This is a genomic window from Pseudomonas sp. S9, from assembly GCF_000222125.1.
Classification (GTDB): domain Bacteria; phylum Pseudomonadota; class Gammaproteobacteria; order Pseudomonadales; family Pseudomonadaceae; genus Aquipseudomonas; species Aquipseudomonas segetis.
The window spans coordinates 403,701-519,043 of sequence record NZ_AFFX01000001.1 but is presented as its reverse complement, the minus strand read 5'-3'; the positions used below and the strand labels follow the sequence as shown (position 1 = coordinate 519,043).

Genomic DNA, 115,343 nt, shown 5'->3' with positions numbered 1-115,343 from the left:
ACGTTAGCAAAAACTCGCGGGAAGGCGTCATCACCATAAATGGCCTGATAACCGAGGTAGAAAGTCTGCCCGCCATACTTGGCCGAGAACATCGAGAAGAATGCCTGATTGTCGATATCACCGAGTAATTTATCGCCATCTTCCTGCGAGCTGAAAACACCGAGATTGGCACCCAGCACCCAATCACCTACCGACTGGCTGTGTTTCAGGCCGACAAAGCTCTGCTGGTAAATGTCTTCAAGCTGACCGTACCAAAGGCTCAGGCGGGTTTGATTGGCATTGAATGCGTAGTCACCACCCAGATAATTGAAGGCATCGCTCTCAGCCTGCCGCTGTGGTACATGGCCAAGCATGGCGATCATCTTTTCGTCGCCTGCCTCATTACGCAGACTGGTAGACGACAAATGCCCCGCTTGCAGGTTAAGTCCGTCTATCTCTGCCGAGTTGATAGCTACCCCCTGATAACTCGGCGGCAGCAGGCGAATATCACTGAATGTTAGCACTGGCAAGTTAGGCTGCAACTCACCTACACGCAATTCACTTGCCGAGTAGCGCGCTTTGGCGGTAAGCCCCAGGCGGCTGTATTCATCGGCTGCCCGGCCGCCATCGGTGACAGGCAACAGGCCGGTGTTTACCCGATCAGGGCTGCTGTCCAACTTGATCCCGAGCAAACCGATCGCATCGACCCCGAACCCTACAGTGCCTTCGGTGTAGCCCGATTTTGCATTGAGGATAAAACCCTGCGCCCACTCTTCAGCCTTCGATTGCTGATTGGCGCCGACGATGTCGGAATAGTCGCGGCTGAAGTAGTAATTACGTGCTTGTAATGTGGCGCTCGCATCTTCCAGAAACCCTTGCGCGGCCACAGATTGGCATACGCATGCGGCAATACCGGCGGGCATGATGAGATGGCTGAGGCAAGACGTGTTTTTCATGGTAAATCCTTCAGTTTTATTTTTATTGAGGTGAAGCGATCCCGGCAGCAGATATCTCTGCCGACTTGTAGCGTGAAGATGGATTGAACGATGTGACTGATTAAGGCGGGGTCGTGACTGCACGCTCCGCCTTGCGCAGGCTTAGACTCAGTAGCATGTGCGTCAGCAGCCCGAACAACAGGCCCCAGAACGCAGCAGACAGGCCGATAAAAGTCACCCCGGATGCTGTCACCATGAAGGTAATCAACCCGGAATCACGCTCCTTCGGATCACTGATACTGCGTGTCAGCGCCTCACTTATTGCACCGTAAAGCGCCAGGCCGGCCAATGCCGCAATAAGCGCTTGTGGAAACGCAGCGAACAGCGAAACCAGCGTGGCCCCGGCAACCCCGCAGAGCAGGTAAACCACACTGCCGCTAACTGCGGCGACATAACGTTTGTTGGCGTCTTCGTGGGCCTCCTTACCCGTACACAGGCTGGCCGTAACCGCAGCCAGGTTGAGCCCGTGACAAGCAAACGGCGCCAGTAACATCCCGCCCAACGCGCTAGCCGAAATGATCGGGCTGGCCGGTGTGCTGTAACCGGCGCTGCGCAGCACTGCCATGCCAGGCATGAACTGGCCGGTTAACGCGACCAACACCAATGGCAGCGCCAGACTCAAACTGGCAGCAAGGCTGAACTCGGGCATTACCCATTGCGGCGTCGCCAGCTCAAACACCAGCGCTGCACTGCGAAACTGCCCGCTGAGCACAGTAATTGTGGCGCCAACCAGCAGCACCGCAGCTACGGCGTAACGCGGCTGGTGACGGCGCATCAGTATGTAGGTGCTGAACATGGCTAGCACCAACAGCGGCTGCACCGGCAAGGCACGGAAAGCCTCTGCAGCGAAGCTGAACAGAATCCCCGCTTGCATGCCGGCTGCGATAGACCCCGGCAAGCGCGCAATGATTCGGTCGAACGCTCCGCTGAGCCCAATCACCAGTAACAACAGGTTGGCCACCAGATAAGCACCTATCGCCTGCTGTAGCCCCAACTCGGGCAGTGCGTTAACTAACAATGCGCTGCCCGGAATCGACCAGGCAATAACCACCGGAACTTTGAACCGCAGACTCAGCAGCAAACCCAGCAACCCGCTGCCAATGGCGACCGCCCACACCCAGGACGAGAGCATTTGCTGCGACAACTGGGCTTTTTCAGCCGCGTGAAAAATGATCACCAGCGGACCCGCGAACGAAATAACCGTGGCAATCAATCCGGCGATCAGCGCCGAAAGCGAGCAATCCTTGAGCAAGTCTTTCATGGCCCCTCACAAGACACACCAAGTCCCCCGGACCTGTGGCCGGGTAACCTCTGTATTGGCTAAGTACGCTGCGCAGCGGCTGGAGCGTCACGCCCAGCCGTTTAGCTTCATGCGCCTTGCAGAGCGCGTGGGCGCTGGCTGCGTTGCTCAGCTGCAGGCACAGTAGCGGCCTGCAGTTGGAAGTCGAATTCGACTTCGGCAAAGCGACCTTGCACACCGAGTGCTTGCGCCGCTGCGGTATCGTCGCTGAACTTGACTTCACCTATAAGACCATCACGGGTGGCGTAAGCAAAATCGTCCCAGAGGTACTTGTCGCCCGAAAGATTGATCTGCGTCGTCAAATGGCGATAGCCGGGGGCTGAGATAAAGAAGTGAATATGCGCCGGACGTTGACCATGGCGACCCAGCAGATCCAGCGCTTCTTGCGTGGTACCGCTCGGCGGGCAACCGTAGCCACTCGGCAGAATGCTGCGTGCGCGGTAGCAACCCTGGCTGTCGGTGACAATACGCCGACGCAGGTTGAACTCGGACTGACTCTGGTCAAAGTACGAGTAGGTGCCATTGGTGTTAGCGTGCCATACATCGACAACAGCACCGGCAACCGGCTGGCCATTCGGGTCCAACACCTGGCCGTGGAGGAACATCACGGTACCTGGATCCTGGCCATCATCCATGCGCGCCTCGCCTTCGCTCAGCGGCGCACCTGCTACATACAGCGGGCCTTCAATGGTGCGCGGCGTGCCGCCCTGCAAACCGGCTTGCTGATCCTTGGCATCTTGCAGCAGGTCGAGGAAATGTTCGACGCCCAGCCCAGCAACCAGCAAGCCGGCCTCTTGGCCGCTGCCCATGCGATTGAGGTAGTCAACCGCCTTCCAGAATTCATCATCGGTGATTTCCAAGTCTTCAATCAACTTTGCGGTGTCTTGCAGAATACGCAGAACAATTTGCTTGAAGCGCGGGCTGCCATCGTCGTTACCGAAGCCTGATACTTCTTTGAAGAAACTCTGGATGTCAGCAGTTTGGGAAATTTTCACGGTCATGGTATTCACCTCGAATTATTGTTGTCGGGCTTGGGCATTAACGGTCGTCGGCATGGATCGACGAGGGGTGGCGGCACAATCCAGTCACTTCGATATCCATGTAAGGGAACAGCGGCAGTTGCATCAGAGTTTCGTGCAGGGCTTCGACGCTCGGCAGGTCGAACACGCTGTAATTGGCGTAGTGTCCGGCGATGCGCCAGAGATGACGCCACTTGCCTTCTTGTTGCAGGCGCTGGGCCAACTCTTTCTCGTCAGCCTTGAGTTTGGTGGCGCGGGCCGGGTCCATATCGACGGGCAATTTCACCGTCATCTTGACGTGGAATAACATACTTACTTCTCCTCGGTTAACGGCGGCTGAAGTGCGCCAAACGGTCTTCGTCGAGTGTCAAACCCAAGCCTGGGATGCGCGGGACCTGCAACTCGAAGTCACGATAAACAGGCGGTTCGGTAACGATTTCCTCGGTCAGAAGCAAAGGCCCGAACAGCTCAGTCGCCCAGGTCAGTTGCTTAAGCGTTATGAATGCATGGGCCGAAGCCAGGGTGCCGATTGCGCCTTCGAGCATGGTTCCGCCGTATAGGGCGATACCGGCTGCTTCGGCAATCTTGGGTGTGCGCAGAGCGGCACGAGGGCCGCCGTTCTTGGCGATTTTCAAGGCGAACACCGAAGCCGCACCATCCGCAGCCAGGCTGAAGGCATCTTCGACGCACTCAATGGACTCGTCCGCCATGATCGGCGCGAGGCTCATCTGATTCAGGCGCACCTGACCGCTGCGGTTAATCCGAGAAATCGGCTGCTCGATCAGGTCGATGCCGTTGTCGCCGAGCACCTTGCAACCGCGAATGGCCTGCGACTCGTCCCAATACTGGTTGACGTCAACCCGCACGCTGGCCGCATCGCCCAGCGCACGTTTGATCGCGACCACATGTTTGAGATCTTGCTCCAACGGGTTGGCACCGATTTTCAGCTTGAAGATGCGATGACGGCGCAGCTCAAGCATCTGTTCGGCTTCAGCGATATCGCGTGCGGTATCGCCACTGGCCAGTGTCCAGGCCACCTCAAGGCTGTCACGAACACGTCCGCCCAGCAGTTCGCTGACCGGCAACCCCATGCGCTTACCCAGCGCATCAAGCAAGGCGCTCTCGATCCCGGACTTGGCAAAGGTGTTACCCTTGGCGGCTTTATCAAGACGCTGCATCGCCGCATTGATATTGCTCGCATCCTCGCCCATCAGCAACGGCCCGAGGTGGCTGTCAATGTTCTGCTTGATGCTCTCCGGGCTTTCGTTGCCGTAAGCCAGCCCCCCGATGGTTGTCGACTCGCCTATACCTTCAATGCCGTCACTGCAACGCACGCGAACAACCACCAGCGTTTGGTGTTGCATGGTATGCATGGCCAGCTTGTGCGGGCGAATGGTCGGCAGATCGACAATGGTTGCTGTCAGGCTTTCTATACGAACGTGATTCATAACCTATTCCCAGTTGTGCAAGCAGATACTCAGGCCCGCGCTTGTTGCAGCGGGGCTGTGGGTTGACGTTCACCGCTCACCAGATAAACCGCCATGGCCAGCGCGGCGATGGCGCCTGGAATAGCGAACGCCATGAAATTGAGATGCAGTGGCAAGCTAATTCCCATAAGCGCACCGCCCAACAGCGGGCCAACGATGGCGCCGTTACGGCCAATACCGGAAGCCCAACCCAAGCCGGTGGAGCGAATAGAAAGGCCATAAAGCTGCGCGGCACCCGCATAGAGCAGAATTTGCGTACCGATAGTGGTGGCGCCCGCGATGAAGATCAGTAGGTAGAGCACAGGTGTCGGGCTCTTGACCCCAAGCAAGCTAATGGAGACAGCTGCCAGCACGAAGAAGCCGATCATTACCTTGACCAGGTTGTAGCGATCACCCAGCCAGCCGCCAAGAATCGCGCCGAACATGCCGCCGAAGTTGAGTGCCAGCAGGAACGATAAACTTGAGCCCAGGCTGTAACCGGCATTGGCCATCAGTTTTGGCAGCCACGAACTGAGTGCGTAAACCATCAGCAGACAGCAAAAGAACGCGACCCAGATTGCCAGCGTACGCACGGCACGACCTTCGCGGAACAACTCGATAACCGATACGCTCTTGCCCTTGCCATCCACTACTTCAAGCCTGTCATCGGCTTGCAGGTCGGCAGTCGGGTCCAGTCGATTGAGCAGCAGACGCGCCTGCGCGGAACGGCCCTGACGGACCAGGAAGCCGATCGACTCAGGCAGGTAATAGAAAATTGCTGGCAGCAGCACCAGTGGCACCGCAGCGGCAAAGAACATGGACTCCCAGCCGAAGCGTGGCAGCATGAAAATACCTACACCGGCCGAAACCATACCGCCCACTGAATAACCGCTAAACATCACCGCAACCAAGGTGCTGCGCAGGCGTTTCGGCGCATACTCATTCATCAATGCAACGGCATTGGGCATCAAGCCGCCACAGCCAAGGCCAGCCATGAAACGGTAAATACCGAACTCACTCGGGCTGGTGGCAAAACCGTTGAGAATGGTTGATACAGAAAACAGCGCAAAGCAGATGGCAATGCCTTTCTTGCGCCCGATCTTATCGGCCAGGCTGCCAAACAGCAGGGCGCCGAACATCATGCCAAACAGCGCGTAACTGCCCAAGGCACCCGCTTCGAGCGGAGTCAGACCCCACTCTTTCATGATCACCGGCAGGACTACGCCGTATATGAACAGGTCGTAGCCATCGAAAATCAGTAGCAAGGCGCACAGCGCCATCACCATCCAGTGGAAGCGACTGAAGCGCGCGTTATCGATTATCTCGTGTACATTGACGGTTCGCATGGCATCTCTCTCTATTGTTTTTGTTGTGTGGCGTTACAAAATTGTCGCTCTAACCCAGATCCCCACCACCTACGGGCAGCGTGACTCCAGTGATATAGCTGGCCTCGTCGGAGGCGAGAAACAGAATGGCGCCGACCTGCTCATCGATAGTCCCGTAGCGTTTCATCAGGCTACTATCGACGGTCTGATCAACAATCTGCTGGTACCAGACCTGCTCTTCGGCACTCTGCTCTGCGCTGTTGCGCGGCACACGACGTGGCGGGGCTTCGGTGCCGCCTGGTGCGGTTGCATTGATCCGGATTCCACGTTGGGCGTTTTCGAATGCCAGGCACGCCGTCAGGGCATTGACCCCACCCTTGGCAGCACCATACGGCGCACGATTGAGACAGCGCGTGGCAATCGAGGAGATGTTGACGATGGCGCCACTGCCCTGCTCCAACATGTACGGCAACGCGGCATGGCAGCACCACAAAGTCGGAAATAGCGAGCGGCGCACCTCGGCCTCGATTTCAGACTCAGCGTAGTGTTCGAAAGGCTTTGCCCAAATGGTGCCGCCGACGTTATTGATCAGGATGTCCAGGCGGCTGAAGTGCTCAACTGCCGCGGCCATTACCCGCTGGCAATCGGTGTACTGCTCAAGGTCGGCTGTAAGCGCCAACAGCGCTCCGTTCCTGCCCAGTTCCTCACTCAACTCGAACACCAAATCAGAGCGGTCAACCGCAACAACGCGGGCACCTTCTTCGACCAGCCGTTCGGCCACCCGGCGGCCAATGCCCTGGGCGGCACCGGTAACCAGCGCGACTTTATTGGTAAATCTCATGCTTATCACAACCTCATGTGGCAGGATTCATGCGGCCCGCCCGGGACCGCGCAGGGCATTGGTTCAGGCGGCGCTGGCGGCAAATTTCTCGTAGTAGAAATTCGCCGGAGCAATGCCTTTCTCCCTGATGTACTGGCTCACGGCCTCGACCATCGGCGGTGGGCCGCAGAGGTACACATCAACATCGCCATCATTGAGGTGCTTGGGCGCAATGTGCTGGGTCACGTAACCTTTCTGTGGATAGCCGCTTTGCGGGTTGGCAACGCACGCGCTGAACGTGAAGTTCGGGATGCGCGCGGCAAAGTCCTGCAGACGCTGCATCTCCACCAGATCGCTGTCGTTGGTCACCCCGTAGATCAGGTGCAGCGGGTGTTCACTGCCCTGCTCGGCGATTTTTTCGAGCATCGCGGTAAATGGTGCAAGGCCGGTACCACCTGCCAGAAGCAGCAATGGACGCTTGATCTCGCGCAGGTAAAAACTGCCCAGTGGGCCCATGAGGTTCATGCTGTCGCCAGCTTTGGCCAGGCCTGTTAGGAAGCTGCTCATCAGACCGCCCGGTACATTGCGGATCAGAAAGCTGACTTCGCCATTTTTCTGCAACGAGCTGAACGAATAGGCCCGGGTCTGATCGCTACCGGGAACCTGGAGATTGACGTACTGGCCCGGCAAAAATGACAGTTTGGCCAGAGCCTCTCCCTTTATGGACAGGGCAATAGTACTTTCCGAGAGCGCGCGCACGTCGCTGATGGCGGCCTTGAAACTGGCCTGCTCGGTCTTGCACACATCGGATGAGGCCGGCACGCGCACAACGCAGTCGCTTTCTGCGCGCATCTGACAGGTCAGCACGTAACCCTGAGCCATTTCATCATCACTCAGGGCATCTTCGATAAACTCTTCGCCCAGATCGTAACGGCCGGACTCGGCGAAACACTTGCAGGTGCCGCAGGCGCCGTCGCGGCAGTCGAGTGGGATATTGATACCTTGGCGATAAGCCGCATCAGCCACGGTTTCATCAGCGCTGGCGTCGATAAAGCGCGTAACGCCGTCTTCAAAGTTCAGAGCAATCTGGTAAGTCATGGTGCACCTCGCACGCAGCAGGAGCCCCGGGCCCGTGAAGACGGGCCACCGCGGCGTCCGGCCACGGCTTTTAAATGTGGTAAATATCGATGAGCTGGCGGACGTAATCGTTTTTCAGCACGACTTTCTTGGCCGTGATCAGCGGCTGCTCGCCACGTGTATCAAGGGTGTAGAAACTGCTGCCGAAATAGCTGTCCACGGTCTTGTAGCGAAAGCTCAAGGTGTGCCAGTTAAAGCGCACCTTACAGCTGTCTTCACCGACCTCAATCAATTCGATATTGCTGATATTGTGCGAAGTCCGGGTATCGGGCATGGTCGCGCTGGAACGTTCGGTTCTAATACGGAACACGCGGTCTTCGAGGCCACCACGATTGCCATACCAGATCAGCGAAATTTCGCTTTGCGGGTCTTGGGTCAGCGTGTCGCTGTCATCCCATGAAGGCATCCAGAACGTAGCGTTGGCGGCATACAGTTCCAGCCAGTTTTCCCACTCGCAATCATCCAGGTAGCGTGCTTCGCGATAGAGAAAGTCACGCACGGTATCGAAGGTAGCGTTCATCACACAGCCTCCACTGGAATCAGCTGATCGTCGCTGGCAACAGCTTTGAGCATGGTTTCCTGCCAATACTTGTGCTGCAGCACGAACAGGCCCTCATCTTCGGTACGCACACCGGACAACAGCGGGTGCAGGTCGATTTCTGCGGCAGCGTCATCGGCCCCTTCGACCCAGTGCTCAGCGCCACGTGACATGTCGTTCCAGCCACGACCAGCGCCATAACCGGTCTGGCAAGAACGGAACTCTTCGAGGTCGTCCGGTGTGGCCATGCCGCTGACGTTGAAGAAGTCTTCGTACTGGCGAATACGTTTGCTGCGTGCCTGCGCACTCTCGCCTTTAGGAGCTATGCAGTAGATAGTGATTTCGGTCTTGTTCACCGAAATTGGCCGGGCAATGCGAATCTGCGAGCTGAACTGATCCATCAGATAGACGTTCGGGTACAGGCACAGGTTGCGCGAATTTTCGATCATCCAGTCGGCACGGGCCTGACCAAACTCTGCGGCGAGTTCATCACGGCGATCGTAGGCCGGGCGATCTTCTGGGTTGGCCCAACGCGTCCATAGCAACAGATGGCCGTGGTCGAAAGAGTAGAAACCGCCGCCATTTTTAGCCCAGCTCCCGGCGCTCATGGTTTTGATTTCTTCACCGGCTTCACGCTGCTTGCGCTGGTTTTGTGTGGCGGCGTAATTCCAATGAACCGCACTGACGTGATAACCGTCGGCCCCGTTTTCAGCGGTGAGTTTCCAGTTGCCTTCGTAGATATACGAGGATGAGCCACGCAGCACTTCGAGGCCGTCCGGCGACTGATCGACAATCATGTCGATAATCTTGGCTGACTCACCCAAGTGCTCTGAAAGAGGTTTTACATCGGCATTGAGGCTGCCGAACAGGAAACCACGGTAGGACTCGAAACGGGCAACCTTGGTCAGGTCATGCGAGCCTTCACAATTGAAACTGCTCGGGTAACCGGCTTCTTTAGGGTCTTTGACCTTGAGCAACTTACCGCTGTTGTTGAAGGTCCAGCCGTGAAACGGGCAGGTATACGAAGCGCGATTACCGGTCTTGTGGCGACAAAGCATGGCGCCACGGTGGCTACAGGCATTCAGAAAGGCGTTGAGTTCACCTTCTTTGTTGCGCGCAATGAAGATTGGCTGACGCCCCATGACCGTGGTAAGGAAGTCATTAGGATTGGGAATCTGACTCTCGTGAGCTAGGTAGATCCAGTTTCCCTCGAAGATGTGCTCCATCTCCAGCTCAAATAAACGCGGATCCGTGAACATCTCCCGCTTGCAGCGATAGACACCCTTCTCGCGATCATCTTCAAGCATGGCATTCAAGTAGTCGATTCCCAGGGACATGGCCAGGGCCTCCATTGTTATTGTTCAGGCAGGCTCAGGTTAGGCGCATGTTTGAAGGGGTAATATCCGTTTAATGCAGACCACTATCCACTTTCTGCAAAGCACGAATACGCCCGCACACTGACAATCGCGTTAGCGGGTAAAACGTTCGAGTTTGGGATATGCAACAGCAGGCCGTGCACCGGTCAATGTCCGGCACACTGTTTTTTCGCAGCAGTTCAGGTGCGATGTTTGAGGGTTTCGGAAGGCAGTTCGCCGAACTGACGGCGGTAGTTTTCGGAGAAGCGGCCGAGGTGCAAAAAGCCGTAATCAAGCGCCAACTCGGTCAGGCTGCGCACCGGACAACTGGCATCACTGAGACAGGCATTTATGCGTTCGAGCTTGCGCTGGCGGATGTACTGCTGTGGCGTGACATCCAGGTGACGCTCAAACAAGCCATAGAGCGAGCGCACGCTCATGCGAGCTTGCTCGGCCAGCACTTCACTGCTGAGATCGAGTTTGAGGTTACGTTCGATGTACTCGACAACCCGCTCGAAGCTGGCGCTCTGGCCGCCCAGACTTTCACGGCATACGTTGGTCTGCATCTGTGAAAGCAGCTTGGTTCCAACAATTTGCGCGTAATGCTCCTGCACGCGCACCAGCGGCTGATCGGCTTCTGCCTCCATGCATACCATCGCCATGAGGTTTATGAAGCCACTCAACTGGTCGAGCCGGTAGTGATTCTGCAAGAAGCGCACGCCAATGTCCGGGCGCTGCCAACGTTGCTCGGTGCAAATCGACTCAAGCAAGCTGGTCGGAATTTTCAGGATAAATTTTTCGCAGTCATCCGAATATGTCAGGTCTACCGGATCGTCCGGGTTGATCAGCAACAGTTCTCCCGGGCCCAGATAATGCTCAGTATTGTTCCCCGAACGGGACAAGCAATGGCCACGCAAGAGGATCTGCAGGTGATAAATGGATTCCAGTGCTGGCGAAGTCACACGCACGGTGCCGCCGTAGCTGATACGACACAGGTCGAGGTTGGCAAAGTTGCGATGGTTAAGGCTGGCAAGCGGGTGACCCGTTTTCGGCATACGAATGCAATGACCGCCCACGTGCTGATTGACGTAGTCGGAAACGGCATGGGGATCAGCGCGCTCAAAGACGCTACTAGAAGCACTCAGCAAGCCAGCAATCATGACATCACACTCTTATATTTTTTGTATGACTGGCGCCATGCAACGGCTGACGCGAGTTCTTTTTTAGATATTAAGCGCTTTTACTCACGAAAAAACGAACCGGGCATAATTGGTTACAAGCACACTTCAAGTGCTGATAATGACCCGCAAATAGGCGAGATAGAGCCGCCAACAAACAAGCCAGCAGCACTAGCAATGTTCGATAATCGAACACTATCTCGATGAACGGGCAGCGATCTTTCATCAATATCTGCTCGGACCTGACAATTAGTTGTGGCATTTCTGCCCACCTGCACCGGCAACCGCAATTACTAGAGGTCAACAATTGTGCTCACCCGAACGCCACTTATGCCTAATCACCAGGCCTGAAAAGTTAATGGCGAGCACGGATGATATTTTTATGATGCGTAATAATCTCAGTGGCGAGCATATGCACCATTCAGGTGAGGGTTGATGAATGCGCTCCAGCCAATGCCAGTGTTTGTTCAGGTGGTCTATTGCGGCACATTCAAGGCGACCACCAACTCGATGAATCTATCGAATTAGCAAGTCTCTTTCTTGATAAGCGAGCTTGCATCCAACCTGCAAGCCAGACTCCTCCAGCGCAGCCCGGACGCCAAGGTAGGTGAACGTTATCTGGAGCGCGCCGCCTGGTATTGGCTCAAGTCTCATACCATTCTGGATAATCCTGCGGAGCAACAACAATGCATAGTCCCTTGATTATTACGTATCAGGCAAAAGATCTTCTCACTTTCACCTCTGGTTAGCCTTGTCAGCGGGTTTTAAGCTGGATCTGTCGTTAACCAACAGAGGTGAAAAATGAAAAGTTTAGCGTTGGCAGCTTGCCTGGGGCTTGTCACCCCGTGGGCTGCTGCGGCCACCACCCCCGCCAATTCAGATACGTCAGTGAAAACCGAGACCTACCATTACGGTGACACGCTCGATGTGGCTCGCATTATCTCGCAGACAGCGACCGGTGAAGGCTGCGGTGTAGTTATCGCAACCATGGTCTATGAAGACTCAAAAGGTCAGAAGCACCGACTACAGTACCAACGTCTGGGCAACAACTGCGCCTACTGAACCACGACACTGGAAGAGCGTTTGGCGCCGCCGGCTGGTTGAAAAAATGGAGGCTGCAACACGCGGTATTCGGGAATGCTCGACCAGCCGAGCCCCCACGGATATGTATAATACGGGCCCAATCTTAGGCTCTCATGACCTGGTCATGACTGTAGGGGAAACCGACAGCACATGCCCCCGCAATTGCCCGCCGCACTAAAACCAACGCGCACATCGCCAGTTGCGAACCTTTCCAGTAGCACCAGCGCTCAGTGAAACAAACGGGTGCTCAATTCCTTGCTGGCCTCGAGCAGCACCGGTAGAAAACGGCTTTCGAGTTCCTGGCGACTGGTACGACTGACGTGCGTGCCTACGTTCAGTGCAGCCAGTACCTGGCCAGCTGAATCCTTGAGTGGCACGGCGATCGAGCGCAAGCCAATCTCCAGCTCCTGGTCGATGATCACCCAGCCTTGCTGGCGGATCTGCTCGATATTCTCGCGCAATGCCTCGGGGGTATGCAGGGTGCGACTGGTCTTGATCTGCAGGTCGGCGTGCTCAAGGTATTCATCAAGGGTCAGGTTATCCAACCCCGCCAGCAGGATCCGGCCCATTGACGTGCAGTACGCGGGCAAGCGGCTGCCGACGCTGAGATCGACTGATATCAAACGCTGCGGCGTAGCCGAGCGGGCGATGTAGAGGATTTCATCCCCTTCCAGGCTGGCCATTGAACAGGCTTCATGCAGCTGCTCGCTGATCCGGTCGAGGATTGGCTGGGCCGTTACCGCCAGCGGCGTCGAGGATAGATAGGCATGACCAAGCGTCAATACCTTCGGCAGCAACGAATAGGTGCGCCCATCGGTCGTGGCATAGCCAAGCTTGATCAGGGTATGCAGGCAACGCCGTACAGCCGCGCGGGGAATCTCGGTACGGTGGCTGATCTGGGCAATGGTCAGGTGCCGCTTGCGCTCCTGGAATGCATGAATCACGGCCAGTCCACGGGCCAGCGAGGTCATGAAATTAGGGTCGCCGGTCAGGGCTTCAATCCGTTTTGCTGGCGAGACCACAATAGGCGGCGCCAGGGTTGAAATCGGTTGGCGTTGCTCATCGCTCATTGCAGTTTTCCTTTATTGACATTCGAGCCCTTGCGCGATTATCGAACCAGTGCTCGATAATCGCAATCTCTGCTTGCAGACAGCTAGCATAGGCAGCATTCACAGGTGCGGCCCGGCGAGCCAGCCGATAAACAGGCTGTAGGTCACGAACGACAGCAGCGTGGCGCCGACCAAGGCCGCCGCGCAGCGTCCTTGCAAGCCGAAACGCTGGCCGACTATGGGGTAAATACTCATCATCGGCGCACAGGCGAACAACACGCCAGCCACGCGCAAACTCGGATCTGACACAGGCAGAAAGCTGAAGCACAGCAACACTGCCAGAGGATGCAAGACCAACTTGCCCAGGCTGATCTGCAGCAGGTCGGTGACCATGCCGCCAACGCGCATTCCCACCAGGCTGCCACCAATCACAAACAAGGCCACAGGTGCGGAAGACTGAGCCAGCATGTCTACCGCACGCATTGGTATGGCAGGCACATGCAAGCCCAGCAGCGCAACCAGCAACCCCAGGCAAATAGCAATAATGATGGGGTTGCTCAGCAGCCGCTTGCCGGTTGCAACTGCAGTTGCACGCAGGCCAAGACCCTGGCTCTCGCCCACCTCGGCCAAAGCAAAAGCCAGCGGCAGCATCAGCAGATTTTCGATCAACACGCCCATGGCCAACCCGACCGCAGCGGCCTCACCGACCACCAGGGCGGCAATCGGATAACCGATAAAGCCACTGTTGGACATGGACATGCCCACGGCACTGATGGCGCTGGCGCTGAGACCGTCACCACGCCAGCGCCGTGAAACGGCAAAGCCCAGCGCGAACACCAGCAGCGAAGCCAAGCCATAGGCCAGCAGGTAATTGCGCTCGAACACCTCATCCAGCGGTCGTTCGACCAGCGCCTTGAACACCAGCGCTGGCAGCGCAAAGCTGATAACAAAACGCCCCATCCCGGCCACTTGCTCGCGGCTGATCCATTGCAAGCGAGTGGCGATAAAGCCAATGCCGATAATCAGGAAAATCGGCGCTGTGATGCCCAGTATCTGCAACATAATGATGAACTCAATACTTCAGTTGGCAGAGTTGCTGCAAACGGCTGCGAGTGCGTGAGAAGTCGACATGACTGCCCGCCAGGCACAGCTCATCCAGGCTCGCCTCACAGCCTAGAAGGAGCTGCACGCCGCTGTCGTAAGCGATATCGATAAAATTGAGAAAACGCTGCTGTACATCAATCCCCTCGGCATCCAGGCAAGGCACGCCAGTCACCGCCAATTGTCGATACTGGTCGCAGAGCCAGAGAAAGTCCGCACTGGAGCGAGGTTTTCGACACAGCTCGCTGAAATCCAGCCAGAGCATCCCAGCCTCCCGCGCGCGTAGCCTCAGCGGGTGATGATTAAGGCTTGTTTCGCAGTCATATTCAGCGCTATCGCCAAGCCCCAGGCGCTTGCCAAGCACATCACTGGACGCCTCGACCGGCCAGATGTATTCACCCCAGCAATAAGCTGCGCGCTGGCGATAGTCGGCTCCGCCGTCAAGTTGCACAACCGCAAAGCGCTGCTCAAGCAAGCTGATGGCCGGTTTGAAACGTTCGCGATACAGCGGATTGGGGCACAAGCCTTGAGGCGCATAGTTGGACGTACAGACCACACCGACGCCCTTTTCGACCAGGACCTTTAGCAAGCGCCCAAGCAATATCGCATCGCCAATATCGTGTACATGAAACTCGTCAAAACAGAGCAAGCGCACGCGCTTGGCGATGTCACCTGCAACCCGGGCCAATGGATCGGGCTGGCCGTTATACGCCAGCATCCGCTGTTGCAACTCCTGCAGAAATGCATGGAAATGCACCCGACGCTTGTCTTGCAAAGGTGCGGCAGCAAAGAACGCATCCATTATAAAGCTTTTGCCGCGCCCCACCCCGCCCCACAGATAGACCCCGGCGACAGGTTTAGCTGACCAACGCGTACGCGGTGCCAGAAACGCCGAAAGCCACTGACCGAGACGGTCAATGGCTAGCTGTTGTGCAGGGTCGGCGCTAAAGCCTTTGTCACTGAGCAACGTCGTAAAGTGCGCACGCACGAGTTGCTCAGGAAGGCGCTCGCTAGAAGTCAAAGAACACCGTCTCTCCCTCGCCCTGAATGATGATATCAAACCGATAAGCCAGTTTGCCGTCCACTTCACAGCGCTGGGCGACTAAGGTCTCACGTCGCTGCGGCTGCTCGATCAGGTTAAGCACCGGGTCTGCTGCGTTAGCTTCTGCCTCATCGGAGAAATACAAGCGGGTTTGCAGGTGAATATTGATCCCCCGGGCGAACAGGGAAACATTGATATGCGGCGCCATGGGCACACCTGCGGCGTTGTTCACCACACCCGGCTTGATGGTGTGTAGTGTCCAGCCACCGGTTTCGAAGGTGGTAGCGGTACGACCAAAGCAATTGAAGGGTTTTTCCAGGTCGTAGTCGCTGTCGTAGCGGCCTTGATGATCAGCCTGCCAAAACTCCAGGAACGAATCCTTGACCAGATGACCGTTGCCGTCATGGACATTGCCGATCAACAGGATGTGCTCGCCCGGCGCCTCGGGTTTAGCCATCTGGTTCCAGATTTCCTGGGGGCGTGCAGGATTGCCCGCAGCGGCAAAGGCCAAGCCGATATGCACATAGGGGCCAGCGGTTTGCGAAGGGGTTTCGGTGAGTAATTCAATAGGCATGACAGTTCCCCTCAACGATTTTCGAAATGAGTCTGACGCTGCCCGCGCAGCACGATATCGAAGCGATACGCCAGGCAATCCATTGGATTGGCCGCACTCATATCAAGCTTGGCGATAAGGCTCTGCACCGCATCGGGATTGGCGATCGACCTGACAATCGGACACATCGGAATCAGCGGGTCGCCCTCAAAATACAGCTGGGTAATCAAGCGCGTGGAAATGGCCGGGCCACTGATGGAAAAGTGAATATGCGCTGGACGCCAGTCATTCGGGCCGTTGCGCCATGGATAAGGGCCAGGTTTGACCGTGCGGAAGCTGTAGTAGCCATCACGATCCGTCAGGGCACGGCCTACGCCACCAAAATTAGGATCAAGCGGCGCCAGGTAACGGTCATTCTTGTGGCGATAGCGACCGCCGGCGTTGGCCTGCCACATCTCAACCAGCGTGTGCGGGACTGGCTTGCCGTACTTATCGATCACCCGCCCAGCCACGATAATGCGCTCGCCCACAGGCAAACCGCCGTTGTTGAAATTGAGCAACAGGTCGTTGTCATGTTCGCCCATCTTCAGGTGCGAAAAATCCGGGCCAGTGGTCTCCGAAACTGATTGAGGAATACTCACCAGCGCCTGACGTGGTGAACGTGCAATCGAAGTTTTATAGTCAGGCGTCAGCGCCTTTGGGTGCCAATTACGGTCACGAATGACAAAGCGGCTCTGCGCATCAGACATATCGATATCCTCTTATTAGAATGCATGAGACTTGCTGCTGGCCGGTATGGACCAGCGGCAAGTCTCCTGCACAAAACCCCGGGTGGATATTGAAAAGATCAGCGTCATTCATAACCAATTGGTTATGGATATCTCCATAACCAATTCAATTTTCTCCGGCACGCCACTCGCTGCCTGCTTACGAATGCAGCAAAACTTTGACCGAGCGGCGCCGCGACGCCCAAAACTGATGCCTGGAGTGATCAGACTTCGTACTGTTCAAGGTATTCGACGGCGCTCGCACGCAGGGCCTCACGGCACCATTGCGCCGCCAAGGTAGCGGCCGTCGATGGGTTGCTGCAGATCCCCACTGAGCCACCCGGCTCTTTCAGCCCCAGGTCGAGCAGCACCAGCTCGCCGCGGGCCAGATCCTGGCGAACCGCATCATGGGGCGCCACCCAGACAGCCGCGCTGGATTGCACGTAGCGCCGACTCAGGGCGATGGACAAGGTTTCCAGGCGCTGTTGTGGCAGATGAATACCGCACTGCACATAAAGGCTGTCGGCAAAACGGCGAATAGTGGTGCCTGCCAGCGGCAACACCACGGGGTAATCGCCCAGGCGGCTGCGATCGTTCAAGTTGACCTGCAGCAAGGGATGGCCAGGGCTGACCACCAACACCATCGACTCGCTGTACAGGTGCTCGAATGTCAGCCCGGCAATCTGCGGGCTGTCGGTCATGCGGCCGACCACCAAGTCCAATGCACCAACACGCAGTTGGTCCAGCAGATAGGCACTGGGCCCGGTTTCGACACTGACAACCAAGGCCGAGTGGGCTTGGTGCAGGCGCCTGACCACATCCGGTAGCAACGAGCTCTCGACCGTCGACAACACGCCCAGGCGCACCACGCCAGCTTCATGCTCCCCTGAACGCAGACTGCGCACACCTTCTTGCAAGGCTTGCACGCTTGGCCCGGCGTAACGCAAGAAAGCCAAGCCAGCGGCAGTTGGTGTCACGCCTTGCTTGCTGCGCTCGAACAAGCGGCTGGCGAGGATTTCCTCAAGTTCCTTGAGGGTCTTGGAAACCGCGGGTTGGCTGATTGCAAGCTCATTGGCGGCGCGCGCCAGGCTGCCTTGGCGTGCCACTTCGAGAAAACATAGCAAATGACGAAACTTGATGCGGTTATCAATATTCATAGGGTTCGGGTTCAACGCTGTAAACGAAAGGCCTTGGGAGTGATCCCACAACCGCGCTTGAAAAAACGGGAAAAATACGCCGGTTCGGAAAACCCCAGGCTATCGGAAACCTGATTAACCGTCATGGCGGTATAAACCAATGAACGCTTGGCCTCCAGCAACAACCGCTGATTAATCAGCTGCAAGGCGGATTGACCTGCCAGGCGCCGACACAAGGCATTGAGGTGAGCGGCGCTGATACCCAGTTCGCTGGCGTAAAACTCGATGGGCCTGTGCGCGCGGTAATGGATCTCCAGCAGATGGGTGAAGCGCTGCAAATGCTCACGACCCCGGTCAGGTATTTGCGCTTCATTGCCATCAACTGCCTGTGAGCGCCGGGCAACCCACACCAGCAAAGCACTGATCAGTGATTGCAACATCACTTCACGCCCCAGCGCTGGCTCGCTGTACTCCTGGGCGATGGATTCGAACAACGCATTGACATAACCCCGTTGCGAACCCAGCTCATAACAAGCGGCCGTGGCCAGTGGCGTGCTTTCCAGGGCGGTGCTGAGCATGTCCACCAGCGGTTGGGCAAGACTCAGGATGTAACCTTGTACATCCTCGGAAAAGCCAAATCCGTGAACACTCAATGCAGGCACCACTTGCAGTGATGCCTGGCTCACCCGATTGACCTGGCCCTCGACCTCGAGCTCGGCCAGCCCTGCCCCGACATACAACACCTGCACCAGGTCACCATGGCGATGCGGCTTTATTTGCCAGTCATGCAGGCGGCTGCGTTCGGCAATCGACTCACAATGAATCAGGTCAGGCGTCGGCCAAGCAGCTGTTTCGCCATACAGCTTGAACACCGGGACGCTATTGATTACGGCCTTGGTCACGGGCTGGCGATCCTCGAAAAGTCCATGAAAGTAATCGGATAGTGCCTTCAATTGCCCCGGCGATCCACCAAAAATACAGGCGACTTCACCACATCAAGCTCAATCGCCAGCTTGCACAGGACAATAACAATGAAGACTCAAGTCGCTATTATTGGCGCCGGCCCATCCGGACTTCTACTCGGCCAACTGCTGCACAAGGCCGGTATCGACAACATCATTATTGAACGCCAGGCCCCGGACTACGTGCTCGGTCGTATTCGCGCCGGGGTGCTCGAACAAGGCATGGTCGACCTGCTGCGCGAAGCTGGCGTGAGCCAACGCATGGACAGCGAAGGCTTGCCCCATGATGGTTTTGAGCTGGCTTTTGCCGGTCGCCGCGAGCGCATCGACCTCAAGCAACTCACAGGCGGTAAGACAGTGATGATCTACGGCCAGACCGAGGTCACCCGCGATTTGATGCACGCACGCCAAGCCAGTGGCGCCAGGACCTTCTATAACGTCAAGGATGCGCAACTGCATGATCTCAAGGGTCAAAAACCCTCTGTAACCTTCAGCCACGACGGTGAAACAGTGCGTCTCGAGTGCGACCATATCGCCGGTTGTGATGGATTCCATGGCATATCCAGGCAATCGATCCCCGATGGCGTGCTGCAAGAATTCGAACGTGTTTATCCCTTCGGCTGGCTCGGGGTCCTAGCCGATACGCCACCAGTAAACGAAGAACTGATCTACGCCAACCACGAGCGTGGCTTTGCCCTGTGCAGCATGCGCTCCGCCACTCGCACCCGCTATTACGTTCAGGTCGCGGCAGAAGAAAAAGTCGAAGACTGGCCTGATCAACGTTTCTGGGATGAGCTCAAAAGCCGCCTTCCCGCAGACACAGCAGCACGCCTGATTACCGGCCCCTCGATAGAAAAATCAATCGCACCGCTGCGCAGCTTTGTGGTCGAGCCGATGCAGTACGGCCATCTGTTTCTGGTCGGCGATGCCGCACATATAGTTCCGCCCACTGGGGCCAAAGGCCTGAACCTGGCCGCCAGTGACGTCAACACGCTGTACCGAATCCTGCACAAGGTCTACCACGAAGGCCGCAGCGACCTGCTCGAACGCTATTCAGAACTGTGCCTGAAACGCATCTGGAAAGCTGAGCGTTTCTCATGGTGGATGACCTCAATGTTGCACAAATTCCCAGGCACCGACGCCTTCAGCCAACGCATGCAACAAACCGAGCTGGACTACTTTGTAGGCTCTGAAGCCGGGCGCAAAACCATCGCGGAAAACTATGTTGGCCTGCCTTACGAGGTCGTCGAGTGAAGCGCCCAAGGCACGAACCGCTACTGACAAATGCAGGTTACTCGCTCTCTACAGGTTGCTTAAGCCGTGGACAATTGGGGCACAGGGATACCTCTGGCAAGAGATAACGGATGCAACACATGCGCCGTTGACGCCATTGCCGGGCCAGACCATCTGCCTGCTTTACCTCCAGGTATCGAACCGGTGCATACAGTGGGTTTCGCGAACCATCCGGACGCAGCGAGCAGCTCAACAAGCGCTCGCCATCGGACAATAAGTGCGCCTCCTGCGTCCGTTCCCTTAGCTGCCCGAGCCAGGCTTCAAAATAGTTACCGGCGTTACTCCAAAGTACCTTTGCCGGCACCCCCGTTGCCTCGCGCAACGCTTCGATAAAGGGCTGGAGATGGTCCTCGAGCAAATGCGCGAAGCGTGCAAACGGATTGTCTGAAGGCGCTAAAGGCTCACACCCGGCGGGTAGTTTGAAGGCCTCGACCAGGCCCTGGCTGTTAACGATCATCGACATTTTCTCGATGCGCAAAGGTACGCGCCGATCCAGCAACAGCACAGCGCTGATGACCGCTGGAAATAAACGATTGAAGTATTGGTTGGCCCAGATCGAGGCCAGGCCCCGTTGATCCGCTGCGGCAAACTGCGGGCGAAACTTCACCATCAGTTCGGTCAGGGTTTGTGCCGAAAGAAAATCAGACCCCGCTATGGCCTCGCGCGGGTCATCTTTGAGCACAAACACATTGCGAAATTTTGCCAGCTGGCCAACAAACAATGGCTCTAGGCCAGCCAGCAGGGGTTCTGCCCTGCAGCTTTGAGCCGGCACGAATGACTCAGGCGCTGCCAAGATGTTCTCGCCAATATCCGACTTACCACTCTGGGGTGACGCTTTGGAGAACCGGGTCATCTTCAACTCAAATTAATGAATCTTAATATTAATGATTAGCATTTGCACATAATACATCTATTCCTTAAGATGCGGCCCAGGTTTAATGCGGAGCGCAATCAATATGGGTGAATTATGGCGAAAAAATGCTGCCATCCATTTGGCCATGCTCATTAACCTGCTCTCCATTGGCAGCCTGATGATGGTCATGCCGCTGGCGCCTGACCTCGTCCGTCACCTGGGCATGCAGGCCACTCACGTTGGCTATATCAGCGGAGCAGCCACTCTCGCCTCAGCCTTGAGCATGGCTTTTGCGGCACCCTGGCTAGATAGCCTGAAACGCAAACCCGCGCTGGTCGTCCTGCTGGCTCTGCGCTTTGCCTTGCTGCTGTGCTGTGCAATGGCGACCAACGAACACCAATTGATTCTGCTCTTTGTACTCTCAGGCTTGATCGCTGGCCCCATGTCTGCGCTCTTGATGGCGAGCATGCTGGACATTATTGCCCCGGCAGAACGCGGTCGAAAACTGGCCTATATCGGCATGGGCTTTTCCATTGCGGCAATCGTGGTCGTGCCTTTGGCGCTGGAACTGGCCTTGCGCTGGGGTTGGCAGGCACCCTTTATCTTTTTCGGTGGTTTTGGTCTGTTGCTGGCCCTGCTGTGCCAACTGTTGCTGCAGGTTCCTCAGCATGCGCCACGCCCTAAAGGCTCGGTACTGCCCTTGCTCAAGTCGCCGTTGTGCCTGGGTGCATTGGCGATCACGACGCTACAGATTTCCGGCCATTTCTTGCTTGTGCCGCACTTTTCAAACTACTTCCAATTCAATTTGGACTTCCCCCGCGAACAAATCGGCTTGCTGTTTCTCTGCGGCGGTCTTGCCAGCCTGGTAGCTATGCGTCTGGCCGGTGTCAGTCTCGATCGCGGCCAGGTCGTGCCGGTCATATTACTCAGCAGCGGCGGTTTAGCCCTGACTACCTGGCTGGGTTTTGCCAGTCCAGCCGGCCTGCCCATTTACTTGGTATTTGTACTGTTTATGGCGACGAGCGCAGTGCGCACTAACAGCAGCATGACCATAGCGGCAGGCATTCCGGCACCTCATCAACGCGCTGCTTTCATGGCATTCCAGGGCACGGTCAGCAATGTCGCAGCGGGGCTTGGCAGCCTGTTTTCGGCCCTGTACCTGACTGCCGACGCGAATAACCACCTACAAGGATTCAACCAGCTGAGCGGTTTCTATGTCGTCGTTGGACTACTCACTGGTGTGGGTATGTGGCTACTCCAGCGCGGCATCCAGCGCCGTGATGCCGCCAGCCAAAACGCAGGAATAACAATAAACGCAGGGTAACCCCTGCGCTCCCCCAAGAGCAGCCATTGAGAGCCAGCACATCTACTAATAACGGAAATCGCCATGTCATTTGCAAGAAGCATCAACCGCAATCTTTCTCTGGGATTACTCAGCAGCCTGCTACCTATTGCTGCCATTGCCGACAGTGCCGTCAAACTCGAAGACAGCATTGTGACCGCATCGCAAACAGCTCATAACGAACTTAGCGTGCCAGCCAGCGCCTCGGTTATCACCCGCGCGGATCTGGATAAAATGCCGGTCTATGACCTTGCTGATGCGGTAAAGCGCATCCCCGGCGTGCATATCAACACCTCTTCGGCCTATGGCCGCAAAGAGATCAAGATTCGTGGAATGGATTCGGACTACACCCTGTTGCTGGTCAACGGGCGTCGGATCAACTCGCGCGATGCATTGACCTCGAACTATGCCAATGACTTTGACTTGTCTTCGATCCCAATGGCGGCGGTTGAACGCATTGAAGTCATCCGCGGCCCTATGTCATCACTGTACGGTGCAGATGCGCTGGGTGGCGTTATCAATATCATCTTGCGTCAGCCAACCAACAAAACCGAAGCGGGCTTTGGCTACAGCTACGAGCACCCAACCGAAGGTGACAATGGCGACACACACCTTGCCAGCGGCTACCTGAGCGGCGCGCTGCTTGAGAATAAACTGCTGGGTAATCTGGTTGTTCAAGGCACGGACCAAGCAGCCTGGCAGAGTGACCAGCTCAGCCTTGAAGGCACTGACGCCACAGAACAACGCCAAGGCAACAGCGTACTGGGTTCGATGAGCTGGTTGCTCGACGAACAGCAAAGCATCGATATTGATGCAAGCCACCGCGAAGACGATCGCAAAGCGCGCTGGAACAATTTTGGTGCCTTGGTCACCAACAAGCAGGATATGGAACGCAACACATTCGGCATCGCACACAACGGCCGCTGGGATAGCTTCGATTCGCGTGCCCGTTACTACTTTGAAGATGTCGACCTGTCCGATGACTCCGGAATCATCACCCGCCTGCATGGCAAAAAAGGCAAGGTCAAACAGAAGAACCACACCCTTGATGGCCAGATTAGCGGAAGTCTGGGAAGCCACTTGATCACCACAGGTGCCGAGTTCCGTCGCACCAGCCTTGAGCACAACCAGAACCTCGGCAAAGAAACCGAAGTTGATCAAAAAGCCCTGTACATACAAGACGAGTTTTCGTTCGGCGCACTCGACATCACCTTGGGCGGGCGCTGGGACGATCACGAAGTTTATGGCGGCGAGTTCAGTCCGCGCATTTACGGTATCTACAACCTGAGCGACAGCTGGGTGCTCAAGGGCGGCGCCGGCAAGGCATTTAAGGCGCCGGACATCACTCAGTCCGACGAGTCATACAGCGTGCTGGCCTGTCGTGGCATGTGTGAGATTGTCGGCAATCCGGATCTGGACCCGGAAACCTCGGTCAGCTTCGAGTTCGGCACTTTGTACCAAGATGACCGTCTGCAGGCAGGCATCATGTTCTTCCACAATGACATCAAAGACATGATCGTCAGCGACAGCTGGCGTGCAGGCTATCGCCCTGCAGTGATGACCTACACCAACGTCAGCAAGGCACGCGTCCAGGGTTACGAACTGCAAGGCAGCTATGTATTCACCGATGCCCTGACCGGCCGGGCTAACTACACCTACTCTGACGGCGAAGACCGCGATACCGACGAGCAACTCAATTACTCGCCGAAACATATCGCCAATATCGGTATTGACTGGCAAATCATGCCCAAAGTCGACATGAACCTCGACTATCAGTACATCGGCAGTCAAATGGTCGTAGTGCCTGCCCGCTCGGCCAGCTTCGAGTCGGACGAGTATCAAACACTGAGCGCCGGCACCCGGTTCCATGCAACCAAGGAGCTCACGCTAAAAGCCGGGATGAATAACATCACCAACACCAAGCGCGATGACGTTGCCCAATCCATCGACCATATCTTGATGGGCCGCACCTTCTACGTCGGTTTCAATTACGACCTGTAACCCTGCGCCCCGGCGACCTTTATCGTCGGGGCCGCCCACTCATCTAATCAATAGCCGCAATGCCAAGGAGTGGCAGCAATGGGCAAAACAGCAAAATCATCGGACAAATCGCGCTCGGCTCAGTGGCTGCAGCTTCAAGCAAGCCGCCGCTGGCGGAAGCGTATTTTTTCAGAGGTTACAGAGTAAATTCATGAAGCAAACCCTCCGCGACCATCAACGCCTGGCATTTGTGGCAGGTTGCACACTGCTAGGCATATTGCTGGTGCTGTCGATGGCCACAGGCGCTGGCCAATATGGCGCAACGGATGTGCTGGGTTATTTACTGGGCGACCCAGGTCTTGTGGCTGACGAAAAGCTGGCCATGGTTGTCGACCAACTGCGCCTGCCGCGCACGCTCGCTGCGTTACTGGTTGGTGGCAGCTTGGCGCTGGCCGCGACCCTGTTGCAGAGTGCAACCCGTAACCCATTGGCTGAACCGGGCTTGCTGGGGGTCAACGCAGGCGCGGTGCTGGGCCTGGTGATCGGCTTGATTTATTTCGGCGTCGAGTCGACTCGGGGTTATTTGCTCTGGGCTGGCGCCGGCGCCTTGTTGGGAAACCTCATCGTCCTCGGCATTGGCGTTTTGATGGGACAAGCCAGCCCGCTAAAACTCATTCTCGCCGGCATGGCCCTGGCTGCAGTATTTGGTGGCACGGCCAACTTTCTGTTGCTCTCAACCCGCGCCGCACTGGAGCAGTTTCGCTACTGGAACCTGGGCTCACTGTCGGCATCAGAGCTGTCGGCTGTGACCACGGTCAGCCCCCTGGTTTTTCTCGGTTTGATGCTAGCGGCATTGCTCTGCCGCCAACTGACCCTGATGCAGATGGGCGACAGCCAAGCCCGCGCCTTGGGCATTGCAACCAGCTGGGTGCGGATTGGCGTACTCATCGCATCCACCTTGCTAACCGCCTGCGCAATCGCATTGGCTGGCCCTATTGGTTTTGTCGGTTTTCTCGCTGCTTATTCTGCACGCCTGTTCGAACCAGTGGCCTTGCTCCGTCAACTACTGTTTTCGGGCTTATTCGGCATGCTTTTCCTATTGACTGCAGATGTTCTGGCCCGGCGTTTGGTGCAGCCATTTGAGCTGCCGGTGGGCACCCTGCTCGCTGCGGTAGGCGCTCCCGCACTAATTGCGATTGTATTGCGCGGCGGCTTCCGCTCACTGTTGGCGAGCAAATGACAATGCCAAAACACACGCCATCTGGCCTTTGGCATATTCGCCTGGGCAACCTGACCTTACTGTTGCATCGACGCACATGGCTCGCCAGCCTGCTGGTGCTGTGTCTGCTGCTTGCATTGGTGATCGTCGCAATCAGTTTTGGTACTGCGCGCATGGGCGTGGCTGAGGTGCTGGCCACGCTCAGCGGCCAAGGCAGCAAACTCAATGACATCATGCTATTCAAGATTCGCATGCCACGCCTCGCCGCTGTGATAGTCGCAGGGCTTGCCATGGGCATGTCGGGATGCTTGATTCAGACCCTGGTGCGCAACCGCCTCGCCACCCCGGACATGGTTGGGGTAAACGAAGGCGCCTCGCTGGCGGTAATTGGTTTTGCCCTGTACCTGACAATTGGAAGCTGGCCGTGGTGGGCCTCGCCACTGGGCGCCGTGCTGGCAGCCGTTGCGTTATTTGTATTGTGCCGCCGCCCTGGCGAGCAAGGTTATCTGTTTATTGTGATCGGCATCGCCCTTTCCGAATTGCTCGGGGCGATTGGCGACTTTCTGATGGCCAGCCAGCCACTGGTGCATCTGGGCAGCATCTACCTCTGGACCATGGGCCACTTTGCCGGTGCCAGTTACCAGACGGTAGGCCCTATTGCCTTGATCCTGCTCGCGCTTTGCCCGCTGCTGGCGTGGCTCAACCGGCCTCTGGCGTTGCTGCGTTTCGGTGAAGCCACCGCACAAAACCTTGGTGTCAAAGTTGCGGCGCTGCAATTGGCCGTGCTTGGCGTGGCTATCTTAGTGGCGGCATTGGGTACAGCCATTGGTGGTCCCGTGGTGTTTATTGCCATGGCCGCTCCCATCATCGCATCGTGGTTGGCGCGTGATCATTTGGCACCGATCTGGCTCGCCGCATTATGCGGCGCGGTATTGCTCGTCGGCAGCGACACATTGGCCCGCCTGCTGGCGCAACCCGAAGAGATTCCCACGGGAATCATGACCCGTTTGCTCGGCGGAGTCCTGCTGCTGATTCTGCTGCTAAAAGACCGTAAAGGCTCTGATTGATGACTGTTTTACGTGCACACAACTTATGTTTTTCCTACCACGCCAAGACGGTGCTGCAGGATGTCTCCTTCGAACTGCCCAAGGGCAAGCTGATCGGCATTGTCGGGCCTAACGGCAGCGGTAAATCGACCTTGCTTAAACTGCTCGCCCGGCAACTGCCGCTACAAACCGGCGACATTGAACTCAACGGCACGCCGATACAGCGTTATGCCATGAAGGCACTTGCCCGTGAGCTGGCATTCCTGCCACAGCGACCGGTCATGGCGGACGGCATCCGGGTTGAACAACTGGTGCAATATGGCCGTCACCCCCACCAGGGCTGGTTCAATCAATGGAGCGAAGACGATGCCAGGCAAGTCGCTCGCGCATGCGCGGCCATGCAGTTACAGGATATATGGCAGCAACCCGCATCCTCGCTATCCGGAGGGCAAGCCCAGCGCGCCTGGCTGGGCATGATTCTCGCGCAAAACACCAATTTGGTGCTGCTCGACGAACCCACAAGCGCACTTGATATTGGCCATCAGGCCGAGGTGATGGAGGCTGTCGTCAACGTTGTTGCAGAAGGTCGCACCGTCTTGATCGTGATTCACGACCTCGGGGTTGCCGCACGATACTGCGATGAAATCGTCGCCCTTGACCAGGGACGCGTGGCCGCCATCGGCCCGGCCCGCGAAGTGATCAACAAAGCGCTGGTCGACCAGCTTTATCACACCGATGTGGACATTCTGTCGGCGCCTGATGACGGCGCTCCCGTGGTGGTACCACGCCGTCAAAAGCGAAATTCAAATCACCCCATTTCTCACTCTTGAACAGGAGCCTTGCGATGCTTAAATTCCTCAGTTGGAGCTTGCCCTTGCTGCTCGCCAGCCAGTTATTCACCACGACAGCAACCGCAGACACTCGCCAGGTCGAAGATGCTTTTGGCAACCAGGTCTCTGTGCCCGCCTCGCCCAAACGCGTGATCACCCTGAGTGAGTTGGATCTTGATGCAGCGCTGGCGTTGGGCATCACCCCGGTTGGCACCATCAATGGTCGCGGCCAGGCTGCGCCACCGCGCTACCTGGACAGCAAGGCGCTGGCTGACATCAAGGTGGTCGGTGACATAGACAACCCAAACCTGGAAACGCTCCTGGAGCTGCAACCGGACTTGATTCTGACCGGACCGGTTAAGCCCGAGCAATTGGCGATTCTCAATGAGATTGCACCCACGGTGGTCACCTTCGGCTGGGCACGGCCTTGGCAGGAAAGCCTGCAACGTACCGCTAACGCCCTCAACCGCAGCGCTGCGGCCAACGACTTGCTCAAGGGTTATCAAGCCCGCGTCGCCCAGGCAAGAGAGAGGCTGAAACAGCACCAAGGCGAGACCATCAGTATTGTGCGCTGGAACCCCAAAGGCCCCTCTTATATGTTCAAGGACTCCTTCGCCAGCAGCATCGTCAGCGACCTTGGCTTGAAGCGCCCGGAGTATCAGCAGGACCCGGGGCACACCCACTCAATGGCATTGAGCCTGGAGTCGCTGCAACTGCTCGATGCAGACTGGTTGGTTATTGGTACCTTGAGCACCAGCGGCGAGGCTGTAGACGCACTGCATCAGGCTGAACAAACGCCCGCCTTCAAGCAACTCAGCGCCATCCAGGCCAAGCGTTTCAGCGCCGTTGACGGCTCGCTGTGGACCTCGCTCGGAGGCCCACAGGCTGCGTTGCAGGTTATTGCTGATGTTGAGCAACTGCTCGATAAAACCGACGCCAAACCCCTTCATCCCTGAAGACTGTGTACAGGGTCAATCCCCCTTGGCCGCATCAAGGGTCAAGGGCTGATCAATCCTGTACCACCAGGCTTTTACGATCAAGCTTGCCGCTGGCGGTTTTCGGCATACTGTCCAACAGCAGGATCCGAGATGGAATCATGTAGTGCGGCAACCTTTGTTGCAGTACGCGGCGGATGGTCATACGGCCAATACAAACCCCTTTGCCTAACTCGATATAGGCGACCAGGTATGCTTCGTCCGCAATGCCTTGCAGTTTGACGGCAGCATCCTGAACGCCATCGATCGCGCGCAAGCAGGCTTCGATTTCACCTAGTTCAATGCGAAACCCACGCAGCTTGACTTGCTCGTCGAGTCGGCCCAAATAGCGATATGCATCCTCGCCAATGCGCTGTACGCGGTCACCCGTACGATACAGCTGGCGTCCTTGCCAGCCTATGAAACTCTGCGCGCTGAGGTCGTCCCGCGCCCAGTAGCCGTTCGCCAATGACGGACCTTCGATGCATACCTCGCCTTCATCTGCCGCCACCAACTCTACACCGCTATCCGCCAGCACCCAGTGCCGGTAACCCTCAAGTGAATGGCTCAGCAAAATACCTTCGGCACCAATCGGTAGATGCACGGGTGCCATCATCGACCAGACTGTCGCCTCGGTCGGCCCGTAGCAATTCCATAACTGAGAAACCCGCGGTGCCAGATTTTCGGCCAGGGTCGCATCCAGCGCCTCGCCGCCGCACAAGGCAATCAGCCCCGCACGCCCTTGCCAGCCGGTCTTGAGCAGCATCCGCCAAAACGCTGGCGTGGCTTGCAAAGTGTTTATCTCATGGTGTTCAGCCAGGATTGCAAGCAAGGCGTCAGGGTCTTTGTGCGCCGGGCTGCCAACCACCTCGAGCGCACCGCCAGCCCATAAGGGACCGAGCATTTCGAGCAAGGAGATATCAAAGGCCGGTGTGGTAATGAACAGCCAGCGAGTCGCCGCGCTCAATCCCAGACGGCTGCTGGCCGCGAACAAAAAATTAGCCAGTGCATGACGGCTGATCACCACCCCTTTCGGACGCCCGGTGGAGCCCGAGGTAAACATCATGTACGCCGGTGATCGTCCCGCAAAGGCTGGCCAGCTTAGCCTCGCGGCTTCATCAGCTTCAGCAGTTTGCAGATAGAGGCTGGGCATGGCGAAACGACCTTCGCCGTGGGTATCTTGCAGCACCAGGGTCAAGTCGGCGTCCTGGGCAATATCTTGCAGGCGCTGTGGTGGAAATTCAGGGTCCAGCGGCAAAAAGCACAAACCGTTATGCAGGCAGGCTAAAATCGCTGCTATCAAATCGGGGCCGCGTTGCAAATGAAGTCCAATCCTTGAGCCTGGTGTTACCCCGCCCCGAGTCAACTGCGCGGCAATTGTCGCCGTACGCGAGGCCAGGTCTTGATAGCTCAGCACCTCAGCGCCACAGCCCAGCGCAGTGAACCCTGCATGCTGGCTGAATACCTGGGCAAAATGGTGGGCCAGATCGTCTGCTAAGACCTGCAACTCTCCCCCGCTCATGGATTCACCTCGGCAGCCAAGTCAGCAATTTCAAGCAGGTTCTGCCGCAGGTGGGCGAGCAGTTTTTCACTGAGATCATCGCGCAGGCAACCAATTTGTCGTAGCGTCAGGCGACCATCGAATATACCGCCGTGCAGGCTGATCAACTCTGTCGAGCGGTTGTTCGCGGCGCTCGCCCGTCCTGGTGCAATTGGCAATGGTTGCCAGTCGGCTTGCCCCGTGCGCGCAGTTCCCAGGTAATTGAGCGCGATGGGCGGCAGAGGCAATGTTCGGGCATCCACTTGACTGGCGCGTAGCGGCATATAGCCAACACCTTTGTCCGGCACCTGGTCAAGCTGCGTGGTGCACTGCGCTATCAGTTGCGGCCAATCTGGCTGATTGTCCAGCACCAGCGGATACATGCTGGTAAACCAGCCCAGGGTTCGACTGACGTCCAGGCTTGGGTCGATTGCTTCACGGCCATGGCCCTCAAGCAAAATCCATTGGCGCTGGCCCAACTCCATTGCAACCAGGGCACGCGTCAGCGCAGCTAGAAGCAGACAGCGCACTTCACAGGCAAATACACGGGTTGCATCGCGGCTCAATTGCTCCGTGATTGCAGGGTCCAGTTCCAGCAGATGAACGGCGCTTGGTTGTTCACTCACCCAGTCATCGGCGATTCGATAATCCATTGCGGCCATGCGTTCACGCCAATAACTCAGCTGTTCTCCCGCCTGCAAGGTATAAGCAAGCAGGCCCTCGCCCCATTGCCGGTAACTGCTGGTCTTGGCTGGCAAATCCTGACCACGGTGCAGGCGCGCCAAGTCGTCGGCCAGAATGCGCCAGGACACGGCATCCACCACAAGGTGATGGCAGGCAATAAAGACAGCACGGCCTTGCGGCAGGTTATCAATGACGGCCCAGCACAGTGTCCGCGCCAAACACGGGTCGAAATGGCTTTGCAATTCAGTCAGGGCATCTTGCAGCCCGCGGTCACCCAGCTGGGCGTAATCAAGTTGCGCCGGCAAACTCAGCGGCAGGTTTTGCAGATAGCGTTGTGTGTGAGCAGTCACCGCCAGACGCAATGCGTCATGATGCTGGAGCAGTTGTTGCAAATAGCTGCGTAACTGCGTCAGCTCGACACCTGCAGGCAGGCGCAATAGCACGCCCTGATTCCAATGCTGCGGCGTTGCCATTGACTGCTCAAAAAACCAGCGCTGAATCGGCTGCAAGGCAAACTCACCAGTCAATACACCCTGTTCCGCTCGCACCGCGATTTGTTCGCGCTTGCCGCTAAGCACCCGACATAAGCGGCGCACGGTTTTGGCTTCAAATACCTCCTTGACCGAGCAAATATGGCCAGCATCGCGCAAGCGAGTGGTCATCTGGATACTCAAGATCGAATCGCCGCCCAACTGGAAAAAATCGCTGAGCACCCCTAATGGCTGGTTCAGAACGTCTTGCCAAATACCCAACACTTCAGCTTCTAGCGGGGTTGCTGCTGGAGCGTGTTGCTCGTCTGCAGCTAAATTGACAGGGGGCAGTTTGCGCAGATCGAGCTTGCCGTTCGGGGTTAACGGCATCTGGTCGAGCAAGATCAATTGCCTTGGCACCATGTACTCAGGCAGGCGCTGCGCAACATCATGCAGCACAGCCTCTATCTGCGGTTGCGCAGCCTCGGCTTTGAGCGCAGCGTAAGCCACCAATGCCTGGCGTTGCCCGTCTCGCTGAACCATAACCTTGACCTGCTGCAATTCCGGACAACACAGGCTCAGCTGGGCTTCAATTTCACCCGGTTCGATACGGTAGCCGCGCAGCTTGATTTGTTCATCAAGGCGGCCCAGATACTCGTACTCACCATTGTTTAATAGCCGTGCCTTATCGCCACTGTGATACAGGCGCACGCTGACACCTGCCACGCGATGGACACGAAAGGCTTCGGCGCTGCGCTGCGGCTGATTCAAATAGCCACGGGCAAGCCCCAGACCGGCAAGGCAGAGTTCGCCCGGCACTCCGACCGGACACGGCGCGCCGCGCTCATCGAGAATCAGCGCCTGCATACCCTCAATTGGCGTACCGATCGTCACCTGCCCCTCTGGCGATAAATGCTTGCACAACGCAGTTACCGTAGCCTCGGTGGGACCGTACATATTGATCAACCGGACCCGCCCCGCCCAGCGCTCAATCAAGCCTGCCGGGCACGCTTCACCGCCGAAACCGACCGCCTGCAATGTACTCAACTCACGCACCGGCAGGTTCGCCAGCAAGGCAGTCGCACAAATCATATGCGTGCAGGCGCTGCGCTCGATGACGTCCAGCATGTGCTCGTCAGGGTCACCCCAAACCAGCCGGGCGCCGTGGGTCAGAGGTAATAACGCGCACATGTTGCCTGCATCAAACGACAACGACATTGCATTGAGCATGCGTGAGTCTTCAGTTATCTGCATGCGCTTGGCGTGATCACGCAGTAAATTGACCAAGGCGCCCTGCTCGATCATCACACCTTTGGGCAGGCCGCTGGAACCTGAGGTGTAGATCACCTGGGCCAGCTGTTGAGGATCATGTCCCAACGCAGGCCCCGTTGGGGACATGGCATCGAGCTGGGCCTGCAGCTTTACATCCTGCAGGTCCAGCCAACGCACAGCGCTCTGTGTACCTGTTCCGCCTACCAGTTTGGCCAGCTCAGCCGATGGCGGGCCTTGGGCAATGACCTGTTCAATTGCCGCGTCGCCAATAATGTGCTGCAAGCGCTCAGGCGGATACGCCGGGTCCAAGGGCACATAGGCCGCATTGATTTTCCACGTTGCCATCACCGCCACGGCAAAACTGTTGTCTCGCCGCGCCAGTACACCGATCAAAGAGCCTGGGCCATAACCTTGGCTCAACAACCAGTGAGCCAAGCGGTTGGCACGGGCATCAAGCTCGGCATAGGTCATCAGCGACTGGCCAGATGCCAAAGCAACCTGTTGCGGATGCAAGCGCACTTGCTCTTCAAACAAACTCAGCGCGGTCAAGCGATCAGGGTAAACCTCTGGCAAGGCCGACAAACGCGCAGCGGTAGCACGCTCGAATGGCTGATCGAGCATTGGCAATGCCCAAATATCGGTCTGCGGAGCCTGCACCACGGCCTTGAGCAATAACAACAAACGCTCGGCAAAACCTTCCACGCTTGCATGCTCGAACAACGCCGTAGCGTAGAGCCAATCCACGCGTACCGAGTCCATCAACTCGGTCACCTTTACCGAGATGTCGGTCTTGGCCGGCAACACCGGTGAAGTTTCTTCGACAGCCTTACAGCCCGGTATCAAGTCATTGAAATCGACCCGTGCCTGATACACCAGCATGATCTGGAATATCGGATTGATAGCCGTATGCCGATCCATACCCAAGGCTTCGCTGAGGGCCTCGAAACGGTAGAGTTGATGGTCAAACGCTTGCAGGTCTTCCTTACGGCACGCTTGCAGGTAATCAGTAAAGCTTTGCTGCTCGGGTAGCTGCGTACGCAGCACCAGGGTGTTAACAAAGAACCCCACCAAGGCTTCAATCTCGGGCCGCTCGCGGTAGGCCAGCGGGGTGCCTATGACGATGTCACGCTCGCCGCTGTGGCGCGCCAGGAGCAATGCGAAGAGCGCATGCAGGCCGATGAAAGGCGAGGTGTTGTGCTGTTGACAGAGCTGCTTGAAAGCCGTCCAAAGCGAGTTGTCTATGGTCGAAAATACCAGTTCACCGCCACTGGCCTGATGTGCAGGACGCGGCTTATCCAACACCAGGCTGTGCACGTCCGCGATCCCGCGCAGGCGCTCTACCCAAAAAGGCTTGAACTGCCGGTGATAATCACCAAACAGGTCAGAGTTAAACCAACTGGCGTAGTCAATATAGTTCAGCGCAGGCGCCTCCCACTCCAGCTCCTTGCGGTTCTGGAATGCAAGAAATGCAGTCTTGATATCGGCGAACATGTTTTTCACCGACCAGCCATCTGAAATGATGTGGTGCTGGGTGAGCAACAGCACGTGCTCACGCGCCCCAAGACGCAACAGGTTCACTCGCGTGAGTTGGCCGCAGGTCAAGTCAAAAGGCCGGTTGATCTCCTCGCGCACTCGCCGGGCCACATAGGCCTCACGCGCTTGCGGCTCCAGCTCGGAAATATCTTCAGGATGCAGAGTCAGTGGCTGATGCGCCATCACTTGTTGCTCACCACGACCTTGGGCATTGCGCACAAAGCGCGTACGTAAACTGGCATGACGCTGGATTAGTGCATCAAAGGCAAAGGCCAAGGCAGACACATCCAATTCACCGCTCAGGCGGAAGTACACCGGCATGTTGTACAGGTGCGAGCTTTCTTCGTACTGCTCGATAAACCATAAACCGCTTTGCGAAGATGACAGCGGCCCGCTCTCGGTATTGAGGGCTTTGATCGGTTCGGCAAAAGCCTTTTCGGCGGCCAGGCAACTGACTATTGCATCGCGGTTATCGCGAATCAGCTGGCCCAGCGCGGGCGTAATTGCATCCTTGCCCGACTGGGAAACCAGCTGACCCTGAGCGTTGAGACTCAACTGCACGCCTTGACGTGACAGCTGGTTGAGCAAGCCAATGATGTTCGTACTCATGAGTTCCCTCTTAATCGCTCAGGCTCGCGCCGCCATCGACCACAATGTCTTGCAAGGTAATATGGCTGGGCAGGCACAATGTCTTGCAAGGTAATATGGCTGGCCAGGTTTGAAGCCAGAAACAACACCACATTGGCGATCTCATCTGGGGTGGCGATTTTCTGCAGCGGAATGCCCAATTTGAACTGTTCGGGAAAACCCGCGATGGTCTGTGCCGGTGCGTCGTTGCTGCGCCACATACCACGTTGCATGGGTGTATCCGTCGATCCGGGCGAGACCAGATTGCAACGCACGCCGTAGGTGGCAAGCTCAAGGCCCGCGGTACGAATCAAACTGCCCAAGGCGGCCTTTGATGCGCTGTAGGCAGCCATGTCCATGCGCGGCACATGGGCAGCGTTACTGCTCACAGCCACCACAGTTCCGCGACGCCAGACCTTAAAGCGGGGCATCAGCTCACGCAGCAAGTAGAAAGGCCCGCTGACATTGACCCGCATGCAGGCATCCCAATCCTCCAGTGTCAGTTGCTCAATCGGCGCCAGACGCAACACACCTGCCACGCTGGCCAGCACGTCAATGACACCATGTGCGCCAAGCAGCTCTGTGCAGGCCTGCCGCACAGCTGCCGCATCCCCGACATCCAGTACATAAGGCGTGAAACCGTAGTTGTCTTCGTTGAAACCCAGGTCAAAACCGATCACCTGCGCACCCAAGCGTGCAAAGTTCTCGGCCACGCTGCGCCCAATCCCCTGCCCGGCGCCCGTGACCCAGACGGTTTGACCAGTAAAATCCATTAACCCGCTCATTCCTCTACTCCTTACCAGACCTGCTCAACCTGCGCCTCGCTCTGCAGCATGCGGCTGTCGAGGAAGTGGCAGAAATCCGCTAAACGCGGGTGATCGAAAACATCAGAAACCTTGACCGCCGTAGCGAATTCGCTGGCCAGTCGGTTGACGATCTGAATGGTCTGTAGCGATTGCCCGCCAAGTTCGAAAAAGTTGTCGTCGGTCTGTATGGCGCTGACGCCGAGGATTTGCTGCCAGATATCGCGGACCCGTTGCTGAGTCTTGTCGTCAAGCACCTGTTGCTGTGAACCCAATAAGTACTGGCTGCGCAGATACTTGCGGTCGAGCTTGTTGGTCGCCGTGCGCGGCAAAGCTGAATAATGGCGGTAATCGGTCGGCACCATGGCCGCAGGCAACAACGCACCCAGCGCCTGCCGGATACTGCGGACGTCCTCGCACGGGCCGCTGATAAAGGCCACCAAACGGCGCAGGCCCGCGCCAAGTTCAAGCCCCTGCACACAGGCTTCGTCAATACCTTCGAGACTCAACAAGCGTGACTCAACTTCGCCAGGTTGAATCCGGTAGCCACTGATCTTGAACTCGTTATCCAGCCGCCCGAGATAGACCAGGCGCCCATCAACCACACGCACCCGGTCACCTGTGTGGTATACCGGGGTCGATTCAGAGCCAATCATCAACCTGGCAAACGCCTGCGAATCACTGCCCAGATAGCCATTGGCCAACTGCGCGCCACAGAGCACCAACTCACCCTCCTGCGCCGGGCGTTGACCACGAGACAACACCAATGCGCTAACCGCAGACAGCGGCAAGCCTATGGGCAGGTTCTGCTCAGCTGACGCCAGGTCTTGCAGATCACAGCTGGTAGCGACCACCGTGGCTTCGGTCGGGCCGTAGGTATTGATCAAGCGGATATGCCCTGGCGCAATCGCTTGCCAAACAGCCAGTTGTTCCGGATACACGGCTTCCCCGCCGATGATGACGCACTTGAGGCTGCCCGGCACTTGCACCAGGCCCGCACGCAGTGCAACCACCCACTCATTCCAAAAAGCGGTGGGCAGATCCAGCACGCTGACCGCCTGTTGCTCAAGGCCTTCGACAAATGTGCTGATCGACTGCAACAACGCATCGGTGCGCAAGACCAGGGTTGCGCCTGCACTCAAGCTGACAAAGACTTCCTCGATGCTGGCGTCGAAATTGAACGGCGCAAACTGCAGCATGCGGTCCGATGCATCCACGCCGTAGCGCAAACGCGCAGCCTGAACAAAATGATCGAGCGCACGGTGACTGACCTCAACCCCCTTGGGAATACCGGTCGAGCCCGAAGTGAACATCAAATACGCTGCTGTATCGCCTTGTGTCGGAGCGAACAGGCGCTCGTTGCTGCGCAATTGGCCGGCCAGTTCAATCGGACCTGGATACAGGTCAGCCAAGCGATAGCGAAATGCAGCTTCCGTGACTACCAGCGCCAGCTGTGCGGTTTGGCAAATCAGAGCCTGGCGCTCGCCAGGTTGTTCCGGGTCCAGCGGCACATACACAGCACCTGCTGCCAGCACACCGAGCTGCACTGCAATTGCTTCCGGGCTGCGGCTGAGCATCACCCCGACTCGGTTGCCCGGCTGTACGCCACGCTCACTTAACGCGGCGGCGACTTCCTCGACCCGCGCTTGTAACTGCGCATAAGTGTATGTGACCTGCTCCTGAAGCAGCGCCAGTTGCTGTGGTGTACTTTGCGCATGCCGGCGAATGCTTTGCAGCACGCAAACAACTGCACTCGCTGCATTCAGCTCGGCGGCCGGAGCCGTATATAAATGCTGCGCGCGGTATTCGGCGCTCCAGCTCTGGAGTAACTCGCTACGCGACTGTTGCGGATTATCCAGCCAGCGTTCCAGCAAGCCGAATAACTCGACCTGCAGCGCCTGCACCTGCGCACGGCTGTAGCAATCAGGATTGGCGTCGTAATCAAGCAGCGGTACACCATCTGCGCCCACATGCACCTCAAGGGTTAGATCCTCAACCGGTCCTGCGCTAAGGCTCAAGGTGCGTGCAGGACAACCGCCAAAGCTTTGCGGGCGATCAAAAGGCATGATATTGATCAGCGGGCCAAACAAGCGTTGTTCCCCGCCCACTCGCCCCAGATCACGGCGCAACGACTCATATCGATAATGCTGATGCTTGCGGCTGCTGCGGCGTAATTTGCCAATGCTGTGCGCCGCCTCAACCAGGCTCATCTCATCGCTCAGGTTCAAGCACAGCGGGGCAATATTCATCTGCATGCAAGGCACGTTGAAAGATGCAGACCCCATGCGGTTCATGACCATCAAGCCCAATACCTGCTCGGCACTACCGCTGACTTGACGCAAATGCGCCGAGAGCGCAGCCAGGAACAAGTCTGGCCAGCCCATCTTGTGCGCCTCGGCCAGTTGCCCCATTCCCTGCCAGACCTTGGCCGGAAATACCGCAGAGTGGCGGATGAAAGTGGCCGAAATAGGCGCAACTCGCTCACTGAAACTCACCGCTTCAGGCAACGCCCCAAGTTGTTCACGCCAGTATTCACGAGCAACCTGGGTGCGGCCCTGGGCATCACGCTCAGCATCCTCGACAAGCACCGAACTGTAGTCACCAAACCCACAGGCAGGCGCTGCCTGCCCGGATACAGCAGCGGCGTAGAGCTCGGCAATGCGCTGATAAAGCAAGTTACTGCCGTAGCCATCCAAGGCAATATGATGAATACAGCCGTAGAGGAAATCCTCATTCTCGCCCTGTAACAAGGTGAAGCGACACGCCAACTCTCGCTCCAAATCAAATGGCTGGCGAATCTCTTCCATGGCCCATTGCTGAACCCATTGCTGCGCATCTACCGAACCCGGGATTTGTACCTGAACAAGATTCAGATTCAACTCGGCATGTCGGAAAAATACCTGCTGCGCATCATCGACCCAATAATGCCCGGCCAATACCTCGCTCTCGCTTACGGCCTGACGCACTGCCGCGATCAACAGTTCCGCCTGGATCTTGCCCGCGAAGGCAATGCATTCAGCGGTGTTGAACATCGCCCGATCTTCGTTAAGCACATAGCCGTGCCAGAGCCCTTGCTGGGCAGCTCCCAGGCGCCTCATGCTGCAACTCCATGGGGCTCGATAAGACTCCACCAGCCATTGAGCGTCGGTTTTTTGGCCAGATCGGTGAAGCTCAGCTCCAAGCCTTCGGCACGCCACTCGCTGAGCAAAGCCATGACCTGGATGGAGTCAAGGCCGTAATCGAGCAGGTTTTCATCGGCATCGAATGGTTCATCCAGCTCATCAAGCATACTCAGCAAGCGCGCTTGCAACGCCGCGCGCGTGAGGGGCGCGGTGCGGCTACGCTGCAAGCTGGTCACCTCAGTGCAACTGATGACTTTGCCGCAACGAGTAGCCACATAGTTCAACGCCATTTGATGATCAGCCTGGTTGAAATCAGCCACGCCGTCAGCCAGCAAGAATGGCTGGATATCACGCATAAATGCGTCGCAGGCGCTCATCAGGCAACCAATATGTGCGTAGATACCGCCGATGATCAGTTGGTCGCGACCCTGCTCCTTGAGCATCTGCTCAAGCGGTGATCGCTGGAAAGCACTGTAGCGCCATTTCACCAGCACAGTGTCGTCCGGGTCCGGAGCAAGTCCGGCAATAACCGCTTGACGCTCTGGATGCTGGGTAATGCCCGGCCCCCACATATCTGTCAGCAGGGCACGGTCGGCAGCACTTTGCACCCCGGGCTGGGCGGTATAGACCACAGGAATACCCAGGGCCTTACACTGCGCCCGCACCGCTGCGAGCCGTTCAACTAACACCTGAATAAAGGCGCTATCAGCCTCCCAGAAGTCAGCAAAATAGGCTTGCATATCATGTATCAGCAGCGCTGCACGCGAAGGGTCAAGCACCCAGTCAACTTTGTTTGCAGCCCATTCAGTTGGGACTGTGTAGGGTTTCAGAGCTGGAATTGTCATATCGTTAATATCCTATTCAGTCGCACTCAGGTGCGCCGCGATGCGCTGGCGCAGGCGAGTCTTGTCGACCTTGCCGACGGCGGTTACAGGAAGCATGTCGAGTAGTTCAAATCGGTCGGGTAACTTGAAATCAGCCACCCCCTGGCTACGCAGAAACTTGCGCAACGCTACGCTTTTCAGTGTCGGGTCAGTGCTCACAACAAAGGCGCAGCTCTTCTCACCCAGATGCGTATCTGGCATTGCCACCAAGGCTGCGTGGGTAATCGAAGCATGCGCCATCAACAGATTTTCAATTTCTTCGGCGGCGATTTTTTCACCGCCGCGATTAATCTGATCCTTGATCCGTCCGACCACTTCCAAATAGCCATCTGCCCGCAAGCGCACCAGGTCGCCAGAGCGATAAAACCCCTCTGCGTCAAAAGCCTGCTGGTTGTGCTCGGCACTATTGAAGTAACCTCGAATGGTGTAAGGCCCGCGGGTCAGCAGCGCCCCAACCTCTCCGACCGCAACTGGATTGCCAGCTCGATCAAGCACCCGTACTTCATCATCCGGGCTCATCGGGCAACCTTGGGTGTTGTAGACAAGCTCCGCTCCATCATCCAGCCGGGTGTAATTGACCAGGCCCTCGGCCATGCCAAACACCTGCTGCAGGCGACATCCCAGTTCGCCGGGAATGCGCCGGGCCTGGGCCTCAGGCAAACGCGCTCCACCGACTTGCAACAACTGCAGGCTGGCCAGCTCGTGGGCATTGCCTGCAGCGGCCTGAAGCCACAATGAAAGTGCAGGCGGCACCAATGCCGCGACATTAACCTGGTGGCGCGCAATCAACGGGAAACAACTGACTGGCCCAGGATCGGGCGCCAGCACCACACAGCCACCCGCATGGAAAACGCCCAATGCACCGGGAGAACTCAGTGGAAAGTTGTGGGCCGCAGGTAGCGCGCAGAGGTAGCGTGTCGCGCGGGTGAACCCACAGATTTCAACACTGCGGCGCACGCTGTAGGCGTAATCGTCATGGGTGCGTGGAATCAACTTTGGCCTGCCCGTGCTGCCGCCGGAAAGCTGGAAGAAAGCCACCTGGTCAGCTGTTGTCGGCGCGTAGCTGCGCATCTCCAAGGCGGGCTCAAGCCAGGCGCTCAAGGCCCGTTTCGGATCTTGGTCGCCATCAAGTATCACGGTGCTCAGGGTCTTTGCCTGCTGCTGCAGTTGGGCAAGAAAAACCTCATCCGCAAACAGGTCGTGTTCACGACTGCCAACAAACAACTCAGGCTGGACTTGTTCGGCGTAAGCCAACAATTCCAAACGACTATGGCTGAACAGGGCGTTGACCGGGACAATCCCGACCTTGAGCAAGGCAAAGAAAACGATATAGAACTCAGGCTGATTGGCGAGCTGCACCAGCGCCCGGTTGCCCGTCACAAGCCCCCGATTGGCCAAGCGCCTGGCGAGATGAGTCGCTTGCTCGTCCAATTGGGCGTAAGTCAGGGTGCCCCCCTGATAAATCACTGCTGGGGCATCAGGTTGCAACCTGACTTGCTCATCCAAAAAACAGGTCAACGACTCACCACGCCAATAACCCGCGCGACGATAACGCTCAGCAAACTCAGCAGGCCAAGGTGTAAAGGGTACCCCGCTCATATCGCCTCCCGCTCGAGGCCAAAAGCCGACAGCATGGTGCTGAGCTTGTTACCGGTTTCCTGCCACTCCGATTCTGGGCATGACGCAGTAACCAGGCCTGCGCCGGCAAATAACTTGACCCGCGTCTGCTCAACAATGCCGCAGCGAATCACCACTGCCCATTCGCCGTTGCCTTGGCAGTCGCTCCAACCGACAATGCCGCCAAATACGCCTCGGTCAAAAGGTTCGAGCTCCGCAATCAATTGCTTCGCCGCAGCAGTCGGGAAACCACAGAGCGCCGGGGTTGGATGCAGGCGGCAGGCCAGACTCAAGGCAGATAACGGCCTGACAAGTTGACCTGATATCTGTGTAGACAAGTGCCAAAGTCGCGCGGTTTTCAACAATGAAGGTTCGCCGGCAATATTCAAATGCGTGCACAAGGGGCGCAACTGACGATCCAGTTCATCAATCACAAAGCGGTGCTCGTGCAGGTCTTTGCATGAACGCAACAGGGTTTGCGCCGCGTGTGCATCAAGCGCAGGGTCGGCCATGCGCTTGATCGTGCCGGCCAACGGGTTGGTTGAAAAACTACTGTTGTTCTGACGCAACAACAGTTCAGGACTCGCCCCGATCAGCACTCCGCCGGCGGGCAAATCCATGAAGAAATGAAATGCCTCTGGATTTTGCTGGCGTAGTCCTTGGAAAACCGTTGCTGCACAAGGCGCGCGATCAAAGTCCAATTGCAGCAACCGAGATAACACCACCTTGCTCAACTGACCGCCGCGCAACACATCTACCGCCCGACACACGGCCTGTTTGAAGCCATCACGATCTGGCTGTTCAGTGCAATGCAGGGCCTTCCCACATGGCATGCCGCACACTGAAGTCGGCGGTGCCAGTGGCGCCAAACGCGCTACATGGCGCGGAACAAATAAACTGGAAGGTTGTTGCTTGTCGAAAGGAATGACGCCGACCACCATCGGCCGCTGTAAACCCGCTGCTTTTGCTTCGGCAAATGCGGCCTCAACTGAGCGCTCGACTCCACTTCCATCCTCTCCAGCCGGTGTTTCAATAGCCTTGAAACAACCAGAAGCCTCCACCCCACCCATCGGCGAATAGAACCGGTAGGTGGGCGTATAAACCTCGCTCCATGGGGCACCTCCATGAGCAACCTGCGTCAATGCATTCACCCTAATCTCCACGATAATGCTAATACGAACAATTAGCGTTTGCGATAGAGCGGCAAAACTACCCAGTCAAACAAGTTGCGTCAAATCATTTCGAAGGATTCAAAACAGGGATTTTGCAGATCGAATAGCGGCAAAATGCCACTTTTTGGTGCAAGAACAAGCCGTTTAGCCAGGGTTTACTGGAAGTTATGCGGTGTGCATCAAAACTAGAGATACCGTAAATCTTGTGTGAGTCGTCACAGTCAGACGACTGGGTAATTGCACAGGCTTGCCCACCCACTTGCATTCGACCTGACCAGTCATTTGCATTGAATTTGACCGGTGCTGGCAGAGAACAACCACTGCTGCCAGTCGCGACAGGCAACAACCGGCCACAAGCAGCCAATCAAATGCGTCTAGGAAATCAGGGGCGATTCACCCCAACACCAGTGTGACCTATACGTGGGGCCCAAGGCACCGGCGAGGGTGGAGTCGGACTGGTCCCCTACCCCAGCAAACGGCCAATGCCGACATTCCGCCACTGAGGCCTTGAGCAGCCAAACATTCAAGATGCCGGCCTTTGAACTAGCGACCTACTCCCTTAGGGCATTTTGATCTAGCTGCCGGACACTTCTATCAGGTCGTCTGGCTTCCAGCTGCGATCAAAGTAGCTTGCTTCCGGGCCGTACAGCCGGAACAGGAAAAACCAGCCTTGGTCAGGCACAGTCTTGACCCAGTTCTTCTCCTTACCGGCTGGGCCTCCAGCCGGAACAGGAAAAACCAGCCTTGGTCAGGCACAGTCTTGACCCAGTTCTTCTCCTTACCGGCTGGCGCAGTCGGCCCGAAGTACAGGTCGATACTGCCATCGCTGTTAGGCTCCGGCTGGGTGAACGTGGATACACGAGCAAAGTCAGTTCCGTTCTGGATTTGCGAACGCGTGACCGTGTCATAGGCTGTTACCGACCAGTACAACTTGGCAGGAATATCCTTGGGTAGATGCATCTTGTAGGTTTTACCGCCGTCGAAAGTATTGCCTTTGGCGTCCTTCACCGCCCACGGATATGCCTGTCCTACGCCAGGCGTGGTCGACGCCATCAGCTTGCTGGTGCCACAGGCCAGATAGAAGAACAGGGTGCGCTCATCGAGATTGCTGCGCCCATCGGTTTCGAAGGATGGGCTACCGCCCATAAAGGCTTCGGCATACTGGCGGTCGGGCCAGTGTTCGCGGCCGGGGATCTTACCGTGAAAGGCAATAGAGCGGGCCATGGCCTGACCTGTCTCTGCGGCGCGCGTCAGAATTTTCTGCATGCGCTCATCCGGCTCGAAGGGCTTGCCTGCCTCTATGCCCAGTGTATGCATTGTGCCCATCATGTAGGCGTCGGTCTGGCTCTTCGACTCGTTTGATACGACCTCAGCCAGTCGCTGGAAGTAGGCCAAGCCTTCTGGCGGCACGCGGTTCAGTTGCTTGTCGCTCATATTAAAGAACTGCAAGGCAGGTGCGGTCTTGCGTACGCCCTGGTCGTTGACCGGATAGATCTTTAGTTGTTTCCTCATCGTGGTGACCGCGCCAGTGGTGTCCGGCTTGCCGTCCACCTGCTGCACGGGACCGCGCAGCAGCATCCAGGAGACATAGGTGCGGGGGCGTACCACTACGAAGCCATTTGGCTCCTTGCCATTCCAGCCCGGCGGGACAATCAGATATTTGCCGTTCTTCGATACCTGTGGAATGACGTCGATCACCGGCAGTTCCCACATGTCGTCGATAAAACCGGGCAGAGATGCGGGGACTTCCAAGGCGATTGGGCCGCTTTTGGTGTCGAAGAAGTAGTCGATGTACATCGAGTCAGGGTTGCCTGTGAGGTGCAGCAGATTGCTCTTTAGCTGATCACCCAGATAGCCGACCTTGTAAACGTCTGACCCTCCACCCATCCCCTGTGCATTGGCGATTCGGTACTGCTGCATGCCCACCGCCGGTAAGCCCCAAAGATAGACCTGTACGGCGCGTTGATAGGCCAGTTCATCGAACATGCGCGCGGCCGTTTCCGGAGTAGGTACACCGAGGCGGTACTCAATACCGGACGACGAGCCTGGACCCGACGCATCGGTCTTCTGCGGCGATGTTGTACAGGCCACTAAAGTAAGCCCTGCGCATATAACAGCAAGACGAGAGAGAGTGGACCGCTCTATAACGGCAGACATTCGCATGTATATCGCTCCTTCGAATTTCTCACTGAGTAACTTGGGTTAGGCGCCCGCATGAGGCGACGAAAAGGTTGAGTTAGGTTACGTCATTCTCAACAAGCCCGAGTTGTAGTCCGCGGTTATTCCGCACGCCGTCACTTGGGGTAGAGCAGGACTAAGTTCAATCGAAACGCAAGTCCCTCGGGTCCCGACTCTGTGCTTTCCGCCCAGTAGCGGACTCCGGCGCCGAACTGGACCATCTGATCGCCCAACTTAGTCACCTTATTTAGTTGTAGGTTGACTGGCACGCTGCCCTCGTTGCCATCCCAGTCATAGGTGGACTCAGTATTTAGGCCCAGGGTAATACCACCGGGGAAAGCGCGGACCAAGAACGGCTGAAGGAAGGTGCTGCTCACTCTGGCCGGATCGCGGTCGCCTGAAACATGCTCGATATGGTTGACTAGAGCGCCATAGGTCCAATGACCAGACTGTCGCAATACGACCCCCGTCGGGCCGAGCCCCCACTGGTTGCTGCTAAGCAGATCGTCGGAGCCCGTCGGCAGCAACATAGCCGGACCGACGCCCCAGATCCAGCCCGATTCGGTAGGAGCCTTGGGCGAGAAGAACAGGCTCTGCACCGTATCACCTGTGCCCGTTTGGTTTCCTGTGCCGGGAGCTATATCCGTCTGATCGATCAGCGGCAAGATGGTGCGGGAAATCAGATTCCAATCATCACTGATGCTGACCGGTATGACTGGCTGGATATTGAGCGTATGTCGCGAACCCTTGTCATCGGGTCCAATGTTCTCGTCGTAGTTGTACTGGAAAGGGACGCTGATCAACGCAGCTACAGGATTGGCAAGCTGCTTGGCAAGATCATCGGCGCTGCGTTGCTCCTCTGCGACGGAGGTGAGGGACATGGCCAGCAGACCGAACGCTGGTAGTGATTTGTGCATGGGACGTATCCTTATCGACCAAGTTCGTACACTAGTATTTTCAGGAGATGTTTCAAAAATATCGAATCTGCTAACGAGCCTGGAGAGTGTTTAGAAACCCGACTGTTTGTAGATCTCGAGTGCCTATCTTTCGACCAACGCGGTCGAGTACAACTGTAAAACCTAGAAACCCAGGTATATCCGGGTTTCTGGGTAAGATCAGTCAACTGTGGCCGGTCTGGATGCCTGTTTTACAAAGCCGTAGCCAGGATTGTGCTGATGGCTTGTCTGAGTTTTCCTAAGAACAAGCGCTATCGCCTTTCGACGCCTTCTAAACAACATCCATTTACTTTTTCACGGGTTGAGTGGAAGCAATGTTGAACCTGACGTTCTCAATCTTTCCGGTGAAAGCGAAAGGTGCCTGCTCACGATAGTCACTGCTTACGGGAGAGCCTAGGTCTTTTCCGATGTCCATGGTTTCCGTGGCAGAAAATCGGGCAGGCACTGAGTTATCTACAGCGCCTTTTGCCACTGACTTGCCATTGATAAAAAGCTCTGCGGTGCCTCCGGTAGATTCAACGAATGGCTTGAACGGCAATTGTTCGTAGTTCATCGTCACCTCCACGTTACCTTGTGGCAGCTGCTCCTCGGAGACAAGATGATATGACTCTTTACCAAAGAAGCTGTATGTGTAGTGGAGCTTTCCGTTCCTCACATAGAGTGTGTACCCACCACCGGCCCCGCCACAGGCGACGATGACTCCTTCTGTGTTCGCGTCTGTGATATTCACTTTGGCCGTGATCTTGTGCGAACGCTGATAAGTTGGGGGAGCGCTCCCTTCGGGAATCCGAGATATGCCTGCTGAGTAGGTGAACTCCGTACGACCAGCAACCACGGACGGTCGGGGAATAATGCCTCTTTCAGCAAAGCGGTCATCCAAAGGGTAGACTTGGTATTTTTTTGCTTCTGTATCGAAGAGAGTTACCAACTCTGTTAGCTTTTCCGGATTCTCTGCCGCTATATCCTTGGATTGAGAAAAGTCCTCCTCAACGTTATAGAGCTGCCAGGTGTTGTACTCCGGATCGGTGAAACCGACTGAACCAGTGAGTTTCCACGGTGCCCCATGGAAGTTCGCCGCAACCCAGCCCTCGTGATAAATAGCCCGATGGCCACCCGTCTCGAAGTACTGAGTATTGTGGACTTCTTCTGCCTGTGCTGACGCGAATGTCGGCCCCAGATCCACTCCAGCCATTTGAACCTGCTTGACACCATCGACGTATTCCGGAGCTGGAATTTTGGCAGCATTGAGGAGTGTGGGGACGATATCTACGACATGTGAGAATTGATCGCGCACCCCTCCTTTGTCCTTAATGGCTTTTGGCCACGAAACAACCATGCCATTGCGCGTGCCGCCGAAATGCGAGGGCACGCGTTTCATCCACTGAAAGGGAGAAGAGCCCGCCCAAGCCCAACCAACCGCGTAGTGGTTCTCATGCAGGGGGCTACCGAGTTCGTCGATCTTCGCCAGCTGGGCCTCAACACTGTCAGGGATACCGTTTTGCGTCATGATCTCATTGAGCGTTCCCGTTGGAGTTCCTTCCGGGCTAGCGCCATTGTCGCCTGCAATGTAAATGATGAGTGTATTGTCGGCATCAGGAGACTTGTTAACCGCTTCGATAAATCTACCAACTTCATGGTCTGTATGGGCTAGGAAACCAGCGAAGACTTCCATCTGATGCGTGTAAAGACGTTTCTGTTCAGCAGTCAGAGAATCCCATGCCTCAATTTCCTTGGGGCGCGGAGTGAGTATCGTGTCTTGCGGAACTACGCCCAGTTGTTTCTGCCGGAGCAGGGTTTGTTCACGAAGCTTGTCCCAGCCTTGGTCAAACTGCCCCTTGAATTTATCAATCCATTCCTTGGGTGCATGATGAGGTGCGTGCATGGCGCCAGGAGCCAAGTAGAGAAAGTAAGGTTTCTCCGGGTTCACAGACTCCTGAACTTCAATCCAGTCGATAGCACGATCCACAAGATCTGTCGTTAGGTGATAGCCCTCTTCCGGTCTCGTCTCCGGCTCAACCGCATTGGTATTGTGGTAAAGCTGAGGCTCCCATTGGCTGGTGGCAGCGCCATTAAACCCATAATATGTTTCAAAACCCCAACCGGTTGGCCAATGATCAAATGGCCCTACGGGGTTGGATTCCCAGTCCGGGGTGTTGTGGTTTTTACCAAACATTGCGGTGCTATAACCGTTGTCGCGTAACGTGTGTGCGACGGTCACAGCGTCTTTCGGCAATAGGCTGTTGTATCCCGGGAACCCTGTAGAGAGCTCGACAATTGTTCCAAAACCGACTGAATGATGATTTCGCCCGGTAAGCATTGCGGCGCGAGTTGGCGAGCAAACACCTGTGGTATGGAAGCGATTGTAGAGCAGGCCTCCGCTTGCCAACCGATCAAGTTCTGGTGTTGGTACCGGACCACCGAAGGTTCCCGGCTGACCAAACCCTAGGTCATCAATGAGAACCAATACAATATTGGGTGCCCCTTCCGGCGCTGAAATAGGCTTTTGCCAGCCGGGCTTCGAGCCCTCGTAGGTATGGCTGATCTCACCCTTGAAGGGGGACAGCGGCTGCGGGAGTTTGGATCTATCCGGCCAATCCTGCGCGGTCACAGCTCCGCTCAGTGTGCTCAGTACAAGTATGACGCAGGGTGTCCAGAGTCTTGTGCTGGTCATCTTCATCTCCCTATGTTTCGGTTTTAGCGTGTCGTACGCTTACAGTAAAATTAACAAGTAACCGCCCAAATCTCTGCCGCCTTCTCAAGGCCCTATCCACTTTCAATCTTTATTCAGTACCCCGTTCAGCAACAAGCTTAGCTGCGACGACTTGGATATCAACTTCGCCTTTGGCCACGGCTATTCGCAGTTCAGTTGGCAGTGGCTGCAGGTTGCGTTGGATCATCTACAAGCTGTCCTACCACTGTCGAAAATCTAGCCGCATGACTGGCGAATCAACGATTCCTTTCTAGACTTCAGAACTCAAAGGATCACTCTCAAGGACGTTTAACATGTTCTCACCGTCTCGTTTCGCAGCCGCTGGAGGGCTGGTTTTAGCGTTGGTCACAGCACCAACGGTTTTGGCCGAAGTCAGCCCTGATCAGGCAAGGGCGCTGGCAAAGGATGCCTATATCTTCACCTACCCGCTGGTACTCAACTACCGAACGATGTACGCCCAGGCCATCAATGGCGACGGCGAGTTCGGCAAATGGCTGCACCTGAAAGTATCGAGCCCGGCAGATACCGACATCGTCACCCCCAACGTGGATACGCCATACTCCTACGCATGGGTTGATCTGCGTGCGGAGCCCTGGGTGCTGACACTGCCAGAGATCGATAAGGCGCGTTACTACACTAGCCAATGGGATGACCTCTGGGGCCATGTGCTGGATAATCCCGGCTCTCTCGAGGATGGCAATGGAGGCGGCAGCTACCTGTTGGCCGGGCCCGACTGGAAGGGCCAGGCACCTGCTGGCGTTAGGCGTGTGATACACGGCGAATCGAGCCTGCTCGGCACGTTGACCCGAACCCAACTGATGAGCAGCGAAGGTGATATTGCCAACGTCAGGGCCATTCAGCAGCGCTACAAGCTGCAGCCACTGAGTGCTTTCCTTGGTACAGAAGCACCCGTCGCTGCCCCCAGGATCCAGTGGCCTGACTGGAACGAAGGCGACGAGAATACCGAGAAATTCTGGAGCTATGCGGCGTTCATGCTGCAGTTCGTGAAGCCCAATCCCGTCGACGCCGCCGAGTATCGCAAGCTCAAATCCCTGGGTATCGAGCCCGGAAAACCATGGGAGCCGGCAAACCTTTCGAGCGAGGTTCGTAATGCAATGCTGCAAGGCATGCAGGATGCACATGCCGCCTTCGCCAAGGCCGGTCAGGACCCGCAACTGGACTCCGGCAAGCTGTTTGGCGACCGCGAGCGCATCGGAACCGACTATCTGTCGCGCACGCTGGGAGTAGTGCTGGGCATCTTCGGTAATGTGAGGGAGCAGGCCGTCTACTACCCATTCCCGCTGGACGACAAGGGGCAGCCCCTGGATGGCAGCAAGGCCAACTACAGCATCACCTTCGCCAAAGGTGCCACGCCACCCGTCAAGTTCTTCTGGTCTTACACCATGTACAAACTGCCGCAACGTTGGTTGGTGGAGAACCCGATCGAGCGCTACTCACTGTCCAGCGCAACCCCGGGCTTAAAGGAAAACCCGGATGGATCACTGACCATCCACGTTGCACATGAGTCGCCGGGTAAGGAGATGGAAAGCAACTGGCTACCCTCGCCCAAGGGGCCGTTCTGGTTGGTGCTGCGTAACTACGGCCCGGATCAGTCTGTGATCGATCACAGCTACAAGGCGCCCAGCATTGTTGCCCAGCCACTTCACTGAAGGAAGGAGCCCATGAACGTGAAAATGAAACTCCCTTATCTCGCCATCGTCGCAGCCACGGCCTTCTCTGCAGGCGCCCATGCCGAGGGAGTACCGCTGGAAAAAGCCACCCTGCATGGCGACGAGACGATCCAAACGCCGATTGGCAATATCGAACTGCAAGACAGCTACTTCGACGACGATGCCTCCATACGTCTTTTCGACGAGATGGACTACCAACGGGCAAGCCAGGCTTACATCTGGAGCACGCCATTGGTCAGTATCACCACTTGGCGCGACAACCAGAGCAAGGCCTATGGGGTCAGCAAAGACACCGATTTCGTTGTACTTGAATCACTCAAGGAAAAACGAGGCATCGTCACCGGCAACCTCACTACGCCTTACATTTTCAATTTCATCAGCCTCAAACCAGGCCCTCTGCAGATCGACTATCCCGCCGGAAAAACGGCTGGCGGAGTTCTCGACTTCTGGATGCGCCCGGTCTTCGATCTTGGCCTAACCGGCCCCGACAAGGGTCAAGGTGCAACATATATCGTGGTGGGGCCAGAAACCGACCCGAGCCAATACAAGAAGAGCGGCGTACATGTTTACCAAAGCACCACCAACAACGTGTTAGTTGGAGTCCGTATTCTCGACCCTGATCCTGCGTACTACGACAAATACGTAGACTCGCTTCGCATGGGGCGGGTTGGCCACGCGACCGAGCCGAGCCGCTTCATCAGGGGCAAGGATGTCGAGTGGAGCGCCACAGCCCCGCGCGGCCTCGCCTACTGGGAGAAACTCTCGGCTATTCTCAACGAAGAGCCGGTGCGTACAATCGACAAGGCCTGGACCGCCATGCTCAAGCCGCTGGGCATAGAAAAAGGCAAGGATTTCGCCCCTAGCGAGCGGCAGAAAACCGCCCTCTTGAAAGGCGCCGCCATGGGCGAATTGATGGCGCGCAACCTGCAAGTCACACCGCGCTATACCGAGGTCTACTGGCCGGGAACTTCCTGGTACAAGAGCTTCGATTTTCATGTCGAACAAGAAATTGCCGACCGCGCCGAACTTGACGAGCGCACTACCTGGTTCTACGAAGCGGTGGCCAGCACCAAAGGCATGGTCAACCCACAACCTGGGGCGGGCCAGATCTATATGACGACCAAGCGTGACAGCAAGGGCAGACTGCTGCGCGCCGACAAGAACTACAAATTGCACGTACCGAAGGATGTGCCAGTTGAGCAATTCTGGGCGTTAACTCTGTATAGCGAGAATACTCGCCGCGCTTACAACAATGGTGGCAAGGACCTTCGAAGCGTAAACATCGACAGCCGCTTGAAAGACCTCAAACGCAATGCTGACGGTAGCGTCGACCTGTACATCGGGCCCAAGGCGCCATCGGGTTTGGAGAGCAATCACATGAGAACGGTGGGTGATGATGGCTGGTTCGTCTACTTCCGCCTGTATGCGCCTACACAACCTTTCTTTGATAAAAGCTTCAAACTGTCAGACTTCGAGCGCTTGGACTGATGGATAGTACAGTTGGTCCGTGGAGCGATTAGGCTTTGCGGCCCAGCGATGGGGAGAGCTAATCGTTAGAGTTTTACAATTTGATGAGACTGGTTACTTCTAAATTCCTCTGTTTCAACCGGCCGCTTCTAGTAAGGAGCTATTAGTGTTGACCGACCGCTCCCGGCCAGAAGCGGTCATCCATTCTTGAACCCCAAAAAATCAATACAACTGAATATGAGCGATCTATCGAGGGCTGGTACGGGTCATGATGATCCAACACGGAAGAAGATCCATGCTGCAGTGGCTGCGATAAACTTGGCAAGCGCATCGAACAATACCAAGTGGGATGAGCTGATCAATCATTTTCGCGAGCTTCAGGGCTGGCGCCCTACCGATCCAAGTGCGTCACAGGATATGTCTCAAAATGGGATGTCGAGTGGTTTTATCATTTGCCGTTTCCATTTGCGTCCGTCGAATGGTTCGACATTGGCTTGTCGGAGGCAGCTCCCTCAAAAGAACGGCTGATTGCACCGCCATGTCAGCAACTGCATTACGCAATCCAGAATCAGTTACGAAGCTCACTGGGTAAGTCCTTGATGCTTTCGCGAAAGAAGCGTCTTTCCGTGGGATGCAATTCGTTCATCATGCCTTCTAGACGCTCAACCGCATCATAGGCTCTTTTGCATAAACCATATTCGTGAACCGAGTACCACGCAGTTTCAAGCAACAGATTCGCAAGCTGTAAAGCTGGATACTGAATACGAGAGGAGTCATTCTCCTTTATTGAAAAAACGGCGGCGTTAGACCAGCCAGTAAAGCCTTTTGCTTTCGAGAAAGCAGCATGAAAAGGCCGGACTGCATCCAGCATACTGCCCAGGGGGACCGGCCTCATACCTCGGAAAGAAGTTAAATTTTGTGCTCCAGAGCAAATACAATTACCTCGCGCAATGCGGAGCAAAAAAATCAAATTCCAAGCGGAGCCTCCGCCGACTCCAAAACGGTCACATATCCACTCCGACAAGCCGATCCAACGCGCAGCTTCCAACTGAACTGTGTGCACGTTTTTGGCGTGGCTCTTGTCTACCAGATCACTTTTCCAAAACATCCAGTTTGTGAATCCGATATTTGCTGCAACGTCCTGCGCCGCCTCTATCGAGTCAGCTTCGTAAGCCGCCTTTAGTGCACCAGATAGAGCTGCAATGGTCTCATTAGCTGCGATCAGGCGTTCTTGCGTGGACAGCCCCTTTTCAGCCAGGGCTCGTGCCTTACCCACCAACGCAAACAAATTCAAATACTCGAAACGCACCCTCGGGTTGTATCGCGTAACCAACTGAAGGTTGACGTCAAACCTTAGCCTTTCAAGTTCTGCGTTAGTTGCAGATAAATCTCCACGGCGGTAGAGGTTCCAGCCTCGCGCGATATGAGCCATTGCATTAAGCGTTGGCATCTCACATTCATCATCAGGCTGTTCTAAAAGATTTTCTAAGCACTGGAGTGTAGATTGACTACGGTGCATATCACCCAACCTGCGCCATGCAAGACTCTCCTTGAGAACAGCTAGACCTCTCTGAAAATCGTTCTGCGCTGAATCTCGAGCTAAGCGAAAGTGATCGCTCAATTGGTTATCGAGTTGCCCTCCGAAACCATCAAGCGTCACTCGTAGGGCTTGAGTCAGATGCCCCCAGTAATTCACCTCGCTCACGCTCTGATCCACACTTTTTTTGGCGACTACGTCGATAGCAGGAAGCCCCAAAAATAGTGCTATTTCAGCGATGCTTAGTTCGGTGCCATCACCTCGAATGGATATTCTGGATAGCGTTACGGCATCAATCCAAAAGGGACCGCGACTACGTTGCCGACGATTAAGCAGGCTAAAATTGCTTGATATATCGTCACCCCATCCAACTTTAACATTCCACCTTTCAAAGTCTGCGAACGCTCTAGATATCAGCATTCTCCAGTTTGACTTACCCGGAAAACGTGCCCGCAACATGGATACAGGCAGGACGGCTTTCCCACATTTCTGAGCATGGTAGACAGCGACCAGCAACCAAAGCGACTGATAGCGGGCAGGCATATTGTCAACGCGCAGCATCGGCGCAAGTTCGATATTTATTGAAGAGCTACTCATGAATAACCCTGAAAGCGATTTCTAGGTCCCGGTGTTACGAATGTTACAACAAGGCGTTTTACTGTTTCGCACCGATGCAACTATTTTCGCCATGCCGAGAGCTCTTACGCGCCCATCAATTAAATACATAGGCATGAAAATGAAACTTCTCCACCTTGCAAATACTTTGCTTGCTGGCCTAACGCTCGTGGCGGCATGTGCTGCGCAGGCTCAAACAAAAGAAGTAACCGTGCAAAGCGCAGACCTAGACCAACTGTTTGCAGCAGGCAACGTCAAAGGCACTTTTGTGCTTTTCGACCCTCAGCAGAATAAGTGGCTTTACCACGATGAAAAACGAGCTAATACCCAATACTTACCAGCATCGACGTTCAAGATTCCAAATAGCTTGATCGCATTGGAAACCAAGGTTGCAAGCGGCCCAAATTTCGAACTGGATTGGGATAGCGTAAAAAACCCTCGCCAGTCTTGGTGGCCGGATAGCTGGGCGAAAAAAAACACCCTGCACACAGCGTTGCAAAACTCTGTGGTGTGGTACTACCAAGAGATAGCTCGCCGAATTGGCCAGAAACGCATGCAGTCATATGTGGATCAGTTTTCTTACGGCAATCGTAACATTTCAGGCGGGATCGACCAGTTCTGGCTAACCGGTGGTCTTAGAATTTCGGCCAAAGAACAAGTCGACTTTCTTCAAAGGTTTTATGGTGACAAGTTGGGCGCATCGGAGGCATCGACCCGTACAGTCAAAAAGATGATTGTTCTTGAAGAGACACCCAACTACCGACTTAGTGGTAAATCAGGTTGGGCAGGGCTTGGTGAAAAAGGCGCCCCGCAGACTGGTTGGTTGGTTGGATATTTGGAGCGCGGGAAAAATGTGTATTTTTATGCGATTAATATTGACATTAAGAAGAGTGAAGATGCTGCGAAGCGCATGACCATCACCAAAGAAGTATTCAAAAAAATGGCGTTACTGTAGCCCACAGGGAGCATCTCCTGTAGATGCTCCCTGCTTCAGTACACGGTGAATTGATCCAAGTGAGTCGGCCCTGCATCGGTAGATACACGATGACCGCTCCTGGCCGCTTTTGGCCGGGTTATGCAGGTAGCCACTAGGCGTGCGCTGGTCAAGTCGAATGCAAGCGCGTGGTCAGCTGGAATGCAATTAACTGGTCAGTGGTTGTGCAAATTGGTGGTCAAAACACTGCAATTTTGCAAGGCGACAAAAAAACCGTGGGAACAAGATTCTGGCAAGGCGTTATGGCAAGACAATTCCAAGGAGGCAATCACACAACCATTGCGGTTTATGTTGGCGCAGCAGTGAACAAGTCGCTGACTCCCATGACTACATGCGCCTTTTCGACTCCAGACAGGATGTACGCAAGCCACCCGTTGAAAGGACACTTAAGCCAGATTAGAGCCTGACCGGGCTGATGCCCGGCCTGACCCTACTCGTGGCTATTGCCTTGAATATACTTTGTTCCCCTCAAAGTAGGTCGAAAGGATTCGGGTCTCACTGATGTCATCGACGGGAACCTCGAAAAGGTTCTGGTTGAGCACAATAATGTCAGCTGCCTTGCCTACTTCCAAAGAGCCGGTAAGTTCATCGGCACCCAAGGCCTGGGCGCCGTTTTTAGTAAAGATCTTCAACGCTTCCTCCAGGGTGATAGCCTGCTCGGGCCAGAGCGCACCTGCATGCTGCCCACTTGGATCACGGCGAGTGACAAGCGCCTCGATTGCATTCCACGGGGTCAGGTCGGGCACTACAGAAGGCCAATCTGAGCCGGCAATGATTGTTGCCCCGCTGTCGAGTAAATCCCGTGCTGGCCATGCTTTCTGGGCTCGCGCGCCCACAACCGACTCGATGGCATCGCTAATGAGTGACGGATACCAGATGTAAGGTGAAAAATCAGCGGTGGCGTTCAGTTGCGCAAAGCGCGGCAAGTCAACCGGGTCAATAAATTCAGCATGCGCCAGTTCCGGTTTCAGACCACTGCTGCCATTGACCTTGCGCATCGCTTCGATGGCGTCGAGGGAACTGCGGATGGCTTGGTCCCCTGCGGCATGAATTTTCACAGTAAAGCCTTGTTTATCCAGCTCGACCAAAGCTGATTTGAGCTCATCGGCATTGAGTAACATGTGGCCGTGCTGGTTGCCTTTATGCGAGTTTTCCTCAGCTTTGTACGGCGAAATCATCGCTGCGGTGCGCGCGGCGGTTGGCACACCATCGAGGTAGATCTTGGCGAAGCGAGTATTGACGTGCCTGGAGCGGTATTTGTCTCGAATACGCATGATCTGCGGCATGTCGAAAATATTTTTCCTATGCTCGTCAGATATCCTGATCGCCACACCAACATGGGCATTGAGCCCAGCCTTCTGGTCGAGCCTGTAATATGCCTTAGCTACATTTTCGTTGGCGTCTGCATCCTTGATCCCGGTAATACCAACACTGTTGGCCAAATTGATGGCGTACTCGGCAGCTTGAAGGTACTGGGTGTCGCTCCAGTCGGACAATTGGCTTTTTATGAAGCCATTGGCTTCAAGCAATATGCCTGTGTAGTCGCCGGTAGCAGAGTTCTTTTCAAAGGTACTGCCTTTCGGAGCCTGGGTGTCAGCCTTGATGTTCAACAGCGCCATGGCCTTGCTGTTGGCCCAAAGATTGTGGCCGGTATCATCGGTCAGCAAGATGGCCTTATCGCCAGATATCGCATCCAGCCATTTACGCGGCGAGCCAATCGCGTTTTTCTGGAAGAACTCTGCGGTCCATTGCCCACCGCGAATCCACTGTGCCTGGGGTTGATCTTTGATACAGGCGGAAATCTGCGTCTTGATCTGCTGCGCTGAACTCGATGCCGGGAAGTTGCATTGAAACAGCTGCTTCAAACCACCCCAGGTTGGATGTGCATGGGCATCGTTGATACCAGGCATCGCCATTTTTTTATCCAGGTCTACGACGCTGGTATCAGCATTTCGGTAAGCCATGACATCATCGGCTCCGCCTATCGCGATGATTTTACCCGCCTTGATTGCAATGGCTTCAGCCCAGGGCTGCTGGCTGTTTCCGGTGTAGATCTTGCCATTTTGCAGGATCAGGTCCGCTGGACGATTATCAGGCTCGACTGTTGCAGCATAAGCATGGAAAGAAGCGGCAATAGACAATAACAAGACGGTGGTTTTATTGAAGAACATGGAAACTCCTGCTGTAACGCTACGCAATATCATTGCGCCATTAATTAAATTAAAAGTTGTAGATGTAGTTCATATAAAACCGATTGGCATGATGAGTAATGATCCCAGCTGGTCCATAGGAAGCCGCAAAGCGATTGACTTGATCGGGCGTGCCCTTTGTCGTGAACTCATTATGCAACCAGGCCAGACCAAGCCCGCTCAACATACCGGTGAAGTTATATTGGAGAACGGTTTGAAACTCGCGCCGAGAGAACCCGTTATAACCGGCGGCATGATCGGAAAACGCATAGTGGCTGTCCAAACGTAATTGAGGCACGCCGATAAAATCAAAATTCGTACCGGCAGATACGCGGTACATCTCTTCGTTTTCCGCACCAAAATAATAGAAAAGCTTGGCGCTGCTATTCCAAGTGCCATGATCGGCACTAAAGAACAATCGATCGAAATCATCACCGCTGACTTTGTTGTAGTCGACACCCGCATATGCATGACCGAAGCGATACTTAGCCGACAGTTCGATATAGCGGGCATCGTGCGAGTTCTCGGCCTCGTACAAGCCAGGCACACCTTGGTAATCGAACAGTTTGCCAGCATCCTGCTGCATTCCATGGGTGGCATACAGGTCCAGGAATTGATCAGCCGACAATTGAAAGCTGTGCTTGATCTTGATCGAGGACGCCTTCAGGTAGTCTTCAGATTCAGCATACTCGGCAAGGATTTGCGTGCCATCGTCAAAGGAATAGTTCAGCGCATAGAGCCGCATGGCATCAATTTTTTCACCTGAAAAATTAGTCAGGTCGTCGGCCCAACCGGACTCGTTCCTCGCGCTGAAACCATTGATATAGCTGTACCTTGCCTCAAGGCCACCAAATCGATACTCCATATCGGCACCCAGTGTTGAAGGCGGCAGAATGCGTGAAATGGGATCGTCGAAATACAACCCATAGCGCCGGCTTTTCTTGCCAACACCATAATTGAACTCGCCCGCCTCCCCGACCAGATGCCCACGCAGATAAGCCTCCACCGGTTTGGCGATACCGTGGGGCGACTGCACTGTATCCCCGGCTTCGAGATTGCTGATACTGGTCGCTTTATTTCCAACCTCCAGCGCATCGGCCAGTCCATAGCTATAGTCCAGTCCCACCAGATCTTCGTACCATCCAGACTTGTAACTTAACAATGTCGCCTGAACCCACTCATCTCGCGTGGGCCCAACACCATTGCCATGATCCTCGTTCCAATAATACTGGCTATAACGAATGGACATGCGGCTGTCCGCCACAAAGGAGTTGCGCTCTTGCGCCTGGGCAGATGCAATCATGGCAAGCGACAAGGCATATAAAGTAAATGACTGGCTGTTGTTCACAAGCGACCTTTTTATTATTGGAGGTTGTCATAACATCCGATCCTACCTGCCACGAAACTTTTGCTCTTTTGAATACGTGCCAAAGTTATTTAGATTCCCTGCCAATCTAATAAGCACTCAATGAAGTAGCGAAAAACAAGCGCGATCATTCTTCCAGCATCATATCTTTGACCAAATGCAACCAGCCTTAGGTTTGGAATACAACCGACTAACGTGTTTTAAATTAAAAAAGAGGTCGACGCTGAAATTGGACAGTGAGGGCAGCGCTAATGATCAACTCGCCCAACCATATCCGCGCCTCACCGAAACACTAGAGTTCAGCGCAGCTGTAATATGCATTGATGGGTTCTTTGCAGCATCGGCATTGCTGATGTTGGCAATGGACGCCCGGCCACGGCACAAACTTGAACCTATGGGAGGAAGAAAAATGAGCGACACATGGAAGATCAAGCCGCTACAGGAACGCATCACTGCTGAATTCCCAGAAAAGTCCGCCAAAGCAATCCCCATACTCGTTTCGCTTGGACGCTCCACACAATTGTTCCGATACCACATACGCCTGGCCTATAAGGCCTACGAAGACTTCAGGCCTGAGGATGACCCAAGCGGTCGGCAGTACACACTTCACACGTTGGGAGGCGGGGATCAAGACGCTTGGTTTAACGCAAACCTGCAAAGTGAAGCCAACACAATTGCCTGCATTAGCACAGTGCTCAACACCTTTGAAACATTCGGACAATTGCTTGTTGCGCTGGGAATGGCCCAGTGCAGAGGGCTCTTAGACCCTTACAAAGCTCAAAATGGGCTTTCCGAAGGTGAGCTTAAGGACTTATTGGGTAAAGCTCTAAAATCAACTGAATACAAGTATTTAAAGGCATTTACCAACACCACCAAACACTGGCAATTGATTGTCCATCGACCAACCATTTCGTTCAAAGAGGGTCGGCGTGGGGGGAAAATCAAAAAATTCGAATACAAAGATCAGTCATACCCTGCCTGCTGGGTAGAGGATGCCCTAGCATACGCAATAGAAGTCCAAAAGCACCTAGTTCTCTGCGGTCAGGCCCTTAACAACCTGTATAAAGTTCCAAGTATTTAGGAAATGACAAAGCAAACACAGAACCTTGCGCCCTGAGCAGTACCATTTCCATCTACACCAGAAAACAAAAAGCCCCGCAGATCGTTGATCTGCAGGGCTTTTCTGAAAGTGGCGGTGAAGATGAGATTCGAACTCATGATACGATTTCTCGTATACACACTTTCCAGGCGTGCTCCTTCAACCGCTCGGACACTTCACCGGATCTCGTCAGGCATTGCTGTCTGTCGAGGCGCGCTAATGTATCCGAACAAAGCCTTAAAAGCAAAAGTTTTTTCCGAGTTTTCATGCGCTTACCCTCTGCCCTGCTCCTTATGCGGTAAATCCGGGCAGGGCCTGTTTCTAATTCGACAGGCCAGGATAAGGCATTGCAATGCCGCGGCTGGATCAAGCCCACTCTCTACAAGACGGTTGGTGTTAGCGAGACCCTCAAAGCTCTATGCGTGATAAAGCGCGCCATTGGTGACTCACTGGTCGCTCATTGTGCTTTACCGGAACGTGCCGGATGGGTAACGTCAGCCCATCTTCAGCACAAGGATTCCGACCATGAGCGACTTGATCAGCTACCAACTAGAAGATGGCATTGCCACCCTGACCCTGAACAATGGCAAGGTTAACGCCATCTCGCCTGATGTAATTGCTGCCTTTAACCAGGCGCTGGATAAAGCGGCGCAGGATAAAGCGGTGGTAATCATCACAGGTCAACCGGGCATCCTTTCGGGCGGTTATGACCTTAAAGTCATGACTTCCAGCCCGCAAAATGCAATTGACCTGGTCGCTGCTGGTTCGACCCTGGCTCGACGCATGCTGTCGTTCCCCTACCCGATTGTTGTCGCCTGCCCTGGCCATGCAGTTGCAAAAGGTGCGTTTATTTTGCTCTCTGCCGACTACCGCATCGGCACTGAAGGCAAATTCAGTATTGGTCTCAATGAGGTTCAGATCGGCATGACCATGCACCATGTGGGCATTGAGCTGGCACGTGATCGCCTGCGTAAGTCTGCATTCCATCGTTCGGTAATCTGCGGTGAGATGTTTGATCCGCAAGGTGCTGTAGAAGCAGGCTTCCTTGATAAGGTCGTGCCCGCGGAACAGCTTATGGCGGCAGCACAAGCAGCGGCCCAGCAGTTGAAGAAGATCAATATGACCGCGCACAAGAACACCAAGCTCAAGGTCCGCAAAGCACTGCTGGAAACACTCGACACAGCGATCGAGCTGGATAGGACCATCAGTCTGTAATACTTCGCCAATAATGCTAAGGCCCGGATTTTCCGGGCTTTTTTATGTCCTTCATATCCGCACACAGCTGAGTGATCAGCTGCAATTGCTGAAAACAGTTTACAGCCGTACACTGCGCGGCTTTTAGGTTGATTGGGTGTACCAAATGCTTTTCATTCTGCGCATGGCGTTAATGGGCGTGCATTTTATCGTTGCCGGAGTGTTGGGCTTGGTGGTGGGTATTTGCCGCCCATTCAATCCAGATAACAGCCGCATTTGCGCCCGAATCTACTCATTGCCTGCATTGCGCATTCTCAACCTAAAGCTCAAGACCCAGACTGAAGGGCTGCGTGATCACAGCCAGTCATGCGTGATAATTGCCAACCACCAATCCAATTACGACCTCTACGTACTGGGTCGGGTTGTGCCCTACCGCACCGTGAGCCTCGGCAAGAAAAGCCTCAAGTGGGTCCCTTTCTTCGGTCAACTGTATTGGCTGGCTGGCAATATTTTGCTTGACCGTGGCAACTCGCGCAGCGCCAAACAGGCAATGTTGCAGACCACCGAAACGCTCAAGCACAAGAACACCTCGATTTGGGTGTTCCCGGAAGGGACACGTTATCCAGGCCCGCAAATGCTGCCATTCAAGAAGGGCGCTTTTCTGATGGCAATTGCTGCAGGCGTGCCAATTATCCCGGTCTGTACCAGCACATATGCCAACAAGCTACGCATCAACCGATGGAACAGCGGCACGATAATGATCCGCTCGCTGCCCGCAATTGCGACCACGGGCCTGACCATCGCCGATGTGCCCGCACTGATGGAAAGCTGCCAAGCGCAGATGCAGGCCTGTATCGACAGCATGAATAAAGAGATGGCCGAAGCCTGAGTTGCCCAGCCCGCCTTGGTAGCGGTTTTTTTTGTACCCCAAATGCGCCCGGATGCAGCCATTGATGATCATCTCAGGCTAAGCTGGGCGCCATGTGCAGAAAAACCAGGTCGAAAATGGATAACAGCGTCGTTGCCGCAGCAGTTTACAGCCACGGGAAAAAAGTCACGGACATCAGCCTGGAAGATGGCGTTAGCTGGCTGGGCAAGCCCGGACACTTCGCCTGGATTGGCCTGAAAGACCCTCAGCCCCATGTACTTACCACTCTCCAGGCGCAATACAACCTGCACGAGCTGGCAATTGAGGATGCACTGCTGCGCCATACCCGGCCAAAGCTGGAGACCTTTGGCGACGCGTTATTCATGGTGCTTTACTCACCGATTTTCGAAAACGGTGAGCTTGAGTTTGTCGAGACTCAATTATTTGCTGGCACCGGCTACGTGATCAGTGCCCGCTACGGCCAGTCCGCGCCCTATTCACGCGTGCGCCAGCGCTGTGAAGCCCGCCCCTTGCTGCTCGAACACGGCGAAGACTTCGTGCTCTACGCCCTGCTCAGTTTCGTGACAGAAAACTACCGGCCGATCATGGACAGCTACAACAGCACGCTTGAGGAAACCGAACAAGCGGTGCTCAAGGACGCCCTGACCATGGCCGATGCAGTGAAAATCCAGGGCCTGCGCCGTGACCTGCTGCGCCTGCGCCGTAACATCGGCCCCTTGGTGGAAATCTGCCAAGAACTGCAACGCCTCGACTTTCCCTTTATCGATAAACAAATGCGTCCGTACTTCAGGGATGTGGCGATCCATGTCAACCGCCTGCTTGAAGACCTCACCGCACTGCGCGAAATGGCTGACCATGCGATCGAGATAGGCTTGCTGGTGGAGTCTGCGCGCCAGAGCGTTACCCAACGCAAGTTCGCGGCCTGGGCGGCGATCCTGGCCTTCCCAACGGCCATTGCCGGCATCTATGGCATGAACTTCCACAACATGCCCGAATTGAGTTGGCAATACGGTTACTTTGGTGTACTTGGCTTGATTGGCTCAGGCTGCATCGGCCTGTATGCCAGCTTCAAGTACAACGGCTGGCTGTAGAAGCAGAAGACCCAGCACAGGGCTGGGTCTTCTGCTTGAGACTAGAGCCTGGTGATCAGGCCTGCGCCTGGCGCCCGTTGGCAACAAAGCGCATCATCCATTCGGCAACAGTTGTGCCCTGGTGATCATCCTTGAGGCTGTCGACACCCTTGCGATAGTTGTGCTCGCCAATATGCTGCTGGCGGATATCCAGCAAGGTCTTCGAGTACTCGTGGACGAACTCGGGATGGCCCTGGAAGCACAGGACCTGGTCTTCAATGCAATAAGCCGCAATCGGACAGAACTCGCTGGACGCCAGCAAGGTGGCATTTTCTGGCAGCCTGGTCACCTGGTCCTGGTGGCTGATCAGCAAGGTCAGGTTGTCCAGCGCCGGGGTCATCCACTGGGCTTTGCTGGCCATCTCATAACGATGAATGCCCACGCCCCAACCTTGGGCAGCACGCTTGGCCTCACCGCCCAACAACAGGGCCAGCAATTGGTGACCGAAGCACACGCCAAGCAGTTTGTCGCCACGCTGATAGCGCTCAAGCAAGTAGGTCTTGAGGGTCTGAATCCAGGCGTCTTCGCCAAATGAATCAGCCTTGCTCCCGGTGACCAGGTAAGCATCGTATTGCTCGCTATCGGCCGGATACTCGCCTTGCATAACGTTGTATACGGTGAACTCGGCGGCAATTGGTTGATGCGCGAACAGGCGCTCAAACATCTTGCCATAACCTTGATATTGATCGATCAGCTCGGGACGAAGTACGTCTGTTTCAAGAATACAAATTTGCAGCGCCATGGAATTGTCCCTGATGCACCAGTGGTGGTAATTCGTTTTTCGGTTGGTTTGTAGCAAAAATCTTTCCAGGGACGATAAACGGCGCGATCAGTGCCGCCAATCCCCCACGGTTTTTGCGAGCGCCCGTAGCCTGCCTTGAGAAACCCTGCATGGCAATAGGCTGATGTTAAATCTGACCGACGTCGAGATACAGCCTGTTTATCTATCAGTGATCGTAATAGTCACCATAACGACCATTCACTTCTGTTAATACCCGGCGCGGAGGATTATCGCTCCATCGGGCAGCCGCCCACATTGGATAAAAGGATACTCGCCATGAACAACTTTGCCGCAATCGCCAGCTTGATCGCCGCCTCAGCCTTCGCTGCACCCGCCAACGCGGACAACCAACGCACCCAGAGTGCGCAACAGGCACAGAAGCCGGTTATTTCGTCCAGCAAATAAACCAGACGCGGCCTCACAGCAGCGCAGGAAACGAGCCATGACTGTCGAATTCATCACTCAGCAAAATGTCTACGCAGTAACTTACGCCACACTTGATGAGCGCGGGATTCACTACGAGTCCGAGCTGGCGATCCAGCTAGCTGATGGCAAGTTGACCACGCTACGAATGCCGACCCAACTCAGTGAGCGCAAGGCGATTGAACGAGTGCTTTGCCAGCAGTACAGCTGTTAAGCAAGGTTTCCCGCTGTTCTCAACCAATGCTGTAGCCCGGGGAAAACCGGATAGTCCGGGCTAACGGCCCGTCGCAAAATTCACAGACAACTTCCAGCCCTGACAAGTGGTGACGCTTTAGTGTTGCTCAAAATCAGCACTTACAGGGCTCACCCTTACCAACCAAGGACCCATGACACCTCATTCAAGGCCAGTGCATCATGAAACTGAAAAATCGTAACCTGCTTATCATCGCGGCACTGGCAATAATGACCAATGGCCTGTCTTTACTGGGATTCAACTACGGTTCGGCCGGGGCGCTGGCACGCACCATCGAGTGCAATTCACAAATTGCGCACAACCTGAAGGTCGCCCAAGGCTTGAAACCCATTACCGGCAAACCACCAAGCCGAGTTGCCCTTGCCTTTGCCAACAGGTTCGAGCCGGTGGATTTCGCCTAGGCAAAATGCACAAGAAAGCCGGCCCTGACAGCCGGCTTCCGAATCGAACCAAGCCTTGTTAAAAGGTTTCGCCCTTGGCCGCCTTGTCCAGCAACAAGGCAGGCGGATTGAAGCGCTCGCCGTACTGCTGGGCCAGGTATTCGGCGCGAGCCACGAAATCCTGCACGCCATATTGGTTGATGAATTGCAGCGCACCGCCCGTCCAGGCCGCGAAACCTATGCCAAATATCGAACCGACGTTGGCATCGGCAACCGAGGTCAAGACGCCCTCTTCCAGGCAACGCACTGTTTCGATTGCCTGGATAAACAGGATGCGATCACGCACGTCTTGCTGGGATATTTGTGCAGATGCCTGCTCGAACCGTGCCTTCAACTCAGGCCACAGATGTTTCTTGGCGCCTTGCGGGTATTCATAAAAACCGCCACCGGCTGCCTTGCCTGGGCGCTTGTATTCGTTGAGCATCATATCGATAACCGCAAAAGCCTTGTGCTCAGGCAGTTGCTTGCCCTCTGCGGCGAGGTCCTTGATGCTTTGCTGGCGCACGTGGTTCATCAAGCTCATCGAGACTTCGTCACTGATCGCCAACGGTCCCACTGGCATCCCGGCTTTGCGAGCCTCATTTTCAATCAGCGCGGCACTGACGCCCTCGCCCAGCATGGCAATACCTTCGTTGGTAAAGGTACCGAACACCCGCGAGGTGAAGAAGCCACGGCGGTCATTGACCACGATCGGCGTCTTTTTGATCTGCATGACATAATCGAAGGCACGGGCCAGGGTTTCATCACTGGTGTGCTCGCCACGAATGATTTCCACCAGCGGCATTTTGTCGACCGGGCTGAAAAAGTGCAGGCCAATAAATTTTTCGGCCTTGGCCACAGCTTGGGCCAGGCCTGTAATCGGCAAGGTTGAAGTATTTGAAGCGATCACCGCATCACTGAGCGCATGTTGCTCAGCGGCCGCAGTGACCTTGGCCTTAAGCTCGCGGTCTTCGAAAACAGCTTCGATGATCAGGTCGCACCCTGCGAAATCAGCTTCGTTGTCGCTCGGCTTGATCAAGGCTAAAAATGCATCACGCTTTTCAGCGCTCATGTGGCCCCGTGAAACTTTCTTATCAAGCAGCGTGGCTGAATAGGCCTTGCCCTTTTCGGCGGCCTGCAACGATACATCCTTGAGCACCACTTCAATGCCAGCCGCGGCTGAGACATAGGCAATACCTGCGCCCATCATGCCCGCACCAAGCACACCGACCCTGCGCGTGACACTGGGTGCGAAACCTTTGGGACGCGAACCACCGGCGTTGATTTCATTGAGTTGGAACCAAAAGGTGCCAATCATGTTTTTCGCGACTTGGCCGGTGGTCAACTCGGTGAAGTAACGGGTCTCAATCAGTTGCGCCGTGTCGAAATCAACCTGTGCCCCCTCGACTGCCGCGCACATGATTTTCTCGGGTGCAGGGAAACAGCCTTTGGTCTTGTCGCGTAATACTGAGGGTGCAATCGCCAGCATCTGCGCCACGTTTGGACTAGCCGGAGTTCCGCCCGGAATCTTGTAGCCTGGGGTGTCCCAAGGCTGTTTTGCATCTGGATTAGCGTTAATCCAGGCCCGGGCCTTGGCCATCATGTCGTCTTTGTCGGTCGCCAGCTGATGAATCAAGCCAGCCTTCAAGGCTGCATCCGGCCGCACTTTCTTGCCTTCAGCCAGATACGGCAATGCCTTCTCAAGACCCAGCAGGCGAACCATTCGTACGACACCGCCACCGCCTGGCAATAAGCCAAGGGTGACTTCAGGCAAACCAATTTGCACGCTGCTGTTATCCAAAGCGATGCGCTGATGGCAAGCCAGGCAAATTTCCCAGCCCCCGCCCAATGCAGCACCATTGATAGCAGCCACTACGGGCTTGCCAAGCAGTTCGAGGCGACGTAATTGCGCCTTGATGCCGAGTACCATGTGATAGAAATCACTGGCATCTGCCTTGGTGACCTTGATCAACTCGTTCAAGTCGCCACCGGCGAAAAAGGTTTTCTTGGCTGAAGTGATGATCACTCCAGCGATACTGTCTTTCTCAGCTTCAAGTCGATCAACAGTCGCCGCCATCGCTTCGCGGTAGACCGCATTCATGGTATTGGCGCTTTGCCCCGGCATATCGATGGTCAAGACGACTATATTGTCCTGATCTTTGTGGTAGCGGATTGCATCTGTCATTTTAGTTTGTCCCTACACTTGGCAGAGGTTCAGCGCAGCAGGACACAACCGCTGCCCGTGACGCTGACCGCTCGTTAAATTCGTTCGATGATGGTGGCGATACCCATGCCGCCGCCGACACACAGGGTGGCAAGGCCGTAGCGCAGCTCGCGTTTTTCCAGCTCATCGAGCAAGGTGCCGAGAATGGCACAGCCGGTTGCTCCCAGCGGATGGCCCATGGCGATCGAGCCGCCATTGACATTGACCTTGTCTTCGCTGACGCCCATGTCTTTCATAAACTTCATGACCACAGAGGCGAAAGCTTCATTGACCTCGAACAAGTCAATATCGGCGATATTCAAGCGTGCCTTGGCCAGAGCCTTGCGCGTTGCGGGCGCAGGGCCGGTAAGCATGATGGTTGGATCAGTGCCCGTTACGGCGGTGGCGACTATACGCGCACGAGGTTTGAGCCCAAGCTCGCGCCCCTTGGCCTCGGAGCCAATGAGCATCAATGCGGAGCCATCGACGATGCCTGAGCTATTGCCCGGCGTATGCACGTGGTTGATACGCTCGACGTGGCTGTAGACCCGAAGTGCCGTGCTGTCGAACCCCATCTGCCCCATCATTTCGAAGCTTGGTTTCAGCTTGGCCAAGCCTTCCTGGGTCGAGTCGCCGCGAACGAACTCATCGTGATCAAGCAGCACTATGCCGTTTTGATCAACCACAGGAACCAACGACTTGGCGAACGAACCATCTGCCTTGGCCCGCGCCGCCTTCTGTTGCGAACGCAAGGCGTAGGCATCGACATCCGCACGGCTGAAACCTTCGAGCGTGGCGATCAAGTCTGCGCCAATCCCTTGCGGGGTGAAGTGGGTATGTAGATTGGTTTCGGGGTCCATCACCCATGCGCCACCATCGGACCCCATTGGAATCCGCGACATCGATTCAACGCCACCGACCACCACCAGATCCTCGAAGCCCGAGCGTACCTTCATGGCTCCAATATTGACCGCTTCAAGACCCGAGGCGCAAAAACGATTGAGCTGCACACCCGAGACACTGACATCCCAGTCGGCAACCATGGCTGCTGTCTTGGCAATGTCCGCGCCTTGGTCCCCGACCGGCGTGACGCAACCCAGCACGATGTCATCAACATGACTGGTATCAAGGTTGTTGCGAGCTTGCAGGGCATTGAGCAACCCTGCAATCAGGTTGACCGGCTTGACGCTGTAGAGCGCCCCGTCCTTCTTGCCTTTGCCGCGTGGCGTGCGTACCGCATCAAAAATATAGGCTTCGCTCATAACGTCTTCAAACCTCCTGTGGAAGGTGATCGCAGCGCCAGTCGGCAACGTGCTTGATCTACTAATGAGCACCATACGCCGTGGAACGCCAGCCTCAATGACCAATGTGCTCAGCGCCATTGACCGCTCTGATCAACCGTACAGTCCTGCCAGCGCAACCTCGGTCAACTCTCAGACAAACGGTTCTGTGATGGCATTTTGTTATAAAAAAGCAATGGATGCCTCTGGCACAAGGGTTGCTTGAGAGCCACAAGAAAGAAACATAACAATGAGTTACTAAAGCTTGAGTGCTAACAACCAAGTCTTCTAGATTTTTTATGCTCCGAGCCTAAAGTTAGATTTCCACATTCAAATAACAACTTTGCTTAACCACCCGTAATAGCTGCCGTACCTGTAAAAATTAGGCGCGAAGTTTCTTCAATTGAAGAGTTGACGTGCGTGCCCGGATGTTCGCTTGCTACTCCAACAATAAAAGGCAATTGCCATGCGTAATCAGCCCAAAATCCGCCAAGCCAGCCTGATTGTATTTGTCGTTACAGTCGTGCTGATCATCCCGAACCTGACTCACATCATCAGGTAACCCCCTATAGCTTGCCTATAGCTTGACTATAATTGATGGCGACTTGCTGGCTGTATCGCAGGTTTCGCCAGCCGTTGTATCGCCCAGGAAAACATCGACAACAAAAGCGGGTTTGCTGGTATGTTTAACTCACCAGCAATGATCGAAGGAGAGGATCATGCGCACCTTGATAGCTTTGCTCGTCCTATTTTCAAGCGCCACTATTCACGCCGCCGATGTCGATCAGCTCGCCGCTATAGATGCGATTCAGACAGAGGATGCCCTGTTAATTGATGTGCGCACCGATGAGGAGTTCTCAACCGGTACCTTGAAGGGTGCCCAGCATGTCGAATACCAGGATATTGCTGGCAAGATCAGCCAATTGCAGCCCGACAAAACGGCGCCAATCGTATTGTTTTGCAAGAGCGGCCGTCGTTCGGGCATCGCCCAGGACGAACTGGTCAAATTGGGTTATAGCAATGTCATCAATGCTGGCGGCTATGAGGAACTGCAATCGGTACTTGAGGCGAGCGATTGAAAGGCTATTTTCTCCCCTGTGCGGCGCTGCTCTCATTCTGTTTGAACATTGCAACCACCCAAGCTGCCGAGCTGACCCTAGAGCTAGGCGACCAAGGGCAAACCTGGTCGACCGCCGAACTGCTTGCACTGCCGCAAACACGCGACATCACTATTGCCAGCGACGTAAGCTATAAACGCAAGATGCACTACAAAGCAGTGCCGCTGGCAGTTCTGCTCAAGTCGGTAAAGCCTGGCGAGCATATCCAGGCAATCGCTGCCGATGGGTTTGCCGCCGAATTACCCGCCGCTCCCTTGCTCAGCACGCAAGGGGCTAGAGCCTGGTTGGCGATAGAAGAACCGTCAAGGCCATGGCCGATACTGGGCAACAAAGGCTACAGCGCTGGCCCCTTCTACCTGGTTTGGGAAAATCCTGAGGCGAGCAATATAGGTTCAGAACAATGGCCTTACCAGGTTGCCAAGTTTCGCTTGTTACCTTCGGTTGCCGAGCGGTTCCCTAACCTCTTGCCAGCGAATGATGCCAGTGAAGATGTACGGCTTGGCTTGGCTCAGTACCAGAAAAACTGCATGGCTTGCCACCGCTTGAACAAGGCTGGTGACTCCCAGTTTGGCCCGGACCTGAACCTGCCGCACAACCCGACCGAATACTTCAAGCCAGGGTTTCTTAGCCGCTACATCCGCGACCCGCAAAGTATGCGGCATTGGCCCCAGGGCAAGATGCCAGGCTTCAGTGAAGCCAGCATTAGCAACACCGAGCTCAACCAATTGCTGGCGTATTTAAGCCATATGGCGAGCCGCAAGGTCGAGTAAATCCCGTTAACCCAGGTATTGCCCAGGTGCTGGCGGCAGTTCAAGCAAGGTCCGTTGCAAGGCCTCGCCCCACTGCTGGCGAATCCCTTGGTAATAAGGGTCGTCCTGGGTCACGCGAAAACCATTTGGCACTTGCAGGCTGTTGGCGTTATAGACCAGCACATCCAAGGGCATGCCAACAGAAAGATTGCTGCGAATCGTGGAATCAAATGAAATCAGGGCCGTAAGCAAGGCATGCTGCAGGCTTGAACTGTTATCCAGCGAGCGATCGAGAACCGGTTTGCCATATTTGCTTTCACCAATCTGGAAATAAGGCGTGTCTTCGGTCGCCGCAATGAAGTTGCCTTGCGGATAGATATTAAAAAGCCCCGCTGCCTCACCGTTAACCTGCCCGCCGACAATAAACGAACAGCTCAGATCGACGCCTTGCATCATCACGCCATTGCCATCACGAGCCATCACTTCACGCATGGTTTCACTTACGAGGGTGGTCGCCTGGTACAGGCTTGGCACGTTGTTTAGGTTGGCGCCTTCACCGTTCAGGCGCTGCTGCAACAGACTGATCACCGATTGCGAAGTAGCCAGGTTGCCAGCAGTTTGCAAAACAATAATTCGCTCGCCCGGTACACCAAATACATGCAGCTTACGAAATGTGGCAATGTGATCTACCCCTGCATTGGTGCGCGAGTCAGATACAAACACCAAGCCTTGCTCCAAGCTTATGCCGACACAATAGGTCATAAGAAATCCTTTCGTAAAATGACAGGGCCCAGCATTTGCTGGGCCTTTGAGGTGTATTGCCGTTATGCAAAAAACGGCTATTGGGCCTGCACCATGAACATAGAGGAAACATCGACATGGGCATGCATTTGCTCGCCACCACCGCCACGGCGCATGCCACGTACCGGGCAGGCATCGAGGTAATCCAGGCCAACCGCGAGCTTGAGGTGGCGCTCGGGCAGGGTCAGGTTATTGGTGATATCAAAGCTGTACCAGGCATCGTCCAACCATGCCTCAGCCCATGCGTGACTGGCGAGGTGATCGCTGTCATCGGTGTACAAATAGCCTGAGACATAACGCGAAGGAACACCGAGACTGCGTGCACATGCCAGGAATGCATGGGTGTGATCCTGGCAGACACCACGACCGGCGGCGAACGCATCGGCGGCACTGGTCTCGGTCGAGGTGACGCCTTTCTCATAGCGAATATGGGCGTTCAGGGCCTGCATCAAGTCAATCATTGCCGTGCGGTCGCGCCGAGTCTTGCATTGAATGTTGGCAAACTCGCGCAAGGCTTGGCTGGGCTCGGTCAAGCGTGTCACCCGTAAAAACGGCAGGGCCGACTGCGACTCATGCTCGAACTCGCAGTTTTCATCGATATCAACCTGGCCGTGGGCGCCAATGACGATATTGTCATGGGGGACATCAACCGTCAGCACATGCAGGATATTGCCATAGGGGTCGCGCTGGGCACGTACCGGGCGCGGCAAGTTAAGCTCCCAGTTGATGACTTGCTGCCTCTCGCTCTGCTGCGGGGTTATACGCAGGTACTGGATGCTGGAGCGAACTTGTTCATCGTATTGATAGGTGGTGTCGTGGCTAATGGACAGTCTCATGCGACCTCCAGGTAAGAGCTATGGATGGCTTGGCCCAGTTCACGAATCAGCAGAATCAAATCATTCAGCCAAGTGTGCAGGCCTTCGTCCAACACTTCGTCAATGGTTGTGTAGCGCAAACGCGCTTCAAGCTCTGCAGCCAGACGTTGTGCCGGGCGACCGTTGTCACCTGGCAAGCTAGTCAGCATCGAATACAGCTCTTCTGTGCACGAACGCAGTGAGCGTGGAACCTCGGTACGCAGTAGCAACAGCTCAGATACTTTGCGTGCCCCAGGCGACCCACGATAAATCTCGGCAAATGCCTCGAATGAAGACAGTGCACGCAACAAGGCAGTCCACTGGTAATAGCTGCGTGCCGAACGCCCGTCTATTTCGTCGATGTCTTCACCAAGCAGCTCATAGCGCGCATCCAGCAGGCGCAGGGTGTTATCCGCACGCTCGATAAAGGTTCCCAAACGGATAAACCGGTAGGCTTCGCCGCGCATGATGGTGCCGAACGTGGCGCCACGGAACAGGTGCGAGCGTTCCTTGACCCATTCGCAAAAATGGCTGATTCCGTATCGAGCGATCCCCTGCTGGGCAATATCGCGGACCTCTAGCCAGCTGGCGTTGATGTTTTCCCACATATCAGCGGTGATACGGCCACGCACGGCATGGGCGTTGGTCCGGGCAGCTTGCAGGCAGCAATAGATACTGGCTGGATTATTGGCGTCGAGCCCGAAAAAATTGAGCATGCGCTCGGCATGCATTTCCCCGTGCTGTTCCAGATACTCATCCAGCGTACCCGTGATGATCAGCGGCATGGCCAGCTCATCAAGGCCATTGCCGTGATCGTCCTGCGGCATCAAAGACAGCGAGTAGCTGACTTCGAGCATTCGCGCGAGATTCTCTGCGCGCTCCAGGTAGCGTGACATCCAGTACAGGTTGGAGGCTGTGGTACTGAGCATAATTAGTCCCCCACTATCCATGTGTCTTTGGTTCCGCCACCTTGTGAGGAATTGACCACCAGCGAGCCCTCTCGCAGGGCCACGCGGGTTAATCCTCCGGGTACAAGACGGGTTTCCCGACCTGACAATACAAAGGGTCGCAAATCGATATGCCGCGGCGCGATGCCGTTTTCAACAAAGGTCGGACAGGTCGACAAGGACAAGGTTGGCTGGGCGATGTAGGCCTCAGGCCGGGCAATCAAGCGTGCGCGGAACTCTTCGATCTGGGCCTTGGTTGAGGCAGGCCCGACCAGCATGCCGTAGCCGCCCGAGCCTTGCGTCTCCTTCACGACCAAGTCAGGCAGGTTGGCCAGCACATGTGACAAGTCCTTGGGCTTGCGGCACTGCCAGGTCGGCACATTCTTAAGGATAGGCTCCTCTGCCAGGTAGAAACGGATCATTTCATCAACGTACGGATAGATTGATTTATCGTCCGCGACCCCAGTGCCCACCGCATTGGCCAATACCACATTGCCCGAGCGATAGCTTGCCAGCAGTCCCGGCACGCCCAGCATGGAATCGGGGTTGAAGGCCAGCGGGTCAAGGAAAGCGTCATCAAGGCGGCGATAAATCACGTCAACGGGTTTCGCGCCAGCAGTGGTGCGCATGTAAACCTTGTCGTCGCGCACGAACAAATCGGCCCCCTCGACCAACTCGACCCCCATCTCGCGGGCCAGAAACGCATGTTCGAAGTAGGCACTGTTGAATCGTCCAGGTGTCAGCACAACCACCGTTGGATTTTCCATCGGACTGGATGACTTCAGCGTATCAAGCAGCATGTCCGGGTAATGATTGATGGGTGCGACCCGCTGGGCTGCAAACAACTCAGGAAACAGCCGCATCATCATCTTGCGGTCTTCGAGCATATAGCTCACACCACTTGGCGTACGCAGGTTGTCTTCAAGCACGTAGTAACTGCCATCACCGTCGCGCACAAGGTCGACGCCGGAGATATGCGAGTAGATATTGCGGTGCAGATCGAGTCCTTGCATCGCCAACTGGTAACCTTCGTTGGCAAGTACTTGCTCGGGCGGAATGATGCCTGCCTTGAGAATGCGCTGGTCGTGATAAATATCGGTCAGGAACAGGTTGAGCGCCTGCACCCGCTGGATGCACCCACGCTCGACAATGCGCCATTCGCTGGCTGGGATACTACGGGGAATAATGTCGAATGGAATCAGTCGCTCGGTGCCCTGATCATCACCATAGAGCGTGAAGGTAATACCTGCGCGGTGAAACAGCAGATCTGCTTCGCGCCGTCTCTGCGCCAGCAGATCACTGGGCGTATCTGCCAGCCAACGGGTAAACTCCCGGTAATGAGAACGGCACTCACCATTGGCCAAGTACATCTCATCATAAAAGGTGTGGGTCATGCCTAACTCCTTGTCACCCATATGTTCCATCACGTTGCAAAGCCCGAGCCACATGATATTTTTGTTGTAAATCAGATAGTTATTTAACAACCGAAAATATCAGGCACCGAAACAGTGCAACGCATCAAGTGCCCCGGCATGTCCTGCGCCAAGGCGAAGCATCTTCAATTTATTCTTTATCTCCCCTACTTATTTAAATATAGACAGCTTCAGCTCTTTAACTCAGACCGTTCAGCCGAGCGTAAAGTTCGGGCGCTTGGCTCAACCAGTGGCGATAGAAGCCCTCGGCAACCTGGTTCAATGCCCCAACCTTGTCATCAAGCTTGTCCAGCATGACTTCGCACGACTGCTGGCTGGGCTGGCTGGCATCGAGCAAATGCGACCAGTCATGCAACCATTGGCGGACCAGTTCTGCGGTCATTTCTGGATGCCCCTGCAATGCCAGGATCTTATCGCCCCAAGAAAACGCCTGGTTAGCGCACCAGCGATTAGACAACAGCGGCTGGGCTCCTTCAGGCAGAGCAAAGGTATCGCCGTGCCACTGGAAAATATCAAAGTCGTCAGGAAGGTGTGCCAGCCACGGGCTTTGCTCAGCACCTGCAACGATGTCCATGGCTTGCCAGCCACTTTCGGTATAAGCCATCTTGCTGACTTGCGCACCTAGAGCCTTAGCCAGCAACTGGCCGCCCAGGCAGTGGCCAAGCAGCGGAATATCACGGCTGATAAAGTGCTTCAGCGCGTTGATTTCAACCTGCAGCCAAGGCAATGGGTCATTGACGCTCATTGGCCCACCCATGATGGCCACGGCCTTGGGCCTGTCCAGGTCGTAGCCTTCCAGCTGGTTAAGGTCTGCCCGCAACTCGGTGAACGACAGCTGAGCGTCATCAAGCACCTTTGCCAGATGGCCCGGCGTGCAGTAGTCGATGTGGGTAATAATCAGAATATCAGTCATATGGCCTCCGTTGTGCCAGTCTCGCGCATAAGCGCGTCGGAGGTCGACAGGTATCGCGAAAAGATGCTTGAGGTGCACGCCAGCCGACAGCTGTTGGCCGGCATGCATTGCCTGGGTCAACCGACCGGCAACAGGTCCTTGCGCTCTTGGGTTACGCCCCAACCCTCAAGTTTCCCACCCAAGGGGTGAACCACGGAGCCCAGATCCTGCTCAAAATCACCAATGCCGTAGTAGGTCGCGAACATTACCTTGCTGACCTGTAAATGCCAGGCACCATCTTCACGGGGTGTGACTTGGGCATTGAGCGATTCACCACGAAAATTTGTAGCCGCCATGCGAGCCCGTTCCTCGTCGGGAAAAATGGCGTAGAACTCGATGGGATGAAAGCGCGCGAAATCAAAACCACCTTCTTTCATGCGCTTTAGGACATTGCTGCTGACATCATCTTGCATGACTATGCTCATGATACGAACTCCTCAGGCGATGGTTGGATGCTGCTCTTCCATTGCAACCGCTTGGACTTCAGCGGTGTCGCGACACCTAATAGCGTGTCGCCCGAGTATCAACAAAGTGCAAACTAGGTCCTGACTGATGTGTCATAGGCTTGGCATGAGACCAAAACCTGAAGACGCTGCGTTATTGAGTGCAATGGTCCTCCTTCCGTTACACACCACTGATGATGTTTTATCTGCACGCGTCTGTATGCAGAATAGCGCCGTAAAAAAAATTGTGCATGCTTTGCTTATAGCTTGTGACATTTCCATTGCAGCCCGAGCACGCAGCTTAACGCTCGGGCCTATGATGCAGGCGCCCTATCGACGGCTCAACCAGCGCATACTCAAACGCGTGAGCCATGCCGGCGAAACCTGACCTGCCCAGTACATCAACTTAAATTGCAGGCTGATCGGTTGATGTACAGCATGGCTATCGACTTGCCGCCAAACTGCATCGGCTATTTCGCTGGCCTGCAGGTTAACCCCCATGCGCAACAAGCTTGCCGGCACATGCTGCTGACTGCTGACCATTGGGGTATTCACAAAGGGAGGCATCAGGTCTGCTACCTTGATCCCATGACGAGCCCACTCCAGCTCCAATGCCTCGGTAAAACCACGAATGGCAAACTTCGAGGCCGAATAGGTTGCCATTTCTGGCACACCATAAAGCCCGGATGCCGACCCCATGTTGATCACTTGCCCAGTGCGTGCTGCCTTCAGGTAAGGGAATGCGGCGTGGGTCATGTTACAAACACCCAATACATTTATCTGCATGATGCGGACATGCTCGGCATGTTCGATTTCTTCGAAATAGCCAAATCGCAATATGCCTGCACAGTTGAACAACAATTGGAGCTGGCCATCATTTTTTGCGCAAAACTCAGCCAGTGAGGCCTTGACCTCGGCAATATCGGTAACATCCAGTTGGCGATACCAGCAACCACCGAGTTCGGTAGCCAGATCGGCCAGCGCTTCGGTATTGATATCCAGCAAGCCAACCTGCCATCCGCGCGCATGGAACAACCGCGCAGTAGCCGCGCCAATACCCGAAGCGGCACCTGTGATCAGGATATTATTGTTCATGAAAGCCCCTTTTCGCGTATGAAACTGACAACCTGCGCAAGTGCGTAGTCGGATACCTTGAGTAAGCCAGCATGGGCTTGAAATACATGCCAGACGCCTGGGTAAAACTCTAGCCGTACATCCAAGCCAGCCTGCTTGGCGCGCTGCTCAAAACGCAAGCTGTCATTGAGTAACAGCTCTTGCTCCGCCACCTGAATCAATATCGGTGGCAAGCCAGTTAAATCAGCAAAGACTGGAGAGACAGACGGGTCCTGCGGGTCTATCTGGCTGGGCAGAAAATCACGTCTTGATTGCTCCAGCCATGCATGACTGAGCATCGGGTCGCCCCCTTCTGGCTTATGCAACTGGGCAAGGCTGAAGTCCGTCAGAGGCGACAAGCAAACCAGGGCGCTGGGCAAAGCAATCCCAAGATCGCGCAGACGCAAAGCGGTGACCAGGGCCAGGTTTGCGCCTGCTGAATCGCCCGCAATAACGATTTTACTGGGCGCAAAACCCTGCTCGAGCAACGCTTGGTACGCAGCCACAGCATCATCACGGGCAGCCGGAAACGGATGCTCCGGCGCTAACCGGTAATTCAATGCGCAGAGTTGAACCTGTGCGGTGCTCATCAATGTTTTACAGATAGCCCGGTGCGTATGGGCGCCACCGATGAGGTACGCACCGCCGTGCAAATATAGAATGATGCAGTCACTTTCCTGGCTTGGCTTTTACCACTCACATGAACGCCCAGCGATCTGGCCTTTGGTGCGACTGCCGTCGGTTTCAACCAGGTGCACCATCGTCAGCGCTGTCACCAGCCCGCGTTGCAGTGCAACAGGTACAGGTGGCCTGACGATGCTGCGAAACAACAGCCGCAACACGCCACGCAAGACCGAGCGCAACACAGGCTGGGCATCGCTTGGTGGGGTGAAGCGCTCAGGGGTGACGTGATAATCCTGCAGGTCCGGGGCCCGTGTAATAAATCGATAACTGAAGGTATAGCCCGGCCAGTTATTGGTGTTCTTGCCAGAAGCAGTCTGATACCAGCTGGTGCACCCCTGATCCCACACCGTACGGTGGATAGCGCTTTGCACCTTGCTATTGAATCGACGCTGCACAAGCGGCTTCACATCCAGCGCCGTCAGGTTGAAGCGGTCCAGGGCTGCAATACAGCCGAGCACATAGCGAAACTGGCTCTCGAGCATATAAATGATCGAGTTATGCCCCAGGTTGGTATTGGGTCCGTACAGCAGAAACAGGTTCGGAAAACCACTGACACTGATGCCTTTATAGGCTTCGGCGCCCTCTGCCCACGCCTGATTCAGGTCCAGGCCATCGCGCCCGGTTATTTTCATCGGAGCCAGGAAATCGGTAGCAGTGAAGCCTGTGCCGTAAATCAGCACATCACAGGGGTAAGCCACGCCGTCTTCGCTAATAACCTTATCGCCAGCGATTTCCTTGATCCCCTGGGTGACAACCTCGACATTGGCCTGGGCGAGCGCCGGGTAGTAATCGTTGCTGATCAGAATGCGCTTGCAGCCCATGGGGTAATCAGGCTCCAACTGCTTGCGCAATTGTTGGTTGGTGATGTTACGGGCGAGCGCATGCTCAAAGCGAAACCTCATGGTTTTGAGCAGGGCCGGATATGATACAAATGCCAGCGCACGTGCTTCATGCTGGATATATTTGAGACAACGATCCACTTTCTGCAGCCAGCCAAAACGCCCCATCACCGCCAACTCCCAAGGCCGGTAGGCGCGATCAGGCTTGCTGATCACATAGGCCGCGGAGCGCTGAAACAGTGTCAGGCGAGCCACTTTTGGCTGGATCTGTGGCACAAACTGAATGGCTGAGGCCCCGGTACCTACAACCGCGACGCGCTTGCCTGCCAAATCGATGTCATGGCGCCAGCGAGCCGAGTGAAAAACCTCGCCTGTAAAGCTGTCACGCCCTGGTATCGAAGGGTATGCAGGTTGATTCAACTGGCCGCAGGCACTGACCAGTACTTGTGCAAAAAACTGCTCGCCACTGACCAGGCTAACTCGCCACCCCGAGTTTTGTTCTTCATAAACGGCGCCAGCGACCTCACTGTTGAAACGAATATTGCGCCGCAACTGATACTTGTCTGTGCAATGGCGAATATAGCTGTGGATCTCGGCTTGCGGAGCAAATTTACGGGTCCAGTCCAACTTGGGTTCGAACGAGTACGAGTAGAGGTGCGACGGCACATCACAGGCCGCGCCTGGATAGCTGTTGTCACGCCAGGTACCACCTACGTCATCGGCCTTCTCCAGGATCAAGAACTTGTCGATGCCTGCTTTTTGCAACTGTATGGCAAGCCCAAGACCGGCGAAGCCGCTACCGATTATTAATACGCGTACGTCCGTACATGTTTCGGGTTTTTTATTCATTTTTAGAAGCCCAGAATGCTGACATGTCTCGCGAAATGCGGTTTATCTCCCACCTCGGGACTTATGGCATAACCGGGCTGCGGATTGTGCCCGCAAATAAAATATGTCCTGTCGAATGGCCGATATGCCGCACTGACAGGCAGTAAACCTCTACAACTATTCTTACAGCCGGGTCACTAAAATACCCAAGGCCAGTGGCAGCCAGGCAAAAAAAAGCCGCACATTCAGTGTGCGGCTTTCGGCTCAACCCATGTGGCTTACTTCTGGTTGAGGCTGTCTTTTACCCCGGCACTGTTATCAAGCAAACTCTTGGTTGCGGTTTGGATAAAGGCTTCAAGATCCTTCTGCAGCATTGGGTCTATATCAGTATGCAGGCGGGTCGCACTCGGCTTGGCACCCAACTGGTATTCATAGAGGCGAGGCTCAAAGCCCTTTGGCTGAATCAGTATGCGTTGAGGGGTGACTATTGCGACGGTCTGCTCACCGCCCGAAGGCTTGATCACACCCATGCCCTGGTCCCCTTCTGGCAAATTCAACAGGTCGCGCCCCCAGCATTGATGCCGCACCTTGCCACCGAGACGGCCCATGATAGTGGGCACAACATCAACCTGCGTGCCCACATTGTGATTGACCTTGCCAAATTTCTCCTGGATGCCGGGTGCAATCAGGAGCAAGGGAACATTGAAGCGGAACAGGTCCATTTCGGTCAGTTGCACGTCACTGCCCCAACCATGGTCGCCAACGACTACAAACAGGGTGTCCTTGTAGTACTTGGACTTCTTCGCCTTTTCGAAGAACTGACCCAATGCCCAATCGGAATAGCGCATGGCGGTCAGGTGTTGGTCGGCAGAACCGTGACCGGTGACAGGCTCAACCGGCAAGTCTTCGGGCAAGGCATAAGGCGTGTGGTTGGACAGGCTTTGCAGCAAGGCATAGAACGGCTTGTCCTTACCGGAAAACCTTTGCTCCAGTTCAGCGGCACCACGGTCAAACATGTCCTGGTCCGAAACGCCCCAGGTCGGGTCCATATAGACAGGATCAACAAAGTCTTCACGACCGATAAAATTCTTCATGCCCTGATTGCTGAAGAACCCCGACTGATTGTCCCACTGGAAATTACCGTTGTAGACATAGAGATCGTCATAGCCGCGGGCACTGAGCAACTGTGGCAACCCTGAAAACTGGTGCGCGCCTTCCGGTGTGCGCATCAGGTATTCAAAACTTGGCAGGTTAGGGAAACAGGCCATGGTCGCAAACATGCCCTGATGGGTATGGGTGCCATTGGAGAAGAAGCGATCGAACAGCACGCCCTCCTCTGCCAATTTGTCAAAATAGGGCGTGATGTTGCCTGGTGCACCAAGCGCGCCGACAAAGTGGCCAGCAAAGCTTTCCAAAAGGATGACCACCACGTTTTTGACTGGCAGGGTGTTCTCCACTGGCGGGGTGAAGTCACGGCGGATTGCCGCGGTATCGGCATCGACCAGCTTGTCATGCGGGGTCAGTAGCATTTTGCGCACTGTTGCCAACGCTTCCTCATCCGGCATGGTTGATTTCCATGCGTTGTCGCGATGCGAAGAGAAGCTGGCCATTGCAGCAGACGTCAAGGTCAGCGTGCCATTGAGGCCAAGTTGGTTAGCGAACATCGATTCAGTGGTATAGGCATCGCCCCAACGCAATGGCGGGCCCTGGCGCAGGTGGCCACGAGCGGCAACAACTGCAATCAGCAAGCAGACAACAAATACCGAACCGCGAAGATACCAGGCTGGAGCCGATGCATCGCTGCGGGTCGATGTTTTCGGCCGGCTGAGCAGGTCCAATGCTTTAAACAGCTTGGCCAGCAGCCAGGTCGCAACCGCCCAGGCGATCAAGTAGCGCGCGACTGGAAAGCCGTTCCAGATCATGCTCATGACGGTCTTGGTGTCTTCCTGGAAGTACTGGAAAACCAGGCTGTTCAAGCGCTGGTGAAACTCCCGGTAGAAATCCAGTTCGGTAATCCCCAGGAACAAGGTCACACTGGCGAAGAAGGTCAACCAGACACGATGAAATCCACGGGCAGCCATGGCTTTAACGCTGAGCAGTGACAACAGCAAGGGCGCACAGGCATATACAACCAGGCGAAGATCGAAACGCAAACCATTGTAAAACGCTTCGATGAAACTGGAAACCGGCGCATCGTCAATCAATTCGCGGTTATAGACCAGCAGCGCCACGCGCAATAACGCATAGATAACCAATAGCGCCACGGCACAAAGAGCTGTGAAGCCCAAGTGACTTCTAATCGTCGGCGTGAAGCCCTCCGCAGCAGGTGCCCCGGCTGTCTTGTTAACCTTGGTAGTCATGTAGTTCCAAATCCGTTAAGCAAACATTGATAACTGACGTCAGCACCTTGGTTTCATGCAGGCTGCGCGGTAACAGGTGCGCCAGCCCAAGCGGGGCACAAAACCTGTGAATAGATTCAACCTGGTTAAACACTGACTCTTGCCACAGGCGCTAGAACGTCCTGCGCAGCGCCTCTGGGCGGTGCTGAGAATAAATCAAGCCACTGGCTGCAAGTGTGAAAATTCCGTTTTTTGCCCTGCATTTCTAACCGCAGCGCTGGCACAATTTGTTTCTGCTTGGCATTGACCCACAAAAAAGGGCCTTGGCAGGCCCTTTGTATTGCTTGGAAGTTACTCAATACAGTCATTGCTGGGCTTGTTGATCGCCTGCAACACGTACTGCGGCAAGGCGAAGGCGCCGATGTGAATCGCCGGATTGTAATAGCGAGTCACAATGCCACTACCGGAGAAGCGCGCGCACAAGGTCTCCAGCGAAACCTTTCGGTACGAAGGATCAGTACTGCCCCAGGCAAACGTCATGCTGCCGCCGATATAGGTCGGCACCGCCGCCATGTAGAAATGCCAGTCGCTGAACAAGCCATTCATGCGCCCTGCTGTGGTTTGCACTTCCGACAGTTGCATAAAGGGCGTGCCGTTTTGTGTAACCAGGATGCCGCCATCGTTCAAGCAACGGCGACAGGCCTGGTAGAAGTTTTCAGAAAACAGCACTTCGCCCGGACCTATGGGGTCAGTCGAGTCGGAAATGATCACGTCGAATTTTTCTTCGGTGGTGGCAACAAAGCGCATGCCATCATCAATGACCAGGTTTAACCGTGGGTCGTCATAGGCGCCGCTGGAGTGATTGGGCAGGAACTCCTTGCACATATCGACCACGGTGCCATCGATTTCAACCATGGTGATGTGCTCGACCGTATCGTGCTTGCACACTTCACGCAGCATGCCGCCATCACCGCCACCGATGATCAAGACCCGCTTGGCCAGGCCATGGGCGAGGATAGGAACATGGGTGAGCATTTCGTGGTAGATGAACTCATCAGCTTCAGTGGTCTGAATCACGCCATCAAGTGCCATTACCCGGCCCATGCGGGCATTTTCAAAGATCACCAAATGCTGATGTTCAGTGCGAACCTCGTGCAGCAGTTTATCCATTGCAAAGCGCTGGCCGTAGCCTGGGTAAAGGGTTTCTTGATAATCGGACAAGGGCGTGCTCCTGGCAAACTCAGAACATGACTGACATCCGTAACTGCGGCGGATGTCGAGAAAAATCAACGAAAACCGATATCGCGTTAGTGGCCTCAGCCTGCGCGATTACCGGCCATGGTAGCGGTCAAACAGATCAAGGTCGCTATTCTACGTTGCGCCTTATGACAGGTCGAACCTCGATTGCGTTTAGCCCCTGACAAAACAACCCCACAAAGGTATTGTCAGGTAATGCAAACCATCAACGACTCAGCCGTGTTGCTGACTTACAACCCGCCATGGAACTGGCAACAGTTCCATGCACATTTTGCTCTGCGCAAGCTCACGGGGGTCGAACACCTGAGCGATAACAGCTATACGCGCAGTTTCCAACTCGGCGCTCACTGCGGCTGGTTCAAGATCGAGCCGCTGACGCAGCAAAATGCCCTCAAGCTCAGCGTTAGCCCATCGGCGCTTGGCTGCATCGACGAATTAACCCTGCGCGTTCGACGCATGTTTGACCTGGATGCCGACCCGCTGGCAATCGCCCGACACTTCAGCAGCGACCCGCATGTTGCTCAGTTGGTCGAGCGAATGCCTGGGCTGCGCCTGCCCATTGCCTTCGATCCGTTTGAACAAGCGGTGCGCACAATCGTGGGCCAACAGGTTACGGTAAAGGCCGCCGTCACCGTGACCGGCCGATTGGTCAGCCGCCTGGGCGAACCCCTGAGCGGTAGCAATCCACAAGGTATTGAGCGACTGTTCCCATCGCCCCGCGCCATCGCCGAGGCGAACCTTGAAGGTATCGGCATGCCCGGCAAACGTGTCCAGACGCTGCAATATTTTGCTGGGCAGATAGCAAGCGGAGAATTGAACCTGAGTATGCAGCAGGGTTACCTCGCCTTGGTCGAAAAGCTCTGCGCCCTGCCCGGCATTGGCCCGTGGACCGCGGAATATATTGCCTTGCGTGCGTTCGGCGAACCCGATGCATTTCCTGCCAGCGACCTGGGCCTGCTCAAGGCTCCAATCTGGGGAGAGCAAGGTATCAGCGCCCGGCAGTTGCAGGCCCATGCCCGGGCATGGCGACCCTGGCGAGCCTATGCAGCGGCCTATCTGTGCCAAAACTATTCGGAGTTATGACGGTGGTCTACCGATACCACGACAGCCCAATTGGCCGCTTGTTTCTCAGTGGCGACGACAAAGGCCTTCAACAACTATTGATGGATGTACCGCGGCATCCATGGAACATCGGTGAAGACTGGCAATTTGCAGCCAGGCAGTTCGATGATGTGTGCCTGCAACTGGATGCATACTTTGCCGGACGACGCCGACGCTTCGACCTGCGCCTGGCGCCCCAAGGCACGGTTTTTCAGCAAAGTGTGTGGAAAGCCCTGCAAGCTATTCCCTACGGCCAAACCAGCTTTTACAGCCGGCTCGCCGAACAGATTGGCAAGCCCAAGGCCGTGCGCGCGGTGGGCACGGCGAACGGTGCCAACCCGATTTCGGTGATCATTCCCTGCCACCGCGTCATAGGTCGCGACGGCAGCCTCACCGGCTATGCTGGCGGCCTGCAGCGCAAGGCGCAGTTGCTCGCCCTGGAAGGTGCCTCATTCCCCGAGCAGGCGCTGCTGTCCTTATAGCTTGACGTTGCCTCGCGGCCCCATGATCGCCCAGATAATCAAGCCAACAACTGGCAATAACAGCACCAGGATGACCCACAATATCTTCTTGCCAGTATCGGTATTACTCTTGACGATATTGATGATTGCCCAGATATCCAGGGCCAGAATTATCAGTCCAAAAATTTTAGATCCCATGTGCCGGCTCCCTGATTTAGGCTAATGCTCTGAGCATAGACTGCAATTGGCCTCTAATCGCAAACAACCGCGCCAGAGGCTGCACAACGCTGAAACCAGGACATTCATTGCCATGACCACAGCAAACCAATACGGCAACGCCGATGCCTCTTACCAGGCCGCCGGTGGTATTGAAGGTATACGTAGACTGGTCGATGACTTTTACCTGCTGCTGGACAGCGAGCCACAAGCTGGAGAGGTGCGGGCAATGCATCCTGCCAGCCTGGATATGGCGCGCGACAAGCTCGCATGCTTTCTAAGCGGCTGGTTGGGCGGGCCCAGGCTGTATAGCGAAAAATACGGCTCGATCTCAATCCCGGCATTCCATGCCAAGTGGCCAATCGACCAGGCTCACAGCGAAGCCTGGCTGCACTGCATGAAGCTTGCCATAGAACGACAAGGCTACCCTGCCCCCTTCGCGGAGTATCTCTTGCGACAATTGCGGGTTCCGGCTGAACGGGTGGTCCAAGCCAGCGCCAACCGCCGAGCCGCGCAATCCTAGGCGTCATCCATAAACAGCCGTTCGCTTGCAGGCTTGCCATTTGAGCAAGCCTGCAAGTTGCCCTAGCGTGGACCGCCCTGCTTCTGCAGTTGCTGCAAGCGTGGGTCGTTCGGTGCAACCTGCTGCATGCGCTGGAAGTATTCAGCAGCTTTTTCACGATTGCCCGACGTGGCATTCAAAAACAGCAATGCGTAGAGCACATCCGCATCATTGGGGTTTCGCGCATTGCTCGCCTCCAGTGCTTTGACCGCCTGTTCAGGTTGCTGGAGCTTCATGTAGAGCAACCCCTGGTTGTACAGGACTCGCGGATTATCAGGCAGCTCCTCGGCGGCAGTACTCATCCACTTCAAGCCCTCCTCCGGCTTGCCTGACTCGACCAGCAACAAGGCGAACATATAGGCCAGGTTGCCGTGATCCCCCTTGGGCATATCAGGCAGCGCCAGGCCTTCGCGCAGCGCCTTGATCGCCTCGTCCTGGCGCAGGTTGTTATTCGCCAATGTCACCAGGTTAACCCGCGCTGGCGAGAAGTAAGGATCAAGCTTCAATGCTTCACGGTACTGTTCAAGCGCCTCAAGTACACGTCCCTGGCGCTCCATCAGCACTGCAAGGTTAAGGCGATTGCTTGGCAGATCGGCATTGCCGCGCAAGCGTTTTTCATAATCTTTCAACGCAGCCTGGAAGTCTTCGCGGCGATCCTTGGGCAGTGCGATCAGTGGAATACCGGCCAGGGCGCGCACGGCTTCATCTCTGACGGCCAAGTGCGGGTCATCCATGAGCGGCAACAGATGCTTGACCCGATCGACAGGGGCCAAGCCGACAAAGCCTGAAGCTGCACTGGCGCGCACCCAGGCACTGTCATCCTTGAGAGCAGGCTCCAGTGCCGAGACAGCTGGCGCGCCCAGGTTCGAAAGCTGATCAGCTGCCGTTGCCCGCACGATTTCAGGTTTGCCCATGTCGGCAATCAAGCCAGCCAGTTGGCTAATCGAATCCGGATGGCCCTGGCGCACAGCCTGGAAGGCTTCACCATAATGGGTGGGTAACGCAGGTTTACCAAACCAACCCTTGATCGCATCAGCGGCCCACTTCGGCTTTTGATCGGTATGACATGCCGTGCAAGCATCCGGACTGCCGGTAACCTCATCCAGGTCGGGGCGTGGAATACGGAAGCTGTGGTCACGCCGGGGGTCGACCACCATGTAGGTCTTGCTCGGCATGTGGCAGTTAACACACTGAGCGCCTTCTGAACCAACCGGGTGATGATGGTGCTCAGGGGTATCGTAGTTTTTCGCCCGCAGGCTTGGAAAGCGCTCTGGCGGAGTTTCGGTATGGCACTGCAGGCACAGGCCATTGCCTTCAATCTTGACCTTGTTGCTGTGGGGGTTGTGGCAATCCGTGCATGTCACCCCGGCCGCAAACATTTTGCTTTGGGTGAATGAGCCATAGACATAGACCTCGCCGTCAATCTGGCCATCGGCATGATAAAGATCCGGACGCAAGGTCGACGGCAACATGGCGTTCAACAGCGGCTCCCCAGGAGCCGGCCCCACATCCAATGACTGGCGACGACTGTGGCAGCGTGCACATTGCTCGACCAGGCCGTGGCTGCCCAGTTTTTTGAAGTCGACCGACAATCCGATATCCGCAGCCGAGCTGTAGCTTTGCTCTGTAGGGGACTGCGCTTTGAGCTTGCCTGCCCAATCGACGTGCGCTTGTCCCGGACCATGGCAGCTTTGGCAGCCCACATTCTGCTCATGCCAGGTGGTCGCGAACGAGTCGGTTTTGTCGTCGTAGTTTTTTTGCAGGTTGCTTGAATGGCAATCTGCGCACATCGCATTCCAGTTTTGATAACGGCCCGTCCAATGCAGCCCGTCATCAGGCGTGAACTTCTGCCCTGGATAAAAAAAAAACCACCGCTGGCCACCCGCAGCCTTGGAGCGGGCATCCCAAGCGATAGTCAGGCTTTGCAAGCGGCCGCGATCAAGCTCGACCAGATACTGCTGCAAGGGATCGTGACCAAAGGTGTAGGCAATCTCGAAATCCTTGAGCTTGCCGTCTTCACCTTCGATATTGACGAAGTACTTGTTGTCGCGCTTAAAGAATCGCGCCTTTACGTCGCCATCTTTAAAGGTCGCGTTATTGAAATTACCCAGGACACTCTCTGCCGTGGCCTTGCGCATCGCCCAATCATGGTCGGAGCCTTTCCAGTCGTTGACCTGCTGAGTGTGGCAAGCATCGCATGCACCCTCTGCTGCATAGCCTTCGGAATGTTGAGCCATAGCCGGAGCGGGTGACTCATTTGCCAACAAGGGGGTATTTCCCAGCGCGACCATCAGCAAACCAATCAGCAAAGTGCGAGCGTAAAACAAAACCTAATCCTTATTATGCTGGGGAGCTAACCCATTGAATCATCAGTGCGTCCTGTCGCCGATTGAATAGTCACTTCATTGCGTTTGCAAGCTTTACTCAGCAACATTTTGCGCATGGAGTTCTGCGCCCTGTAAATCAACCTAAAACTTGACATTAAATGACAACAACTAGACTATTAGCGCCACCTCAATTCGCTTGAAAGCAGCTGGCCAAGGCCGTGCGATACCGCAATACGCGGTGTGAACTCGCGGCGTGAACTATAGGCACTTCATTTTGCTCAATGGTTCTGCACCTGGCCAGGAAATTGCCCAAGCAAAGCCAGAGAATAGGGTTTAGCAACTTTTTGCCTGACCACCAGATAAAACAATAAATGGCCAAGGTATGACTGACTTTGCACGCGCCTCTGTGTTATCGGGTTACCACGAGTTCGCCCTCAGCAAGGGGCTGGATCCCGGCGCGCTTCTCGCTGAAGCCAAGCTGCCCGCCGATGTCCTCGAAAGCCAGGAATCGATGATTTCATACCGCAAGTTTGTCAACTTGCTGAACATCAGCGCGCAAAGAAGCAATGACGCCTTGTTCGGCCTGCACTATGGCCTGCACCAGGGTATCAGTGTATTTGGGCCGCTGATTTACTTAATCCGCAATGCACGCAATGTTGGCGATGCACTGCGTGACCTTGGCAATTACTTCCACCTGCACATGGGCGCCGCCGAAGTTCGTATCGAAGTTCAAGGCAACCATGTATTGCTCTGCTATCACACAGAAGAACAGAACTTACTGGGCCTGCCCCAGGCGGCTGAACTTGCCATTTCAGTGGGTGCTCAACTGATGCGTACCCTGCTTGGCACGCGCTGGCGACCACAAGGGGTGCTGTTGCAGCATGCAGCGCTCGCCAACCTGAACAGCTACCGGCGCGCCTGGGATGTGACGCCTCAGTTCAACAGCCCCTACAACGCCTGGTTGTTTGACGCAAAGCTGCTGGAGACGCCCTTGAGCTCTGCCGATGAGGAGTTGCATAAGGTCCTGCAAAAGCACTTGGACAGCCTGGATGAGCTGCAAATCAATGAACTGCCCAGCTACGTGCAGCAACTGCTGCGTAATTTCCTGCCCAATGGCCGTGTCACGATCGAACAGGTTGCTGACTATATGATGCTTAGCAGCAGAACCTTGCAGCGCTATCTGGCCGAAGAACAAACCTCATTCCAGGACTTGCTCGACCAAACGCGACAATCTTTGGCAACGCGCTACCTGCGTGACTCTTCAATCAGCCTGACCCAGCTTGCCGAACTACTGGGCTATTCGGAATTGAGCGCATTTTCACGCGCCTTTCAACGCTGGACGGGCATAAGCCCTCGCCAATGGAAAAAACAAAACACCCACCAACGTTCGATCAAACGCCTTCGAGTAACCTCAAAGCGTCAATAATGCTCGCTCTTCATCAAACGGCTGTGCTTGAAGCACAGCCGATACCAATGCCTGGCCTGGGCGACTGAACTACAAGGCCACCACTACGCGCCCGACCATCTGGCCTTCAAGCAGCTTTGCCAAGGCTTCAGGCACTTGCTCAAGGCTGATCTCTGTCACCAGGTTGTCCAGGGTATCGAGCTTCCACTCATTCGCCAGCTTGTTCCAGACCGCTGTTTTCACCGCCAGCGGCAACTCCACCGAGTCAACGCCAAGCAAATTGACCCCACGTAGAATAAACGGCAGCACGGTGCCATTCATGTCGACACCCGCCGTCAAGCCGCATGCGGCCACACTCGCACCGTAGCGTAGTGACTTGACCAGGTTGCACAGGATCGCACCGCCAACCGTATCGACGGCTCCGCCCCACTGCGCCTTGAGCATCGGTCGCTCTTCGCCTTGCTGAAGCTCGCTGCGCAATACCACCTCGCTGGCCCCGAGAGCTTTGAGAAAATCACTCTGCCAAGCCTTGCCAGTGGAAGCTGTCACGCTATAGCCAAGCTTGGTCAACAGCGACACTGCAACAGTGCCGACGCCACCCGTGGCACCGGTAACCAGGATAGGTCCGGACTCAGGGTTGGTGCCTACCGACTGCAACTTATCAATGCACAGCGCAGCCGTGAGGCCAGCAGTTCCCAGGACCATGGACTCGCGCAGGCTCAGGCCTTGCGGACGCTTGACCGCCCAGGTTGCAGGAATGCGAATGTATTGAGCCAAACCACCCGCAGTGTTCATGCCGAGGTCATAACCGGTGACGATCACTTCATCGCCGGCCTTGAAGTCACTGACGCCGGAGTGCTCCACGACCCCGGCTGCATCGATGCCAGGGGTGTGCGGGAAATGCTTGGTCACCGCCTTGCTTCCGCTGGCGGACAATGCATCCTTGAAGTTGACGGAGGAGTACTTGACGCGAATCAACAGATCACCCGCCGGCAAGTCGGTTATGTCGCGCTGAACAACCACTTGCTCAAATTGACCATCGGACTTCTCCCGCGCAATCAACGCATTGAACTTAGTCATCACAACTCTCCAGAAACTATCCATGGGTTATCAATCAAGCGTCAGCTGTTTTGGCGCAGGTCCAAGGCTTACCAGAAACGCTGCTGAGTGAGACGGCTTAGCCAGTTCAAAACAAACTTGTCGAGGGCGATGCTGGCACCAATCCCGACACGCTCCTGCAGGCTTTTCTTCTGCGAAAAATGCAGATGGAACAACTCGGCTTGCTTGGCCCGGCTGGCAAGGTACTCATCGCTGGTCTTCAACTCATCGACCAGCATTTTTTCCTGGGCGGCCATGCCCAGCCAGACCTCGCCAGTGGCAATGGCATCAATATCAAGCTGCGGCCGATAACGTGAAACAAAGCCTTTGAACAGCTCGTGCGTAGTTTCCAGATCGTCCTGGAACTTCTCCCGCCCCTTATCGGTATTTTCACCAAAGACCGTCAGGGTGCGCTTGTATTCACCGGCGGTGAGTACCTCAAAATCGATTTCATGCTTTTTCAGCAGGCGGTGCACATTGGGTAACTGTGCGACCACGCCAATAGAACCAAGAAGCGCAAATGGGGCAGAAATGATCTTCTCGCCAATGCACGCCATCATATAACCACCACTGGCAGCAACCTTGTCGATGCAGACGGTCAAGGGCACACCCGCATCACGGATGCGCACCAACTGCGAGGAAGCCAGCCCGTAGCTGTGAACCATACCACCGCCACTTTCCAGACGCAGTACAACCTCGTCCTGGGCAGTGGCAATACTCAACAAGGCTGTGATTTCGTGACGCAGGTTCTCGGTTGCGGAGGCCTTGATATCGCCGTCGAAATCCAGCACGAATACCCGAGGCTTGCTGCTTGGCGATTTCTTCTCCAGTTTGGCCGCCTTGCTCTCGGCCTTATGCCGCTGCTTGAGCTGGTCCTTGGTCAACACAGCCTCTTCAAGGCCATGGCGCAGTTGCTTGTAGAAGTCATTGAGCTTTTTGATCTGCAGGTGCCCAGGCGCACGCCGGCCCTTGCTGCGCGCGGCACCGATGGCCACCAGCACCACCAGGATCGCCACCACCAAAGTGACTGTTTTGGCCAAGAAACCTGCGTAATCAGCAAGAAAATCCACGTCATCCCCTCAAGATATGTCCAACACTACAACGCACACCGCGCTTCCGAACACCGTGCCGGAGGCTGCTAGGCGGCAGATCGACCAAGCATACCGATCTCCCCCGGTAACGCCTAGCAAGAGGGCCAAACCTAATAACAGCGACAAATGCCAACTCATACAGCAAGGCTCAGGTACTAGGCCCAATGCAGCGCATCAGCTATTACAAGGCGATAGCTGCTGAATAGCTCGATTATCCAGCAACTTGATCGCGAGGCAGATGGTGCAACACAGAGATTCAAACAAGCGTATGTTTTTTCGTTGACAGTATCCCTGTGAAGCTCATACCCTCATTAAACTTCAACGTACCTGGATACCAGCGCACGTGGGCAAAATTTACCTGATTAGACACGGCCAGGCCTCCTTTGGCATGGATGACTACGATGTACTGTCACCGATTGGAATCCGCCAGGCCGAGATCGTTGGTGCGCACCTGGCAGCGCAAGACATAAGGCTTGATCGCTGCTTCAGCGGCAGCTTGAAACGCCAGCAACACACGGCTACCTCAGCCCTGGCCGCGCTTGGTAGCCTGGGCAATGCAACACCGCAACTGCAGATTGACCCGGCCTTTAATGAGTTTGATGCCGAAGCCGTTATTCGCACCCTACTGCCGGACATGCTGCCGGAGGAACCCCACGCACTGGAGGTATTACGCAACGCGGTACACCACAGGAGTGAGTTCCAACGCTTGTTCGTCCGCCTGATCGGACGCTGGATCAGCGGCGAGTACGACACGCCTGAGCTGCAAAGCTGGGCCAGTTTTGTGAATCAAGTCAGCCAAGGCCTCAACCGCGTGCTCGAAAGCGCCCATGACAAAGAAAACATTGCAGTCTTTACCTCGGGCGGAACCATTACCGCCCTGCTCCACCTGATAACTGGAATTGGCCCGGACAAAGCCTTTGAGCTTAACTGGCAAATCGTTAATACCTCATTGAGTTGCCTGCGCTTTCGCGGCAACCAAGTGAGCCTGGCTTCCTTCAACAGCAATGTGCATTTAACGCTGGAGAAGACCCCAGAACTCATCACCTATCGCTGAGTTCTGAACCCATGCGCCACAGGCGCAATAAAACCTGAAAATAAAGGAACACACCATGAGCGTTGCAGACATCGTCCAATCCATGAATTCCAAGTTCAACGCCGGTGCCGCAGCTGGCCTGGACCTGGTTTTCCAGTTCAACATCGAAGATGGCGAAAACCACTATCTGGTCGTCAAAGACGGTACTTGCGCCGTTCACCAAGGCGAAAGCGATGACGCCAACGTGACCCTGATCATGGACACCGAAACCCTCAAGGGCATCACCAGCGGTGAAACCGACGGCATGCAGGCCTTCATGGCTGGCAAGCTGCGCGCCGAAGGCGACATGATGCTGGCAATGAAACTGGGCGAACTGTTCCCGGTTTAATAACCGCTTGATGACCGGCCGAGCCAGGTGACTTGTTACTCAAGCACCCGACTCACTGCTTTGATCAAGACTGTTATGCAGACATCTGTAGAACCGGAGCCTTGGCTCCGGTTTTTTTTCACCAGAAACAAGCCCGGCCGATAATCAGGAAGACCGCCTATCCTTACCAACCAATGGTCGTGGACGCCTCAAACTCATGGCAAGAATCAGGCACCTTGATTAAGTAGAAACACTCCCATCTATAACGATGTGAATTGCTTGTCGCCGCATACGGCCGATATTAGATTAGTCAATAATCCAAGCCCATAATCATAAGCAAAAGGGATAAAAATGGCGCTTACTGATCAGTCCACCCGCATCCGAGAAGGCGAAGAACTTGATGCGGCGACCATAGACAGCTACCTCAAGGCACATATTCCCGGTCTGACCGGCACGCCGCGCATCAGTCAGTTTCCGGGCGGCGCCTCGAACCTGACCTATTTGCTTGAATACCCGGACAAAGAGTTTGTACTGCGCCGCCCGCCATATGGGCACAAGGCCAAGTCGGCCCACGATATGGGTCGCGAGTTCCGTATTCTCAATCAGCTCAATGACGGTTTTCCCTACTGCCCCAAAGCCTATGTGCACTGCACCGATGAGAGCGTGATTGGCGCCGAGTTCTACGTCATGGAGCGGGTCAACGGCATTATCCTGCGCTCTGACATCCCTGCCGAACTCAATTTTGACGCGCAAAAAACTCGCCAGTTGTGCATGAGCTTCATCGACAAGCTGGTCGAGCTGCACAACGTTGACTACCAGGCCTGCGGCCTGGGTGACCTGGGCAAGCCTGAAGGCTACGTGCAACGTCAGATCAGCGGCTGGTCCGACCGCTATGAAAAGGCCCTGACGCCTGATGCACCGCTGTGGGAACCGGTCAAGGCATGGCTGTGCGACAAAATGCCTGCCGATCATCACAAGCCAGCAATAGTGCACAACGACTACCGCTTCGATAACGTCATCCTCGACCCGAATAACCCGATGCAAATCATCGGCGTGCTCGACTGGGAGCTGACCACCATTGGCGACCCGTTGATGGACCTGGGCAACACCCTGGCCTACTGGATCGAAGCGAACGATTGCGCGCCCATGCAGCTGATGCGACGCCAACCGAGCAATGCGCCGGGCATGCTCACGCGCCAGGAATTCGCCGATTACTACGCCGAGCGTGCTGGCATAAAAATCGCCAGTATCGATTTCTACTACACCTACGCCTTGTTCCGCCTGGCCGGTATCGTCCAGCAGATTTACTACCGTTTCTACCACGGCCAGACCCAGGACAAACGCTTTGCGCAGTTCATCCAGATGAACAAGTTGCTGGAGCAAATGAGCCTGCAGGTCATTAATAAATCACAGCTTTAGGCTAGTCATTCCAGGAGAATTGTATGTCCAAGACGCAACTGTTTGACCTCGACGGCAAGATCGCATTTGTTTCAGGTGCAAGCCGTGGCATTGGCGAAGCCATTGCCAAGCTACTGGCCCAGCAAGGCGCTCATGTAATTGTTTCCAGCCGCAAGATCGAGGGCTGCCAGGCGGTTGCCGACGCGATCATCGCCGAAGGCGGAAAAGCCACAGCCATTGCTTGTCACATTGGCGAAATGGAGCAAATCCAGAACGTTTTCGCGCAGATTCGCGAGCAGTTTGGCCGCCTGGATATCCTGGTCAACAACGCGGCGACCAACCCACAATTCTGTAACGTGCTTGACACCGATCTTTCGGCTTTCCAGAAGACCGTCGACGTCAACATCCGCGGCTACTACTTCATGTCCATCGAAGGCGGCAAGCTGATGAAGCAAAATGGCGGTGGCAGCATTATCAATGTTGCCTCCATCAACGGCGTGTCGCCAGGCGAGTTCCAGGGTATTTACTCGGTCACCAAGGCGGCGGTCATCAGCATGACCAAGGTCTTTGCCAAGGAATGCGCACAGTTCGGCATTCGCTGCAATGCGCTGCTGCCGGGCCTGACGGACACCAAGTTTGCCTCGGCACTGACCAAGAACGACTCCATTCTCAAGGTTGCCCTGCAACGCATCCCGCTCAAGCGAGTAGCTGACCCAAGCGAAATGGCAGGTACCGTGCTCTACCTGGCCAGTGACGCTTCCAGCTACACCACGGGCGTTGCGCTGAATGTCGATGGCGGCTTCCTTTCATAGCAAGCTCGCAACATACCCGCCTATAAGCAAAAGGGACCAACAAGGTCCCTTTTGCTTAGGCAGATCAGTGGATCACTTCCAATCCTTGAGCGCCTGTTTTGCGGCCGAATTCATCGGTTCCGCCAGCAAGCCGGTTGGCGTCAGGCTGACCCTATATTGTGCATTGTCGGCAATTGGCAGGTAGGTCACGCGTAGCGCCTGGGGATCGAACATCATCAGGTCGTGCTTGCCCAGGCGCAGCCAGCGCCACAGGTCAATACCATACGGGCTTTGCGCAAGCTCGGCTTGGGCATGTACCGACATCGACTGCTGTTCAATGGCAAGGAAGCGCCCCGTGAGCTTTTGCAGGCGATAGCCAGGCTTGAGACCAATGAGTTCAGCAATGCCTTTCCAGCGCAGCAAGCGTGCATCCAGTTGCCACAGGTCACCCTGAATAATGACGTTGTGAGTGGCTTCGCCTTCGGTGACCTGCACCTGGTACCTATCGCCATCGGCCTTGAAGCTCAGGGTCGCCAGCGGTCCGCTTTCCGGTAACGGCGAATAGCTGTAGAGGTCGTAGGCAACCAAGCCGACCAGAGCCGCCAAGCCCAGGAAAAACAAGCCACAGGTGCCACGGAGCCAACCAAGCAACCAATTGCCGCCAAACAAAATGCGTGCGGCAACCAGCACCGTTAAAACCGCCAGTAACGCTGTTACCCAGGCCAAGCCATCGTATTGCATCAAGCAGATCCCTTATTGATGAAAATGCTGGCATTATGCGCAGCGACTGCCACACCGCCCAGCGCCAGAGCTGAACAATCGAACACAGGTCTTGTTTTCTTATGCTACTGCCTTTCGAGCTTGCTGTTGACCCAACCACTTTACTAATTCTGGTGGGCGTCGCATTTATTGCCGGTTTTATTGATGCAATTGCCGGCGGCGGTGGTTTGCTGACCATTCCTGCACTGCTCACCGCTGGTTTACCGCCGCACTTGGTGCTGGGTACCAACAAGCTGAGCTCCACATTTGGCGCCGCCATTGCCAGCTACACCTTCTATCGGCGCAAGCTGTTCAACCCGCTCAACTGGCGCAACGCATTGATTGGCACCGCTGTTGGTGCCCTGCTTGGCGCGGCAATCGCCCAATGGCTGCCGGCCGAGTGGCTTAACCAGATGCTCCCGGTCGTAGTCTTTGGCTGTGGCCTGTACCTGTTGTTCGGTAAATCACCGGACGCGCCCCTGAATCCCGATGCACCAATCGCCAAGGGTCGCCAATGGCCACAAAGCATCAGCCTCGGCTTGTATGACGGCGTTGCCGGCCCAGGCACGGGGGCCTTCTGGACTGTCAGCACACTGCTGCTCTACCCGCTTGACCTGGTCCGCGCCAGCGGCGTTGCCCGGACCATGAACTTTGTCAGCAACATTTGCGCGCTGGCGATATTTATCGCCAGCGGCCAGGTCGCCTGGATACTGGGCATCTGCATGGGCTCAGCCCTGATGGTTGGCGCTTATATTGGCGCACGCACCGCCATTAGAGGTGGCTCCAGGTTTATTCGCCCGGTGTTTATATTGGTGGTATTGGCGTTGACGGCGCGTCTAGCTTGGCAGCACTGGTTCGGGCATGCCTAGCCGGCGCGCCACATAGACATCGATCAGGTAACGGGCAATTGAACGGCTGGCGGGCAATGGCGGCAGCTCATGCACACTGAACCACTGCGCATCTTCGATTTCTTCTGGCTGCATGACGATATCACCAGCGGCATATTCAGCATGGAAGCCAAGCATCAATGAATGCGGAAACGGCCAGCCCTGGCTGCCCAGATACTGCACGTTCTTGACCTGGATGCCGACCTCTTCGAATACCTCGCGTTCAACGCACTGCTCCACCGACTCACCCGCTTCGACAAAACCAGCCAAGGTGCTGTAGATGCCGCTGACAAAGCGTGGGGAACGCGCCAGGAGGATTTCATCGCCACGTGTGACCAAGACAATCATGCTCGGTGACAAACGCGGGTAATGGCGCAACTCGCAACGCGGGCATTGCATGGCTCGCTCACCCGGCACTTGCTGCATCGCCGTTGCACAACTACCGCAATAACGATGCTCGCGCGACCAGGTGCCTATCTGAGCGGCATAACTGAGCAGGCGGAACATATCCGCATCGCCTTCAAGCATCACCTGGCGCAGGCTGTGCCAACTGAAGGCTGGCAGCTCGAGCGCGGATTCAAGCTCAAGCAAGAAAATACTGTCGCCGTCAAAGTGGCCGATTCCGTGCTCGGCTATCACTTCAATGTCTTTTTTTTTCAGCCACTCTCGTGGGAACAGGACACCGTTACTGTCGGCCAGGAAGTGTTGCCTGCAATGGGCAATCGCCCAGCCGCCGGGCTGGCGATGATCAATAATAGCGGGCTGCCAGCGGTTGTTCATCAGGCGGCAACCGTAAGGCCCAGCGTACGCACGCTATCAGCCGCAAGATCCAGCACGCTGGGACGCGTCTCTTCTCGCATCACAGCCCCGGCTTCCAGGTAATACTCGAGGCTGCTGAGGGCGTCGGCCAGGGTTTCAAGCATGTGTTCGCTCGGCATTTGGGTGGTATCGACCATCTGCGTCTGGATGTATGAAGCGCACGCGCCGATCAACTCGGCAGCACGCTCCTGCCCGAGAAACCACAGGCCGCCACGCACAGCCTGGAGACTAAATGGCACATTGGACAGGTGCATGCGATCACCGTTGGACTCAAGGTAGGCGGTAATTGCCCGCTTACTCAAGGCCAGGCCCGCTTGCGCCTCATCGATCACAACTATTCGTGCTTCGAGTAATTGATGATAGGCAAAGAGTTCGGCCTCGCTACGTTGCGGCTCGACCGCTGGGCGCATGCGCGGCTGGTCCGTATCCAGGCTGGAAACCATGCCTTCGACATAGAGAATGGTATCTGCCAGCTTATGCAACTCGGCAACAGGCGGCACACTGCCCTCGCTCCACGTCGCGACAACCAGGACTTGCTCGCTGAGCGAGTTACCCGCCGAGCTTAATCCGACCATGCCCAGGGTTTTGCTCATTTTGCCGAGCAAGGCATGCAGGCTGGTCAGGACATCCGCTTGCACGGTGCCGCGCTCAATCAGGTCGAGCATGTCCTTGACGCTGGAAAGCTCTTCGCGGATGGCAGCGCTGAGCGAACGCATCACCGATTTACCAGGCCCAGCCAGGCGCTGTGATTCTTCTTCGATCAGATGATCGGTAAACGGCAGTGGTGTCAGGCCGAATACAGCCCGCAAGGCAGAGACTTGCGGGCCATTGCTGTCGGACAAGGCAACCAGATAAAGCAGTTCCTTGAGCAAATTGCGCGGCGGCTCATAACTGCTGTTGAGAAACATCTTCTTCAGTTCGCGATCAACCCGTCCGAACAATTGCTTGCGCGGCTGACGAGCAAGCAGCAGACCCTCATTTTGCGCTTCCAGGGCGGCTGCACAAATCCAGCAGAGTCGGCCACGCGGCTCGTTGGCAAACAGTCCATCAAGGCGCTGCATGGCCCGGGTCATCAGCTTGAGACTGCTTTTCGGATTCGGCTCGCGAATAAAGCCCAGCAGCCCGACCTGATACATCTGACGCAAGCGCCGCCCTTCTACTTCCTTGGCGGCTGCATCCAGCGCCGCCGACGCTATGCGCGGACGCGGCTGATCAAGGCGCACGCTAAAAAAGAAGCTCTCGGGCAAAGGCTGCTGGCCACCGGCCTGGCGCAGATCGTTTATGGCAGGCAGCAACAGCTCAGGCATTTCCTGGCGATGCACATCAACATTTTCAAGATAACGACGCAGTACATGCAGGGCATTGCTCAGCGCGGCAATCTGCACATCACGCTCTTCACCGGCACCGGCTGGAATATCAGTGGCCTGGTCGAGTACTTCCTGGGCCAGAAGCTCAGCACCGGCCAATTCGATCAAATTGAGTGTGCCGCGCACCTGCTGCAGGCTTTCCACCGCTTGTTGCAGCAGGCTGCCGTTGTTGCGCTCAAGAATAAATTGCTCAAGGCTCGATTCAGCCTCGAACATCGTCGTAAACAGTTCATCACGTACCAGGTTAAGCGAAGTAGCACCGGAAACCATGAGCTATTGCGCCTCCCGCGCTTTGGATATTGATAATTGCGGGCACTGCATCAGTCGGCGAACTCCGGCTTTTGCTTGCTCATATGAGCAGCCATGGCGACACGCAGGTCTGCCGACTGCAACATGGCGGCGTTCCAGGTAGCGATGTACTCAAGGCCATCATCAACACGATGGTCGCGCATATAGCGAATCATCTCTTTAGTACCGCGGATGGCAACGGGTGACTTCTCGGCGATCTGCCCAGCAAGCTGCATGACGCCGTCGAGCAATGCCGATTGATCGGCGTAGGTGCGGTTGACCAAACCGATTTCACGGGCTTCATGACCGTCGATTGTACGTCCGGTAAAGGCCAGCTCACGCATCATGCCGTCGCCGATAATGCGGGGCAGCCGCTGCAAGGTTCCAACATCGGCAGCCATGCCCATATCGATTTCCTTGATTGAGAACTGCGCATCTTCGGTGCAATAACGCATGTCGCACGCCGACACCAGGTCAATCGCCCCACCCAGGCAATAGCCCTGGATCGCCGCCAGCACAGGTTTGCGACACTGGTCCACGGCATTGAAGGATGCTTGGAGCTGAAGAATTTTGCGCCGCAGAACGTCGGCATTACGGCCAACATCCTTACCAAGGTCATTAGCGACTTGGGCCAGCATCATCAGGTCGATGCCCGAAGAAAAATGCTTGCCTGCACCTGAAAGCACGACAACCCGAACCTCGTCCGTCTCATCGATCCAGCGGAAGATCTCGATGATTTCCGACCAGAAATCCACGTTCATCGCGTTGATTTTTTCCGGGCGATTGATTTGCACATGGGCAATTTTATCTGCCAATTCAACCTGAAAGGCTTTGTATTCGGCCATGGCTTGGTTCCTCAGCGGCAGGGGTGGCGCGCAAAATTTTCTTCTAGTTACAGCCGCCCAACTATAACAAGCACGGCATAAATGTCGATCCTATCCATTGTGACGCAGGCCACCTTCTCAGGCTAAAGCATCACTTTGACTGCTACAGCTAACATATTGATCTATCGAAAATAGCCATCAGCCGAGTCTGATCGACTGATGGCGACTCCACAGGGCAGGCATGCCTGATCAAGGCCTGTAGCCGAGCGTTTACTGGCTGATGCAGTCGACGGTATACACCACTCCGTCAGCATCCTCGCGACGCTGCAGCCCGTGCACATCGGCATCAAAGCCCGGGAAGCTGTTATCGAAACGACGAGCGAATTCCAAATAATCAATGATTGAGCGCGTGGCGGCGGTAAACCGCTCGCCCGGCATGATCAGCGGGATACCTGGCGGATATGGAACCAACATCACCGCGGCGATGCGACCCTGCAACTGACTCACAGGCACCGCTTCAACCTCGCCGCGCACCATCTGGTTATAGGCATCCGCCGGCTTGATGGCGACCTCGGGCAAGACCGTGTACATATGCTTGAGGGCCTTGGCCGTAGCGTTCTCCCGGTAACAGTCGTGCAGTGCATCGCACAAATCACGCAACCCCAGCCCCTGGTACTGCGCACCACCAGCCCTGGCAATGGATGGCAATACGCTGGTCAACGGCAAGTTGGCATCGTAGCTGCGCTTGAACTCCAGTAGCTCAGTGAGCAATGTGCTCCATTTGCCCTTGGTAATACCCATCGAGAACAACACCAGGAAGGAGTACAGGCCGGTTTTCTCTACAACCAGGCCGCGCTCCCAGAGGAACTTGCTGACCACGGCTGCTGGAATACCGCGTTCATCAAGCTTGCCGCCCGCTGTGAGCCCAGGCATGACCAAGGTAACCTTGATCGGGTCAAGCAGCACATAATCTTCGGCAATGTCACCAAAGCCATGCCAGTCGGCCTGCGGCTGCAACACCCAGTCGGCGGTTGCAACTTCATCGGTGCCCGAGGCTTGCGGCGGCTGCCAGATGGTGAACCACCAGTCATCGGCGCTGAGATTTTGCCCCAGGTTGGCCAATGCGCGTCGGAAGCTGAGGGCTTCGTCAAAGGTTTCCTGGATCAATGAGCGCCCCGCCGGGCCTTCCATCATCGCAGAGGCCACGTCGAGCGAGGCGATAATGCCGTACTGGGGCGAGGTTGAAATGTGCATCATGAAGGCTTCATTGAAGCGATCGGTGTCGAGCTGGCGCACGCCGCCATCTTGCACATGAATCATCGATGCCTGGCTGAATGCTGCGAGCAATTTGTGCGTCGAATGGGTGGTAAACACCAGCGGCGTGTTTTCAGTACAGCTGGTGCCCATGCCGTAGCGTCCGCTATAGAACTCATGGAAGGCCGCATAGGCAAACCAGGCTTCGTCAAAATGCAGCACTTCAACGCTGTCGCCCAGGGTTTGCTTGACCAGCTCGGCGTTGTAGCAGAGCCCGTCATAGGTCGAGTTGGTGACCACGGCCAGCTTGACCTTGGCTTCTCGACCCCGGGCAAGCGGACTGGCATCGATCTTTGCCTGAATCGACTCGCGACTGAACTCGCTCAAGGGAATCGGCCCGATAATCCCCAGCTCATTGCGCTCCGGGCACAGATACAGCGGAATGGCACCGGTCATGATGATCGAATGCAAAATCGATTTGTGACAATTGCGATCCACCAGCACCAGGTCATCGCGGCCAACCATGCTGTGCCAGACGATCTTGTTGGCGGTCGAGGTGCCATTTATCACGAAATAGGTGTGATCCGCGCCGAAATTACGCGCCGCACGGGCCTCGGCCTCGGCCAGCGGGCCGGTGTGATCGAGCAATGATCCCAGCTCCGGCACTGAAACCGAGAGGTCCGAACGCAAGGTATTTTCACCGAAAAACTGGTGAAACGCCTGCCCCACCGGGCTTTTGCGGTAAGCCACGCCACCGCCGTGTCCCGGCGTGTGCCAGGAATAGTTGGACTGCGAAGTGTGTTGCACCAAAGCCTTGAAAAACGGCGGCAACAGACCGTCCAGGTAGTTGCGTGCCGCCCTGGCAACCTGGCGTGCGAGAAAGGGAACAGTGTCTTCAAACAGATAGAGAATGCCGCGCAACTGGTTCAAGTCAGCCATGGCCTCGGCGGGGGCATTTTCGATAGTGACTTGCTCGCCAAGGGCGAAAATAGGCAGTTGCGGGGCACGGGCGCGGGCAATGCGGATCAGCTCGACCATATCCTGCAGCAGGTGCTTGTTTTCCCCCGCACCTTCGGCGGTCACCAGGATGCAGGCCAGACCGTGATGGGTCGAGGCTACGATACGCCCTTCAGCCGAGCTGGCCGTTGACAGAATGCTGAAACCATCCTGTTCAAGCTCTTGCGCAATCGCCCGCACCCGATCGCCGGCGACTGTGTCGGCCTTGATGTCGCGATGCACAATCAGTACAGGAAACTTTAGATCTTTATGCATTGTGTTGTCCCTGAAAGTGACAGGTCTCGGCCTGCCTATCACCTCAGGTTAGAGCCTGCGCAACGCTGGCGGAACCCCCACTGCTTCACAGTGTACGAAAAGGTCGCGCGCGAATAATTCTCAGGACTCGGCTTCGACCTTGGGCTGATCCATCTGCAGCCACAATGGCAATGCTCCGGACGACTTTTCAATCGCTGCCAGACGCGCCGCATGCTCGCTCAGCTCCGCTTCGTTGGCGGCAATGATTCTGGTCATGGGACGATCAGCAGCCAAGCGCTTGATTGGCGTAGGTTGCTGACGCCCACCCGTACCATCGCCTTCGGAGCCATCACCGGCCAATGAAAGGTTGGTCTGCCCCCCGGTCATCGCCAGATAGACATCGGCCAGAATCTCGGCATCGAGCAAGGCGCCGTGCAGATCACGGCCAGAGTTGTCGACATCGTATCGCTTGCACAATGCATCCAGGCTGTTGCGCTGGCCCGGATGGCGCTCACGGGCCATCACCAGAGTATCGAGCACCGAGCAATGATCGGTCAGGTCGGAACGATCCTGGCGCCCTTGCAGCACAAACTCATTATTGATGAAGCCAATGTCGAACGGCGCGTTGTGGATGATCAACTGGGCGCCGTTGATAAAGTCAAAGAACTCATCGGCGATGTCTTTGAAGTGCGGCTTGTCGGTGAGGAACTCGTTGGTAATACCGTGGACGGCGATGGCGCCTTCATCGATCTCGCGATCAGGCTGCAGGTACACATGAAAATGACGACCCGTTAGGCGCCGGCCGATCATCTCAACACAACCGATCTCGATAATCCGATGGCCATCGGTGACCGGCAAACCGGTCGTTTCCGTATCGAGAACTACTTTTCTATCAGCCGTTTGATTGTTAACCGTCATTGCATACCCGCCTCTAAACACAAGCTGAATCTTAACATGGGTGAACCAATCCTAGCGCCTGTTAGTGGTCTCAATCAGTTTCTCGATCAGCGCCTTTGCCGCAGCCGAGAGAGTGCTCCCGACCAGATGAACCAAACCAACCCGCTGCTCCACCCGTGGTTGGCTCAAGGCCACGCAGCATGCTCCAAGCGCCAGCATTTGCTCCCGGCACAACCCTGGTACCACGCTGACCCCCAGGCCTTGGGAAACCATGCGTCCAACGGTCACAAGCTGGTGACTTTCGAATGCCACAGGCAGGCGACCATGGCATTCGCTTACGCTCTTCTCCAACAGGCTTCGCACTGCAGAAGGTCGTTGCAGGGCGATAAAGGGCTCGCCAAGCAAATCACTCCATTGCAGCTCTGGATAGCTGGCCAGCGGACTGGTGCCAGGCACCACAGCAATGAAGCGATCCAGATACAGCGGGATAAAGGCCAAGCCCTCGAGAGATTCCGGCTCCAACACCACACCCAACTCAACACGGTGGTTGCGCACCATTTCAACCACCTGCTCATTGATCACATCGTGCACTGTGACATTGATATTCGGATGCTCATCGCGAAAGGCCCTGAGCGCAACGGGCAGCAGGCTTGCGGCAAATGACGGCAGCGCGGCAATCGCCACCCGGCCAAGCTGAAGGGTGAAATGTTGGCGCAGGTGCTCCTCGGCATTATCCCAATCGGCGACCAGCCTGCGCGCCATTGGCAACAGCACCTCACCTTCACGGGTGAGCGCCACGCTGCGGGTCGTGCGCACCAGCAACGGACCACCAAGCGACTCCTCAAGGGTCTTGATCGCCAGGCTCAAGGCCGGCTGGGAAAGGTGCAAATGCTGGCAGGCCTGGGCAAAGGACAAGGTCTGGGCAACAGCCAGAAAGGCGCGAAGCTGCTTGATGGTCATTATTCAGAAAAACCTATCAATACCAATAAAAAACAAACTTAACAAATAATACCCAGCAAACGACACTGAAGCCATCTCCGGTCCAGGACCGATGCCACATCCATAGGAGCAAGCAGATGGCAGGGCTCGATAAACGCGTGAACAGCTACGAGGAGGCACTCGCCGGCCTCACTGATGGCATGACTGTATTGGCCGGGGGCTTCGGTCTTTGCGGCATCCCGGAAAACCTGATTGGCCAGATCCGCCGGCTCGGGGTCAAGGGCCTGACCGTGGTTTCCAATAATTGCGGCGTCGATGGATTTGGCTTGGGTGTATTGCTCGAAGACCGGCAGATTCGCAAGATGATTGCCTCTTACGTCGGCGAAAACGCGCTCTTTGAACAACAGCTGCTCAACGGCGAGCTGGAAGTCGAACTGACGCCACAAGGCACTCTCGCGGAAAAGCTGCGCGCAGGTGGGGCCGGGATTCCAGCGTTCTTCACCGCCACCGGGTACGGCACGCCCGTGGCTGAAGGCAAGGAAGTCCGTCAATACGGCGACCGTCACTACATCCTGGAGCCTTCGATTACCGGTGACTTCGCCATAGTCAAAGGCTGGAAAGCCGATCATTTCGGCAATGTCATCTATCGCCACACGGCACAGAACTTCAACCCGCTGGCCGCGACTGCAGGACGCATCACAGTGGTCGAGGTTGAAGAAATCGTCGAACCCGGCGAGCTCGATCCGGCGCAGATCCATACCCCCGGCATTTACGTCGACCGCATCATCCAGGGGCACTTCGAAAAGCGCATTGAAAAACGCACCGTACTGGCGTGAGCCACCCATATTAAGGAGAGGCCGCTCATGGCACTTACCCGCGAACAAATGGCTCAGCGCGTTGCCCGCGAGCTCAAGGACGGTTACTACGTCAACCTGGGCATTGGCATTCCAACGCTGGTGGCCAACTATGTACCGGATGATATCCAGGTGATGCTGCAATCGGAGAATGGCCTGCTCGGCATGGGTGCATTCCCCAAAGATGAGCATGTTGATGCCGATATGATCAACGCCGGCAAACAGACTGTTACCGCAGTAAAGGGCGCATCGATTTTTTCATCGGCCGAATCCTTCGCCATGATCCGTGGCGGCCATGTCGACCTGACCGTGCTCGGTGCTTTCGAGGTGGACGTCGAAGGCAACATTGCCTCCTGGATGATTCCCGGCAAGCTTATCAAAGGCATGGGCGGCGCCATGGACCTGGTTGCAGGGGCCGATAATATTATCGTGACCATGACCCACGCCTCCAAAGACGGCGAATCCAAGCTGCTCAGTCGTTGCACCCTGCCCCTCACAGGCGCGGGTTGCATCAAGAAAGTGCTGACCGACCTGGCCTACCTTGAGATCGAAAACGGTGCATTTATCCTGCGCGAACGAGCGCCCGGAATCAGCGTCGAGGAAATTGCCGAAAAAACAGCTGGCCGCCTGATCATCCCCGACCATGTCCCGGAAATGACCTTCTAATTCCCCTTCCCTCGCCTTGCCATCTCCACCGTCGGTGGCAAGGCTTTTTTATTCATTGCTACTCGCCGCAGCCTTGCCAGGCACGGACCCTTTACGAGGTAACCTCAAATGAATGATGTCGTCATCGTAGCCGCAACGCGCACAGCCATTGGCAGTTTTCAGGGTGCATTGGCAACTGTACCAGCGCCGGAGCTGGGCGCAGCCGTGATTCGCCGCCTGTTGGAACAGACCCGGATTGACGGCGCGCTGGTTGATGAGGTGATCCTCGGCCAGGTACTGACTGCTGGCAGTGGCCAGAACCCGGCCCGCCAGGCATCGATCATTGCCGGCTTACCCCACGCCGTCCCGGCCATGACCCTGAACAAGGTATGTGGCTCGGGTCTCAAGGCTCTGCATCTTGCTGCCCAAGCCATTCGCTGCGGGGATGCAGAGGTGGTTATCGCCGGCGGCATGGAGAACATGAGCCTGGCGCCTTATGTCATGCAAGGCGCACGAACCGGCCTGCGCATGGGGCATTCGAAACTGGTGGACACTGTGATTCAAGATGGCCTGTGGGACGCGTTCAACGACTACCACATGGGTATCACTGCCGAAAACCTGGTCGACAAATATGCAATCTCCCGCGAAGAACAAGATGCTTTCGCGGCCAGCTCCCAGCAAAAAGCCGTTGCCGCCATTGAGGCCGGCCGTTTTTTCGAGGAAATCACTCCAATCCTGATCCCCTCGCGCAAGGGCGATCCCGTGACCTTCGCCACTGACGAGCAGCCTCGCCCTGGCACGACCGCTGAAAGCCTCGGCAAGCTCAAGCCCGCCTTTAAAAAGGACGGCACTGTCACCGCCGGCAATGCTTCGAGCTTGAATGATGGCGCCGCCGCCGTGCTGCTGATGAGCGCCACCAAAGCCCAGGCGCTCGGACTGCCAGTCTTGGCAAGGATCGCCAGCTATGCCAATGCTGGTGTCGACCCGGCGATAATGGGCATCGCCCCGGTGAGCGCGACAAAACGCTGCCTGTCAAAAGCAGGCTGGACACTGGAGGACCTGGATCTGATTGAAGCCAATGAAGCCTTCGCCGCTCAAGCGCTGGCAGTAGGCAAGGAACTGGGCTGGGACAGCCAGAAGGTCAATGTCAACGGTGGCGCCATCGCCCTGGGCCACCCGATTGGAGCCTCGGGTTGCCGTGTCCTGGTAACCCTGCTGCATGAGATGATCAAGCGCGATGCCAAGAAAGGCTTGGCGACACTGTGCATCGGCGGTGGCCAGGGCGTGGCGCTGGCCATTGAGCGGCCAGACCAGGGCCGCGACGAATAGAGGAAGACTGCAGGTTAGCCGAACTGGGTGCTTCTGACTTCATCGACACCGCGATTAGCCAGTTGATCGGCCCGCTCGTTGCCTGGATGGCCGGTGTGGCCGCGCACCCACTGCCAGGTCACTTGATGGCGATTTACTTGCTCATCTAACTGCTGCCACAGGTCGGCATTCTTCACCGGCTGCTTGGCGGCGGTTTTCCAGCCACGCTTCTTCCAGTTTGGCATCCAGTCCTGGATACCCTGCATGACATATTGAGAGTCGGTTACCAGACGCACATTGCACTCGCGCTTTAGCTCAGCCAGGGCGCGGATTGCCGCTGTCAGCTCCATGCGATTGTTGGTGGTCTCGGCTTCGCCGCCCCACAACTCCTTCTCGACACCTTTAAACACCAGCAAGGCACCCCAGCCACCTACACCAGGATTTCCCTTGCACGCGCCATCGGTATAGATCTCAACTTGTTCTGACATGCAGCGCTTTTCTCTCGATAAGGTAAATCAAACCGCCCGGTATCAGGCATATTGGCTAGGGCTTGCCAGCAGCCCGGCGACTAACCTTGGCCACCGGCATCGGCACCAGCGCCCCCATGGGCTCACGCTGGGATTGGCGCAATGGCCGCAAGCCCACGACCAGCTTGCGCGCCACCAATAGATAGAAACCACCACAAGGCGCTTGCCAAGACCGCCCCCAGGACTCCAACGGCGCCAGCCGGCCCTGCCAGGCGCGGGAAGCAAGCGGCGGACGATAACACCCGAAGCGACGTTTCTCCAGCGCAAAGCCCAGCAGGTGCAGCCAATCACAAACCCGATTGGGGGAGATGCAGCGCGCCTGGTGCAGTACGTCGCGAACCAACAGATGACGCAAGCCCCAACTGCTGGCCGGGTTGATGCCAACGATCAACAAATGCCCGCCCGGCCTGACGCTGTGCGCAGCCTCACGTAGCAATCCGTGTGGAGACAGGCTGAAATCCAGGCCATGCTGTAACATCACTACATCGGCAGCGTGTTCGGTCATGGGCCAGGCCTGTTCTTCGCAAGCGATATCCACCCCTGCAAATGGTGGCCCGACACGCACGCTATGTTGAATTTGAGCGGCCTCGGGCAGCTCGCCTGCAGTTGGTCCATAGTGCAGCATGTAACTGCCGAAGAAGCGTGCAAGTTCCTCTTCGAGCACAGGCTGCTCACTTTCAAGCAGTAGCTGCCCATAAGGCCCCTCAAACCAATGTCGGGCACTGGCGATCAAGCTCAGCCACTGTGCATCGGCGTCGGCAAACGGCTTTTCTGAGCGTTGCTGATCTGACATTAATCAATTCCTGCGTAGCCCTTAGGGCGAGTCAAGCCTAAGATGCGCTTTTGTTTAAACCTTGGCGACTGACGACCATGATAAACATCGAAGCCCTACCTGCATTCTCTGACAACTATATCTGGTTGTTACAAGACCCCGAGCTAGGCCACTGTGCCGTGGTTGATCCAGGCGACGCCGCCCCCGTCGAGAACTGGCTGGCCAGCAACCCTGGCTGGAAACTTACGGATATCCTGATAACCCACCATCACTTTGACCACGTGGGCGGTGTCGAGCAGTTGAAAGCAACCACTGGCGCCCGCGTGACCGGCCCCGCCAATGAAAAGATCCCGGCCCGTGACCTGGCATTGGGCGAAGGTGATGAAGTCCAAGTATTGGGGCAAACCTTCAAAATCATTGAGGTTCCAGGCCACACGCTGGGGCACATTGCCTATTACCAAAGCGAGCTCGACCTGCTGTTTTGCGGCGACACCCTGTTTGCAGCAGGTTGTGGCCGTTTATTCGAAGGCACGCCCGAACAGATGCATGATTCGCTCAGCCGCCTGGCCGCGCTGCCTGCCAATACGGCAGTGTACTGCACCCACGAATACACCTTGAGCAACTTGCGTTTTGCCCAAGCAGCCGAACCTGATAACCAGGATATCGCCCAGCGCATCAGCGATGTCACGCAATGGCGCGAAAATGACCAGATCAGCCTGCCTACCAACTTAAGTTTGGAGTTGGCAACCAACCCTTTTCTGCGCTCCCAGTCACGGTCTATTCTGCAAAAACTAGACGAGCGGAACGGTCCCCGTGAACGCTCGGCCGTGCAGGCATTTGCTGAACTTCGCGCCTGGAAAGACAACTTCTAAAAAGTCGACACAACCACAAAACGCTGGTCAAAACTTGACCAGCGTAAAAACGGTTTCTAGAATCGCCCGACCTTTGCATCTGGAAGACCATCACCGCTAATGCTTTTATCACCACGCAAACCCTTGAATTCAAAGGCATTAGCACAAAGCGCTCAAGCGCTCGTGGTGGTGTTCTGCGCGACCCTGGCCGGCTGTCAAAGTACGCCACAAACCAGTAACGAAATGGCGGCAGTCCAACGCCATAAACCAGAACCTGTATGGCTCAACACCCAGCCCAAAAAGCATGTCGCTACTGATATTTGGGAACGGGTGCGCGATGGTTACCAGCTGCAAGACATCATAGGTATCAACCCGCGCATCGAGCAACAGCGCCTTTGGTTTGTCAGCAACCCCTCGTTCATCGAGAATGCCAGCGAGCGCAGCAACCCTTACATCCATTACATCGTCGAGCAGCTCGAAGAGCGCGATATGCCCACTGAACTGGCATTGCTACCGATGATTGAAAGCGCCTACAACCCGCTCGCCCTTTCTCATGCAAATGCTGTTGGCCTGTGGCAATTCATGCCAGCCACCGGCAGGCATTTCAACCTTCGCCAGACCAGCTGGTACGACGGGCGCCGTGATGTCATGGCATCGACCAATGCAGCGATGAACTACCTGACGCGCCTGCACGATATGTTCAACGGCGACTGGCTGCTCGCACTGGCCGCCTACAACGCGGGCGAAGGCAGGGTCAGCAGAGCCATAGAGCGCAACCAGAAACTTGGCCTGCCAACCGACTACTGGAACCTCTCGCTGCCGACTGAAACGCAGAACTATGTGCCCAAGCTACTGGCCCTGTCGCAAGTGATCATGACACCCAAGGCCTATGGCATCAGTCTCAGCCCGGTTGCCAACCAGCCCTACTTCGAACAGGTTGCCCTGAAACAGAACATGGATCTGTCGAAGATTGCGCAAATGATGGATCTTGATGAAGATGAGCTGTACCAACTCAACCCGGCCTTCAAGCGTCGCATCACCATGGACGGCCCGCCCAGACTGCTGGTGCCTGTCGAAAAAGCCGAACAACTGACCGCGACCTTATCGACCATGAAGCCGCAGGCCATGGTCAGCTGGCAAGAATACAAAGTCCGCCGGGGCGACACCCTGAGCAGCATCGCCAACCGCTACCACACCAGCGTCAGTGGCATCCGCGAGCTGAACAAGCTCACCAGCAACAGGTTACGTGTTGGCCAAAACCTGAGCCTGCCAATGCGCGCAGGTGAAGCTAACCAGCAACTTGCCAGCACCCGCCCGACACCACGCAGTTACCGGGTAAAACCAGGCGACAACCTGTGGTCCATCGCCAAGGCCAACAAAGTGTCGGTCTCTGAAGTCAAGCGCTGGAACAAGCTGAGCGGGAACAAGCTGAAAATCGGCCAGACCCTGGCCATGGCAAGCCCCTCGAGCACTAAATCAGCAGCGAGCCGCAAGCAAGATACTGTCACCTACTACAAAGTGCGCAAAGGCGACTCCTTGTCGGTAATCGCCCAGCGTTTCAAAGTCCCGGTAAAGCACCTGAGGACCTGGAACCCGCGCACAGGCAGCGCATTACGCCCCGGGCAAACCCTGACCCTGCGCCTGCCGCGCTAGGACTCAGCACACAAGCCAAGCGCTGATGCTGCTTGGCTTCAACAAAATAATAAGCCACTGGGTGTGACGATCAAACCGGCCGTCGCCTCTAACGCAATGGACAAGATACAACAGGCCGGATTTCGCCTGGGCAAAACCTGCTGTCATGACTGCAGCGCCACTGCGGGCCTGGCTGACAAGCCTTCAAGGGCTGGATTGTTTTGTATCCAGCGCATGCGGCCAAGTCACTCGAGCGCCTAGTCTTTTTCCTGTCGATACAAGCTGTTACTGTACCGGGCAAGATGCCCATAGCCGCCACGGATCGGATATATCACTTGATACGTCGCCTCATCCCATTACTGCTCAGCCTTTTAGTGTGTTTCCCTGCCGGGGCAACCATTATCAAGAGCCATGGCTATGCTCAATTCGGTGCGCTCAAGTACTCAGCCAGCTTTACCCATTTCGATTGGGTAAACCCTGATGCGCCCAAGCGTGGCACCCTGCACATGATGGCCTCAGGCACCTTCGATACCCTCAACCCCTATACTTTCAAAGGCTCGAGCCCGATCTCGACTGCAAACTTCCTGCAGTACGGCGTGACGGAGATGAATGAGCCGCTGATGGTCGGTACTGGCGCCTATGACCCATCCGGGGATGAGCCAGCATCAAGCTATGGCTTGATCGCCGAAACAGTCGAATACAGTGAAGATCGCAGCTGGGTGGTGTTCAACCTGCGCAAAAACGCCAGGTTTCACGATGGCAAGCCGATTACCGCCTATGACGTTGCCTTCTCGTACCGCACCCTGCTCAAGGAAGGCCATCCGCAATACCGCACCAACCTGCAGGAAGTGAAGCGCGTTGATATCCTCAACCGGCATCGCATCCGCTTTGTGTTCAAGCGTGCGGGTAATCCCCTGTTGATATTGCGTCTTGGCGAGCTACCGGTGCTGCCCCAGCACTACTGGAAGGATCGCGACTTCACCGCCACCACCTATGAACCGCCATTGGGCAGTGGCCCCTACAAAATCACCCAGGTCAGCCCCGGCCGGAGCCTGACATTTGAGCGCGTGAAAAACTGGTGGGGCAAAGACCTGGCCGTAAACCGCGGCAAATACAACTTCGACAAGGTGCGTGTCGATTTTTATCGCGACAGCAATGTGGCATTCGAGGCCTTCAAAGCCGGTGAGTTTGATTTCTACATCGAGCAACAAGCCAAGAACTGGGCCAATGGCTATAACTTCCCGGCCGTGCAACGTGGTGATGTTATCCGCGCAGAAATCCCCCACAAGATTCCAACCCAGACCCAGGCGCTGTTCATGAACACCCGGCGCCCCCTATTTGCCGATGTCAGGGTTCGTGAGGCACTGGGCTTGATGTTTGATTTCGAGTGGACCAATCGCACGCTGTTCAACAACTCCTACACCCGTGCGCACAGCTATTATCCAAACAGCGAGTTCTCTGCCACCGGCAAGTTGGGCGGCGCCGAGTGGCTGTTGCTTTCACCCTACCGCAGTGAGCTGCCGGAAAAACTCTTTACCGACCCCTTTGTCATGCCCAAAACCAATGGTCATGGCATTCCAAGGGAAACCTTGCGCCGCGCCTTGGGTCTATTGGCCGATGCGGGCTGGAAGCCTTCGGTGAATGGCCTGGTCAATGGCAAGGGTGAGCACTTCGAATTTGAATTGTTGCTGGTTAACCCAAGCCTTGAGCGCATCTACCAGCCCTTTGCCAAGAACCTGGCGATCCTCGGCATCCAGGCAAACCTGCGCAGCGTCGACCGCGCCCAGTACAAGCAGCGCCTTGATCAATTCGACTTTGACATGATTTCCCTGACACTTCCGCAAACACTAAGCCCGGGGCTTGAGCAATCGCTGTATTTCCACTCCAGCCAGGGCAAGGTCAAAGGTGGCAAGAATTATGCTGGTATTGACAGTCCGGTAGTGGATGCCATGGTTGAAAAGCTGCTCTCGGCGCAAACCCGTAATGAGCAGGTTGCAGCAACCCGTGCTCTGGATCGCGTGTTGCTCTGGGGTTATTACAGCATCCCCAACTGGTACATCAATTATCATCGACTGGCTTATCGCAATCGCTTTGCTCATGTCCCCACACCGCCCTACACATTGGGGCTGCGTACCTGGTGGCTGAAACCCACGGAGAAAAAACAATGACGCATTCGCTGCGCTCATTTGCAGTTCAAACCAGCGCCATATTTTTACTCGGCCTGTCCTGCTTGACCCAGGCCGCCCCACAACATGCCGTAACCTTGTATGACGAAGCGCCGAAATACCCGGCCGACTTCACTCATTTTGACTATGCCAACCCTGACGCCCCCAAAGGTGGCACGCTGCGCCAAGCCGGTTTCGGCGGCTTTGACAGCCTCAATCCCTATATCAACAAAGGGGTTTCAGCCGATGACTTGGGCCTGATCTATGACACCCTTACCGTCCATGCCCTGGATGAACCCTTCACCGAATATGGCTTGCTGGCCGGGAAGATCGAAAAAGCCCCGGACAGCAGCTGGGTGCGCTTCTACCTGCGCCCCGAAGCCCGCTTCAATGACGGCACGCCGGTCACTGCAGAAGACGTCAAGTTCACCTTCGACACGCTGATAAGCAAAGGCTCGCCGATGTACCGTGGCTATTACGCCGACGTTGAAAGCGTCGAGGTGGAAGGCCCGCTGATAGTGCGTTTCAAGTTCAAGCATGCAGGTAACCGGGAACTGCCGCTGATCGTCGGCCAGTTGCCAGTACTGCCAAAACACTGGTGGGCAGAACGCGACTTCAGCAAAAGCAACCTGGAAATCCCGCTGGGCAGCGGCCCCTATCGGATCAGCGAGGTCAAACCCGGTCGCAGCATTCGCTATGAGCGAGTCAAGGATTACTGGGGCAAGGACCTCGCAGTCAATCGTGGTTTCTACAATTTCGACACCATGCGTATCGACTACTACCGCGACAACGACGTTGCCTTGCAGGCCCTCAAAGCCGGTCAGTTCGACTTCTGGCTGGAGACCAGCGCCAAGAACTGGGCGACGGCCTATGACGTATCGGCCGTTGCAAACGGCCAGTTGATCAAGGAAGAACTGAAAAACTCCAACCCCACCGGCATGCAGGGCTTTATCTTCAATATTCGCCGCGACCTGTTCAAAGACCCGCGCGTGCGTGAAGCATTTGGCCTGCTATTTGACTTTGAGTGGGCCAACAAACAGCTGTTCAATGGCGCCTACACCCGCACCCGGAGTTATTTTGACAATTCCGAACTGGCCTCCCGTGGCCTGCCGGATGAAGCCGAACTGAAGATACTTGAGCCACTGCGCGATAAGATCCCGGCCAAGGTATTTACCGACGAATTCACCCTGCCAGTGACCAAGGCCACAGGCATGATTCGTGAACAGCAGCGACGCGCCTACCAGTTGCTGCAAGAGGCAGGCTGGCGTGTCGAAGGCGACCAGATGCTCGACGCCACCGGCAAGCCCGTCAGCTTCGAATTCTTGCTCGCCCAGGCCGAATTTGAACGCATACTGCTGCCTTACAAGCGCAACCTGGCCGACCTGGGCATCGAAATGGTGATTCGTCGTGTCGACGTCTCGCAATACATCAATCGCTTGCGCTCGCGTGATTACGACATGATTGTTGGTGGTTTTCCGCAGTCCAACTCGCCGGGTAACGAACAGCGTGAATACTGGCATTCGAGCAGTGCAGACCGTCCAGGAAGCCGCAACTTCATCGGTCTCAAGGACCCGGCCATCGATCAACTGGTGGTAGGCCTGATTGGTGCCGACTCACGACAAGACCTGATCAATCACACCCGCGCCCTCGACCGCGTATTGCTCTGGGGCTATTACGTGGTGCCCAACTGGCACATCAAGACCTGGCGCGTGGCTTATTGGAACAGCCTGCAACACCCTGACGTGACGCCGATGTACGACATTGGCCTCAACACCTGGTGGGCGCGCCCGACATCGCCGGAGGCGCAAGCTGCCAAACAGGCCCAAGCACAGCAATTGGATGAGCCTGGCGAATCCTCAGCCCCGGCGCCTGACACCGAACCTGCCGCGCAGCCGGCCACACCTGAAGCTGAAGGCACGGAGCAATAACATGCTGGCGTATATCATTCGTCGCCTCTTGCTCATCATCCCCACCCTGTTTGGCATTTTGCTGATCAACTTCATCATCATCCAGGCCGCTCCCGGTGGCCCGGTCGAACAGATGATTGCCAAGCTTGAAGGCTTTGAAGGTGCAACCAGCCGGATTGCCGGTGGAGGGTCGGAGGTCTCGGTCGCAGGCTCCAACTACCGGGGCGCGCAAGGCCTTGATCCAGAACTGATTGCTGAAATCGAACACATGTACGGCTTCGATAAATCGGCACCAGAACGTTTCTGGATCATGCTCAAGAACTATGCCCACTTCGACTTCGGTGAAAGCTTTTTCCGCGACGCCAAGGTCCTCGACCTGATCATCGAAAAGATGCCCGTCTCCATCTCGCTTGGACTCTGGAGTACCTTGATCATGTATTTGATCTCGATCCCCATGGGCATTGCCAAAGCCACCCGCCACGGCAGCGCATTTGACGTCTGGACCAGCTCGGCAATCATCATCGGCTACGCAATCCCGGCGTTTCTCTTTGCGATTCTGTTGATCGTAGTGTTTGCCGGCGGCAGCTATCTCAACTGGTTTCCCCTGCGCGGGCTGACCTCGAACAATTTCGATGACCTGAGCACCACCGGCAAGATCCTTGATTACTTCTGGCACCTGATACTGCCCGTCACAGCCTTGGTTATCGGCAACTTCGCAACCCTGACGCTGCTGACCAAGAACAGCTTTCTCGACGAAATCAACAAGCAATACGTGGTCACCGCCCGCGCCAAGGGCCTGACCAATACACGTGTGCTCTACGGCCATGTGTTTCGCAATGCAATGCTCTTGATCATCGCCGGATTCCCGGCGGCCTTCATCGGCATCTTCTTTACCGGCTCACTGTTGATCGAAGTGATTTTCTCGCTCGACGGCTTGGGCCTGATGAGCTTCGAGGCCGCGATCAACCGTGACTACCCGGTGGTATTCGGCACCCTGTTTATCTTCACGTTACTGGGACTGGTGGTGAAATTGATCGGTGATATCACCTATACCCTGGTCGATCCGCGAATCGACTTTGAAAGCAGGGAGAATTGATATGGCCCTCTCCCCAATCAACAAGCGCCGCTTCGAACGATTCAAGGCCCACAAACGCGGCTGGTGGTCGCTGTGGATCTTCCTCGCGCTATTTACCCTGACCCTTGGCGCCGAGCTGATCGCCAACGACAAGCCGCTGGCCGTTCGCTACGACGGCCAGTGGTACTTTCCAGTCTTCAAGCGCTATCCGGAAACCGTCTTTGGCGGCGAGTTCCCGCTAAAGGCCAACTACAAGAGCCCCTACATCAAGGAGCTGATCGCGGCCAAAGACGGCACCATGATCTGGCCGATCATCCCGTTCAGTTATTCGAGCATCAACTACGACCTGCAGGTTCCTGCCCCGGCACCACCGTCCTCGGTCAACTGGCTGGGCACCGATGACCAGGGCCGCGATGTGCTGTCGCGGGTGATCTATGGCTTCAGGATCTCGGTAATGTTCGCCTTGATCCTGACCATTCTCAGTTCGATCATCGGTGTGTTCGCTGGTGCCTTGCAGGGCTTCTATGGCGGCTGGGTCGACCTGCTCGGCCAACGCTTTCTCGAGGTCTGGTCGGGCCTGCCGGTGTTGTATTTGTTGATCATCCTGGCCAGCTTCGTACAACCCAACTTCTGGTGGCTGCTGGGCATCATGCTGCTGTTTTCCTGGATGAGCCT

General features: G+C 55.8%; 97 protein-coding genes, 1 tRNA gene and 1 pseudogene (2 of these 99 cut by a window edge). 39 read left to right on the top strand and 60 right to left on the bottom strand.

The annotated features are described in order from the left end of the window. The 11 genes from PSES9_RS0102370 to PSES9_RS0102320 form a co-directional block, all read right to left on the bottom strand. A protein-coding gene (locus tag PSES9_RS0102370; protein ID WP_051120909.1) for an OprD family porin crosses the window boundary here: on the bottom strand, positions 1–902 show its 5' portion. Its footprint begins 328 nt before the window's first position; the window shows 902 of its 1,230 coding nt (coding positions 1–902); its start codon is at positions 900–902; the stop codon falls past the left edge of the window. A gap of 133 nt (positions 903–1,035) precedes the next feature. Continuing rightward, a complete protein-coding gene (locus tag PSES9_RS0102365) occupies positions 1,036–2,235 on the bottom strand; it encodes a benzoate/H(+) symporter BenE family transporter (RefSeq protein ID WP_010483612.1) in 1,200 nt (399 codons plus the stop codon). Between the two features lie 107 nt (positions 2,236–2,342). Continuing rightward, a complete protein-coding gene (catA, locus tag PSES9_RS0102360) occupies positions 2,343–3,275 on the bottom strand; it encodes a catechol 1,2-dioxygenase (protein ID WP_010483610.1) in 933 nt (310 codons plus the stop codon). Between the two features lie 37 nt (positions 3,276–3,312). Beyond that, positions 3,313–3,603 carry a muconolactone Delta-isomerase gene (catC, locus tag PSES9_RS0102355; protein WP_010483609.1) on the bottom strand — a complete coding sequence of 97 codons (291 nt, stop codon included), beginning with the start codon at positions 3,601–3,603 and terminating at the stop codon, positions 3,313–3,315. A 16-nt stretch (positions 3,604–3,619) separates the two neighbouring features. Beyond that, a complete protein-coding gene (locus PSES9_RS0102350) occupies positions 3,620–4,741 on the bottom strand; it encodes a muconate cycloisomerase family protein (protein ID WP_010483607.1) in 1,122 nt (373 codons plus the stop codon). A gap of 29 nt (positions 4,742–4,770) precedes the next feature. Continuing rightward, the gene (locus tag PSES9_RS0102345; RefSeq protein WP_010483605.1) at positions 4,771–6,105 is read right to left on the bottom strand and encodes an MFS transporter; all 1,335 of its coding nucleotides are present in this window, start codon (positions 6,103–6,105) and stop codon (positions 4,771–4,773) included. Between the two features lie 49 nt (positions 6,106–6,154). Then, positions 6,155–6,925, bottom strand: coding sequence for a 1,6-dihydroxycyclohexa-2,4-diene-1-carboxylate dehydrogenase (locus PSES9_RS0102340; RefSeq protein WP_010483603.1), 771 nt, complete (start codon positions 6,923–6,925; stop codon positions 6,155–6,157). 63 nt (positions 6,926–6,988) lie between these two features. After that, positions 6,989–8,002 (bottom strand): benzoate 1,2-dioxygenase electron transfer component BenC, encoded by a 1,014-nt coding sequence (gene benC, locus PSES9_RS0102335; protein ID WP_010483601.1) that lies wholly within the window; start codon positions 8,000–8,002, stop codon positions 6,989–6,991. Positions 8,003–8,072: 70 nt separating this feature from the next. Then, positions 8,073–8,561: a benzoate 1,2-dioxygenase small subunit gene (gene benB / locus PSES9_RS0102330; protein WP_010483600.1), complete on the bottom strand. Its 489-nt coding sequence runs from the start codon at positions 8,559–8,561 to the stop codon at positions 8,073–8,075. Next, positions 8,561–9,916, bottom strand: a complete 1,356-nt coding sequence (gene benA, locus PSES9_RS0102325; RefSeq protein WP_010483597.1) for a benzoate 1,2-dioxygenase large subunit — start codon at positions 9,914–9,916, stop codon at positions 8,561–8,563. Before benA ends, benB begins: the two co-directional genes overlap by 1 nt. A gap of 218 nt (positions 9,917–10,134) precedes the next feature. Continuing rightward, positions 10,135–11,094, bottom strand: a complete 960-nt coding sequence (locus PSES9_RS0102320; protein WP_010483595.1) for an AraC family transcriptional regulator — start codon at positions 11,092–11,094, stop codon at positions 10,135–10,137. Positions 11,095–11,913: 819 nt separating this feature from the next. On the opposite strand from PSES9_RS0102320, the gene PSES9_RS0102310 reads away from it, so the two are divergent. Then, positions 11,914–12,174 carry a DUF2790 domain-containing protein gene (locus PSES9_RS0102310; protein ID WP_010483594.1) on the top strand — a complete coding sequence of 87 codons (261 nt, stop codon included), beginning with the start codon at positions 11,914–11,916 and terminating at the stop codon, positions 12,172–12,174. 248 nt (positions 12,175–12,422) lie between these two features. Here the strand turns inward: PSES9_RS0102310 and PSES9_RS0102305 are convergent, their stop codons facing one another. The 7 genes from PSES9_RS0102305 to PSES9_RS0102275 all read right to left on the bottom strand — a co-directional run bounded on the left by PSES9_RS0102305 (position 12,423) and on the right by PSES9_RS0102275 (position 18,745). After that, the gene (locus tag PSES9_RS0102305; RefSeq protein ID WP_010483592.1) at positions 12,423–13,265 is read right to left on the bottom strand and encodes an IclR family transcriptional regulator; all 843 of its coding nucleotides are present in this window, start codon (positions 13,263–13,265) and stop codon (positions 12,423–12,425) included. A gap of 99 nt (positions 13,266–13,364) precedes the next feature. Beyond that, positions 13,365–14,306, bottom strand: a complete 942-nt coding sequence (locus tag PSES9_RS0102300) for an AEC family transporter (RefSeq protein WP_010483591.1) — start codon at positions 14,304–14,306, stop codon at positions 13,365–13,367. Positions 14,307–14,316: 10 nt separating this feature from the next. After that, a complete protein-coding gene (gene zapE, locus PSES9_RS0102295; protein ID WP_238530352.1) occupies positions 14,317–15,333 on the bottom strand; it encodes a cell division protein ZapE in 1,017 nt (338 codons plus the stop codon). Between the two features lie 22 nt (positions 15,334–15,355). After that, on the bottom strand, positions 15,356–15,961 hold the full coding sequence (gene pcaG, locus PSES9_RS0102290) for a protocatechuate 3,4-dioxygenase subunit alpha (protein ID WP_010483587.1): 606 nt from the start codon (positions 15,959–15,961) through the stop codon (positions 15,356–15,358). 11 nt (positions 15,962–15,972) lie between these two features. Beyond that, positions 15,973–16,689, bottom strand: a complete 717-nt coding sequence (gene pcaH / locus PSES9_RS0102285) for a protocatechuate 3,4-dioxygenase subunit beta (RefSeq protein ID WP_010483586.1) — start codon at positions 16,687–16,689, stop codon at positions 15,973–15,975. A gap of 242 nt (positions 16,690–16,931) precedes the next feature. Then, the gene (gene pcaQ / locus PSES9_RS0102280) at positions 16,932–17,864 is read right to left on the bottom strand and encodes a pca operon transcription factor PcaQ (RefSeq protein WP_010483583.1); all 933 of its coding nucleotides are present in this window, start codon (positions 17,862–17,864) and stop codon (positions 16,932–16,934) included. 11 nt (positions 17,865–17,875) lie between these two features. Then, positions 17,876–18,745 (bottom strand): helix-turn-helix domain-containing protein, encoded by an 870-nt coding sequence (locus tag PSES9_RS0102275; protein WP_010483582.1) that lies wholly within the window; start codon positions 18,743–18,745, stop codon positions 17,876–17,878. 129 nt (positions 18,746–18,874) lie between these two features. Between PSES9_RS0102275 and pobA the strand changes: the two genes are divergently transcribed. After that, on the top strand, positions 18,875–20,059 hold the full coding sequence (pobA, locus tag PSES9_RS0102270) for a 4-hydroxybenzoate 3-monooxygenase (RefSeq protein ID WP_010483579.1): 1,185 nt from the start codon (positions 18,875–18,877) through the stop codon (positions 20,057–20,059). Between the two features lie 37 nt (positions 20,060–20,096). Here pobA and fhuF read toward each other — a convergent pair whose 3' ends face one another. Then, the gene (gene fhuF, locus PSES9_RS0102265; RefSeq protein ID WP_010483576.1) at positions 20,097–20,951 is read right to left on the bottom strand and encodes a siderophore-iron reductase FhuF; all 855 of its coding nucleotides are present in this window, start codon (positions 20,949–20,951) and stop codon (positions 20,097–20,099) included. A gap of 103 nt (positions 20,952–21,054) precedes the next feature. On the opposite strand from fhuF, the gene PSES9_RS0102260 reads away from it, so the two are divergent. The 6 genes from PSES9_RS0102260 (at position 21,055) to PSES9_RS0102230 (ending at position 28,324) form a co-directional block, all read left to right on the top strand. Continuing rightward, positions 21,055–22,275, top strand: coding sequence for an MFS transporter (locus PSES9_RS0102260; protein ID WP_010483574.1), 1,221 nt, complete (start codon positions 21,055–21,057; stop codon positions 22,273–22,275). 63 nt (positions 22,276–22,338) lie between these two features. Next, the gene (locus tag PSES9_RS0102255) at positions 22,339–24,294 is read left to right on the top strand and encodes a TonB-dependent receptor domain-containing protein (protein ID WP_010483571.1); all 1,956 of its coding nucleotides are present in this window, start codon (positions 22,339–22,341) and stop codon (positions 24,292–24,294) included. Between the two features lie 190 nt (positions 24,295–24,484). Beyond that, a complete protein-coding gene (locus PSES9_RS0102245) occupies positions 24,485–25,513 on the top strand; it encodes a FecCD family ABC transporter permease (protein ID WP_010483570.1) in 1,029 nt (342 codons plus the stop codon). Then, positions 25,510–26,559 carry a FecCD family ABC transporter permease gene (locus PSES9_RS0102240; protein ID WP_010483569.1) on the top strand — a complete coding sequence of 350 codons (1,050 nt, stop codon included), beginning with the start codon at positions 25,510–25,512 and terminating at the stop codon, positions 26,557–26,559. The genes PSES9_RS0102245 and PSES9_RS0102240 overlap by 4 nt, the downstream gene beginning before the upstream one ends. Next, a complete protein-coding gene (locus PSES9_RS0102235; RefSeq protein WP_010483568.1) occupies positions 26,559–27,368 on the top strand; it encodes an ABC transporter ATP-binding protein in 810 nt (269 codons plus the stop codon). The genes PSES9_RS0102240 and PSES9_RS0102235 overlap by 1 nt, the downstream gene beginning before the upstream one ends. A 14-nt stretch (positions 27,369–27,382) precedes the next feature. Next, complete coding sequence (locus PSES9_RS0102230; RefSeq protein WP_010483566.1) at positions 27,383–28,324, top strand: ABC transporter substrate-binding protein; 942 nt, start codon at positions 27,383–27,385, stop codon at positions 28,322–28,324. A gap of 52 nt (positions 28,325–28,376) precedes the next feature. Here PSES9_RS0102230 and PSES9_RS0102225 read toward each other — a convergent pair whose 3' ends face one another. The 10 genes from PSES9_RS0102225 to PSES9_RS0102180 all read right to left on the bottom strand — a co-directional run bounded on the left by PSES9_RS0102225 (position 28,377) and on the right by PSES9_RS0102180 (position 47,871). Beyond that, positions 28,377–29,864: an amino acid adenylation domain-containing protein gene (locus tag PSES9_RS0102225; RefSeq protein WP_010483563.1), complete on the bottom strand. Its 1,488-nt coding sequence runs from the start codon at positions 29,862–29,864 to the stop codon at positions 28,377–28,379. Then, entirely contained in the window at positions 29,861–34,450 is a 4,590-nt protein-coding gene (locus PSES9_RS0102220; protein WP_010483561.1) for a non-ribosomal peptide synthetase, read from the bottom strand. Before PSES9_RS0102220 ends, PSES9_RS0102225 begins: the two co-directional genes overlap by 4 nt. Beyond that, complete coding sequence (gene dhbA / locus PSES9_RS0102215; protein ID WP_010483560.1) at positions 34,447–35,253, bottom strand: 2,3-dihydro-2,3-dihydroxybenzoate dehydrogenase; 807 nt, start codon at positions 35,251–35,253, stop codon at positions 34,447–34,449. The genes PSES9_RS0102220 and dhbA overlap by 4 nt, the downstream gene beginning before the upstream one ends. Positions 35,254–35,264: 11 nt before the next feature. Then, on the bottom strand, positions 35,265–38,369 hold the full coding sequence (locus PSES9_RS0102210) for a non-ribosomal peptide synthetase (RefSeq protein WP_010483558.1): 3,105 nt from the start codon (positions 38,367–38,369) through the stop codon (positions 35,265–35,267). After that, positions 38,366–39,238 (bottom strand): isochorismatase family protein, encoded by an 873-nt coding sequence (locus PSES9_RS0102205; RefSeq protein ID WP_010483556.1) that lies wholly within the window; start codon positions 39,236–39,238, stop codon positions 38,366–38,368. Before PSES9_RS0102205 ends, PSES9_RS0102210 begins: the two co-directional genes overlap by 4 nt. Positions 39,239–39,250: 12 nt before the next feature. Then, positions 39,251–40,876: a (2,3-dihydroxybenzoyl)adenylate synthase gene (locus tag PSES9_RS0102200; RefSeq protein WP_010483554.1), complete on the bottom strand. Its 1,626-nt coding sequence runs from the start codon at positions 40,874–40,876 to the stop codon at positions 39,251–39,253. After that, positions 40,873–42,045 (bottom strand): isochorismate synthase, encoded by a 1,173-nt coding sequence (locus tag PSES9_RS0102195; protein WP_010483552.1) that lies wholly within the window; start codon positions 42,043–42,045, stop codon positions 40,873–40,875. Before PSES9_RS0102195 ends, PSES9_RS0102200 begins: the two co-directional genes overlap by 4 nt. A 615-nt stretch (positions 42,046–42,660) precedes the next feature. Then, entirely contained in the window at positions 42,661–44,157 is a 1,497-nt protein-coding gene (locus PSES9_RS0102190; protein WP_157998227.1) for a DUF1254 domain-containing protein, read from the bottom strand. A gap of 203 nt (positions 44,158–44,360) precedes the next feature. Beyond that, positions 44,361–45,161, bottom strand: a complete 801-nt coding sequence (locus tag PSES9_RS0102185; RefSeq protein WP_010483546.1) for a hypothetical protein — start codon at positions 45,159–45,161, stop codon at positions 44,361–44,363. 325 nt (positions 45,162–45,486) lie between these two features. Beyond that, entirely contained in the window at positions 45,487–47,871 is a 2,385-nt protein-coding gene (locus PSES9_RS0102180; RefSeq protein WP_010483544.1) for an arylsulfatase, read from the bottom strand. A 332-nt stretch (positions 47,872–48,203) separates the two neighbouring features. Here PSES9_RS0102180 and PSES9_RS0102170 point away from each other — a divergent pair, with 332 nt between their 5' ends. From PSES9_RS0102170 to PSES9_RS25555, 3 genes and pseudogenes are all read left to right on the top strand, one after another. Further along, positions 48,204–49,580 carry a DUF1254 domain-containing protein gene (locus PSES9_RS0102170; RefSeq protein WP_010483542.1) on the top strand — a complete coding sequence of 459 codons (1,377 nt, stop codon included), beginning with the start codon at positions 48,204–48,206 and terminating at the stop codon, positions 49,578–49,580. A gap of 12 nt (positions 49,581–49,592) precedes the next feature. After that, positions 49,593–51,089, top strand: a complete 1,497-nt coding sequence (locus PSES9_RS0102165) for a DUF1214 domain-containing protein (RefSeq protein ID WP_010483540.1) — start codon at positions 49,593–49,595, stop codon at positions 51,087–51,089. A gap of 216 nt (positions 51,090–51,305) precedes the next feature. After that, a pseudogene (locus tag PSES9_RS25555) lies at positions 51,306–51,745 on the top strand (DUF6678 family protein). On the opposite strand, the gene PSES9_RS0102160 reads toward PSES9_RS25555, so the two are convergent. After that, positions 51,637–53,202, bottom strand: a complete 1,566-nt coding sequence (locus tag PSES9_RS0102160; RefSeq protein WP_036988053.1) for a hypothetical protein — start codon at positions 53,200–53,202, stop codon at positions 51,637–51,639. The pseudogene PSES9_RS25555 and the gene PSES9_RS0102160 overlap by 109 nt on opposite strands. Before the next feature lie 40 nt (positions 53,203–53,242). On the opposite strand from PSES9_RS0102160, the gene blaOXA reads away from it, so the two are divergent. Then, positions 53,243–54,175, top strand: coding sequence for a class D beta-lactamase (blaOXA, locus tag PSES9_RS0102155; RefSeq protein ID WP_202946236.1), 933 nt, complete (start codon positions 53,243–53,245; stop codon positions 54,173–54,175). A gap of 479 nt (positions 54,176–54,654) precedes the next feature. Here the strand turns inward: blaOXA and PSES9_RS0102145 are convergent, their stop codons facing one another. Together PSES9_RS0102145 and PSES9_RS0102140 are read right to left on the bottom strand one after the other, a co-directional pair. Beyond that, entirely contained in the window at positions 54,655–56,385 is a 1,731-nt protein-coding gene (locus PSES9_RS0102145) for an amidohydrolase (protein ID WP_010483536.1), read from the bottom strand. A gap of 49 nt (positions 56,386–56,434) precedes the next feature. Beyond that, positions 56,435–57,751 (bottom strand): OprD family outer membrane porin, encoded by a 1,317-nt coding sequence (locus PSES9_RS0102140; protein WP_010483534.1) that lies wholly within the window; start codon positions 57,749–57,751, stop codon positions 56,435–56,437. 427 nt (positions 57,752–58,178) lie between these two features. On the opposite strand from PSES9_RS0102140, the gene PSES9_RS0102135 reads away from it, so the two are divergent. Further along, positions 58,179–58,850: a hypothetical protein gene (locus PSES9_RS0102135; RefSeq protein WP_157998226.1), complete on the top strand. Its 672-nt coding sequence runs from the start codon at positions 58,179–58,181 to the stop codon at positions 58,848–58,850. A gap of 109 nt (positions 58,851–58,959) precedes the next feature. On the opposite strand, the gene PSES9_RS0102130 is transcribed toward PSES9_RS0102135, so the two are convergent. Then, positions 58,960–59,049, bottom strand: a tRNA-Ser gene (locus PSES9_RS0102130). A gap of 344 nt (positions 59,050–59,393) precedes the next feature. On the opposite strand from PSES9_RS0102130, the gene PSES9_RS0102125 reads away from it, so the two are divergent. The 3 genes from PSES9_RS0102125 (at position 59,394) to PSES9_RS0102115 (ending at position 62,042) form a co-directional block, all read left to right on the top strand. Then, complete coding sequence (locus PSES9_RS0102125; protein WP_010483530.1) at positions 59,394–60,083, top strand: crotonase/enoyl-CoA hydratase family protein; 690 nt, start codon at positions 59,394–59,396, stop codon at positions 60,081–60,083. 145 nt (positions 60,084–60,228) lie between these two features. Then, positions 60,229–60,951 carry a 1-acylglycerol-3-phosphate O-acyltransferase gene (locus PSES9_RS0102120; RefSeq protein ID WP_010483527.1) on the top strand — a complete coding sequence of 241 codons (723 nt, stop codon included), beginning with the start codon at positions 60,229–60,231 and terminating at the stop codon, positions 60,949–60,951. 116 nt (positions 60,952–61,067) lie between these two features. Next, on the top strand, positions 61,068–62,042 hold the full coding sequence (locus PSES9_RS0102115) for a magnesium and cobalt transport protein CorA (protein ID WP_010483526.1): 975 nt from the start codon (positions 61,068–61,070) through the stop codon (positions 62,040–62,042). A gap of 55 nt (positions 62,043–62,097) precedes the next feature. Here the strand turns inward: PSES9_RS0102115 and PSES9_RS0102110 are convergent, their stop codons facing one another. Continuing rightward, entirely contained in the window at positions 62,098–62,823 is a 726-nt protein-coding gene (locus PSES9_RS0102110; protein ID WP_010483524.1) for an amidotransferase, read from the bottom strand. 315 nt (positions 62,824–63,138) lie between these two features. On the opposite strand from PSES9_RS0102110, the gene PSES9_RS25475 reads away from it, so the two are divergent. The 3 genes from PSES9_RS25475 to PSES9_RS0102095 all read left to right on the top strand — a co-directional run bounded on the left by PSES9_RS25475 (position 63,139) and on the right by PSES9_RS0102095 (position 63,939). Beyond that, positions 63,139–63,267: a hypothetical protein gene (locus PSES9_RS25475; RefSeq protein ID WP_274377954.1), complete on the top strand. Its 129-nt coding sequence runs from the start codon at positions 63,139–63,141 to the stop codon at positions 63,265–63,267. Between the two features lie 37 nt (positions 63,268–63,304). Continuing rightward, positions 63,305–63,499, top strand: a complete 195-nt coding sequence (gene ptrC, locus PSES9_RS0102100; RefSeq protein ID WP_010483522.1) for a type III secretion system co-regulatory protein PtrC — start codon at positions 63,305–63,307, stop codon at positions 63,497–63,499. Positions 63,500–63,699: 200 nt separating this feature from the next. After that, positions 63,700–63,939, top strand: a complete 240-nt coding sequence (locus PSES9_RS0102095) for a hypothetical protein (RefSeq protein ID WP_010483520.1) — start codon at positions 63,700–63,702, stop codon at positions 63,937–63,939. A gap of 58 nt (positions 63,940–63,997) precedes the next feature. On the opposite strand, the gene PSES9_RS0102085 is transcribed toward PSES9_RS0102095, so the two are convergent. Both PSES9_RS0102085 and PSES9_RS0102080 read right to left on the bottom strand, forming a co-directional pair. Next, on the bottom strand, positions 63,998–66,142 hold the full coding sequence (locus tag PSES9_RS0102085) for a 3-hydroxyacyl-CoA dehydrogenase NAD-binding domain-containing protein (RefSeq protein WP_010483518.1): 2,145 nt from the start codon (positions 66,140–66,142) through the stop codon (positions 63,998–64,000). A gap of 74 nt (positions 66,143–66,216) precedes the next feature. Further along, on the bottom strand, positions 66,217–67,422 hold the full coding sequence (locus tag PSES9_RS0102080; protein ID WP_010483516.1) for an acetyl-CoA C-acetyltransferase: 1,206 nt from the start codon (positions 67,420–67,422) through the stop codon (positions 66,217–66,219). 737 nt (positions 67,423–68,159) lie between these two features. Between PSES9_RS0102080 and PSES9_RS0102070 the strand changes: the two genes are divergently transcribed. Together PSES9_RS0102070 and PSES9_RS0102065 are read left to right on the top strand one after the other, a co-directional pair. After that, positions 68,160–68,519: a rhodanese-like domain-containing protein gene (locus PSES9_RS0102070; RefSeq protein WP_010483514.1), complete on the top strand. Its 360-nt coding sequence runs from the start codon at positions 68,160–68,162 to the stop codon at positions 68,517–68,519. Then, positions 68,516–69,328, top strand: a complete 813-nt coding sequence (locus PSES9_RS0102065; RefSeq protein ID WP_010483512.1) for a c-type cytochrome — start codon at positions 68,516–68,518, stop codon at positions 69,326–69,328. Before PSES9_RS0102070 ends, PSES9_RS0102065 begins: the two co-directional genes overlap by 4 nt. Positions 69,329–69,334: 6 nt before the next feature. Here PSES9_RS0102065 and PSES9_RS0102060 read toward each other — a convergent pair whose 3' ends face one another. The 11 genes from PSES9_RS0102060 to speE all read right to left on the bottom strand — a co-directional run bounded on the left by PSES9_RS0102060 (position 69,335) and on the right by speE (position 81,761). Then, on the bottom strand, positions 69,335–70,069 hold the full coding sequence (locus tag PSES9_RS0102060; protein ID WP_010483510.1) for a proteasome-type protease: 735 nt from the start codon (positions 70,067–70,069) through the stop codon (positions 69,335–69,337). A 77-nt stretch (positions 70,070–70,146) separates the two neighbouring features. Beyond that, the gene (locus PSES9_RS0102055; RefSeq protein ID WP_010483508.1) at positions 70,147–70,944 is read right to left on the bottom strand and encodes a transglutaminase family protein; all 798 of its coding nucleotides are present in this window, start codon (positions 70,942–70,944) and stop codon (positions 70,147–70,149) included. Next, on the bottom strand, positions 70,941–71,891 hold the full coding sequence (locus tag PSES9_RS0102050) for an alpha-E domain-containing protein (protein WP_010483506.1): 951 nt from the start codon (positions 71,889–71,891) through the stop codon (positions 70,941–70,943). Before PSES9_RS0102050 ends, PSES9_RS0102055 begins: the two co-directional genes overlap by 4 nt. A 2-nt stretch (positions 71,892–71,893) precedes the next feature. Next, complete coding sequence (locus PSES9_RS0102045; RefSeq protein ID WP_010483504.1) at positions 71,894–73,303, bottom strand: circularly permuted type 2 ATP-grasp protein; 1,410 nt, start codon at positions 73,301–73,303, stop codon at positions 71,894–71,896. Positions 73,304–73,520: 217 nt separating this feature from the next. Next, positions 73,521–74,255 (bottom strand): type 1 glutamine amidotransferase, encoded by a 735-nt coding sequence (locus PSES9_RS22905; protein ID WP_051120902.1) that lies wholly within the window; start codon positions 74,253–74,255, stop codon positions 73,521–73,523. Between the two features lie 116 nt (positions 74,256–74,371). After that, positions 74,372–74,719 carry a ribonuclease E inhibitor RraB gene (locus PSES9_RS0102035; RefSeq protein ID WP_010483500.1) on the bottom strand — a complete coding sequence of 116 codons (348 nt, stop codon included), beginning with the start codon at positions 74,717–74,719 and terminating at the stop codon, positions 74,372–74,374. 348 nt (positions 74,720–75,067) lie between these two features. After that, positions 75,068–75,832, bottom strand: a complete 765-nt coding sequence (locus tag PSES9_RS0102030; RefSeq protein ID WP_010483498.1) for an SDR family oxidoreductase — start codon at positions 75,830–75,832, stop codon at positions 75,068–75,070. Further along, positions 75,829–76,515 (bottom strand): alpha/beta hydrolase, encoded by a 687-nt coding sequence (locus PSES9_RS25135; protein ID WP_029529325.1) that lies wholly within the window; start codon positions 76,513–76,515, stop codon positions 75,829–75,831. The genes PSES9_RS0102030 and PSES9_RS25135 overlap by 4 nt, the downstream gene beginning before the upstream one ends. Positions 76,516–76,539: 24 nt before the next feature. Beyond that, positions 76,540–78,222 (bottom strand): flavin-containing monooxygenase, encoded by a 1,683-nt coding sequence (locus tag PSES9_RS0102020; RefSeq protein ID WP_010483494.1) that lies wholly within the window; start codon positions 78,220–78,222, stop codon positions 76,540–76,542. Between the two features lie 257 nt (positions 78,223–78,479). Then, positions 78,480–80,561, bottom strand: a complete 2,082-nt coding sequence (locus PSES9_RS0102015; RefSeq protein WP_029529324.1) for an LTA synthase family protein — start codon at positions 80,559–80,561, stop codon at positions 78,480–78,482. A gap of 330 nt (positions 80,562–80,891) precedes the next feature. Further along, positions 80,892–81,761 (bottom strand): polyamine aminopropyltransferase, encoded by an 870-nt coding sequence (gene speE / locus PSES9_RS0102010; RefSeq protein WP_010483489.1) that lies wholly within the window; start codon positions 81,759–81,761, stop codon positions 80,892–80,894. A gap of 231 nt (positions 81,762–81,992) precedes the next feature. Between speE and PSES9_RS0102005 the strand changes: the two genes are divergently transcribed. Together PSES9_RS0102005 and PSES9_RS0102000 are read left to right on the top strand one after the other, a co-directional pair. Continuing rightward, on the top strand, positions 81,993–82,880 hold the full coding sequence (locus PSES9_RS0102005; RefSeq protein WP_010483486.1) for a DNA-3-methyladenine glycosylase family protein: 888 nt from the start codon (positions 81,993–81,995) through the stop codon (positions 82,878–82,880). A gap of 2 nt (positions 82,881–82,882) precedes the next feature. Continuing rightward, the gene (locus PSES9_RS0102000) at positions 82,883–83,380 is read left to right on the top strand and encodes a methylated-DNA--[protein]-cysteine S-methyltransferase (protein WP_029529322.1); all 498 of its coding nucleotides are present in this window, start codon (positions 82,883–82,885) and stop codon (positions 83,378–83,380) included. Here the strand turns inward: PSES9_RS0102000 and PSES9_RS0101995 are convergent. Next, positions 83,375–83,557, bottom strand: a complete 183-nt coding sequence (locus tag PSES9_RS0101995; protein WP_010483482.1) for a PLDc N-terminal domain-containing protein — start codon at positions 83,555–83,557, stop codon at positions 83,375–83,377. The two genes, PSES9_RS0102000 and PSES9_RS0101995, sit on opposite strands and share 6 nt — an antisense overlap. A gap of 112 nt (positions 83,558–83,669) precedes the next feature. On the opposite strand from PSES9_RS0101995, the gene PSES9_RS0101990 reads away from it, so the two are divergent. Continuing rightward, positions 83,670–84,098 (top strand): group II truncated hemoglobin, encoded by a 429-nt coding sequence (locus PSES9_RS0101990; protein WP_010483480.1) that lies wholly within the window; start codon positions 83,670–83,672, stop codon positions 84,096–84,098. Positions 84,099–84,160: 62 nt separating this feature from the next. Here PSES9_RS0101990 and PSES9_RS0101985 read toward each other — a convergent pair whose 3' ends face one another. Further along, positions 84,161–86,428: a tetratricopeptide repeat protein gene (locus tag PSES9_RS0101985; protein WP_138942998.1), complete on the bottom strand. Its 2,268-nt coding sequence runs from the start codon at positions 86,426–86,428 to the stop codon at positions 84,161–84,163. A 418-nt stretch (positions 86,429–86,846) separates the two neighbouring features. On the opposite strand from PSES9_RS0101985, the gene qhpR reads away from it, so the two are divergent. Then, on the top strand, positions 86,847–87,890 hold the full coding sequence (gene qhpR / locus PSES9_RS0101980; RefSeq protein WP_010483476.1) for an AraC-like transcriptional regulator QhpR: 1,044 nt from the start codon (positions 86,847–86,849) through the stop codon (positions 87,888–87,890). 69 nt (positions 87,891–87,959) lie between these two features. On the opposite strand, the gene PSES9_RS0101975 is transcribed toward qhpR, so the two are convergent. Together PSES9_RS0101975 and sohB are read right to left on the bottom strand one after the other, a co-directional pair. Next, on the bottom strand, positions 87,960–88,949 hold the full coding sequence (locus tag PSES9_RS0101975; RefSeq protein ID WP_010483473.1) for a YhdH/YhfP family quinone oxidoreductase: 990 nt from the start codon (positions 88,947–88,949) through the stop codon (positions 87,960–87,962). Positions 88,950–89,017: 68 nt separating this feature from the next. After that, positions 89,018–90,037 carry a protease SohB gene (gene sohB, locus PSES9_RS0101970; protein ID WP_010483471.1) on the bottom strand — a complete coding sequence of 340 codons (1,020 nt, stop codon included), beginning with the start codon at positions 90,035–90,037 and terminating at the stop codon, positions 89,018–89,020. Between the two features lie 364 nt (positions 90,038–90,401). Here sohB and PSES9_RS0101965 point away from each other — a divergent pair, with 364 nt between their 5' ends. The 4 genes from PSES9_RS0101965 to PSES9_RS0101950 all read left to right on the top strand — a co-directional run bounded on the left by PSES9_RS0101965 (position 90,402) and on the right by PSES9_RS0101950 (position 93,668). Beyond that, positions 90,402–91,112 (top strand): histidine phosphatase family protein, encoded by a 711-nt coding sequence (locus tag PSES9_RS0101965; protein WP_010483469.1) that lies wholly within the window; start codon positions 90,402–90,404, stop codon positions 91,110–91,112. Positions 91,113–91,167: 55 nt separating this feature from the next. Beyond that, positions 91,168–91,479 carry an SCP2 sterol-binding domain-containing protein gene (locus tag PSES9_RS0101960; RefSeq protein WP_010483467.1) on the top strand — a complete coding sequence of 104 codons (312 nt, stop codon included), beginning with the start codon at positions 91,168–91,170 and terminating at the stop codon, positions 91,477–91,479. Positions 91,480–91,809: 330 nt separating this feature from the next. Beyond that, complete coding sequence (locus PSES9_RS0101955) at positions 91,810–92,877, top strand: phosphotransferase family protein (protein ID WP_010483465.1); 1,068 nt, start codon at positions 91,810–91,812, stop codon at positions 92,875–92,877. A gap of 23 nt (positions 92,878–92,900) precedes the next feature. Beyond that, a complete protein-coding gene (locus tag PSES9_RS0101950; protein WP_010483463.1) occupies positions 92,901–93,668 on the top strand; it encodes an SDR family oxidoreductase in 768 nt (255 codons plus the stop codon). A gap of 72 nt (positions 93,669–93,740) precedes the next feature. Here PSES9_RS0101950 and PSES9_RS0101945 read toward each other — a convergent pair whose 3' ends face one another. Continuing rightward, a complete protein-coding gene (locus tag PSES9_RS0101945; protein ID WP_010483461.1) occupies positions 93,741–94,388 on the bottom strand; it encodes a membrane protein in 648 nt (215 codons plus the stop codon). A 107-nt stretch (positions 94,389–94,495) separates the two neighbouring features. Here PSES9_RS0101945 and PSES9_RS0101940 point away from each other — a divergent pair, with 107 nt between their 5' ends. Next, positions 94,496–95,275 carry a TSUP family transporter gene (locus PSES9_RS0101940; RefSeq protein ID WP_029529321.1) on the top strand — a complete coding sequence of 260 codons (780 nt, stop codon included), beginning with the start codon at positions 94,496–94,498 and terminating at the stop codon, positions 95,273–95,275. Here PSES9_RS0101940 and nudC read toward each other — a convergent pair. From nudC to PSES9_RS0101910, 6 genes are all read right to left on the bottom strand, one after another. Beyond that, positions 95,243–96,073, bottom strand: a complete 831-nt coding sequence (gene nudC, locus PSES9_RS0101935; protein WP_010483457.1) for an NAD(+) diphosphatase — start codon at positions 96,071–96,073, stop codon at positions 95,243–95,245. The two genes, PSES9_RS0101940 and nudC, sit on opposite strands and share 33 nt — an antisense overlap. Next, positions 96,073–97,749: a hypothetical protein gene (locus PSES9_RS0101930; protein WP_010483455.1), complete on the bottom strand. Its 1,677-nt coding sequence runs from the start codon at positions 97,747–97,749 to the stop codon at positions 96,073–96,075. Before PSES9_RS0101930 ends, nudC begins: the two co-directional genes overlap by 1 nt. A 50-nt stretch (positions 97,750–97,799) precedes the next feature. Continuing rightward, positions 97,800–98,612: a crotonase/enoyl-CoA hydratase family protein gene (locus PSES9_RS0101925; RefSeq protein ID WP_010483453.1), complete on the bottom strand. Its 813-nt coding sequence runs from the start codon at positions 98,610–98,612 to the stop codon at positions 97,800–97,802. Positions 98,613–98,861: 249 nt separating this feature from the next. Then, positions 98,862–101,117, bottom strand: a complete 2,256-nt coding sequence (locus PSES9_RS0101920; protein WP_010483451.1) for an Orn/Lys/Arg decarboxylase N-terminal domain-containing protein — start codon at positions 101,115–101,117, stop codon at positions 98,862–98,864. A 120-nt stretch (positions 101,118–101,237) separates the two neighbouring features. Next, positions 101,238–102,014 (bottom strand): DNA polymerase III subunit epsilon, encoded by a 777-nt coding sequence (gene dnaQ / locus PSES9_RS0101915; RefSeq protein WP_010483450.1) that lies wholly within the window; start codon positions 102,012–102,014, stop codon positions 101,238–101,240. A gap of 51 nt (positions 102,015–102,065) precedes the next feature. Further along, a complete protein-coding gene (locus PSES9_RS0101910) occupies positions 102,066–102,953 on the bottom strand; it encodes a LysR family transcriptional regulator (protein ID WP_010483447.1) in 888 nt (295 codons plus the stop codon). A 116-nt stretch (positions 102,954–103,069) separates the two neighbouring features. On the opposite strand from PSES9_RS0101910, the gene PSES9_RS0101905 reads away from it, so the two are divergent. The 3 genes from PSES9_RS0101905 to PSES9_RS0101895 all read left to right on the top strand — a co-directional run bounded on the left by PSES9_RS0101905 (position 103,070) and on the right by PSES9_RS0101895 (position 105,760). Then, on the top strand, positions 103,070–103,768 hold the full coding sequence (locus PSES9_RS0101905) for a CoA transferase subunit A (protein WP_010483446.1): 699 nt from the start codon (positions 103,070–103,072) through the stop codon (positions 103,766–103,768). Between the two features lie 27 nt (positions 103,769–103,795). Beyond that, positions 103,796–104,452 (top strand): CoA transferase subunit B, encoded by a 657-nt coding sequence (locus PSES9_RS0101900; protein WP_010483444.1) that lies wholly within the window; start codon positions 103,796–103,798, stop codon positions 104,450–104,452. A gap of 108 nt (positions 104,453–104,560) precedes the next feature. Beyond that, entirely contained in the window at positions 104,561–105,760 is a 1,200-nt protein-coding gene (locus PSES9_RS0101895) for an acetyl-CoA C-acetyltransferase (protein WP_010483442.1), read from the top strand. A 14-nt stretch (positions 105,761–105,774) separates the two neighbouring features. Here PSES9_RS0101895 and rnhA read toward each other — a convergent pair whose 3' ends face one another. Then, complete coding sequence (gene rnhA, locus PSES9_RS0101890; RefSeq protein ID WP_010483440.1) at positions 105,775–106,227, bottom strand: ribonuclease HI; 453 nt, start codon at positions 106,225–106,227, stop codon at positions 105,775–105,777. A 55-nt stretch (positions 106,228–106,282) separates the two neighbouring features. After that, positions 106,283–107,059: a hypothetical protein gene (locus tag PSES9_RS0101885; protein WP_010483438.1), complete on the bottom strand. Its 777-nt coding sequence runs from the start codon at positions 107,057–107,059 to the stop codon at positions 106,283–106,285. A 77-nt stretch (positions 107,060–107,136) separates the two neighbouring features. Here PSES9_RS0101885 and gloB point away from each other — a divergent pair, with 77 nt between their 5' ends. From gloB to PSES9_RS0101855, 6 genes are all read left to right on the top strand, one after another. Beyond that, on the top strand, positions 107,137–107,910 hold the full coding sequence (gloB, locus tag PSES9_RS0101880; RefSeq protein WP_010483436.1) for a hydroxyacylglutathione hydrolase: 774 nt from the start codon (positions 107,137–107,139) through the stop codon (positions 107,908–107,910). A gap of 99 nt (positions 107,911–108,009) precedes the next feature. Then, on the top strand, positions 108,010–109,542 hold the full coding sequence (locus PSES9_RS0101875) for a lytic transglycosylase domain-containing protein (RefSeq protein ID WP_010483434.1): 1,533 nt from the start codon (positions 108,010–108,012) through the stop codon (positions 109,540–109,542). Between the two features lie 317 nt (positions 109,543–109,859). Then, positions 109,860–111,689, top strand: a complete 1,830-nt coding sequence (locus tag PSES9_RS0101870; RefSeq protein WP_029529320.1) for an extracellular solute-binding protein — start codon at positions 109,860–109,862, stop codon at positions 111,687–111,689. Then, positions 111,686–113,614 (top strand): extracellular solute-binding protein, encoded by a 1,929-nt coding sequence (locus PSES9_RS0101865; protein WP_010483430.1) that lies wholly within the window; start codon positions 111,686–111,688, stop codon positions 113,612–113,614. Before PSES9_RS0101870 ends, PSES9_RS0101865 begins: the two co-directional genes overlap by 4 nt. A gap of 1 nt (position 113,615) precedes the next feature. Next, on the top strand, positions 113,616–114,689 hold the full coding sequence (locus PSES9_RS0101860) for a microcin C ABC transporter permease YejB (RefSeq protein WP_010483428.1): 1,074 nt from the start codon (positions 113,616–113,618) through the stop codon (positions 114,687–114,689). Position 114,690: 1 nt separating this feature from the next. Next, positions 114,691–115,343, top strand: the 5' portion of a protein-coding gene (locus PSES9_RS0101855; RefSeq protein ID WP_010483426.1) for an ABC transporter permease. The gene runs 367 nt beyond the window's last position; the window shows 653 of its 1,020 coding nt (coding positions 1–653); its start codon is at positions 114,691–114,693; its stop codon lies off the right edge, out of view.

What these genes read in the sequence shown, in the direction of transcription:
- PSES9_RS0102365 (WP_010483612.1), bottom strand. Translation starts at nt 2,235, where the DNA reads ATGAAAGACTTGCTCAAGGATTGCTCGCTTTCGGCGCTGATCGCCGGA.
- catA (WP_010483610.1), bottom strand. Translation starts at nt 3,275, where the DNA reads ATGACCGTGAAAATTTCCCAAACTGCTGACATCCAGAGTTTCTTCAAA.
- catC (WP_010483609.1), bottom strand. Translation starts at nt 3,603, where the DNA reads ATGTTATTCCACGTCAAGATGACGGTGAAATTGCCCGTCGATATGGAC.
- PSES9_RS0102350 (WP_010483607.1), bottom strand. Translation starts at nt 4,741, where the DNA reads ATGAATCACGTTCGTATAGAAAGCCTGACAGCAACCATTGTCGATCTG.
- PSES9_RS0102345 (WP_010483605.1), bottom strand. Translation starts at nt 6,105, where the DNA reads ATGCGAACCGTCAATGTACACGAGATAATCGATAACGCGCGCTTCAGT.
- PSES9_RS0102340 (WP_010483603.1), bottom strand. Translation starts at nt 6,925, where the DNA reads ATGAGATTTACCAATAAAGTCGCGCTGGTTACCGGTGCCGCCCAGGGC.
- benC (WP_010483601.1), bottom strand. Translation starts at nt 8,002, where the DNA reads ATGACTTACCAGATTGCTCTGAACTTTGAAGACGGCGTTACGCGCTTT.
- benB (WP_010483600.1), bottom strand. Translation starts at nt 8,561, where the DNA reads ATGAACGCTACCTTCGATACCGTGCGTGACTTTCTCTATCGCGAAGCA.
- benA (WP_010483597.1), bottom strand. Translation starts at nt 9,916, where the DNA reads ATGTCCCTGGGAATCGACTACTTGAATGCCATGCTTGAAGATGATCGC.
- PSES9_RS0102320 (WP_010483595.1), bottom strand. Translation starts at nt 11,094, where the DNA reads ATGATTGCTGGCTTGCTGAGTGCTTCTAGTAGCGTCTTTGAGCGCGCT.
- PSES9_RS0102310 (WP_010483594.1), top strand. Translation starts at nt 11,914, where the DNA reads ATGAAAAGTTTAGCGTTGGCAGCTTGCCTGGGGCTTGTCACCCCGTGG.
- PSES9_RS0102305 (WP_010483592.1), bottom strand. Translation starts at nt 13,265, where the DNA reads ATGAGCGATGAGCAACGCCAACCGATTTCAACCCTGGCGCCGCCTATT.
- PSES9_RS0102300 (WP_010483591.1), bottom strand. Translation starts at nt 14,306, where the DNA reads ATGTTGCAGATACTGGGCATCACAGCGCCGATTTTCCTGATTATCGGC.
- pcaG (WP_010483587.1), bottom strand. Translation starts at nt 15,961, where the DNA reads ATGCCTATTGAATTACTCACCGAAACCCCTTCGCAAACCGCTGGCCCC.
- pcaH (WP_010483586.1), bottom strand. Translation starts at nt 16,689, where the DNA reads ATGTCTGATGCGCAGAGCCGCTTTGTCATTCGTGACCGTAATTGGCAC.
- pcaQ (WP_010483583.1), bottom strand. Translation starts at nt 17,864, where the DNA reads ATGAATATTGATAACCGCATCAAGTTTCGTCATTTGCTATGTTTTCTC.
- pobA (WP_010483579.1), top strand. Translation starts at nt 18,875, where the DNA reads ATGAAGACTCAAGTCGCTATTATTGGCGCCGGCCCATCCGGACTTCTA.
- fhuF (WP_010483576.1), bottom strand. Translation starts at nt 20,951, where the DNA reads ATGACCCGGTTCTCCAAAGCGTCACCCCAGAGTGGTAAGTCGGATATT.
- PSES9_RS0102260 (WP_010483574.1), top strand. Translation starts at nt 21,055, where the DNA reads ATGGGTGAATTATGGCGAAAAAATGCTGCCATCCATTTGGCCATGCTC.
- PSES9_RS0102255 (WP_010483571.1), top strand. Translation starts at nt 22,339, where the DNA reads ATGTCATTTGCAAGAAGCATCAACCGCAATCTTTCTCTGGGATTACTC.
- PSES9_RS0102245 (WP_010483570.1), top strand. Translation starts at nt 24,485, where the DNA reads ATGAAGCAAACCCTCCGCGACCATCAACGCCTGGCATTTGTGGCAGGT.
- PSES9_RS0102240 (WP_010483569.1), top strand. Translation starts at nt 25,510, where the DNA reads ATGACAATGCCAAAACACACGCCATCTGGCCTTTGGCATATTCGCCTG.
- PSES9_RS0102235 (WP_010483568.1), top strand. Translation starts at nt 26,559, where the DNA reads ATGACTGTTTTACGTGCACACAACTTATGTTTTTCCTACCACGCCAAG.
- PSES9_RS0102230 (WP_010483566.1), top strand. Translation starts at nt 27,383, where the DNA reads ATGCTTAAATTCCTCAGTTGGAGCTTGCCCTTGCTGCTCGCCAGCCAG.
- PSES9_RS0102225 (WP_010483563.1), bottom strand. Translation starts at nt 29,864, where the DNA reads ATGAGCGGGGGAGAGTTGCAGGTCTTAGCAGACGATCTGGCCCACCAT.
- PSES9_RS0102220 (WP_010483561.1), bottom strand. Translation starts at nt 34,450, where the DNA reads ATGAGTACGAACATCATTGGCTTGCTCAACCAGCTGTCACGTCAAGGC.
- dhbA (WP_010483560.1), bottom strand. Translation starts at nt 35,253, where the DNA reads ATGAGCGGGTTAATGGATTTTACTGGTCAAACCGTCTGGGTCACGGGC.
- PSES9_RS0102210 (WP_010483558.1), bottom strand. Translation starts at nt 38,369, where the DNA reads ATGAGGCGCCTGGGAGCTGCCCAGCAAGGGCTCTGGCACGGCTATGTG.
- PSES9_RS0102205 (WP_010483556.1), bottom strand. Translation starts at nt 39,238, where the DNA reads ATGACAATTCCAGCTCTGAAACCCTACACAGTCCCAACTGAATGGGCT.
- PSES9_RS0102200 (WP_010483554.1), bottom strand. Translation starts at nt 40,876, where the DNA reads ATGAGCGGGGTACCCTTTACACCTTGGCCTGCTGAGTTTGCTGAGCGT.
- PSES9_RS0102185 (WP_010483546.1), bottom strand. Translation starts at nt 45,161, where the DNA reads ATGCACAAATCACTACCAGCGTTCGGTCTGCTGGCCATGTCCCTCACC.
- PSES9_RS0102180 (WP_010483544.1), bottom strand. Translation starts at nt 47,871, where the DNA reads ATGACCAGCACAAGACTCTGGACACCCTGCGTCATACTTGTACTGAGC.
- PSES9_RS0102170 (WP_010483542.1), top strand. Translation starts at nt 48,204, where the DNA reads ATGTTCTCACCGTCTCGTTTCGCAGCCGCTGGAGGGCTGGTTTTAGCG.
- PSES9_RS0102165 (WP_010483540.1), top strand. Translation starts at nt 49,593, where the DNA reads ATGAACGTGAAAATGAAACTCCCTTATCTCGCCATCGTCGCAGCCACG.
- PSES9_RS0102160 (WP_036988053.1), bottom strand. Translation starts at nt 53,202, where the DNA reads ATGAGTAGCTCTTCAATAAATATCGAACTTGCGCCGATGCTGCGCGTT.
- blaOXA (WP_202946236.1), top strand. Translation starts at nt 53,243, where the DNA reads ATGTTACAACAAGGCGTTTTACTGTTTCGCACCGATGCAACTATTTTC.
- PSES9_RS0102145 (WP_010483536.1), bottom strand. Translation starts at nt 56,385, where the DNA reads ATGTTCTTCAATAAAACCACCGTCTTGTTATTGTCTATTGCCGCTTCT.
- PSES9_RS0102135 (WP_157998226.1), top strand. Translation starts at nt 58,179, where the DNA reads ATGAGCGACACATGGAAGATCAAGCCGCTACAGGAACGCATCACTGCT.
- PSES9_RS0102125 (WP_010483530.1), top strand. Translation starts at nt 59,394, where the DNA reads ATGAGCGACTTGATCAGCTACCAACTAGAAGATGGCATTGCCACCCTG.
- PSES9_RS0102120 (WP_010483527.1), top strand. Translation starts at nt 60,229, where the DNA reads ATGCTTTTCATTCTGCGCATGGCGTTAATGGGCGTGCATTTTATCGTT.
- PSES9_RS0102115 (WP_010483526.1), top strand. Translation starts at nt 61,068, where the DNA reads ATGGATAACAGCGTCGTTGCCGCAGCAGTTTACAGCCACGGGAAAAAA.
- PSES9_RS0102110 (WP_010483524.1), bottom strand. Translation starts at nt 62,823, where the DNA reads ATGGCGCTGCAAATTTGTATTCTTGAAACAGACGTACTTCGTCCCGAG.
- PSES9_RS25475 (WP_274377954.1), top strand. Translation starts at nt 63,139, where the DNA reads ATGAACAACTTTGCCGCAATCGCCAGCTTGATCGCCGCCTCAGCCTTC.
- ptrC (WP_010483522.1), top strand. Translation starts at nt 63,305, where the DNA reads ATGACTGTCGAATTCATCACTCAGCAAAATGTCTACGCAGTAACTTAC.
- PSES9_RS0102095 (WP_010483520.1), top strand. Translation starts at nt 63,700, where the DNA reads ATGAAACTGAAAAATCGTAACCTGCTTATCATCGCGGCACTGGCAATA.
- PSES9_RS0102085 (WP_010483518.1), bottom strand. Translation starts at nt 66,142, where the DNA reads ATGACAGATGCAATCCGCTACCACAAAGATCAGGACAATATAGTCGTC.
- PSES9_RS0102080 (WP_010483516.1), bottom strand. Translation starts at nt 67,422, where the DNA reads ATGAGCGAAGCCTATATTTTTGATGCGGTACGCACGCCACGCGGCAAA.
- PSES9_RS0102070 (WP_010483514.1), top strand. Translation starts at nt 68,160, where the DNA reads ATGCGCACCTTGATAGCTTTGCTCGTCCTATTTTCAAGCGCCACTATT.
- PSES9_RS0102060 (WP_010483510.1), bottom strand. Translation starts at nt 70,069, where the DNA reads ATGACCTATTGTGTCGGCATAAGCTTGGAGCAAGGCTTGGTGTTTGTA.
- PSES9_RS0102055 (WP_010483508.1), bottom strand. Translation starts at nt 70,944, where the DNA reads ATGAGACTGTCCATTAGCCACGACACCACCTATCAATACGATGAACAA.
- PSES9_RS0102050 (WP_010483506.1), bottom strand. Translation starts at nt 71,891, where the DNA reads ATGCTCAGTACCACAGCCTCCAACCTGTACTGGATGTCACGCTACCTG.
- PSES9_RS0102045 (WP_010483504.1), bottom strand. Translation starts at nt 73,303, where the DNA reads ATGACCCACACCTTTTATGATGAGATGTACTTGGCCAATGGTGAGTGC.
- PSES9_RS22905 (WP_051120902.1), bottom strand. Translation starts at nt 74,255, where the DNA reads ATGACTGATATTCTGATTATTACCCACATCGACTACTGCACGCCGGGC.
- PSES9_RS0102035 (WP_010483500.1), bottom strand. Translation starts at nt 74,719, where the DNA reads ATGAGCATAGTCATGCAAGATGATGTCAGCAGCAATGTCCTAAAGCGC.
- PSES9_RS0102030 (WP_010483498.1), bottom strand. Translation starts at nt 75,832, where the DNA reads ATGAACAATAATATCCTGATCACAGGTGCCGCTTCGGGTATTGGCGCG.
- PSES9_RS0102020 (WP_010483494.1), bottom strand. Translation starts at nt 78,222, where the DNA reads ATGAATAAAAAACCCGAAACATGTACGGACGTACGCGTATTAATAATC.
- PSES9_RS0102015 (WP_029529324.1), bottom strand. Translation starts at nt 80,561, where the DNA reads ATGACTACCAAGGTTAACAAGACAGCCGGGGCACCTGCTGCGGAGGGC.
- PSES9_RS0102005 (WP_010483486.1), top strand. Translation starts at nt 81,993, where the DNA reads ATGCAAACCATCAACGACTCAGCCGTGTTGCTGACTTACAACCCGCCA.
- PSES9_RS0101995 (WP_010483482.1), bottom strand. Translation starts at nt 83,557, where the DNA reads ATGGGATCTAAAATTTTTGGACTGATAATTCTGGCCCTGGATATCTGG.
- PSES9_RS0101990 (WP_010483480.1), top strand. Translation starts at nt 83,670, where the DNA reads ATGACCACAGCAAACCAATACGGCAACGCCGATGCCTCTTACCAGGCC.
- PSES9_RS0101985 (WP_138942998.1), bottom strand. Translation starts at nt 86,428, where the DNA reads ATGGTCGCGCTGGGAAATACCCCCTTGTTGGCAAATGAGTCACCCGCT.
- qhpR (WP_010483476.1), top strand. Translation starts at nt 86,847, where the DNA reads ATGACTGACTTTGCACGCGCCTCTGTGTTATCGGGTTACCACGAGTTC.
- PSES9_RS0101975 (WP_010483473.1), bottom strand. Translation starts at nt 88,949, where the DNA reads ATGACTAAGTTCAATGCGTTGATTGCGCGGGAGAAGTCCGATGGTCAA.
- PSES9_RS0101960 (WP_010483467.1), top strand. Translation starts at nt 91,168, where the DNA reads ATGAGCGTTGCAGACATCGTCCAATCCATGAATTCCAAGTTCAACGCC.
- PSES9_RS0101955 (WP_010483465.1), top strand. Translation starts at nt 91,810, where the DNA reads ATGGCGCTTACTGATCAGTCCACCCGCATCCGAGAAGGCGAAGAACTT.
- PSES9_RS0101950 (WP_010483463.1), top strand. Translation starts at nt 92,901, where the DNA reads ATGTCCAAGACGCAACTGTTTGACCTCGACGGCAAGATCGCATTTGTT.
- PSES9_RS0101945 (WP_010483461.1), bottom strand. Translation starts at nt 94,388, where the DNA reads ATGCAATACGATGGCTTGGCCTGGGTAACAGCGTTACTGGCGGTTTTA.
- nudC (WP_010483457.1), bottom strand. Translation starts at nt 96,073, where the DNA reads ATGAACAACCGCTGGCAGCCCGCTATTATTGATCATCGCCAGCCCGGC.
- PSES9_RS0101930 (WP_010483455.1), bottom strand. Translation starts at nt 97,749, where the DNA reads ATGGTTTCCGGTGCTACTTCGCTTAACCTGGTACGTGATGAACTGTTT.
- PSES9_RS0101925 (WP_010483453.1), bottom strand. Translation starts at nt 98,612, where the DNA reads ATGGCCGAATACAAAGCCTTTCAGGTTGAATTGGCAGATAAAATTGCC.
- PSES9_RS0101920 (WP_010483451.1), bottom strand. Translation starts at nt 101,117, where the DNA reads ATGCATAAAGATCTAAAGTTTCCTGTACTGATTGTGCATCGCGACATC.
- dnaQ (WP_010483450.1), bottom strand. Translation starts at nt 102,014, where the DNA reads ATGACGGTTAACAATCAAACGGCTGATAGAAAAGTAGTTCTCGATACG.
- PSES9_RS0101910 (WP_010483447.1), bottom strand. Translation starts at nt 102,953, where the DNA reads ATGACCATCAAGCAGCTTCGCGCCTTTCTGGCTGTTGCCCAGACCTTG.
- PSES9_RS0101905 (WP_010483446.1), top strand. Translation starts at nt 103,070, where the DNA reads ATGGCAGGGCTCGATAAACGCGTGAACAGCTACGAGGAGGCACTCGCC.
- PSES9_RS0101900 (WP_010483444.1), top strand. Translation starts at nt 103,796, where the DNA reads ATGGCACTTACCCGCGAACAAATGGCTCAGCGCGTTGCCCGCGAGCTC.
- PSES9_RS0101895 (WP_010483442.1), top strand. Translation starts at nt 104,561, where the DNA reads ATGAATGATGTCGTCATCGTAGCCGCAACGCGCACAGCCATTGGCAGT.
- rnhA (WP_010483440.1), bottom strand. Translation starts at nt 106,227, where the DNA reads ATGTCAGAACAAGTTGAGATCTATACCGATGGCGCGTGCAAGGGAAAT.
- PSES9_RS0101885 (WP_010483438.1), bottom strand. Translation starts at nt 107,059, where the DNA reads ATGTCAGATCAGCAACGCTCAGAAAAGCCGTTTGCCGACGCCGATGCA.
- gloB (WP_010483436.1), top strand. Translation starts at nt 107,137, where the DNA reads ATGATAAACATCGAAGCCCTACCTGCATTCTCTGACAACTATATCTGG.
- PSES9_RS0101875 (WP_010483434.1), top strand. Translation starts at nt 108,010, where the DNA reads ATGCTTTTATCACCACGCAAACCCTTGAATTCAAAGGCATTAGCACAA.
- PSES9_RS0101865 (WP_010483430.1), top strand. Translation starts at nt 111,686, where the DNA reads ATGACGCATTCGCTGCGCTCATTTGCAGTTCAAACCAGCGCCATATTT.
- PSES9_RS0101860 (WP_010483428.1), top strand. Translation starts at nt 113,616, where the DNA reads ATGCTGGCGTATATCATTCGTCGCCTCTTGCTCATCATCCCCACCCTG.